Origin of the sequence: Collinsella aerofaciens, assembly GCF_015558785.1 — a bacterium.
Lineage (GTDB): Bacteria > Actinomycetota > Coriobacteriia > Coriobacteriales > Coriobacteriaceae > Collinsella > Collinsella aerofaciens_P.
Map to the genome: position 1 here is coordinate 44161 of NZ_JADMOP010000002.1, position 114237 is coordinate 158397.

General features: G+C 57.8%; 104 protein-coding genes and 1 tRNA gene (1 of these 105 only partly in view). 65 read left to right on the top strand and 40 right to left on the bottom strand.

Annotation, left to right across the window (positions count from 1 at the left end; genetic code table 11):
- From I2G40_RS01290 to nagA, 10 genes are all read left to right on the top strand, one after another.
- Window positions 1-442, top strand: a 442-nt coding sequence (locus tag I2G40_RS01290) for a YhcH/YjgK/YiaL family protein (protein ID WP_195543931.1), incomplete at its 5' end; no start/stop codon positions are given.
- Between the two features lie 485 nt (window positions 443-927).
- Window positions 928-2724, top strand: a complete 1797-nt coding sequence (locus I2G40_RS01295; RefSeq protein WP_195543932.1) for a glycoside hydrolase family 35 protein — start codon at window positions 928-930, stop codon at window positions 2722-2724.
- 2 nt (window positions 2725-2726) lie between these two features.
- Entirely contained in the window at window positions 2727-3191 is a 465-nt protein-coding gene (locus I2G40_RS01300) for a PTS sugar transporter subunit IIB (protein WP_006236263.1), read from the top strand.
- 93 nt (window positions 3192-3284) lie between these two features.
- On the top strand, window positions 3285-4172 hold the full coding sequence (locus I2G40_RS01305; RefSeq protein WP_195543933.1) for a PTS mannose/fructose/sorbose/N-acetylgalactosamine transporter subunit IIC: 888 nt from the start codon (window positions 3285-3287) through the stop codon (window positions 4170-4172).
- Window positions 4162-5001 carry a PTS system mannose/fructose/sorbose family transporter subunit IID gene (locus I2G40_RS01310; RefSeq protein ID WP_006236265.1) on the top strand — a complete coding sequence of 280 codons (840 nt, stop codon included), beginning with the start codon at window positions 4162-4164 and terminating at the stop codon, window positions 4999-5001. The genes I2G40_RS01305 and I2G40_RS01310 overlap by 11 nt, the downstream gene beginning before the upstream one ends.
- Before the next feature lie 188 nt (window positions 5002-5189).
- Window positions 5190-5813: a hypothetical protein gene (locus I2G40_RS01315; RefSeq protein ID WP_006236267.1), complete on the top strand. Its 624-nt coding sequence runs from the start codon at window positions 5190-5192 to the stop codon at window positions 5811-5813.
- 81 nt (window positions 5814-5894) lie between these two features.
- Window positions 5895-6323 carry a PTS sugar transporter subunit IIA gene (locus I2G40_RS01320; RefSeq protein WP_040360084.1) on the top strand — a complete coding sequence of 143 codons (429 nt, stop codon included), beginning with the start codon at window positions 5895-5897 and terminating at the stop codon, window positions 6321-6323.
- 87 nt (window positions 6324-6410) lie between these two features.
- Window positions 6411-7145: a GntR family transcriptional regulator gene (locus tag I2G40_RS01325; protein ID WP_006236269.1), complete on the top strand. Its 735-nt coding sequence runs from the start codon at window positions 6411-6413 to the stop codon at window positions 7143-7145.
- Window positions 7146-7256: 111 nt separating this feature from the next.
- Window positions 7257-8423, top strand: a complete 1167-nt coding sequence (gene agaS / locus I2G40_RS01330) for an SIS domain-containing protein (RefSeq protein ID WP_195543934.1) — start codon at window positions 7257-7259, stop codon at window positions 8421-8423.
- Window positions 8424-8539: 116 nt separating this feature from the next.
- Window positions 8540-9709, top strand: coding sequence for an N-acetylglucosamine-6-phosphate deacetylase (gene nagA / locus I2G40_RS01335; protein ID WP_195543935.1), 1170 nt, complete (start codon window positions 8540-8542; stop codon window positions 9707-9709).
- 74 nt (window positions 9710-9783) lie between these two features.
- On the opposite strand, the gene I2G40_RS01340 is transcribed toward nagA, so the two are convergent.
- Window positions 9784-10422, bottom strand: coding sequence for a flavodoxin domain-containing protein (locus I2G40_RS01340; protein WP_195543936.1), 639 nt, complete (start codon window positions 10420-10422; stop codon window positions 9784-9786).
- Between the two features lie 101 nt (window positions 10423-10523).
- Between I2G40_RS01340 and I2G40_RS01345 the strand changes: the two genes are divergently transcribed.
- From I2G40_RS01345 to I2G40_RS01355, 3 genes are all read left to right on the top strand, one after another.
- Window positions 10524-11405, top strand: coding sequence for an aldose 1-epimerase family protein (locus I2G40_RS01345; RefSeq protein WP_195543937.1), 882 nt, complete (start codon window positions 10524-10526; stop codon window positions 11403-11405).
- 59 nt (window positions 11406-11464) lie between these two features.
- Entirely contained in the window at window positions 11465-12400 is a 936-nt protein-coding gene (locus I2G40_RS01350; protein ID WP_195543938.1) for a hexose kinase, read from the top strand.
- Between the two features lie 197 nt (window positions 12401-12597).
- A complete protein-coding gene (locus I2G40_RS01355; protein WP_117743267.1) occupies window positions 12598-13071 on the top strand; it encodes a YhcH/YjgK/YiaL family protein in 474 nt (157 codons plus the stop codon).
- A gap of 133 nt (window positions 13072-13204) precedes the next feature.
- On the opposite strand, the gene I2G40_RS01360 is transcribed toward I2G40_RS01355, so the two are convergent.
- Together I2G40_RS01360 and I2G40_RS01365 are read right to left on the bottom strand one after the other, a co-directional pair.
- The gene (locus tag I2G40_RS01360) at window positions 13205-13570 is read right to left on the bottom strand and encodes a hypothetical protein (RefSeq protein WP_195543939.1); all 366 of its coding nucleotides are present in this window, start codon (window positions 13568-13570) and stop codon (window positions 13205-13207) included.
- 429 nt (window positions 13571-13999) lie between these two features.
- Window positions 14000-14075 (bottom strand) — tRNA-Thr (locus I2G40_RS01365).
- 157 nt (window positions 14076-14232) lie between these two features.
- Between I2G40_RS01365 and I2G40_RS01370 the strand changes: the two genes are divergently transcribed.
- Window positions 14233-14745, top strand: a complete 513-nt coding sequence (locus tag I2G40_RS01370) for a PTS system mannose/fructose/N-acetylgalactosamine-transporter subunit IIB (protein WP_195543940.1) — start codon at window positions 14233-14235, stop codon at window positions 14743-14745.
- Between the two features lie 317 nt (window positions 14746-15062).
- Here the strand turns inward: I2G40_RS01370 and I2G40_RS01375 are convergent, their stop codons facing one another.
- On the bottom strand, window positions 15063-15506 hold the full coding sequence (locus tag I2G40_RS01375) for a transposase (protein ID WP_411266840.1): 444 nt from the start codon (window positions 15504-15506) through the stop codon (window positions 15063-15065).
- A complete protein-coding gene (locus I2G40_RS01380) occupies window positions 15485-16537 on the bottom strand; it encodes an aldose epimerase family protein (RefSeq protein WP_195543941.1) in 1053 nt (350 codons plus the stop codon). The genes I2G40_RS01375 and I2G40_RS01380 overlap by 22 nt, the downstream gene beginning before the upstream one ends.
- 205 nt (window positions 16538-16742) lie before the next feature.
- On the opposite strand from I2G40_RS01380, the gene I2G40_RS01385 reads away from it, so the two are divergent.
- Window positions 16743-17507: a DeoR/GlpR family DNA-binding transcription regulator gene (locus tag I2G40_RS01385; protein WP_238057382.1), complete on the top strand. Its 765-nt coding sequence runs from the start codon at window positions 16743-16745 to the stop codon at window positions 17505-17507.
- Window positions 17508-17548: 41 nt separating this feature from the next.
- Here I2G40_RS01385 and I2G40_RS01390 read toward each other — a convergent pair whose 3' ends face one another.
- Window positions 17549-17854, bottom strand: a complete 306-nt coding sequence (locus tag I2G40_RS01390) for a type II toxin-antitoxin system RelE/ParE family toxin (protein ID WP_138374621.1) — start codon at window positions 17852-17854, stop codon at window positions 17549-17551.
- A complete protein-coding gene (locus I2G40_RS01395; RefSeq protein ID WP_138374620.1) occupies window positions 17844-18110 on the bottom strand; it encodes a type II toxin-antitoxin system Phd/YefM family antitoxin in 267 nt (88 codons plus the stop codon). Before I2G40_RS01395 ends, I2G40_RS01390 begins: the two co-directional genes overlap by 11 nt.
- A gap of 731 nt (window positions 18111-18841) precedes the next feature.
- Between I2G40_RS01395 and dcm the strand changes: the two genes are divergently transcribed.
- The 3 genes from dcm to I2G40_RS01410 are packed head-to-tail and all read left to right on the top strand — an operon-like array spanning window position 18842 to window position 21556.
- Window positions 18842-20014, top strand: coding sequence for a DNA (cytosine-5-)-methyltransferase (gene dcm / locus I2G40_RS01400; protein WP_117769896.1), 1173 nt, complete (start codon window positions 18842-18844; stop codon window positions 20012-20014).
- Window positions 19995-21212, top strand: a complete 1218-nt coding sequence (locus I2G40_RS01405; protein ID WP_195543942.1) for a type II restriction endonuclease — start codon at window positions 19995-19997, stop codon at window positions 21210-21212. The genes dcm and I2G40_RS01405 overlap by 20 nt, the downstream gene beginning before the upstream one ends.
- A gap of 38 nt (window positions 21213-21250) precedes the next feature.
- Window positions 21251-21556 (top strand): hypothetical protein, encoded by a 306-nt coding sequence (locus I2G40_RS01410; RefSeq protein WP_138374619.1) that lies wholly within the window; start codon window positions 21251-21253, stop codon window positions 21554-21556.
- Between the two features lie 17 nt (window positions 21557-21573).
- On the opposite strand, the gene I2G40_RS01415 is transcribed toward I2G40_RS01410, so the two are convergent.
- The 4 genes from I2G40_RS01415 to I2G40_RS01430 all read right to left on the bottom strand — a co-directional run bounded on the left by I2G40_RS01415 (window position 21574) and on the right by I2G40_RS01430 (window position 24300).
- Window positions 21574-23298 carry a DUF2326 domain-containing protein gene (locus I2G40_RS01415; protein WP_117769893.1) on the bottom strand — a complete coding sequence of 575 codons (1725 nt, stop codon included), beginning with the start codon at window positions 23296-23298 and terminating at the stop codon, window positions 21574-21576.
- Window positions 23279-23524: an ABC-three component system middle component 6 gene (locus I2G40_RS01420; RefSeq protein WP_117769892.1), complete on the bottom strand. Its 246-nt coding sequence runs from the start codon at window positions 23522-23524 to the stop codon at window positions 23279-23281. The genes I2G40_RS01415 and I2G40_RS01420 overlap by 20 nt, the downstream gene beginning before the upstream one ends.
- Window positions 23511-23963 (bottom strand): hypothetical protein, encoded by a 453-nt coding sequence (locus I2G40_RS01425; protein ID WP_195543943.1) that lies wholly within the window; start codon window positions 23961-23963, stop codon window positions 23511-23513. The genes I2G40_RS01420 and I2G40_RS01425 overlap by 14 nt, the downstream gene beginning before the upstream one ends.
- Window positions 23964-24102: 139 nt before the next feature.
- On the bottom strand, window positions 24103-24300 hold the full coding sequence (locus I2G40_RS01430) for a hypothetical protein (protein WP_117769890.1): 198 nt from the start codon (window positions 24298-24300) through the stop codon (window positions 24103-24105).
- A gap of 199 nt (window positions 24301-24499) precedes the next feature.
- Here I2G40_RS01430 and I2G40_RS01435 point away from each other — a divergent pair, with 199 nt between their 5' ends.
- Complete coding sequence (locus tag I2G40_RS01435) at window positions 24500-24793, top strand: hypothetical protein (RefSeq protein WP_161144529.1); 294 nt, start codon at window positions 24500-24502, stop codon at window positions 24791-24793.
- A 76-nt stretch (window positions 24794-24869) separates the two neighbouring features.
- Window positions 24870-25166 carry a hypothetical protein gene (locus I2G40_RS01440; RefSeq protein WP_117769888.1) on the top strand — a complete coding sequence of 99 codons (297 nt, stop codon included), beginning with the start codon at window positions 24870-24872 and terminating at the stop codon, window positions 25164-25166.
- Here I2G40_RS01440 and I2G40_RS01445 read toward each other — a convergent pair.
- The gene (locus tag I2G40_RS01445) at window positions 25135-26046 is read right to left on the bottom strand and encodes a hypothetical protein (protein WP_195625377.1); all 912 of its coding nucleotides are present in this window, start codon (window positions 26044-26046) and stop codon (window positions 25135-25137) included. The genes I2G40_RS01440 and I2G40_RS01445 overlap by 32 nt on opposite strands.
- A 130-nt stretch (window positions 26047-26176) precedes the next feature.
- Here I2G40_RS01445 and I2G40_RS01450 point away from each other — a divergent pair, with 130 nt between their 5' ends.
- On the top strand, window positions 26177-26521 hold the full coding sequence (locus tag I2G40_RS01450; protein WP_161144528.1) for a hypothetical protein: 345 nt from the start codon (window positions 26177-26179) through the stop codon (window positions 26519-26521).
- An 87-nt stretch (window positions 26522-26608) separates the two neighbouring features.
- Here the strand turns inward: I2G40_RS01450 and I2G40_RS01455 are convergent, their stop codons facing one another.
- The 3 genes from I2G40_RS01455 to I2G40_RS01465 form a co-directional block, all read right to left on the bottom strand.
- Window positions 26609-26767 (bottom strand): hypothetical protein, encoded by a 159-nt coding sequence (locus I2G40_RS01455; protein ID WP_171021499.1) that lies wholly within the window; start codon window positions 26765-26767, stop codon window positions 26609-26611.
- A gap of 312 nt (window positions 26768-27079) precedes the next feature.
- On the bottom strand, window positions 27080-28501 hold the full coding sequence (gene lacG / locus I2G40_RS01460; protein WP_216595099.1) for a 6-phospho-beta-galactosidase: 1422 nt from the start codon (window positions 28499-28501) through the stop codon (window positions 27080-27082).
- 75 nt (window positions 28502-28576) lie between these two features.
- Entirely contained in the window at window positions 28577-30334 is a 1758-nt protein-coding gene (locus tag I2G40_RS01465) for a PTS lactose transporter subunit IIBC (protein ID WP_195543944.1), read from the bottom strand.
- Between the two features lie 284 nt (window positions 30335-30618).
- Between I2G40_RS01465 and I2G40_RS01470 the strand changes: the two genes are divergently transcribed.
- On the top strand, window positions 30619-31620 hold the full coding sequence (locus tag I2G40_RS01470; RefSeq protein WP_195543945.1) for a LacI family DNA-binding transcriptional regulator: 1002 nt from the start codon (window positions 30619-30621) through the stop codon (window positions 31618-31620).
- Between the two features lie 337 nt (window positions 31621-31957).
- Here the strand turns inward: I2G40_RS01470 and I2G40_RS01475 are convergent, their stop codons facing one another.
- Together I2G40_RS01475 and lacG (I2G40_RS01480) are read right to left on the bottom strand one after the other, a co-directional pair.
- Window positions 31958-33718 carry a PTS lactose transporter subunit IIBC gene (locus I2G40_RS01475; protein ID WP_022094682.1) on the bottom strand — a complete coding sequence of 587 codons (1761 nt, stop codon included), beginning with the start codon at window positions 33716-33718 and terminating at the stop codon, window positions 31958-31960.
- 176 nt (window positions 33719-33894) lie between these two features.
- On the bottom strand, window positions 33895-35337 hold the full coding sequence (gene lacG, locus I2G40_RS01480; RefSeq protein WP_022094683.1) for a 6-phospho-beta-galactosidase: 1443 nt from the start codon (window positions 35335-35337) through the stop codon (window positions 33895-33897).
- 350 nt (window positions 35338-35687) lie between these two features.
- Between lacG (I2G40_RS01480) and I2G40_RS01485 the strand changes: the two genes are divergently transcribed.
- Complete coding sequence (locus I2G40_RS01485) at window positions 35688-36716, top strand: LacI family DNA-binding transcriptional regulator (protein WP_055285449.1); 1029 nt, start codon at window positions 35688-35690, stop codon at window positions 36714-36716.
- Between the two features lie 276 nt (window positions 36717-36992).
- Here I2G40_RS01485 and lacG (I2G40_RS01490) read toward each other — a convergent pair whose 3' ends face one another.
- Both lacG (I2G40_RS01490) and I2G40_RS01495 read right to left on the bottom strand, forming a co-directional pair.
- Window positions 36993-38432, bottom strand: a complete 1440-nt coding sequence (lacG, locus tag I2G40_RS01490; RefSeq protein WP_022094685.1) for a 6-phospho-beta-galactosidase — start codon at window positions 38430-38432, stop codon at window positions 36993-36995.
- A gap of 66 nt (window positions 38433-38498) precedes the next feature.
- Window positions 38499-40265, bottom strand: a complete 1767-nt coding sequence (locus I2G40_RS01495; RefSeq protein WP_195543946.1) for a PTS transporter subunit EIIC — start codon at window positions 40263-40265, stop codon at window positions 38499-38501.
- Between the two features lie 357 nt (window positions 40266-40622).
- On the opposite strand from I2G40_RS01495, the gene I2G40_RS01500 reads away from it, so the two are divergent.
- The 7 genes from I2G40_RS01500 (at window position 40623) to I2G40_RS01530 (ending at window position 46767) form a co-directional block, all read left to right on the top strand.
- Window positions 40623-41627 (top strand): LacI family DNA-binding transcriptional regulator, encoded by a 1005-nt coding sequence (locus I2G40_RS01500; protein WP_195543947.1) that lies wholly within the window; start codon window positions 40623-40625, stop codon window positions 41625-41627.
- 214 nt (window positions 41628-41841) lie between these two features.
- Window positions 41842-42180 (top strand): PTS lactose/cellobiose transporter subunit IIA, encoded by a 339-nt coding sequence (locus I2G40_RS01505; RefSeq protein WP_055252615.1) that lies wholly within the window; start codon window positions 41842-41844, stop codon window positions 42178-42180.
- A gap of 300 nt (window positions 42181-42480) precedes the next feature.
- Complete coding sequence (locus I2G40_RS01510; RefSeq protein WP_138113293.1) at window positions 42481-43452, top strand: hypothetical protein; 972 nt, start codon at window positions 42481-42483, stop codon at window positions 43450-43452.
- Window positions 43453-43760: 308 nt separating this feature from the next.
- On the top strand, window positions 43761-44189 hold the full coding sequence (gene lacA, locus I2G40_RS01515) for a galactose-6-phosphate isomerase subunit LacA (protein ID WP_006234830.1): 429 nt from the start codon (window positions 43761-43763) through the stop codon (window positions 44187-44189).
- 63 nt (window positions 44190-44252) lie between these two features.
- Window positions 44253-44777 (top strand): galactose-6-phosphate isomerase subunit LacB, encoded by a 525-nt coding sequence (lacB, locus tag I2G40_RS01520; RefSeq protein WP_006234831.1) that lies wholly within the window; start codon window positions 44253-44255, stop codon window positions 44775-44777.
- 119 nt (window positions 44778-44896) lie between these two features.
- On the top strand, window positions 44897-45778 hold the full coding sequence (locus I2G40_RS01525; protein ID WP_195543948.1) for an aldose 1-epimerase family protein: 882 nt from the start codon (window positions 44897-44899) through the stop codon (window positions 45776-45778).
- Window positions 45779-45831: 53 nt separating this feature from the next.
- Window positions 45832-46767 carry a hexose kinase gene (locus I2G40_RS01530; protein ID WP_195543949.1) on the top strand — a complete coding sequence of 312 codons (936 nt, stop codon included), beginning with the start codon at window positions 45832-45834 and terminating at the stop codon, window positions 46765-46767.
- Window positions 46768-47023: 256 nt separating this feature from the next.
- On the opposite strand, the gene I2G40_RS01535 is transcribed toward I2G40_RS01530, so the two are convergent.
- The 3 genes from I2G40_RS01535 to I2G40_RS01545 all read right to left on the bottom strand — a co-directional run bounded on the left by I2G40_RS01535 (window position 47024) and on the right by I2G40_RS01545 (window position 51454).
- Entirely contained in the window at window positions 47024-48310 is a 1287-nt protein-coding gene (locus I2G40_RS01535; RefSeq protein WP_229090595.1) for an ATP-binding protein, read from the bottom strand.
- Window positions 48311-48629: 319 nt separating this feature from the next.
- Entirely contained in the window at window positions 48630-50258 is a 1629-nt protein-coding gene (locus I2G40_RS01540) for a UDP-glucose--hexose-1-phosphate uridylyltransferase (RefSeq protein WP_195543951.1), read from the bottom strand.
- Window positions 50249-51454: a galactokinase gene (locus I2G40_RS01545; protein WP_195543952.1), complete on the bottom strand. Its 1206-nt coding sequence runs from the start codon at window positions 51452-51454 to the stop codon at window positions 50249-50251. The genes I2G40_RS01540 and I2G40_RS01545 overlap by 10 nt, the downstream gene beginning before the upstream one ends.
- A gap of 69 nt (window positions 51455-51523) precedes the next feature.
- Between I2G40_RS01545 and I2G40_RS09555 the strand changes: the two genes are divergently transcribed.
- The 3 genes from I2G40_RS09555 to I2G40_RS01555 all read left to right on the top strand — a co-directional run bounded on the left by I2G40_RS09555 (window position 51524) and on the right by I2G40_RS01555 (window position 54113).
- Window positions 51524-51781 carry a hypothetical protein gene (locus I2G40_RS09555; RefSeq protein ID WP_229090596.1) on the top strand — a complete coding sequence of 86 codons (258 nt, stop codon included), beginning with the start codon at window positions 51524-51526 and terminating at the stop codon, window positions 51779-51781.
- Between the two features lie 55 nt (window positions 51782-51836).
- Window positions 51837-52823: a LacI family DNA-binding transcriptional regulator gene (locus I2G40_RS01550; RefSeq protein ID WP_195544019.1), complete on the top strand. Its 987-nt coding sequence runs from the start codon at window positions 51837-51839 to the stop codon at window positions 52821-52823.
- A gap of 129 nt (window positions 52824-52952) precedes the next feature.
- The gene (locus I2G40_RS01555) at window positions 52953-54113 is read left to right on the top strand and encodes an FprA family A-type flavoprotein (protein ID WP_195543953.1); all 1161 of its coding nucleotides are present in this window, start codon (window positions 52953-52955) and stop codon (window positions 54111-54113) included.
- A 74-nt stretch (window positions 54114-54187) separates the two neighbouring features.
- Here I2G40_RS01555 and I2G40_RS01560 read toward each other — a convergent pair whose 3' ends face one another.
- Complete coding sequence (locus tag I2G40_RS01560) at window positions 54188-54991, bottom strand: DeoR/GlpR family DNA-binding transcription regulator (protein ID WP_195543954.1); 804 nt, start codon at window positions 54989-54991, stop codon at window positions 54188-54190.
- 335 nt (window positions 54992-55326) lie between these two features.
- Here I2G40_RS01560 and I2G40_RS01565 point away from each other — a divergent pair, with 335 nt between their 5' ends.
- Window positions 55327-56184: a class II fructose-bisphosphate aldolase gene (locus I2G40_RS01565; RefSeq protein WP_022095149.1), complete on the top strand. Its 858-nt coding sequence runs from the start codon at window positions 55327-55329 to the stop codon at window positions 56182-56184.
- A gap of 430 nt (window positions 56185-56614) precedes the next feature.
- Here I2G40_RS01565 and I2G40_RS01570 read toward each other — a convergent pair whose 3' ends face one another.
- The 3 genes from I2G40_RS01570 to vsr all read right to left on the bottom strand — a co-directional run bounded on the left by I2G40_RS01570 (window position 56615) and on the right by vsr (window position 59711).
- On the bottom strand, window positions 56615-57238 hold the full coding sequence (locus tag I2G40_RS01570) for an HAD family hydrolase (protein ID WP_195543955.1): 624 nt from the start codon (window positions 57236-57238) through the stop codon (window positions 56615-56617).
- A gap of 56 nt (window positions 57239-57294) precedes the next feature.
- Window positions 57295-58224, bottom strand: coding sequence for an AraC family transcriptional regulator (locus tag I2G40_RS01575; RefSeq protein WP_195543956.1), 930 nt, complete (start codon window positions 58222-58224; stop codon window positions 57295-57297).
- 497 nt (window positions 58225-58721) lie between these two features.
- Window positions 58722-59711, bottom strand: coding sequence for a DNA mismatch endonuclease Vsr (vsr, locus tag I2G40_RS09560; protein WP_229090597.1), 990 nt, complete (start codon window positions 59709-59711; stop codon window positions 58722-58724).
- Window positions 59712-59859: 148 nt separating this feature from the next.
- Here vsr and I2G40_RS01590 point away from each other — a divergent pair, with 148 nt between their 5' ends.
- The 4 genes from I2G40_RS01590 to I2G40_RS01605 all read left to right on the top strand — a co-directional run bounded on the left by I2G40_RS01590 (window position 59860) and on the right by I2G40_RS01605 (window position 66180).
- The gene (locus tag I2G40_RS01590; RefSeq protein WP_006234847.1) at window positions 59860-60645 is read left to right on the top strand and encodes an ABC transporter ATP-binding protein; all 786 of its coding nucleotides are present in this window, start codon (window positions 59860-59862) and stop codon (window positions 60643-60645) included.
- Complete coding sequence (locus tag I2G40_RS01595; RefSeq protein ID WP_195543957.1) at window positions 60635-62857, top strand: ABC transporter permease; 2223 nt, start codon at window positions 60635-60637, stop codon at window positions 62855-62857. The genes I2G40_RS01590 and I2G40_RS01595 overlap by 11 nt, the downstream gene beginning before the upstream one ends.
- A gap of 309 nt (window positions 62858-63166) precedes the next feature.
- Window positions 63167-64606 carry an APC family permease gene (locus I2G40_RS01600; RefSeq protein ID WP_195543958.1) on the top strand — a complete coding sequence of 480 codons (1440 nt, stop codon included), beginning with the start codon at window positions 63167-63169 and terminating at the stop codon, window positions 64604-64606.
- A gap of 368 nt (window positions 64607-64974) precedes the next feature.
- The gene (locus I2G40_RS01605) at window positions 64975-66180 is read left to right on the top strand and encodes an agmatine deiminase family protein (RefSeq protein WP_195543959.1); all 1206 of its coding nucleotides are present in this window, start codon (window positions 64975-64977) and stop codon (window positions 66178-66180) included.
- A gap of 317 nt (window positions 66181-66497) precedes the next feature.
- Here I2G40_RS01605 and I2G40_RS01610 read toward each other — a convergent pair whose 3' ends face one another.
- The 4 genes from I2G40_RS01610 to I2G40_RS01625 all read right to left on the bottom strand — a co-directional run bounded on the left by I2G40_RS01610 (window position 66498) and on the right by I2G40_RS01625 (window position 72777).
- The gene (locus I2G40_RS01610) at window positions 66498-67529 is read right to left on the bottom strand and encodes a 3-deoxy-7-phosphoheptulonate synthase (protein ID WP_006234851.1); all 1032 of its coding nucleotides are present in this window, start codon (window positions 67527-67529) and stop codon (window positions 66498-66500) included.
- Between the two features lie 579 nt (window positions 67530-68108).
- Complete coding sequence (locus I2G40_RS01615; RefSeq protein WP_195543960.1) at window positions 68109-69965, bottom strand: ABC transporter ATP-binding protein; 1857 nt, start codon at window positions 69963-69965, stop codon at window positions 68109-68111.
- Window positions 69965-72331 (bottom strand): ABC transporter ATP-binding protein, encoded by a 2367-nt coding sequence (locus I2G40_RS01620; RefSeq protein ID WP_195543961.1) that lies wholly within the window; start codon window positions 72329-72331, stop codon window positions 69965-69967. The genes I2G40_RS01615 and I2G40_RS01620 overlap by 1 nt, the downstream gene beginning before the upstream one ends.
- Complete coding sequence (locus tag I2G40_RS01625; protein WP_195543962.1) at window positions 72328-72777, bottom strand: MarR family winged helix-turn-helix transcriptional regulator; 450 nt, start codon at window positions 72775-72777, stop codon at window positions 72328-72330. The genes I2G40_RS01620 and I2G40_RS01625 overlap by 4 nt, the downstream gene beginning before the upstream one ends.
- Before the next feature lie 549 nt (window positions 72778-73326).
- On the opposite strand from I2G40_RS01625, the gene pflB reads away from it, so the two are divergent.
- The 12 genes from pflB (at window position 73327) to I2G40_RS01685 (ending at window position 86694) form a co-directional block, all read left to right on the top strand.
- Window positions 73327-75378 carry a formate C-acetyltransferase gene (gene pflB, locus I2G40_RS01630; RefSeq protein WP_195543963.1) on the top strand — a complete coding sequence of 684 codons (2052 nt, stop codon included), beginning with the start codon at window positions 73327-73329 and terminating at the stop codon, window positions 75376-75378.
- Between the two features lie 85 nt (window positions 75379-75463).
- The gene (gene grcA3, locus I2G40_RS01635; protein ID WP_117746636.1) at window positions 75464-75715 is read left to right on the top strand and encodes an autonomous glycyl radical cofactor GrcA3; all 252 of its coding nucleotides are present in this window, start codon (window positions 75464-75466) and stop codon (window positions 75713-75715) included.
- Between the two features lie 300 nt (window positions 75716-76015).
- Complete coding sequence (locus I2G40_RS01640; RefSeq protein ID WP_229090598.1) at window positions 76016-77026, top strand: LacI family DNA-binding transcriptional regulator; 1011 nt, start codon at window positions 76016-76018, stop codon at window positions 77024-77026.
- 183 nt (window positions 77027-77209) lie between these two features.
- Complete coding sequence (locus I2G40_RS01645; RefSeq protein ID WP_035137642.1) at window positions 77210-78592, top strand: family 43 glycosylhydrolase; 1383 nt, start codon at window positions 77210-77212, stop codon at window positions 78590-78592.
- 45 nt (window positions 78593-78637) lie between these two features.
- A complete protein-coding gene (locus I2G40_RS01650; RefSeq protein WP_195543965.1) occupies window positions 78638-80089 on the top strand; it encodes a PTS transporter subunit EIIC in 1452 nt (483 codons plus the stop codon).
- Between the two features lie 101 nt (window positions 80090-80190).
- Window positions 80191-81633 carry a glycoside hydrolase family 32 protein gene (locus I2G40_RS01655; RefSeq protein WP_195543966.1) on the top strand — a complete coding sequence of 481 codons (1443 nt, stop codon included), beginning with the start codon at window positions 80191-80193 and terminating at the stop codon, window positions 81631-81633.
- A 275-nt stretch (window positions 81634-81908) separates the two neighbouring features.
- The gene (locus I2G40_RS01660) at window positions 81909-82763 is read left to right on the top strand and encodes a DegV family protein (protein WP_229090599.1); all 855 of its coding nucleotides are present in this window, start codon (window positions 81909-81911) and stop codon (window positions 82761-82763) included.
- A gap of 174 nt (window positions 82764-82937) precedes the next feature.
- Complete coding sequence (pflA, locus tag I2G40_RS01665; protein WP_195543968.1) at window positions 82938-83756, top strand: pyruvate formate-lyase-activating protein; 819 nt, start codon at window positions 82938-82940, stop codon at window positions 83754-83756.
- Window positions 83757-83882: 126 nt separating this feature from the next.
- Entirely contained in the window at window positions 83883-84623 is a 741-nt protein-coding gene (gene mtnN, locus I2G40_RS01670) for a 5'-methylthioadenosine/S-adenosylhomocysteine nucleosidase (protein ID WP_195543969.1), read from the top strand.
- 38 nt (window positions 84624-84661) lie between these two features.
- Window positions 84662-85252, top strand: a complete 591-nt coding sequence (yihA, locus tag I2G40_RS01675; protein WP_006234871.1) for a ribosome biogenesis GTP-binding protein YihA/YsxC — start codon at window positions 84662-84664, stop codon at window positions 85250-85252.
- Between the two features lie 94 nt (window positions 85253-85346).
- On the top strand, window positions 85347-86030 hold the full coding sequence (locus I2G40_RS01680) for a DUF3990 domain-containing protein (protein ID WP_195543970.1): 684 nt from the start codon (window positions 85347-85349) through the stop codon (window positions 86028-86030).
- Window positions 86031-86061: 31 nt separating this feature from the next.
- Window positions 86062-86694 carry a helix-turn-helix transcriptional regulator gene (locus I2G40_RS01685; RefSeq protein WP_195543971.1) on the top strand — a complete coding sequence of 211 codons (633 nt, stop codon included), beginning with the start codon at window positions 86062-86064 and terminating at the stop codon, window positions 86692-86694.
- Between the two features lie 286 nt (window positions 86695-86980).
- Here I2G40_RS01685 and thrB read toward each other — a convergent pair whose 3' ends face one another.
- Both thrB and thrC read right to left on the bottom strand, forming a co-directional pair.
- Window positions 86981-87862, bottom strand: a complete 882-nt coding sequence (gene thrB, locus I2G40_RS01690; RefSeq protein WP_138374602.1) for a homoserine kinase — start codon at window positions 87860-87862, stop codon at window positions 86981-86983.
- A gap of 203 nt (window positions 87863-88065) precedes the next feature.
- On the bottom strand, window positions 88066-89583 hold the full coding sequence (thrC, locus tag I2G40_RS01695) for a threonine synthase (protein WP_195543972.1): 1518 nt from the start codon (window positions 89581-89583) through the stop codon (window positions 88066-88068).
- A 103-nt stretch (window positions 89584-89686) separates the two neighbouring features.
- Between thrC and I2G40_RS01700 the strand changes: the two genes are divergently transcribed.
- From I2G40_RS01700 to I2G40_RS01710, 3 genes are all read left to right on the top strand, one after another.
- A complete protein-coding gene (locus I2G40_RS01700; protein ID WP_195543973.1) occupies window positions 89687-91075 on the top strand; it encodes an aspartate kinase in 1389 nt (462 codons plus the stop codon).
- Between the two features lie 173 nt (window positions 91076-91248).
- Window positions 91249-92274, top strand: a complete 1026-nt coding sequence (locus tag I2G40_RS01705; protein ID WP_195543974.1) for an aspartate-semialdehyde dehydrogenase — start codon at window positions 91249-91251, stop codon at window positions 92272-92274.
- A gap of 748 nt (window positions 92275-93022) precedes the next feature.
- Window positions 93023-93601, top strand: a complete 579-nt coding sequence (locus tag I2G40_RS01710) for a methylated-DNA--[protein]-cysteine S-methyltransferase (RefSeq protein ID WP_324252552.1) — start codon at window positions 93023-93025, stop codon at window positions 93599-93601.
- A 311-nt stretch (window positions 93602-93912) separates the two neighbouring features.
- Here I2G40_RS01710 and I2G40_RS01715 read toward each other — a convergent pair whose 3' ends face one another.
- Window positions 93913-94551 carry a GyrI-like domain-containing protein gene (locus tag I2G40_RS01715; RefSeq protein WP_195543975.1) on the bottom strand — a complete coding sequence of 213 codons (639 nt, stop codon included), beginning with the start codon at window positions 94549-94551 and terminating at the stop codon, window positions 93913-93915.
- A gap of 271 nt (window positions 94552-94822) precedes the next feature.
- Here I2G40_RS01715 and I2G40_RS01720 point away from each other — a divergent pair, with 271 nt between their 5' ends.
- Entirely contained in the window at window positions 94823-95524 is a 702-nt protein-coding gene (locus I2G40_RS01720; protein ID WP_195543976.1) for an ABC transporter ATP-binding protein, read from the top strand.
- 5 nt (window positions 95525-95529) lie between these two features.
- A complete protein-coding gene (locus tag I2G40_RS01725) occupies window positions 95530-98295 on the top strand; it encodes an FtsX-like permease family protein (protein WP_229090600.1) in 2766 nt (921 codons plus the stop codon).
- Between the two features lie 116 nt (window positions 98296-98411).
- Here the strand turns inward: I2G40_RS01725 and I2G40_RS01730 are convergent, their stop codons facing one another.
- The 4 genes from I2G40_RS01730 to I2G40_RS01745 form a co-directional block, all read right to left on the bottom strand.
- Window positions 98412-98732, bottom strand: a complete 321-nt coding sequence (locus I2G40_RS01730; protein WP_195543977.1) for a multidrug transporter — start codon at window positions 98730-98732, stop codon at window positions 98412-98414.
- 564 nt (window positions 98733-99296) lie between these two features.
- Entirely contained in the window at window positions 99297-100106 is an 810-nt protein-coding gene (locus I2G40_RS01735; protein WP_195543978.1) for a helix-turn-helix domain-containing protein, read from the bottom strand.
- Window positions 100107-100499: 393 nt separating this feature from the next.
- Window positions 100500-101579: a 6-phosphofructokinase gene (locus I2G40_RS01740; protein WP_195520690.1), complete on the bottom strand. Its 1080-nt coding sequence runs from the start codon at window positions 101577-101579 to the stop codon at window positions 100500-100502.
- Window positions 101580-101719: 140 nt separating this feature from the next.
- A complete protein-coding gene (locus tag I2G40_RS01745) occupies window positions 101720-102805 on the bottom strand; it encodes a carcinine hydrolase/isopenicillin-N N-acyltransferase family protein (protein WP_195543979.1) in 1086 nt (361 codons plus the stop codon).
- Window positions 102806-102966: 161 nt separating this feature from the next.
- Between I2G40_RS01745 and I2G40_RS01750 the strand changes: the two genes are divergently transcribed.
- The 3 genes from I2G40_RS01750 to I2G40_RS01760 all read left to right on the top strand — a co-directional run bounded on the left by I2G40_RS01750 (window position 102967) and on the right by I2G40_RS01760 (window position 105433).
- Window positions 102967-104352: a M18 family aminopeptidase gene (locus tag I2G40_RS01750; RefSeq protein WP_195543980.1), complete on the top strand. Its 1386-nt coding sequence runs from the start codon at window positions 102967-102969 to the stop codon at window positions 104350-104352.
- 216 nt (window positions 104353-104568) lie between these two features.
- Window positions 104569-104949: a hypothetical protein gene (locus tag I2G40_RS01755; RefSeq protein ID WP_195543981.1), complete on the top strand. Its 381-nt coding sequence runs from the start codon at window positions 104569-104571 to the stop codon at window positions 104947-104949.
- On the top strand, window positions 104942-105433 hold the full coding sequence (locus tag I2G40_RS01760) for a type II toxin-antitoxin system VapC family toxin (protein WP_195543982.1): 492 nt from the start codon (window positions 104942-104944) through the stop codon (window positions 105431-105433). The genes I2G40_RS01755 and I2G40_RS01760 overlap by 8 nt, the downstream gene beginning before the upstream one ends.
- On the opposite strand, the gene I2G40_RS01765 is transcribed toward I2G40_RS01760, so the two are convergent.
- From I2G40_RS01765 to I2G40_RS01775, 3 genes are all read right to left on the bottom strand, one after another.
- Entirely contained in the window at window positions 105430-106365 is a 936-nt protein-coding gene (locus I2G40_RS01765; protein WP_324252553.1) for a D-2-hydroxyacid dehydrogenase, read from the bottom strand. The genes I2G40_RS01760 and I2G40_RS01765 overlap by 4 nt on opposite strands.
- Before the next feature lie 135 nt (window positions 106366-106500).
- The gene (map, locus tag I2G40_RS01770) at window positions 106501-107388 is read right to left on the bottom strand and encodes a type I methionyl aminopeptidase (RefSeq protein WP_055286839.1); all 888 of its coding nucleotides are present in this window, start codon (window positions 107386-107388) and stop codon (window positions 106501-106503) included.
- 160 nt (window positions 107389-107548) lie between these two features.
- Window positions 107549-108325, bottom strand: a complete 777-nt coding sequence (locus I2G40_RS01775) for a radical SAM protein (protein ID WP_195543984.1) — start codon at window positions 108323-108325, stop codon at window positions 107549-107551.
- A gap of 225 nt (window positions 108326-108550) precedes the next feature.
- On the opposite strand from I2G40_RS01775, the gene I2G40_RS01780 reads away from it, so the two are divergent.
- The 7 genes from I2G40_RS01780 to I2G40_RS01810 all read left to right on the top strand — a co-directional run.
- Window positions 108551-109348, top strand: coding sequence for an alpha/beta fold hydrolase (locus I2G40_RS01780; RefSeq protein WP_195543985.1), 798 nt, complete (start codon window positions 108551-108553; stop codon window positions 109346-109348).
- Between the two features lie 211 nt (window positions 109349-109559).
- Window positions 109560-111440 carry a diguanylate cyclase gene (locus I2G40_RS01785; RefSeq protein WP_195543986.1) on the top strand — a complete coding sequence of 627 codons (1881 nt, stop codon included), beginning with the start codon at window positions 109560-109562 and terminating at the stop codon, window positions 111438-111440.
- Between the two features lie 23 nt (window positions 111441-111463).
- Window positions 111464-111820, top strand: coding sequence for an Hpt domain-containing protein (locus tag I2G40_RS01790; RefSeq protein ID WP_195543987.1), 357 nt, complete (start codon window positions 111464-111466; stop codon window positions 111818-111820).
- 251 nt (window positions 111821-112071) lie between these two features.
- Window positions 112072-112611, top strand: a complete 540-nt coding sequence (locus tag I2G40_RS01795) for a hypothetical protein (RefSeq protein ID WP_195543988.1) — start codon at window positions 112072-112074, stop codon at window positions 112609-112611.
- Window positions 112612-112619: 8 nt separating this feature from the next.
- Window positions 112620-112949, top strand: a complete 330-nt coding sequence (locus tag I2G40_RS01800; RefSeq protein WP_195543989.1) for a helix-turn-helix domain-containing protein — start codon at window positions 112620-112622, stop codon at window positions 112947-112949.
- 342 nt (window positions 112950-113291) lie between these two features.
- Window positions 113292-114017, top strand: coding sequence for an ABC transporter ATP-binding protein (locus I2G40_RS01805; protein ID WP_195543990.1), 726 nt, complete (start codon window positions 113292-113294; stop codon window positions 114015-114017).
- A protein-coding gene (locus tag I2G40_RS01810; RefSeq protein ID WP_195543991.1) for a hypothetical protein crosses the window boundary here: on the top strand, window positions 114014-114237 show its 5' portion. Its footprint extends 601 nt past the window's final position; 224 of the gene's 825 nt are visible here — the first part of the coding sequence; its start codon is at window positions 114014-114016; its stop codon lies beyond the right edge, outside the window. The genes I2G40_RS01805 and I2G40_RS01810 overlap by 4 nt, the downstream gene beginning before the upstream one ends.

A 114237-nucleotide genomic window follows, 5' to 3' on the forward strand; every position in this document is an offset into this window, starting at 1 on the left:
GTACCGCGGAATGCTCAAGGGCCTCGATGTGCTGATTGACTGGCTCGAGGAGAACGACCCGGCGCAGCTCGAGGTCGGCAGCCATCCGATTCTGGGCGACAAGGTCTTTGCGAACGTCATGGCTCCCACGACGCGTCCCGAGGCAGAGGCTCACTACGAGACGCATCAGCGCTATCACGACCTGCAGATCGATGTCGAGGGTCGCGAGGCCTTTAAGGTTGCCACGGGCAGCCTGACGCTGGTCCAGGAGTTTGACGAGAAGGACGACTACGATCTGGTCGATTCCGACGCCTCGATCGCCGGCGATCTTGCCGACGACAAGTTCGCGCTGTTCGTTGCCGGCGAGCCTCACATGCCCACACTCGAGTTCCCGGGCGATGGCGCACAGCCGGTCAAGAAGATCTGCTTTAAGCTGCTTGCAGACGCTTACTGGGAGGAGTAACGCGCTGCTCGGCTGAGTTGTTCGCCTGATGGCGTGATTCCCCTAGGGAAATCACGCAAGGACCCCGCCAAATGTGTTTCCCCTAGGGGAATCACGTTTGGCGGGGTTTTATGTTTATGAATAGGGGAACTGAAGCCGTGACGATGCTTGGGTTGGCGCACGCGCACTCAAATCGGCAACAACAAAGTAGATAAGCATTTGAAGAAATGCGATTGAAACATAATGTAACTAGTATGAAATAGTGGATAGCTGGTACATACCACCTTTCAAATATAGAATCGTTAGAAATCTATAGTTAAAAAGTAATTTACCAGCGGGCTTATATTTTGTTCATTAAAGCCGTTCATCGCCATTTCGCTACCGTTTACGGACCACTTCAGATTCTGTCTACATAATTGCGTTAATGCGTCCATAATAGGCAAGGCGTTTAGCCGAGGGCCGAGGAACCGGCATCCGCGTCGTAGAGCACGAAGATCGGGAGTAGCATGCATTCGTTTAAGATCACCAATCAATTCCTACTTGATGATGAGCCGTTCACCATCTTGTCGGGGGCGATTCACTATATGCGTGTTCATCCGAGCGACTGGCACCACTCGCTCTATAACCTTAAGGCTCTTGGGTTTAATACGGTCGAAACGTATGTACCGTGGAATCTTCATGAGCCAAAGCCTGGCGTCTTCGATTTTTCTGGCTCAATCGATTTGGCGGCATTTCTTGATGAGGCAGCATCGCTCGGTCTGTATGCAATTGTTCGGCCCTCTCCGTTTATTTGTGCAGAATGGGAATTTGGCGGCATGCCAGCATGGCTGCTGCGCGAACATGATATGAGGCCGCGTAGCAGCGACCCCAAATTTCTTGCTCACGTTGCGCAGTACTACGACCATCTCATGCCGATACTCGTCTCGCGTCAGATTGACAAGGGCGGAAATATCATCATGATGCAGGTTGAAAACGAGTATGGATCATATTGCGAGGATAAGGACTATCTTCGCGCGATTCGTCGCCTTATGGTCGAGCGTGGGGTTTCCGTGCCCCTTTGTACTTCCGATGGCCCGTGGCGTGGGTGCCTTCGTGCCGGTACGCTCATTGACGATGATGTGTTGTGCACCGGCAACTTTGGTTCTCATGCAAAGGAGAACTTTGAGGCTCTTTCTGCTTTTCACAAGGAGCATGGAAAACAATGGCCTCTTATGTGCATGGAGTTGTGGGACGGCTGGTTCAATCGCTATGGGGAGAACGTCATCAGACGCGATCCCGAAGATCTTGCCTCTTGCGTTCGCGAGGTGCTCGAGCTTGGAGGATCTTTAAACCTCTACATGTTTCATGGAGGCACCAACTTTGGATTTATGAACGGATGTTCTGCACGCCATACGCATGACCTGCACCAGGTGACATCATATGACTACGATGCTCCATTGGACGAACAGGGCAACCCGACCGAGAAATACTTCGCAATTCAAAGGACAGTTCACGAGCTGTATCCCGATATCGCGCAAAGCAAGCCGTTAACAAAAAAGGCGTTTTCCATGCCCGATATTTCGGTGAGTGAGCGCGTAAGTCTCTTTAATGTGCTCGATATTCTTTCGGAGCCGATTGAAGCCCAATATCCTATGCCCATGGAAGAGATGGGTCAGTCGTATGGATATACGTTATATACCACGACTGTCGAGCGTGACCGTGCAGATGAAGAGCGTATTCGGGTTATTGACGCCCGCGACCGCGCTCAGGTGTTTGTGAACGGTGACAAGGTGGCGACGCAGTATCAGGAGCACATCGGGGAAGATATTCACTGCGTTCTTCCCTGTGAACACAACCGCCTGGATGTTCTGACCGAGGATATGGGTCGCGTCAATTATGGTCACAAATTGCTCGCTGATACGCAGCATAAGGGCATTAGGACAGGAGTTTGCGTTGATCTTCACTTTGTTACCGGTTGGGAGATGCGTTGTCTGCCACTCGATAACATCGATAATCTTGATTATTCCGCCGGCTGGGTAGAGGGGCAACCTTCCTTTTATCGCGCAAAGTTTGATATATCTGAGCCGGCTGATACCTTTATCGACACTACGGGTTTTGGAAAGGGTGTGGCATTCGTAAACGGAACGAATGTCGGACGTTTTTGGGATAAGGGTCCCATCATGACGCTCTATGTTCCGCACGGTTTATTACACCCTGGTACCAATGAACTCGTTATGTTCGAAACAGAGGGCGTGTATGATGCGAAAATCTCCCTTCGCTCTGAGCCCGTTATCCGTACACTTGAACAAGAAGGAGTTGAGTAGAAATGATTGTAGGCGCACGAATCGACTTTCGCTTGATTCACGGACAGGTGGCAAACCTCTGGTCTAACGCCCGTCAGGTAAGCCGCTTCATGGTAGTTGACGACGAGGTATCGCAAGATGCTACCCAAAAGCAGGTTCTTCGCATGGCTTGCCCGGCAACTGTGAAGTTGTCCGTGCTTCCTGTCGACAAGGCCGCTGCCAACATCACTGCTGGCAAATATGATGCGCAACGTCTCTTCATTGTTGCGAAAAAGCCTGAGGTCTACGTTCGACTTTTGGAACAAGGTGTTAAGCTTGAGCAGCTCATCGTCGGTAATATGACGACAATGGAGCCGGTCAAGAAGCTGAATCGCAACATTAGTTGCGACCAGGGGGACCTTGACGCATTTGCCAAACTCAAGGCCGATAATCTTCCTATTGTCATTCAGCTGACGCCGCAGGATAACCCAGAGGCTCTCACGCTCTAGTCGAATTAACGCTAGGCCGTGAAGGGGGATGCACGGTTTATATAAGCGTATTGGTATTGTAGAAACTGTTACACCTTAAATAAGGAGTTAACCATGATTGCTTGGTGGCAGATTCTTCTGTTAACCCTGTATGCGGGTTATCAGATTCTGGATGAGCTGAACTGGTACACCTGTGCCGGCTCAGCCGTCTTCTCTGGTATGATTACCGGTTTGATTATGGGTGACCTACAGACTGGCCTGTTTATCGGCGGCAGCATGCAGCTCACCGTCCTGGGCGTTGGTACCTTTGGCGGCGCCTCTCGTATCGATGCCAACTCCGGCACTCTGGTCGCCACGGCCTTTGCCGTGGGCGCGGGCATGAATCCCGAGACGGCTCTTGCCGCTATCGGCGTACCTGTCGCTGCCATTCTCGTTTACACCGATATCGCCGGTCGTTTCGCCAACACGTTCTTCGGTCACATGTGCGATGCCGATATCGAGAAGATGAACTGGGGCGCCTACAACGTACACTACTTGCTCGGTGCCGTTTCCTGGATGTTGTCCCGCATGATTCCGGTCTTCCTGGCTCTCGCATTTGGCCAGGGCTTGGTCGAGGGCATCACCACCGCCCTTAACGGCGACTTGAAGTGGCTGGGTGACGGTCTGTCTGTTGCTGGCGGTGCCTTGCCCGCCGTTGGCTTCGCCATCCTGCTCCGTTACCTGCCGGTCAAAAAGCACGTCGCCTACCTGCTGCTCGGCTTTGTAGTCGCCGCCCTGTTTGGTACGGCCTTCACGAGCATCATGAACCTCAACGCCAACATCGTCGCTGTGAACGGTGCGCTTGGTAAGGGCGCCGTGGATATGGTCGGTATGTTCAATAACATGTCGATGCTGGCGATCGCTATTATTGGCTTTGCTCTGTCTTTGCTGTACTACAAGAACAACCAGCGTCCCGTCGCTGCTGCTGGCGCTGCGGAGGGAGACGACGACGATGAGCTCTAATGAGAAACTCGCCAATGGCACCACTGGCTACAAGATTACCAAGGACGACCTTGCGCAGATCAACCGTCGTAACCTGCTTGGTTTCCAGGATGGTTGGAACTACGAGCGCATGCAACACTCTGGTTATCTCTGGATTATCCTGCCCACGCTGCGCAAGCTGTACGGTGACGGCACGCCGGAGCTAAAAGAAGCCTGCCGCGCCCAGTGCGCACCGTTCTTCAACACCTCAAACTTCCTCAACACGATCATCACCGGTATCGATTTGGCGATTGAGGAAGAGGAGGGCATTGAGGGCCTCGAGGCTGTTGCCGGTCTCAAGACTGGTCTCATGGGACCGCTGGCTTCCATCGGCGATTCCATCTTCGGTTCGCTGCTCCCGACCATTTTTGGCGCCCTGGCTGCCAATATGGCCATGAACGGCAACCCCTTGGGTATCTTCATCTGGGTCGCCGTTAACATCCTTGTTGACTGGTTCCGCTGCAAGCAGACCCACATGGCCTATGAGCAGGGTATGAAGCTCGTCACCACCATGAGCGACCGCCTGAACGCGTTGACCGACGCGGCCTCCGTAATGGGTGTCTTTATGGTCGGTGCCCTGGTCGCAACCAATGTCGGTATCGTCATTGCAGCGAAGCCTGTTATCGGTGGCGTTACCGTTGACTTGCAGAATATCTGCAATATGATTTGCCCCAAGCTGGTTCCTGCCGCGCTCGTCGGCTTCGTATACTGGCTCCTTGGTAAGAAGGGCATGACCTCGACGAAGGCTATCTTTATCGTCTTGGTTCTGTCCATTGCCTTGGGTGCATTCGGTATCATTTGCAAGGGCTAAGTACCCCATATTGTCGCGACATTTGATCCTCAATTAAGATGTGGCGCACACCTCCAAGGCGACTTTATCGCCATATCCCCTGGAGTGTGCGCCTCTTTTGTTTTGTCGGACACCGCTGTTCATAGGCGGTTATGCAGTCATCGTGTTCGATTAATTCATTAAGGCTGCCTTGAAGGGAATATAGTGCAATGCCATTTTGGATTGTCCTGTTCATTTGTGTTGTCGTGGCTTATTTCGCTGTGACCGAAGGAGCGAAAAAATACTTCGATATGAAATTGCAGGTATTGTTTAACTTGGGCTTATACCAAGATTGCATAGACCTGCTCGATCGCAAACTAGCGCGTATAGTAATGTCTACGTATAAGCAGTATTACCTTCGTTTCACTATCTACGAAGCTGCTGATATGGACGCATATGCAGATCGAATGCTTGACCACTTGCTGGAGATGTCGTGCAGCGATAAGCAACGTCGACAGCTTGCGGTTCGCGCCTTTAATTTCTATATCAAGACGGGTGACCGCAAGCGGGCGGCGTCCATGTTGGAAGAGATGCGTCCCGTCGTGTCGAAGGGTATTTTGGCGGACAGTCAATTGACCTACGACATAGTCTTTCGCCGTCGGCATGATAAGATCGATGAGATGGAAGCCATGCTAGATACGAACGACCTTGGGTTACGCGGAAAGCTCTATCTGCTGCTCTCATATCAATATGAGAGTAGCGGGAACAAGAGCGAAGCACGTAGATATCGCAACCTTGAAAAGCAGCTTAGAGACGCTCACAGACCTCCCACGATAAAACAAAATACTCACTAAACTTTAATGATGCAGTGGTCGTAAGAGCCCTTTTGAGGGGTTCTATGGCTAGAGAAAGCGAACGGTAGAAAGGTAGATAGAATGATTGGATTTGTACTAACTGGTCACGGTCAGTTTGCACCTGGTTTGAAAAGCGCTGTGGATATGGTCGCCGGCGAACAGCCTAATTTTGAGGTAGTTCCTTTTGCGGGCTCGGAGGCGGTTACTTTTGGTGATGATTTGCGAACCTGCATCGCCAAGATGCGTCAAGCTTGTGATGGCGTATTGGTGTTTGTTGATTTGCTTGGCGGTACTCCGTTCAATCAAGCTATCCCAATGACGACTGAGCTCGATAACGTGACCGTTGTCACCGGAACAAATCTACCTATGTTGGTGGAGCTCGTTATGACGCGTGCGTTTGGAGACCCAACGCTTGATGAACTTGCCGAACGCGCACGGGTCGTTGGTCGTGAGGGAGTCGATCTCAAGAAACTCGAGAGTGCTGACATTGACGAAGACGATGAGATGTAGTGTCGCTATTAGCCCATTTATTGGACATGTTGGTGCGTTACCTGAAGGCTGAAGTATTGGTCAATTGCTCATTACGTGGAGAATATCATGACGTGCACGAGGCACAGACAACCGCTATATGACCAGCTCGTAGATATTCTGATCGAAAAAATTGATCATGAATATCAGCCAGGTGATTTGATTCCGTCCGAACGTGAGCTTGCCGAACGTTTCGGGCTTTCGCGGTCGACTGTCCGGCTTGCAATTCAGGAACTTGAGTATCTTGGTCGGATTGTGCGAAAACAAGGTCGCGGTACGTTTGTTGCCGATCGACTAGCTCAAGCAACAAATCTTACCCAATCGTACAGTTTTACTGAACAGATGAAAGCGATGGGCCGGCTGCCAGAAACAACCATCTTAGAGTTCTGTGAAATGGAAGCAGATAAAACGCTCTCGATGCAAATGGGGATTCATTTGGGTGAAAAGGTATTAAAACTCAAACGTTTACGAATGGCAGATGGTATACCTATGATGGTTGAGCGTAGCTATCTTCCAGCAAGGCTCTTTATTTCACTCAAGCGTCCTCTACTCGAACAAAAGCCCCTTTACGATGTTATTGAGCAGGATTATCAGCAGAAAATTCGAGTAGCGGATGAGGAGTTCTCTGCGGGTATAGCACGTCCATGTGACGCTCGGCTTCTAGGTATTGGTGAGGGTGCGCCAGTTCTGGACATAGTCCGAACTACTCACAACACCCAAAATGATGTTGTCGAGTTCACGCTTTCGGTGGCTCGTGCGGACAAGTTCAAGTACAGAATCTCTCACTATCGAGATACTTTGTGATCGGATACGAGTGCCAACGAAAGAAAAACAGCCTATGACTACTACCCGATTTAACTTTTCAGATTAAGTCTTTGTATATCAGACAATTTAGTAAAGAAAGAGGTATTAGAAATGTTCGAGAAGAGTGTCGAGGAGCTTACCGAGCTCGGCGCCCAGATCACCACGGCCGAGATTGCTCAGCAGCCCGAGCTTTGGCGTGATACGCTCAACATCTATCGCGAGAACAAGGAGGCCATCGAGGCCTTCCTGGCCGAGGCTCGCGCTATGGGTGAGGGTCGTCTGTCCGTTGTCTTCACCGGTGCCGGTACGTCCGACTACGTTGGCGATACCTGCGCCCCGTACCTGCGTCACGCTGGCAACACTGATCTCTACGACTTTAAGCCCATCGCCACGACCGACATCGTGAGCGCCCCGCGCGACTTCCTGCGCGCCGAGGATCCCACGCTCGTGGTTTCCTTTGCCCGTTCTGGCAACAGCCCCGAGAGCCTTGCCGCCGTTGCCGTTGCCAAGGAGCTCGTCCACAACGTCAAGTTCCTCAACATCACCTGCGCTCCTGAGGGCAAGCTCGCCGTCGAGTCTGCCGATGATCCCAATGCGCTGACGCTGCTCATTCCGCGCGCCAACGACAAGGGCTTCGCCATGACTGGCTCTTATTCCTGCATGACCCTGCTCTCCACCCTTATTTTCGACACTGCCTCTGACGAGCAGAAGGCCGAGTGGGTCGAGACGATTGCCAAGATGGGCGAGGAGGTCATCTCTCGTGAGTCTGAGATCGCCGATTACCTGGCTGGCGACTTCAACCGCGTGACCTACTTGGGTTCTGGCTCCTTTGGTGGCCTTGCCCAGGAGAGCCAGCTCAAGATCCTCGAGCTCGCTCACGGTCTGGTCGCTACTTCCTACGATACCTCCATGGGCTATCGTCACGGACCCAAGTCCTTCGTCGACGATAAGACGCTCGTCTTCGTGTTCGTCAACAACGACGCCTACACCCGTCAGTACGACATCGACATCCTCAACGAGATCGGTGGCGACGAAATCGCTCAGCACACCATCGCCGTTCAGCAGGAAGGTGCTACCGTCTATGAGGGTGAGTCCTTCACCTTTAAGGGCTACGAAGCGCTTCCCGAGGGCTACCTCGCTCTGCCGTTCGTGATGTTTGCCCAGGCCATCAGCCTGCTCAACTCCGTGCGCGTGGGCAACACGCCCGATACGCCGAGCCCCACCGGCACGGTCAACCGCGTGGTCAAGGGCGTGACGATTCACCCCTTCACCGCTTAATCGCGTCCCTCTGTAAGGGCGCCCGTCCGCTCATAACGGCGGGCGGGCGCTTTTTGTTTTACCTGAGCTGGGTATAGCATCACCACAGTCAACTGCTTTAGAAGCAAGGAGTGCATATGAGCACGTACGCAATTAAGGCTGACAAGTTCTTCTTGCCGGCAGGCCCGCAACTGGGCGGCTATCTTATGGTCGAGGATGGCGTCTTTGGCGCCTGGCAGGCCGACGAGCCCTCTTGCGAGATTAAGGACTACACGGGGTCGTGGATCGCACCGGGCATGGTCGACACCCACATCCACGGCTTCTACAACCACTCAACTACCGATAATGATCCCGTGGGCATCGATATCAGCTCGACCGAGCTCGCCCGTCGCGGTACCACCAGCTGGCTGCCCACGACGTTCACCGATGGCGTCGAGCAGATCAAGGACGCCTGCGCCGCCATCGCTCAGGCGGACGAGGGTCGCGGCCCCGACTTCTGCGGTGCTCGCATTCAGGGCATCTACCTGGAGGGCCCCTTCTTTACCATGAAGCACGTGGGCGCGCAGAACCCCGCTTATCTTATCGATCCTTCCGAGGAGGTTTTCGATCAGTGGCAGGAGGCTGCGGGTGGTCGCATCGTCAAGAGCGCCATGGCGGCCGAGCGCGACGGTGCCGCTGCTTATGCGGCTGCTCTGAACGCCAAGGGTGTGGTGACCAGCATCGGTCACTCCGACGCCACCTACGATGAGTGCATCGCCGCCATCAACGCCGGTGCCAGCTGCTTTACGCATACCTATAACGGCCAGCGCGGGCTGCATCACCGTGAGCCCGGTGTCGTGGGTGCTGCCATGTCCACGCCCGAGACCTACGCCGAGATCATCTGTGACGGCAAGCACGTAAACCCTGCCGCCATCAAGGCGCTGCTGCAGGCAAAGGGCTGGCAACACACGGTACTCATCACCGACTGCCTTGGCTGCGGCGGTATGCCCGAGGGCAGCTACACCAGTGGCGGCATGGACGTCATCATGAAGGACAACCTATGCTGGCTCGCCGACGGCAAGAGCATTGCCGGCTCGGTGCTCACGCTTGCCCAGGGCGTCAAGAACATCGTCGACTGGGGCATCGCCAGCGCCGATATCGCCATTCGCATGGCAACCGAGGTGCCGGCACGCTCCGCGCACATCGAGGATAAGTGCGGCAGCATCATGCCTGGTCGCGACGCCGACTTTGTCGTGTTCGACCATGAGCTCACCCTCGTCGAGACGTATGTTGGCGGTCAGAGCGTCGGCAACGCCTTTACCGAGTAACGAGAGAAAAAACGGCGGGTCCGAATCTGCTCGGACCCGCCGTATGGGTTAAACGCTCAAAAGCACCTTAACAGTTACAGCTTGTTAGCGATCTTCTTTGCCGTGCGCTTGACGCCGGCCACAAGACCTCCCGCAGGATGCTCCTTTTTGTAGGCTAGACGCTTCTCGCGCTTGGCGCACTCTTCGACGATGATGTCGCCATACTTGTCTTCGACCTTGTCGAAGAAGTCGACGGCGCCCTTAATTTCCTCAGCGGTCGGGTGCCCCTTTTGGACACCGCCGGCGAGTTTGAATGGTCCCCACGTATCAAAGCCGGGGCAGCCGTAGACGCCCATAAAGATGGCCTGCCTCATGCGGCAGATACCATCGATATCCTTGCTGTACCACTTGTTTTTGCCACCGTAGGTCATAAGGCCAAACACCTTGTCCTGCGGCTGCAGCACGTTAGTGAGCACACGTGCCATATCCTTGTCGATCTCGGAGTAATAAATGCCCGTGGCGACGCCGATCAGATGGTATTCGTGCAGGTCGGGGTACTCGTTTTTACCGAGTGACTTCACGTCGAGGGTATCGATTTCGGGGTGTGCCTCAACGATGGCGTCCACGAGCTTTTTCGTATTGCCGTGGTGGCGTGAGGCATAGAGGATGATGGTTCGAATAAGAAGGCCTTTCAGCTGTAATTGCTTCAATGTCTGTATGGTACCCCGTTGCATGGCTGGGATACCGGACGCATCGATGAACGTGCGGGTTTGTCCTTTGGTCAGGGCCGAGACAGGTACTTGCGAGCAAAAGCAGTTGTTCGAAAGGATGGGCAATGGAATACGCTCTCTCCAACGATTCGATTTCTATTAAGGTGTCCACGGCCGGCGGCTCGTTTACCTCGATTGAGGCCGACGGTCGCGAGTATTTGTGGCAGGGCGATCCCGCCGTGTGGTCCGGCCAGGCGCCGATTTGCTTCCCGATTTGCGGAGGCTTGCGTGACAACAACGCCATGACGTTTGCCGGGCATCATGTAAAGCTCGCTCGCCACGGGTTTGCGCGCAAACAGGAGTGGAAGCTGCTGAGCCAGAGCGAGAACGAGCTGGCGATGTGCCTGGATTCGGAGGATAACGCGGCGCTGCTGAGCGATTATCCCTACCCGTTTAAGCTTGTCGCCCGCTATGCGCTTGAGGACGCTGCCGTGCGCGTTTCCTATGAGGTGACCAACGAGGGCACCGAGGACATGCCGTTCTTTATCGGCGGTCATCCCGGCTTTAGGTGTCCGCTCGATGAGGGCGAGGCCTATACGGACTACGAACTGCGCTTTGAGAAAGACGAGGCTGCGGAGCTTTGCACCGCTGTCCCTTCGACTGGCTTGATTGACGTTACCAACCGCTCCAAGAACCCCATGGTGGGAAAGACGCTGCCTCTGTCGCATGAGCTCTTCGATTTTGCGGAGACCGTCTTTGACGTGCTCGAGAGCCGTCAGGTCACGCTTTCCAAAAAGGGCGAGGACAAGGGCGTCCGCCTGAGCTTTGAGGGCTTCCCATATCTCATTGTGTGGAGCAAGCCCGAGGGCGATTTTGTGGCGGTTGAGCCCTGGGGCGGCCTTTCGACCTGCTCCGATGAGGACGACGTGCTTGAGCATAAGCGCGGCTGCCTTGTCGCCAAGCCCAAGGAGACCGTCGTTCGCTCGTTCACGATTGAGATTCTGTAATTCCGTTTTGTCGACTCGTATCGCGAGGCACAAGGAGCCTGCGAGATAAGGAGCTAAAAATGATCCTCACCGTTACGATGAACCCGTCTGTTGATACGCGCTATCAGCTCGATGAGCTCGTTATCGACGACGTCAACCGTGTGACGCCCGAAAAGACCGCCGGCGGCAAGGGCCTCAACGTGGCCCGTGTGCTGGGTCAGCTGGGCGACGACGTTGTGGCAACCGGTTTGCTCGGCGGCCACATGGGCGCCTACATGGCTGAGCTCATGGACGCCAACGGTATTAACAACGACTTTGTGCCCATCAAGGGCGAGACTCGCATTTGCCTCAACATCCTCCACGCCGGCAACCAGACCGAGCTGCTCGAGAGCGGCCCGACAATTGCCCCCGAGGAGCTCGATGCCTTTACCGCCAAGTTTACTGAGCTTGCGGGCAAGGCCGACGTTGTCACCATTTCGGGTTCTCTGCCCCGCGGTGTCGAGGCAGGCTACTATGCCAAGATCACGGGCATTGCCGAGAACGCCGGAGCCAAGGTGCTGCTCGATACCTCGGGTGCTTCGCTCGAGGCCGCCCTTAAGTCCGAAATTAAACCCGAGCTGGTCAAGCCTAACCTGACCGAGATCAACGGCCTTCTGGGCACGAGCTTTACCACCGACGATGTGGACGAGCTCCGCGCCGCGCTCGCCTCTGATGCCCGCTTCTCCGATATCCCCTGGGTCGTCGTGTCCATGGGCGCTGCCGGCTCCGTTGGCTTCCACAATGGCCGTGCGTTCCGCGCAAAGACGCCCGATATCCCTGCCGTTAACGCTACGGGCTCTGGCGATTCGACCATTGCCGGCTTCGCACATGCGATTGCTGCCGGCGCCGACGACGAGACGGTGCTGCGTACCGCCAACACCTGCGGCAAGCTCAATGCCATGGATCCCATGACCGGCCATCTAGTCATGGACCGTTGGGACGAGGTCTACAACGGCGTTGTCGTGACCGAGCTGTAAGGGCTTGGGCGTCGGTCCCGGCATCGCTTGCTAGCTCATGTCGACGACAAGTGCGATAGCATTATGTCGGGGCGCGACGCCGACGTTGTCGTGTTCAATCCCGACCTTACCCTGGTCGAGACGTATGTGGGCGGCAACAGCTTTGGTAATGCGTTTATCGAGTAGCCGCCAAAGAAACGATCCGAGAGGGGATTTAGATGATTTACGGTGCATTGGGCGATATCGAGGAATACCGCGGAATGCTCAAGGGCCTCGATGTGCTGATTGACTGGCTCGAGGAGAACGACCCGGCGCAGCTCGAGGTCGGCAGCCATCCGATTCTGGGCGACAAGGTCTATGCGAACGTCATGGCTCCCACGACGCGTCCCGAGGCAGAGGCTCACTACGAGACGCATCAGCGCTATCACGACCTGCAGATCGATGTCGAGGGTCGCGAGGCCTTTAAGGTTGCCACGGGCAGCCTGACGCTGGTCCAGGAGTTTGACGAGAAGGACGACTACGATCTGGTCGATTCCGACGCCTCGATCGCCGGCGATCTTGCCGACGACAAGTTCGCGCTGTTCGTTGCCGGCGAGCCTCACATGCCCACACTCGAGTTCCCGGGCGATGGCGCACAGCCGGTCAAGAAGATCTGCTTTAAGCTGCTTGCAGACGCTTACTGGGAGGAGTAGCGAACTGCTCGGCTGAGTTGTTCGCCTGATGGCGTGATTCCCCTAGAGAAATCACGCTACGACCCCGCCAAGCGTGTTTTCCCTAGGGGAATCACGTTTGGCGGGGTTTTCTGTTTTTGAATAGGGAAGCTGTTTATTTGCGAAGAACATCGGCTAGCCGCAGGATTGAAATCATCGACCGATAAGTGAGTTCCACTTTTTCGCCCGCAAGCAGTCGTTTCGATTGAATCTCATCCAGCCCCACAAGCCGAGAGAACAACGAACTGCTCATCGTGCCCTCGTCAATTGATTCCCTTATGGTCTTCAAAACGTCCGTATCATGAAGCGATGCCGAGCTGTAGGGGGCAACACGAGCGGAACTCTCAATTAACGACGAGACAAAAGGATGGAGATGCTTTGGACATAGTCCATCAAACACCACATCCCCATTGTCGTTCGAGCCGACCAGGCGCCAAGTATAATGATCGACCCAGTCATCTCCGTCATATATGGCGTCCATGAGCAACTTCCCGTCTAGAGAGAGAAATCTATTTGGACATCGGGGCGCAAGACCGCAATCCATATCGGGCCTGCAGCAGCTCCAACCCAACGCACCACATAGGTTCCCTTTCGTACATGTGTATCAATCTGCCCCGAAATGCCGGTGAATGCAATTCCAGACCCGTTTGTCGGATAGCAATCGACGTATTTTTGTTTTCCGCTCACAACCTTGTATAGATATATCGTTCCAGCAAAAGAGAAGGTATCGTGGCTATTTTAAATCTATATGGCCAATTCGAGCCCTCACCATGGCAATTGTTGCAGCTGGGTTTCTTTTCATTAAAATTTCACTTTGGTAAATCCCCGCCCCCTAAGCATTAAATCCGAAGTCCACCGAGTGGGCGAATCGGCAACAAAAAAGCCGCCCGAAGGCGGCTATCTTGTGCAATGGAGCCAGCGACCGGGCTCGAACCGGTGACCCCCGCTTTACGAGAGCGGTGCTCTACCAACTGAGCTACGCTGGCGGCCATGTGGTGACGCAACTGAGGCGTCAACGGCTGTCTATGATACGGGACATCGCACATCCGTGCAAGTGTTCTGACGGCTTTTCTCACTTTAAATGCACTAATATTGGAGACGTGATGTCTCGCTCTTACGAGTCTCAAACAGAATGGGACTGCCATGGCTCAACCCAAGATCCTTCTCACGCGTATCGATGACCGGTTTATTTACGGGCAAGACGTTGAGCTGTGGAACGAGGCTATGGGTTCCAACCTCGTCCTAATCGTCAACGACGAGATTGCGGCGGATTCGCGCAAGTGGGCGCCTATGAGGGTCGCGGCGCCCGAGGGCGTGTGGACGCGGTTTTTCTCGGTGCAAAGGACCATCGACATCATTCATACCGCAACGTCGCGCCAATGGATTCTCATCATGGTGGCGTCGCCCGCGGATGCGCTCGCGCTGGTCAAGGGCGGTGTGCCCATTACCAAGATCAGTATCGGTCACATGCAAGCAGGGGAGGGCAAGCGTCCCGCGACGCCCACAGTTGCCGTAGACGACACAGACGTCGCCGCCTTCAAAGAGCTGCAAGAACTCGGCATAGAGCTAGAAATCCGCTCCCTCCCCAGCTCCAATTCCGACCCCATTCAACTAGTCGTTGGGGACACCCTTGGCACTTGGGGACGTTCCTTTTAATATGAGCAGGACATTGTCAAGAGGCAAAATCGGGCCTGGCCCCAACGATGTGGGGTCAGGCCCCCTCCCTATATCAGCCCGTCCGCGGCGACCTCGGCGTGTCTTACCGACGCTCGTCTTTGCAGTTTAATATCCGCCCGCGGCGATCTCTCGCCGGGCAATCCGTTGCTACGGCTGAGGCTTCTACGTCGAACCGACAGTCTGTGCACGCGTGTGGCGCCCTGGGCGCTCGCAGAAAAGGGACCTGAGGTTCGCCTCAACGGCTTCGGATACAACCGCTTCCGGGGTGACTGGCTTATGTGCGGGGGAACGCCCCCCTACGCCTCCTCGGCCATGAGGCCGACCGCCCACACCCAGCAGGCGAGCTCGCGCGCCGTGGCCACGTTCGCCTTGTTGTTGTGGACCCCGCGCGCGAGCAGGGCCTCGCGCCTCTCGACCAGCCTCCGCACGCCCTTGGCGGCATGCCTGCGGGCGCCCGGGTCCGGGGCCTGGCCCCTGGCGGGCTCCTTCGGCCGCCCCGAGCACGTCAGGTAGTGCCACGCGGCCTCGACCAGAGCCTTCCTCAGGTGCTTGTTGCCGGCCTTGGTGATCGCGCCCCTGCGGTCGCTCTCCCCGCTGGAGTGCTCGGAGGGCGTCAGGCCGACCCACGCCGCGAACGAGCGGGCGTTCGACTGGATAGAAAAACGCCCGTCGGCGGTGTGCCGGCGGGCGCTGTTGTGCGATATGTCGCGTTGTGGGCTTAGTGCCTCATAAAATGGTATTCGATCACATTGCTGTAGGGGTGACCCGGGCCCACAATGCCCTGTGGGAACAGCGGCTGGTGCGGCGTGTCGGGGTACATCTCGGCCTCGAGGGCAAAGCCGGCGCCCCAGCCATAGTTGGCATCGTCCTTGGCGTGCTCGTCGCCCAGCCAGTTGCCGGTGTAGAGCTGCACGCCCGGTGCGGTGGTGTAGTAGTCCAGCTCGCGACCGGCCCACATCTCCTCGACGTGCATCGCGCGGCGCAGGTTGCGACCGTACTGATAGCCATCGATGCACAGGCAGTGGTCGTAGCCACGGGCCTGCTTAATCTGCGGGTCGTCGGCCTCCATGCCAGGCGCGACGGGACGCAGCTCGCGAAAGTCAAACGGCGTGCCTTCGACCGGAGCGATCTCGCCGGTTGGAATGTTCTGGTCATCAATGGGCAGGTAGTGGGCAGCGTTGGCAACAAAGAAGTGTTCGCAGTCCATGCCGGCGTTATGGCCGGCAAGGTTAAAGTACGTGTGGTTGGTCATGGACACGTAGGTGGCGCGGTCGCTCTCGCAGCCATACTCGACACGAAAGACGCCGGTGCGCGTCACGGTAAACACGGCCGTAAAGGTGCGGTTGCCGGGGAGACCAATCTCGCCATCCTTAAGCGAGGTGGTCATGCGCACGGCGTTGTGGACCTCGTCGAGTTCAACATCCCATACGCGCTTGTGCAGACCATGCTCAAGATCGCTGTGCAGGTTGTTGGCGCCTTCGTTGGCCGGCATATGCCAGTCCGTGCCGTCAATGGTGATCGTGGCACCCGCAGTGCGGTTGGCCACAGGGCCGATGGTCGCGCCAAAGCAGGCGGGGTTGTCAAAGTAATCCTCGAGCTTATCGAAGCCCAGCACCACATCGCGCACGTTGCCAGGGATGTCGGGCACATCGATGCCAAGCACGGTGGCGCCATAGTCCATAATGCGAACGCAGATCTCGGGCCCGTTGAGGGTGTAACGATGAACGGGAGTGCCGCACGGCGCGGTGCCGAAAAGCTCGGAAGTGATCATTTGGTTCCTAACATCGAGGTATTTCGGACAAACTGTAGCGCGAACAGGCGAGATTATCACTACACCCCACTAAAGCAGGGGTATTTTTCTCAAAAAAGTGATGATTGGAACTGTGCGGGCGTTCATTTTTGACGGGTACGAGTCTGATACAATTTGTTCGTTACTGTTTGAATGATATGCGCGCAAAGAACGGCGAGGATTCATCGTGATTAAGGCAGAGCGACAGGATAAGGTTCGTCAGCTGCTCGAAGAGCAGGGCACGGTCTCGGTCAAGGAGATTTCGGATGCACTGGGCGTCTCGGATATGACGATCCGCCGCGATCTTGAGGAGCTTGCGAGCCTAGGCGAGATCGAGCGCGTGCACGGCGGAGCACGCAGTGCACAGGGCCGTCCCCACGCGATGTTGCGCCATGAGTATTCGCACAGCGAAAAGCGCACCAAGCATGCCGAGGAAAAGCTGCAGATTGCGCGCCGTGCCGTGGAGCTTATCGAGGAAGGCTCGACCATCTTTTTGGGTACGGGCACTACGGTGGAGCAGATGGCCTCGATGCTGCCGGCGTTTCGCCTGCGCATCGTGACTAATTCGCTTTCGGTGTTTAGCCTGCTCGAGGCGCGCGAAGACTGTGATTTGTGCCTCGTGGGCGGTATGTACCGTCGCCGCACCGCCGCTTTTGTGGGGCCAACGGCCGAGGATACCCTGCGGGCATTGGGCATCGATGCGGCGTTTATCGGTGCCAACGGTATCTTGGACGGTGACGTATCTACGTCCAACATGGACGAGGGCCGTATCCAGCAGCTCGCCTTTAGCAAGGCAGACTCGCGCTACCTGATTGCCGATTCCAGTAAAATCGGCAAGCGCGACTTCTACACCTTCTGCCGCCTGGACAGCTTGGACGCCGTGGTGTGCGAACCGGGTATCGCCGCCGAGGACCGCGCCGCCATCGAGGAGCACACGCAGATCATTTGCTAGCTATCGCTGCGGGAGATCGGACCAAGTATTCAGTTTGTGGGCTAGACCAGGCGGCCGTAGTCCTGTGACTGATGAAAGACATGGGCGATATAGATCGTATCGCGCTCAAACTTGTAAAGACACACGTATTTGTTGACGGTAAACGATCGATAATTGCGTGCCGCCAGCTCTCGTATGTGGGAGAGGGGCCGTAGGAGCGGCTGCTCGCGAAGCAGATCAAGCTGATATTCAAACTCAGCAACAAAATTGCCTGCTGCACGTGGGTTCATAAGGATTTGAGCAAGGTATCTGACAATAGCCTCGTATTCATATTGTGCGCTTTCGAGTATTACGACGTTATAGGCCATATTTGTCTCGTATCGCGGTCGCGAAGGAGTCGTAGTCGCTGTAGTCGCCTTGCGATATCTCGTCTTCTGCCAACATCATACGAGACAGCAGCTTGGCTTTGGCGATTTCGTCTTGCATGAGACGATACTGGTCGCTGCTGATGCAGTGCATGGCCTCATAGCCGTTCTTAGTTACGGTGACGTCGCGCTCGGACTCAACAAGCGCGGTAAATGCAGCGGTGTCCTTCATGTCTCGGACGGGCACACAGGTGGGCATAGGTACCTCCTTTGCGTTGGGACACAATTGTACCACGCCTTGACAAGAATTCGGTACCGTCAAATTGTCTCAATCTGTAACGGGTGGGTGTGATCGGAGAGTCTGAGGGTCTTTATGGGTGGAGCAAACGGCGTGACATGCGCTGTTGAATCCGTACGCCCGCTTGCGTTTTCGAGTGAAGAGGCAGCAAAGTTGATTGGCGTAAGCGCGAAGACCCTTGCAAATTGGCGCTGTCCTAGTAAGGGGCCGGAGTACATTCGCCTCGGCAAATCCTCGCGATCCCATGTTCTTTATTGTTACGATGATCATGAGGCTTGGCTGCACTCTCTGCGCCAGCAGGCCAAGGTAAATTGATTGATAGCTGTTGGGCGCGGACAATATCGTTTGGACGGGTATAGCATGGTTCCATGCTCCGCGTTGCTAATTGCGCCGCTGCGTCATTTGTGAAATGGAATGATTGATGATGGAGAGGCGTGAGGTTCTCGGCTTGCCGCTTTTCACTTGGACTAATGACTGCGGCGGCAGAAAAATGTCCTGGCGAACGACTATCGTATAGAACGCAGCGGTGGTTAGATGGGTCTTCGCGGTTTGAGTGGTACATGGATTGTCGGATGTGGGAGACGTGAGAAACCCATGGTTTGGGGCAAGGTTGCTATTCTGACGAGTTTATCTCTTCATCCCTGTGGCAAAATGAGGACATATTGTCCTGTTATCTATCCAGAAGGTGCGTCATGCAATTATCAGCAGATGAGGTAAAGGCCAAGAGACAGGAGCTCGGCTTGACTCAGAAGGAATTCGCCGCTGCCCTAGGCATGGGCCCCAACGGCGAGCGAACGGTGCGCCGCTGGGAGGCAGGCGAAACAAGGCCCACCGCAGCCGAGTCGAAGTACATCTCCACCCTCGGCCATCGCGCCCCCTTTGCACCCGCAGGGGAGGGGAAGCCTGCCTTCACCTTCATCGACCTGTTCGCGGGCATCGGCGGGATCCGCATGCCGTTCCAGGAGCTGGGCGGCAGGTGCGTCTTCTCCTGCGAGTGGGATAAGTTTGCGCAGAAGACCTACCGCATGAACTACGGCGAAACCCCGGCGGGGGACATCCGTGAGGTCGCCGCTTCAGACATCCCCGACTTCGACGTGCTGCTCGCTGGCTTTCCATGCCAGCCGTTCTCGCTTGCGGGTGTGTCCAAGAAGCGCTCCCTTGGTCGCGCTACGGGCTTCGAAGACAAGACGCAGGGCACGCTCTTCTTCGAGGTTGCACGCATCCTGAACGAGAAGCGCCCGAAGGCGTTCCTGCTCGAGAACGTGAAGAATCTGATCAGTCACGACAGGGGCAGAACGTTCGACGTCATCATGCAGGTCCTCCAGGACGAGCTCGGTTACCACGTTCACTACAAGGTTCTGGACTCCAAGGGTTGGACATGCCAGCACCGCGAGCGCATCTACATTGTTGGCTTTCGCGACGATGTGGAGTTCTCTTGGGACGACCTCGACTGCCCGAACAGTGGTCAGAAAGCCGCGGAGATTCTGGAGGAGGATGCGGACGCGAGGTACGTGCTCTCCGACAAGCTGTGGTCATATTTGAAAGCATACAAGGCCAAGCACGAGGCCGCCGGCAACGGGTTCGGCTACGGTCTTATCACTCCATCGGACACCACGAGGACGCTCTCCGCACGCTATCATAAGGACGGTAGTGAGATCTTGGTCTCGCGCGGCGAGGGCGAGAACCCCCGTAAGCTGACCCCTAGAGAGTGCGCGCGCTTGCAGGGATTTCCCGACCGGTTCATAATCCCGGTCTCCGACACACAGGCCTACCGCCAGTTCGGCAATTCGGTGACGGTCCCTGTAATACGGTCGGTGGCCAAGCTCATGATGGGAGCGTGTCAGGATGGATTACGGGGCGCTTAGCAGCTACTTCGACGGCGCGGTCTCGAAGACCCTCGCGGACGTCGATATCGACGCAGGTAGGAGTAATCAGCACGAGTTCAACGGCACGCTGCCGCTGAGGTCGCTGTTCGGTGACGACGACATCCGCGACATCCGCACCACGTTCGCCTACATGTGCGACGAGGCGGAGCCGGAGATGTGCGACGGGACCGTGACTTGGTACGATGCGCGCCGCAAACATCCCACGAGAACCGAGTACCGTCTCTACTACAAGGACAACCCCGCCATCAGGCAGGCATCCGCTGGCGACCTCATGGTGGTCGCCAACTCCGATGACCTCGGGCTGCTCATCATCTTCGCTAAAAAAGGCTCGACCATCGAGTCGCAGCTGAGGTGGCTGTTCGGCTTCGAGGAGCCCGACCGCTCGGGCTATGCCGTATCAAAGGGCGAGCGCAACCGTATCGGTGCGGTGGCCTCGCGCATCCTCGGCATGATTGGTATCGAGACGCGCGCTCCCTTGAGCGCGGATATCTACTTGGACGATATGGTCAAGAGGTTTGGACATACGTTTCCGAAGGGCATCGACTTTACGGAGTACTCCATCTCAACCCTTGAAGGTCTCGACTGGGCGGATGACCCCGATCGAAGCCTGCTCGCGTGCTACGAGCGCGAGGAATTGCTGTTCAAGGTGTTTGAGCGCCATCTGCTTGAGAGAGACCTTGCGCCCTATTTGAACGGCCAGCTCGACGTCGACGGCATTCTGAAGACCACCATGTCGACCTTCCAGCGCAGGAAGTCCCGCGCGGGCACAGCGTTCGAGCACCAGCTTGAGTTCCTGTTCAAGGGTAGGGGAATCCGATACTCCGCACAGCCCTACACCGAGGGAAAGTCGAAGCCGGACTTCATTTTTCCGTCAATCGAGTGCTACCGGGATGAGGGGTTCCCCTCCTCGAGCCTTACGATGCTCGGTGCGAAGACGACCATCAAGGAGCGCTGGAGGCAGGTGCTCGAGGAGGCGAACCGCATCGAGCGTAAGCACCTTATCACGCTGGAGCCCGCCGTGAGCGTGGACTACACGAACGCCATGCGTGACAGCAAGCTCCAGCTCGTCATCCCCTCCCAGCTTTTCCCCACCTACACGCCTTCACAGCAAGGATGGCTCATGGATGTGGGAGGCTTCTGCGAGATGGTCGAGGAGAGGCAACGGGTACTTGACTAGGCCGCGACAATAAGAGCGTTGAGGCGGCGCGCAAGCGCATGACCATCCTGAAGGGCTCCGAAAAGATTGTGGCATCGCTCAATCAGTTCGGCGTTGTCCGGCGCGTGAGGCGGGGGCACTACGTGATTGCAGAGCCCATCGAACTGAATGACGAGCTTACGCGGTTTTTGGTCTTTGCCGACATGCTGGTAAACCGGTCGAGTTACCGGACGTTCCTGGAACTGCAGGACGTGGCCGAGTTGTTTCCGTTCGCGTGCCGTGTGAGCAAGGAGGGACTTGTGGCTGACGAGCGGTTCGAGGTGAACAACTTCGGCGGGGAGTTCTCGGTGGGGATACGGGAGTAGGAGAGTACAGGTCACTCCTACGACGCAACACCTTTGCCACGCGTGAAAAGCATATCGTCAATCGAAAGCTGCAGGATTTGCAGTTTACCCTGCTCCTCGGCTGGTATCAGCGACGAATCGAGCTTCTCCTTAAGGACTGCGACTATGTACTGGCAGTTGATTGTGCTGGCGCGTGCGATTATGTCACGCAACACCTTACCCTCGATGTTTTCAAGGACGTCATGCACTATGAAGCGCGGAGTCTTGATGCCCTTTGATTCTGCAAACTGCTGATACGCTAAATCAAATGCGGCGATGAGTGACTTGCGTGTGCCCGTGCTGGAGCCAGCGGTATCACGTATTGCAACGGGGAACTTGTTCGACTCTTCATAGTAAACGAGCAGCGGCGATTCGTTGTTGAACTCCCTGGCAAGCGGAGTGAAGAATGCGTTAAACGCAAGCATCATTGCAGCAAAATCGTTGGATTGCGGCTCGTCGCCATCATCAGACGAGCCAAGCGATGCGATTTTTCCCTCAATGCTGGTCTGTTCTACCTCAAAGCTGTTGAGCGTATCTATTACTTCTCGGCATTTGCCGATACTGCTCGAAAGCTCAACTAGGCGTGCCTGAAGCGACTCGTACTCATCGATGAGGTCTTGCTCCACCAATGACATGAATTGGCTGTTCTGCGATGACAGTTGGCTGATTTCACGTTGCACAGATGCACGCTCGGCCTTCAGTTTTTCTGCCACACTCGCGAAATAGGCAATCTTGTTGTCGCAGAGCTGGTTGTTGAATGCGACCATCTCTTCGAAAGTTGCATTCACCATCGGGATCATCGAACAGACTTCCTCGAAAAACCGTCTGCTCAAATTAACGTCGGCTTGTCTACCGCGCTCTTGCATAGCAGTCTGCAGGGCCTCTTCATTTCGTTGCAGCCTGTAGTCTATGTCTGAGAGTTGCAGTGTCAGAGATGCGTATCGGGTGCGTGTAGCCGCGATTTCATCGCGGTTGGCCCTGTAGACATCGGCGTCGATGATGCTGTTGAGCTTGCACTGGACTTCTTCATGCTCGGCTTCGAGCCCTGCAAGTATCTGCTGCTGCTCGCTGACCGTATCGACGTTCTGGACTTTCTTATAGCGTTTGATGGACTCACGCGTCTTGTTCAAGTCCTTGTTGAGGTCGTCACGCTTTTTGTCGAGCGCCGGATCTGAGATGCCGAACAGAGCGTTGTAGACACTCCGGTAGATGGATGTGCTGCCGCTGGGAACGGTTTTGAGGAAGGAATTATCATCCCCGCCTACGGACACGCGGACAAATGAATTGATCAATTGGCGAAACGTGGGCACATTCGCTTCGTTCCCGAAAAGCAAGACATTGAGTCGTTGCTGGTAAGCTTTCTGCCCCATCTTTTCGCCGTCTATGTAGTACCTTCCATTCGGGAAGAGGTCGATTGTGAGAATCACGTCATCGCCATCGGGAAAATCCGATGTCAGTGTCATGTCGACGGCGATCTTGTTTGTGACGATGAAATCGCGTAGCTCCTCGGTCACCGTGCCCGTGTCGGCGTCTGTGTAAATGAGCTTCCTGTCCTTGGCGCCCATTGCGATATCAATGAGCTTGAGGAAGGTTGTTTTTCCAACGCGATTGTGCGATTCGGAGTCCTCGGTATCGACGATGAGGTTGGCACCCTTGTGGAATAAGACCTCGCGAACTATTTCGTCAGTTGTTGTCTTGCGAATTCTAAGCGACTTGATGAACATGTAGCCCTCCCTTCTCGTCTATTGACACGCGTCCGAGGAGGAAGAGAAAGTCCAAAGCCATGACAAAGAAGTCGTAGCTCACTTCTTTCTTGACCAGAGTGTTCGCCGTTACCTCATAGAGTTGACCGGCGTCCAAGCCTGGGTTCTGGTCGATGTAGCCATCCAAGGCGGCAGCGATGTAATAGACCGTGCTCGTCGGCTCATTATTGCGATCAAGCAGCAGCATCGTCATCACCTGGCCTCAGAAGGCCTCTGCATTTTGCCACGGCAACGGCAATCAACGCAACGCAGAACTGGTTGATGATTTCTTCGGGGACCTCGTCAGCCTGAAAGCTTGCGTCATTCACAATCATGTTATAGATCTCGTTCTCGATGAGCTTGAGCTGTGCATCGCCGTTTCCTACGCACAGCTTGCCGTCATCGCGAACGTCTGCCACATTGACAAACATCTTGTTCAGCCTTTGGATGATGGCTTCGCTGTCGGGGAATTCCTTGATCACGCTGTCGAGACGAGCGTAGTTCTCAGAATACTCGTTGATGATGTTTAGGTAACGCGGTGCGTGGTTGTAAATCAGCTTCTTCTCTATAGGAGGCGGAGGCGTAAGGGGGAAATCTTCGCCCGTTGGCTCAGTCGACGAAATCATGATTTGCAGGAGTTTATACATGAGCGTCTTTGTAAGCGGCCGGTGCGGGCCAGACGAGACGGGCTGGTAGATGTTTATGTCATGTGAGTCATAGCTATTGGAGTCGCCGGTTATGTTCGTGGCGACCTTTCCAATTGCGCTCTGGCTTGTCTGCGTTGGCTTATCGCGAAGCATGGATGTTCGCCGAGTTGTTGCTGCCTACGACGTTTGTGGCAACTTTACCTGTAGCGGTCTGCGAGTTGTCGCTTAGACTCTTTTTGATTGACTTGATCTCTTGCTTGTTTTGGAGCGAGATGACGGCGGCGGCGATGGATGCGATAGACGCGATAATTCCAAGGATAAGGTTCACAGTCTCCATCTTGCCTCCCAAATGTCAAGTCCAATATTCTAGACCATTATCGAGCGTTCGCTCGTTGCGTTGCCTCTAATTCTTGCTAATGGTCACAAACTGCCGAACGGACTGGATGACCTCACTTTGTGACCGACCTTTAGCCTATTTGCATGGTTAAGGGACGGTTCGTTTGTGCTGGCCTATGTCAATCGAAAGGCAGGCCGACATGGACGGAGACGACCATAGCATCGACGACGAGGAAGAGGTCGCAGCGCAGGCGGGCGGCCAAGAAGGGGTCGCGCAGGCGGAAGAGCCGCAGGCAGTGGACTCGGAGAGGGGCTACCAGGCGCTTCTCGCCAAGCAGGAGGCTCGCATCAAGGAGCTTGAGGGGCAAGTGGCCGAGGCTGCCAAGAGCGCCGAGGTGGCGGACGCCCTGCGCGACGAAATCCAGCAGGTGAAGGCCAGGCGGCCGATGAGCGCATCGCCTTCGCGGCAGACATGGCGACGTTCGCAACCATGAACCTGACCCACCTCTTCTACTCATGCACGGCGCTGGAGGTGGTCTCCGGTTTGGGCAACCTCGCAGGTGTCAAGTCGTGCGGTTCGCGTTCGCTTCGCGCTCGTCGCCCGCCGAGCTGGACTTCCGAGGCTTCGACCCGTCTGCGCTCACCGACCTGACCTACTGCTTCTCGGGGTGCTCGTCGCTGGTGACGATCTACGCCGACGCCACCTGGGCGCTGCCTTCGAGCGGGGTTTCGGACTCGCAGTGCTTCTATAACTGCTACAAGCTGACGGGCGGCAACGGAACCACGTATGCAAGCAGCAGGACGGTTTATACCCACTTCCGTATCGATACGACGGCTACGCCTGGTTACCTGACTGTCTCTGCTTGACATGCTCTTTGGCTACGGTATTTGCGTCAGTCTGGGTAATATCCGAGAACATTTCATCAACGATGCGGACATGGCATTCATAAGCTGCATACCTGCTGGATCTCACCGCATTTTCCGCTTCCTGCAGGCGTGTTGCAGCATCCCTGAATCGGGATTTTGCCGCCATTTGCCCCATGATGGAGTCTGGGTGGTTGTCACTGAGTACGTCTGCGTCTCTCAGTTCTATTTCCGCACTTGCAATGCGTTCCATAAGCAGATTGTATTGGGCATCGCCGACCTCAGACAGGCAGAGCACAAGGTCTTTAAACGCTGCTGCGGTCAGCATTCGATTGAGCACTGCCCTGCAAGCTTCTGGCTCGGCATTCGCCTTCGCGACCATATCATTCACGAGGTATTTTTCCCATTCCTCATGGTCTCCGCCGTTGCCGCCAGACTGTTCCGGAAGCCACTCCGCACTAACTTTTCTCGTCATACGCTCGATGGACAGAACAGCCTCGCCGCTGAGACCAAGGAAGTCAGCAATATCTTGGAGCTCGTACGTATCACAATCGGTCTCCCCGATGAGAAAACCTACTGGCTTTCCGAATATGTCAGCCAGATCTACGAGGTCATCCCATTGAGGAAACTGATCTCCTTTTCGAAATCGGCTGATCTTTCTCGCAATCGCCTTGCGGCCGTTCTCCCTTTCCACTGCATAGCGGTCATCGGCTAGCGAGGCATCATCGGCACCGTTACGCTTTTGATAGAGCAGACGCGCAAGGCCGATATTGCTAATGCCTCTGCGCCCCTTTTCTATTTCATAGCTTTCCATCAAACCGCTGAGTCTCTTTGGAAAAATGTCCTTAGGGCGATCTTTGCGGACGTACATTGTCTTAATCATTCCTCATTAACAACAGATAAGACAATTATAGGACATATACCGTCTTATTTACCGATGGCATGATAGCACTGTCGAAAGTGAGCACCCCAGTGGAAGCGGTGCTGAAGTGAAAGAAAGTGAGGAAAAGGCAATGACGACTTGGGACTATGCGCAATTGTCGCATCTGGCGAAAGAGCTCGGTGGGCCTCAGGCGCTGATCAGCAATATCAGAGCGGGCGGGATTTCCGTTGGAAGAATCCAGGGTGGAGTAATCGGTTCTGTAGCCACGCTAGTCGCAGGTGGAATCGGACTGTATGCCTACGACAAGCACCAGAGGAAGATCGCTCTTGCTGAACAGAGTGCAACCATGCTCAAGGCGAACATCGAAGTATACGAAGAGGCACATTCGTCAACAGAAGTTGATGAGGCTACGAGAGAGACGCAACATAGTGAGGAGGAAACGGTAACTGAATCCAGTGGCGGCGAAGAGGCCTAGCCACCAGATTCATTAGACAGCCACTACCACGAGGAGCCCCGGTATGTACCAGGGCTCCAATTCGTTCTTATACCTTGCAGCGGATACTTAGATCTCTCGGGACTTGCAGTAGAGCGGGTCGCCCTCTCCGACCAGCACATCCCACCGCCATTGCGGGGTCTCGGTGCCGGACTGGCAGAGCGCATCGAGGGGCATGACTTTTTGCTCGGGCGAGCAGGGGCAAAGGTCTGCCTTGATGTGGGCCATGTCTTCGGCCTGGCCGGCGAGCTTTTTTATCCGGGGACCATGCTTTCGGCACGCGATCCCCCATCCTCAACCTCCCAAATCAAAAACTCAATCTGTAACACCTAGACTCGATTTGAGCAGATATCTGTTACAGATTGAGACGTTTCGGCAGAGTGATTCCCGTTTGTCTTGATTTGTAACAGGTAGAGGCAAAAAACTCGACTTGATGTTACAGATTTAGACAAACGGCTGCCGACCCGCGCGAAAACAAAAAGGCCGCATGCGAACCCGTGGAGGGATTCGCATGCGGCCGACAGGGGTATGCGGCGGAAACTAGGCCATGAGCAGGCCGGTCTCCGCGACGTTCTTGTACCAGTACGCGCTCGCCTTGGGATAGCGCTTCTGGGTCTCAAAGTCGATGTAGAACAGGCCGTAACGTTTGTTATAGCCGTTGGTCCAGGAGAACTGGTCCTGCAGCGACCACACAAAGTAGCCGTCGACGTTTACGCCGCCGTCGATTGCCTTGAGGATCCATGCGAGATGTTGACGCATGTAGTCGATGCGAGGGGCGTCGTCGATAAAGCCATCCTCGAAGTCGTCCTTATAGCCCATGCCGTTCTCGGTGATGTAGATCTTCTTGTAGTTGGGGTAATCGTTCTTAATGCGCAGCAGCAGGTCGTAGAGGCCCTCGGGATAGATGATCCAGTCCCAATCGGTGGTGGGTACGCCTTCGCGCACGCATGACTCGCCCACGCCCTTGAGGAACCAGCGCGAGGAGCCCTTGTCGCCGGTGCCATTGTGGTTGATGTCGTTTTCGCCCTCGGCGGCACGCAGGAACTGGCACTTGTAGGTGTTGACGCCCAGGCAATCGTTGTAGGGGAGCGCGGCGGTCAGCGCGGCGATGTCCTCGTCGCGGACGTCGAGCTCGCCGCCGGCGATATGGGCCAGCTTGGTCGCAGCCTCCATGGTGTCGGCTGCATAGTGGCCGCGGAAGGTGGCGTCGAGTACCCAGCGGTTGTTGATGACGTCGGCCATGCGAGCTGCCTCGCAGTCGGTGGCGTTGTTGGGGTCGAGGGGATACTTGGGCTCCAGGTTCTGGACAATGCCGATCTCGCCCTCAAAGCCGCCCTCGTGGAAGGCGACGACGGCCTTGGCATGGGCCACCATCATGTTGTGCATGAGCTGGAAGGCCTTATCCAGGCGATACTTCTCGCCGTGCGGCCAGTTGCCGACGATAAAGCTGCCCTCGGCGGTCGCGGGAATCTCGTTAAAGGTAAACCAGTGCTTGACCTCGGTGAACTCGGCAAAGCAGAACTTGGCGTACTCGACAAAGGCGTCGATCGTCGTGCGCGTCAGGAAGCCCTCGCCGCCGTTCTGGTAAAAGGCCTCGGGCGTATCAAAGTGATCGAGCGTGACATAGGGGATAACGCCGGCTTTATTGCAGGTGGCAAAGAGCTCGTGATAGAAGGCAACACCCTCGGGGTTAATCTCACCAGTGCCGCTGGGGAAGATACGGCTCCAAGCGATGGAGACACGAATGCCGTTGATGCCGAAGCGCTGGCACAGGTCGATATCGACCGGGTACTTGTTGTAGAAATCGCTTGCGGGGTCGGGGGAGAAACGGCCCTGAGCAGCCAGGAAATCGTCCCAGGGCACTTTGCCCTTGCCGTGTGTACGGGTCTCGCCCTCAACCTGGTAAGCAGCGGTGGCGCCGCCAAACACAAAGCCGTCGGGGAACTGCATGGGGTTGGTCATGAGTCATCCTTTCTGTGGGATACGAATAGGGAGAGGTGCCCGAACCGGGAATCCGGGCACCAACAGAGGGAGGAACTAGTCGAGGTTCTCGCGGAGCCACTTGATGGCGCCAGCGGGGTCGCGAGTAAGGTCGATATATTCCTTACCGCGGGGAGCGAGCAGCTTAATGCCCAGGCGATCGGTGTCGGCCTTCATGTCGTTGTAGTAGCTACGGACCTGCGGGGCAAGCACGATAACGTCGTACTGATCCATGATGGCAGTGTGCTGACCATAGGCACCTGCGGAGGAAGCAATGTTCTCTCCGGTCTGCGCGGCACCTTCCTTGATGGCGTTGGCAAGCATGGCGGAGGTGCCGGCGCCAGCGCACAGGACGAGGACCTTCAGACCGTCGACATCCTTCTTAGCGGATGCGTCGAAGGCGGGCTCGGGCTGATCGGCGACAGGCTCGCTGTCGACGGAAGCGGCAGTCTGCTCGACAGCGGGCGCGGGGGTGCTGGCAGCGATGGTGGCAGCACCATCGGACTCGAGACCCAGCTCGGCGGCGCGCTCGGCCTCCTGGTCGCAGAGCAGCTTATCGTATGCCTTCAAGAACGGCAGGTAGATGATGGCGTCCAGCAAGATGATGATCGCGACAAATACCAGGGCAATAAGCTGGAAGTTCGTGGTGATGAAAATGCCGATGGGGGCGGGGGTGGCCCAGGGCACCACGAAGGAGAAGCCGTTCATGCCCACGTTATCGATAAAGAACTTGGCAACACTCACGTTGACGCAGCCGGCGGCAACAAAGGGGACGAGCATGTAGGGGTTAAGGATCATCGGCGCGCCAAAGAGCAGCGGTTCGTTGACGGCGAAGGCCACAGGAACAATCGAGGCCTTACCGACGGCTTTGAGCTGCATGGATTTCATGAAGAGAATCAGCAGAAGCGGCACGATGAACGTGGCGCCGGTGCCGCCGAACTCACCCACGAGCGACATGTTGAAGGTGAGGGAATGGGCGGGGTGACCACCGGCCAGCAGAACCTGCAGGTTCTCGGCCTGGTTGGCAAGACGGATGGGGTCGATGCCCGGCTGGACGATCGAGGGGCCGTGGACGCCGATGAACCAGAAGAACGCGGTGGCTGCCTGGATAAGGATAAGGCCAGGATAGGTTTCTGCAGCGGTAAAGAGCGGAGAGAGCAGTTTGATAAGCAGCTCGGAGAACGGAACGCCCATGAGGTTGCGCACGACGACATCGATGATGCCGCAGATGATGACGGCGCCGCCGAAGGGGATGATGTCGCGGAAGTTCTGAGCGATGGCGCCCGGGACCTCCTTGGGCAGCTTAATGGTCAGATCGCGCGAGACGCAGAATTTGTAGACCCACACGGTAATGAATGCGGCGATATAGGCCGAGAACAGGCCGCGCGTGCCCATGCTGGTGCAATCGAAGACCGAAAGTTCGGAGCCGTTGAACTTGGTGGTGAACTGCGTGACTGCGAGCAGCAGCATGCTGCACTGGGCGGCCACCATGGTGGAACCGTCGTTGAGCACTTTGCCGGCGGGCATACGACGGTTCATGGATGCCGTGAAGTTCTTGGCAGTGGTACCGGCAACCATGATGCCCATGACGCCCATGGTGAAGTTGTAGAGCTTGTTGCACCAGTCGATGAGCGGCTGGGGCAGCGTGATGCCGACTACGCCGGGAAGGGTGGCAATGAGCAGAAAGATCGAAGAGGTGAGGACAATGGGCATGCACCCAAGGAATCCGTCCTTGATGGCCTGGAGGTATATGTTCCTCGAGATCTTCTCAAAGAACGGTTGATGCTTTTCGAGCATCTTTACGATGGCGTCCATAGAGCTCCTTTGCTACTTGATGCGCGATGCATGTGGATGGAACTGGTCGTCGATGGATGGTCAGGACTGCCCGGAAACCTTCCTGCTTAAGGAAGGCATTGCGAAATGACAACGTTGTCATTTCGTTAATGACAACGTAAGACATTTTTGGAAGAGCAACAAGGATTTACGGGTGAGTGGTCGATATTGTCCGGTAAACGGTTGATTTGTTAGTCGGGCAGGTAGTGTATGCTAGAACGCAAAAAACAAGTGATTGAGAACCGAGTGGAGAAGCAGTGGCAACGATGGACAAGAAAAATGTCTCGATGAACGATGTGGCGATTGCCGCGGGTGTTTCTCTCAAGACGGTTTCGCGTGTGATCAACGAGCCCGATAGCGTGCGAGAGTCGACACGCGATAAGGTTCATTCGGCCATGGAGGCGCTCGGGTTTCGAACCAACTTTGCCGCGCGTTCGCTCAAGTTAGGCCGTTACGGGTGCATCGGCGTCGTGCTGTTTCACTTGTCGGGCGGTGCCGTGGACATGATTGACGGTATCGCCGATGCCGCCGAAGAGCGAGGCTTTGCGCTCACGATGATCAAAAAGCGGGCGGGGGAGAAGATGACCCTTGCCGAAGCGGCGCGTAGGATGTCGCAGCTTCCCGTCGACGGCATGATCTTCAACCTGCGTCAGATGGTCGATGACTTTGATACCTTTGAGGCGCCGAAAGACCTCAAGACGGTGATTATCACGCCGATGGAACATCCTAACTGCTCTACCGTTAGTGACGATCAAGAGGGTGGTGCGCGCATGGCGTGCGAGCACTTCTTAAATCGCGGGCACAAGAACGTGTATTTCGTCTCTGGTAAGAAAGAGTCGCTGTCGAGCCAGTGCCGTATGAAAGGTTGGCGTGCGGCACTCGAGGCGCGTGGCATTGAGCCGCCCGAGCCTCTGCAAGGCGATTGGAATGCGGATAGTGGCTATGCCGCGGGCCTTGCGCTTGCCGATAAACCCGATTGCACGGCGGTCCTCGCTGCTAACGACTGCATGGCAAACGGCGTGATGATGGCTCTGCGTGACAGAGGACTCAGGGTGCCCGACGACGTGTCCGTGATCGGCTTTGACGACGAACTCTACAAGACGATTCCCAACTCGATTCTGACGTCAGTGAAGTTTCGCCACCGCGAGCTGGGCGTCCGTGCGCTCAACGAGGTCGTCGCGGGTCTGGAAGCTCCGAGCTCCAGAAGCCGTACGCTCGTCTCGGGCGTGTTGGTCGAGCGTTCCAGCGTAAAGGACTTGCGGGCGTAGACGTGCTCGGCCTATTCCGTTTGTCTCAATCTGTAACAGCTAGGACCCAAAAACTCGGCTAGATGTTACGGATCGAGATTTTTGGCCCGGCTTATTCCGTTTGTCTCGATCTGTAACAACTAGACGGTCAAAAGTGGTCTACATGTTACAGATTGAGATTTTCGGCTTGGCCTGTGCGTTCATCTCGATCTGTAACAGCTAGGACCGAAAAACTCGGCTAGATGTTACAGATTGAGATGAACAGGAGGACGGGTGCGGTCTAAACAAAATGGCCCGCGCATCACACATCGATGCACGGGCCATTTATTGTCTGCAAGCGGCAGGTGGTGTCAGCGTCTTATGCCTCGAGGTTTTCCTCGATCCAGGCGACGGCACCCTTGGGATCCTTAGTGAGGTCGATGTACTGTTTGCCCTTGGGCGACAGCAGCGTGATGCCCAGGCGGTCGGTGTCGGCCTTCATCTCGTTGTAATAGGTGCGAACCTGCGGAGCCAGGACGATGACGTTGTACTGGTCCATGATGGCGTAGTGGCTGCCGTAGGCACCGGCGTTGGCGGTAATGTCGATGCCCAGCTCGTCGGCGCCTTCCTTAAGCGCGTTGGCGAGCAGTGCAGAGGTGCCGGCGCCAGCGCACAGAACCAGAACCCTCAGATCCTTGCCCTTAAGGGCGGACGGAGCTGCGGAGGCCTCAGTGGCAGAAGCGGTCTCGACAACAGGAGCCTCAACGGCGGGGGCGGCAGCGGTCTTGACGGCCTTGGTCTCCTCGGCCTCTTCTTCGGCCAGGGTCTCGGCCTCCTGCTTGCACAGGACGTTGTCGTAGGCCTTGCAGAACGGGTAGTAGATCAAGAAGTCAACGACCAGCAGGACGACAACCAGGACCAGAGAGATCGGCTGGAAGTTGGTGTCGATGAAGGTGCCGATCGGTCCGGGGAGTGCCCACGGCATGGCATAGATAAAGCCGTTCATGCCCAAAAAGTCGATGAAGAACTTACCAATGAGGACGTTGGCCACGGGGGCAAACAGGAACGGGATCAGGAAGTACGGGTTGAGGATGATGGGCGCGGCGAACAGCAGCGGCTCGTTGACGGCGAACATCACGGGCACGACAGAGGCTTTGCCGACGGCCTTGAGCTGCTTGGAGCGCATAAAGAGCAGGAAGATGATCGGGACAATGAACGTGGCGCCGGTGCCGCCGAGTTCGCCGATGTAGTTACCGAAGTTTTCGGTCAGGGCGAGGGCGGGGTGACCGCCGGCCTGCAGCGTGGCGAGGTTGGTGGTGATGTTGCCAAACAGCGCGGCGTTGAGGGCAGGCTTAACGACCGAGGGGCCGTGGATGCCCATGAACCAGAACAGCGGGATCATGAACCAGATGAGGGCGAGGCCGGCGTAGGAATCGGCAGCGGCGAACAGCGGGCTCACCAGCGTGGAGATGACGTTGGCAAACGGGACGGCCAAGCAGGTGCGGCAGATAACGTCGATGACGGCGACAAACAGGATGGAGAAGCTGAAGGCGAAGATGTCGCGGAAGTTCTGGGCGATGGCGCCGGGGACTTCTTTGGGCAGCTTGATGGTGATGTCTCGCTTAATGCAGAAGGCATAGATGTTGACCGTGGCAAATGCGGCGACAAAGGAGCTCAGCAGGCCCTTGGTGCCCATGTTGTCGGTAAAGAACACCGAGACATCGGCGCCGTCGATCTTGGCACTCGTCTGGGTAACGGCCAAGATGAGCATAGCGCACATGGCGGCGACCATGGTGCTCGTGGCGTTGATGGCCTTGCCGGCAGGCATGCGGCGGTTCTTGGAGCCGGTCAGCGCGCTTGCGGTGGTGCCGGCGACCATGATGCCCACGACGCCCATCGTGAAGTTGTAAACCTTGTTGCAGAAGTTCACGACGTCGACGTTCCACCAGTCGGGCAGCGTAAAGCCGCCGACCGTGGCGACAACGCCCGGCAGGGTCGAAATAAGCAGGAAGACAGAAGAAGACAGGATGATGGGCATTGCTGCCAAAAAGCCGTCTTTAATGGCCTGAAGGTAGATGTTCTTAGAGACCTTGTCGAAGTACGGCTGACCTTTCTCCAAGAACTTAACGATCGATTCCATAGTTCACGCTCCTCTTTGCATGAAATCTTAATGGCATGGACGTTGAAAACCTATATGGTCTCCCGCTTGCTAAAAGCCCGGGTGCAGGCGGGGTCGGTCCCAGGGGGAGAGAGGGGAGCGGCTGGGTTTGTATCGCATAGGGCCGCTCCCTTCTCGGGGGAAAGCGAGGCGATGCGCTACTGCGCGTCCGCCATAGTGTCGGCGAGCTCCTTGTACCAGAGTGCCGACTGCTTGATGTAGCGTTTTTGCGTGTCGAAGTCGATGTAGAACAGGCCGTAGCGCTTGTTATAGCCATTGGCCCACGAGAACTGGTCCTGCAGGCTCCAGATAAAGTAGCCCTGGACGTCGACGCCCTCGGCGCGCGCCTGGAGCACCTTCTCCATGTGCTGGTCGACAAAGTCGATGCGCTCGGGATCGGCGACGATGCCGTTTGCGTCGGGCTCGGGGTCCTTGTGGCCCAGGCCGTTTTCGGTGATATAGATGACGGGGAGGTTGGGATAGGTGGCGCTGATGTGCTTGAGCGTGTCGTAGAGGCCTTGCGGGTAGATGAGCCAATCCCAGTCGGTGGTGGGGATACCCGGCATATCGACCTGCTGCCCGACGCCCTTAAACTTAAAGCACGAGGTGCCCTTGTCTCCGGTGCCGTTAAAGCTGTTGGTGGACTCGCCATCGTAGGCGGCGATAAACGCCGACTGATAGTAGTTGAGGCCGAACATATCGTTGCGGGGCGCCGCCTTGGCGAGCTCCTCCATGTCGCTGTCCTCAACCGTAAGTGTGGCGTTGTTGGCACGCAGAATCTCGTTGATGAGTGAGAGGGTGCGCGCGGAGTAGTGACCCAGGAAGGCGCCGTCCATGATGAAGTCGGTGTAGAAGGCGTTGTACAGGTCGGCGGCGTGCTGGTCGGCGGGCGAGTCGGTGGCAGGATATGCCGGCGTCAGGACGTTGACCATGCCAATGCGTCCGCCCAGGTGCTCGGTCTCGTCAAGATCCTTATACAGGTTGACGGCGCGGGCGTGGGCAACGAGCTCGTTGTGCTGGCTCTGGATGCCGCTCGTCACATCAAAGTGATGGTTGGGCGGGAAGTTGCCTTGGATGTATTGGGAGTGCGAGAGGCTGATGAGCTCGTTGATGGTGAACCAATTCTTGACCTCGCGGAACTCGCGGAAGCAGAACTCGGCATAGCGCACATAGGCGTCGACGGTCTTGCGGTTGAGCCAGTCGCCCTGGTTGAACAGGGCGGCGGGGGAGTCAAAGTGATGCAGGGACACATAGGGCTCGACGCCATACTTTTTGCAGCAGGCGAACAGCTCGTGGTAGTGCTTAACGCCCTCGGCGAGGGGTTCGGCATCGTCGCCGTTGGGGAAGATGCGGGTCCAGGCGATGGACACACGAATGGCGTTGAGTCCATGCTCGGCAGAAAGGCGGATATCCTCCTCGTAGCGGTTGTAGAAATCACTGGCCGGGTCGGGCAAAAAGCGACCCTGGGCGACAAGGTAATCGTCCCACATGGTCTTACCCTTGCCTGCCACCTTCGTGGAACCTTCCGTTTGGTACGCGGCGGTTGCGGCGCCCCAAACAAAGCCCTTCGGCAGCTGCTGTACGCGGTTTAGCAAAGACATATGCATACATCCTCTCGTCTCGCTGTTCGATATTGTGCGTTTGCGCTCAGGAGGCTCCCTGGTTAGCGTTCAGCGGTGAAAAAGCCCGATAAACACTATCTTAAAATGATTAGAACCAAAATGAGCACGTGAACATTTGACAATGAGCACGTTAACATCCGGCTGGGATGTATAGAAACAAAACAACTTCAAACAGCTGCGAACGGTTGTATTTGTTCGGTAAGCGGTTTTGATTGACAGAAGTTTTCATGTTGTGGTATATGGCTCGGGTATCATGAGCACGTTATCAATGTATGTACGATGCGCCATGGGCGCGGGGAATAGTTGGGAAGCAGGTTAGCGTGGAAGGCATGGATCAGCAGACAAGGAATGGTCGTTCGGCGAGCGCGGCAGAGGTTGCGGCGCTCGCTGGCGTGAGCCGCCAGACTGTGTCTCGCGTGGTCAACGGTATGCCCAACGTGACGGAAAAGACGCGCAAGCGTGTGCTGGCCGCCATGGAAGAGCTGGGCTTTCGTCCCAATTTTGCTGGAGCGGCGTTGCGCGGCGGGTCGTATCGTTCTATTGGCCTGTGCATGTACAACATCACACGTGTCGGTAACCTGGCGACGCTCGAGGGTATCATGCAAGCGGCGCGCGAGCATGATTTTGCCGTCACTATGATCGAGATGGGCGGCGACAAGCCCTATGCACTTGCCGATGCCTCGCGCCGCATGGTCGAGCGACCCGTCGACGGCATGATTCTCAACATGAACCGCATGGCTCCCGATTTTGAGGAGTTTGTTCCCCAGCCGGGAGTGCGAACGGTCATCCTGTCCATGTATGCGCATCCGCGCTGCACGACGATCGACTCCGACCAGTATGGTTCGTGCGAGCTGTTGACCAATTATCTGCTGGAACATGGTCACTCGAATATGCGGTTTGTGGCGGGTCCGGAAAACTCGATTTCCTCGCGTTTTCGTGAGGCCGGTTGGCGCGATACGCTGGGTCGTGCTCATGTCGATGCCGCTCCGATGCTGCGTGGCGATTGGAGTGCGGACAGTGGGTACGCCATGGGCGAGCGGATTGCGGCCGAGGTGCTTGCCGGCGGGTCGCAGACGCCGACTGCCGTGCTTGCGGCAAATGACCAGATGGCGCTGGGCGTTATCGCCGCGCTCGAGAACGCGGGCCTGTCCGTGCCCGACGACGTGAGCGTGGTTGGTATCGACGACGCACTCGAGGGACTTGTTCCTCACAATCGGCTGACGACGCTGCGATTTGATTTGCGCGGTGTCGGTAAGCTTGCGTTTGAGGCGGCGATTGGAGAGAGCTCGTCTATCGAGGCGATTCATGTGCCGAGCACGCTGGTCGAACGCTCGACTGTTAGGGACATACGGGGTTAGGTCCTACTCCGTCTGTCTCGATTTGTAACAGGTAGACGGTCAAAAGCGGGCTACGTGTTACAGATTTAGAATCTTCGGAAAGAGCAATCCTGTTCGTCTCAATCTGTAACAGCTAGGACCCAAAAACTCGGCTAGTTGTTACAGATTGAGACAAACGGACCCCGAACCGCCCAAAAAGGCCGGGGGCGGCGCGCCGTGTGACGTGCCGCCCCCGGCTGAGAAATGGGGACAGGTTATGTGGGCGGTGCAACTCCGCCAACCGCTCGCCGCAAGCCGCTAGTCCAGACGACGGGTCTGCGCCACGTGCTTATACCAGTAGGCGCTTGCCTTGGGCGTGCGCTTCTGGGTTTCAAAGTCAACGTAGAAGAAGCCGTAACGCTTGTTGTAGCCATTGGTCCAGGAGAACTGATCCTGCAGGCTCCACAGGAAGTAGCCGCCTACGTTGACGCCAACCTCCATGGCCTTGAGCAACCAGCGCAGGTGCTGCTCGATGTAGTCGATGCGCGGCTGGTCGTCCACAAAACCGTCCTTGTAGGGGTCCTTGTAGCCCATGCCGTTCTCGGTGATGAAGATCTGCTTGTAGTTGGGGTAGCGCTGCTTAATGTAGACGAGCAGATCGAACAGGCCCTCGGGATAGATGATCCAGTCCCAGTCGGTGGTGGGGATACCAGGCTTGTTCACATGCTCGCCAATACCCTTAACGCGCCAGCGGCCGGTGCCCTTCTCGCCCGTACCGTTGTGGTGCAGGTCGTTCTCGCCATCGTAAGCCTTCAAGAAGCGGCACTGGTAGTTGTTAACGCCCAGGTAGTCGTTGTAGAGCGCGGCCTCGCGCATAATCTCGAGGTCCTCGTCCAGGATCTCGATGGTGCCGCCTGAGACGGCAGCCAGGCGGTTGGCGCACTCGAGGGTGTCGGGGGCATAGTCGCCGCGGAAGGTGGCGTCGAGCAGAAACTGGTTCTGCAGCACGTGCTCGTTGTTGGCGGCTTTGATGTCGGCGGGGTCGTTCTCGTTGAGCGGATACTTAAACTCCAGCGACTGAATGACGCCGATCTTGCCCTTAAAGCCGCCGTTGTGGAAGGCCAGCACGGCCTTGGCGTGGGCGAGCATCATGTTGTGCTCGCACTGGAAGGCCTCGGCCAGATGCGCCTTGACGCCACCGGGGAAGGTGCCCTCAATGTAGGTGTTGGAGGCGTCGGCCCAGATCTCGTTAAAGGTGAACCAGTAGGTTACCTGGTCGGCGTACTCCTTAAAGCAGAAGGTGGCAAAGTCCACAAAGGCGTCGATGGTCTCGCGGTTGAGGAAGTCGCCCTTCTCAAAGAGGGGAAGCGGCGTATCGAAGTGATGCAGCGTGACAAACGGCTCAACGTGGTGCTTGTGGCACTCGGCGAAGAGGTCGTGGTAGAACTGGACACCCTCGGGGTTGATTTCGCCGGTACCGTTGGGGAAGATGCGGCTCCAGGCGATGGAGAGGCGGATGCCGTTGATACCGAACTCCTCGCACAGCTCCAAGTCGACGGGGTACTGGTTGTAGAAGTCCGAAGCGGGATCGGGGGAGAAGCGCCCCTGGGCCTCCAGGAAGTCGTCCCAGGCAACCTTGCCCTTACCGTGGGTGCGGGTCTCGCCCTCTACCTGGTAGGCAGCGGTGGCGCCGCCAAAGACAAAGTCCTCGGGAAACTGCGCGGGCGGGTTGGTGACGCTAGCAGGGTTAACGGACATGATGATCCAATCGTCTAAATCGAAGGGCCAGCCGGCTGTGGATGGTCGGCTGGCCCTGAGCGTTACTTACTTCGAAAGCTGCTCGGAGACGAAGGCGAGAGACTTATCGCCGTTCTGGGAGAGCTCGATATACTGCTTGCCACGGCAGGCGACGCACTTGTTGCCCACGCGCTCGCAGTCCTTCTGCAGGTCGGCCAGGTAGCTTGCGGCCTGCGGGGCCAGGACGACCAGATCGAAGTCGGGGAGCATGTCCACGTGGTTGCCATAGGCCTCGGCAGCGGTCTCAAGATCAATGCCGCGCTCCTTGGCGGCCTTGGCCAGCGCGTTGGCGAGCAGGCCCGAGGTTCCGCCACCCTGGCAGAGCACGAGTACGCGCTTGCCGTTGAGGTCGCTGGCGGTCGTTGCCTCAACGGCGACAGCGGCGGGAGCATCGGTCTTTACAGCCTCGGCAGCGGCGCCGGCGGCAACGCTCTTGGCATCGGCCTTGCCCTGGAAAGCGTCGTTGAGCTTGGCGGCCTTCTCGGCGTTCTTGGCGGCGAGCTCCTCCTGGGAGATCTCGGCCTCCTCGGCGCACTTCTGGGCGTCATAGGCGCGGAAGAACGGATAGTACAGAGCGAAGTCGACGACCAGGATAAGGGCGAGCATCACAAAGGCGAGCGGCTGGAAGCCCAGGCCCATGATAGTGCCGATGGGGCCGGGGACGGTCCAGGGCAGGGTGTACATAAAGCCGTTCATGCCCAAGAAGTCGATAAAGATCTTGAGGATCCAGATGTTGGCGATCGGGGCAAAGACAAACGGGACAAAGAAGACGGGGTTGAGCACGATGGGCGCGGCGAACAGCAGCGGCTCGTTGACGGCAAAGCAGACGGGGACGATGGCGGCCTTACCGACGGCGCGCATCTCCTGAGACTTGGCCAGGAAGCAGAACATAAAGACCAGGACGAGCGTGGCGCCGGTGCCGCCCATGCAGACGACGAAGTACTGGGCACCCTGGGTCAGGACAGCGGAAGCGTGCTGGCCAGCCTGGAACGCAGCCAGGTTGTCGGTCATGTTGGCAACGAGGGCGGCGGCGATGGCGGGCTCGACGATCGAGGGGCCGTGGACGCCCACGAACCAGAACAGGCTCATGGCGCCGTAGATCACAGCGAGGCCGATGTAGCCATCGGCAGCGGTGAACAGGGGCTGGAACACCTGGATGACGCCCTGGGCAAAGCAGAAGCCAAAAGCAGCGCGGAAGGCGATGTCAAAGACCCAAAAGACGGTGATGCAAACGGAGAAGGGGATGATGTCCTTAAAGGTCTGCGAAATGTTGGGCGGAACCTGCTCGGGCATCTTGACGGTGATGTTGCGCTTAATGAAGAACTTGTAGATGATGCCAGTCACAAACGCAGCGATGAAAGCGGTCAGCAGGCCCTTGGAACCAAGGTAGGTGGTGTTGAAACCGCTGGCGGCGTCCGTGGCGATCGTGTCGCTCGAAAGGAGCAAGAAGCCGATGATGGCCGCGCACATGCACGAGATGAAGTTGATCTGGTTGTTCTTGGGCAGATCGCGGTTCTGAGCGTCGGCGAAGTGCTTGGCCGTGGTGGCGGCGCAGGCGATGGCCAGGATGCCCATGGAGTAGTTGTAGCACTTCCACAGGGCGTTGTTGATGTCATCGGGCCAGTAGAAACCCCAGATGTTGGGGACCGAGGCTACCAGGCAAAAGATGGACGAGAAGATGATGATGGGGATGACGGAGATAAAGCCGTCGCGGATCGCCTTGAGGTACTTGTTGCGGGCGATCGCGTTGAAAAAGGGCTGGCCCTTTTCGATGATGGCGATGAGTTGCTCCATGCAATGCTCCTAAGAGTCGGTGGGTTAGCAACGATGGTAGCTTTTGACTTTCGGTTGCCAAAATGTTGACGTTGCCATTTTGTGACACAAAAAAAGAAGCGAACCGGTGGTTCCTGTGCCTGCGAACCGTCGATTCCTTACGCGTAAACGTTTGAGCCGCCCGGTGGCTCTGTGTTTGCACAATGGCAACGTTAACATTTGGTCGACAAAAGCCGTTTGGGGAAGCAAAAATGTCGGTGAACGGTAGGTTTTGGGTGGTGAGCGTATGGTGGGGGAGGCGTTGGATATACTTGAAGGCGGTAAAAATGACTGCGCAAGGTGCCATCAATGGCATCGTTGACATAGAAAGATCGACCTATGGCCGCTGTTAAAAAATCGGTATCCGTTAAGGATGTGGCGCGTCTCGCGGGCGTCTCGGAGCAGACGGTCTCGCGCACCGTGCACGATTCGCCCAGCGTGCGCCCCGAGACCAAGGAACGCGTGCGTGCCGCCATGCGCGAGCTGGGGTATCGCCCAAACTTTGCCGGTCGATCGCTGCGCCGCGGTAAGTTTAAGACCGTCGGCGTCGCCATGTTCAACATTACCGGCACCGGCAACCTCGACCGTATGGAGGGCTTTGCCGCCGCGGCCGACAAACACGGCTATGCCATCACCCTCACTAAAGTAGACGGGCATCCGTATACCCTCGAGAGCGCATCGTCACGCATGAGCGCACTGCCAGTGGACGGTATGGTTGTGATCATGAATCGCATGCCGGCGGACTTTGGCACCTTCGAGCCGCTACCTGGCATGCAGACGGTGCTCGTTACCATGCTGGAGCACCCGCTCTGTTCAACGGTCGATAACGACCAGTTCGATTGCTCGCGCCAGGTGGTCGAGTATTTGCTGGGGAGGGGGCACAAGACTGTGCACTTTATCTCATGCCCCGAGCGCTCGCTTTCGGGCATGCGGCGCGAGGAAGGCTGGCGCGAGACATTGCGCGCGCATGGCATTGAGCCCCCGCAGCTCGTGCGCGGCGACTGGACGGCACAGAGCGGGTATGCCGCAGGCCAGGCTCTGGCGGATGATCCGACCTGCACGGCCATTTATGCCTCCAACGATGCCATGGCATATGGCTGTATCCGTGGGCTCGAGTCGCGCGGGAAGTGCGTGCCCCAGGACGTGAGCGTGGCGGGTGTTGACGATAGTCTGGGCGATATCGTGCCCGACCGTCGCCTGACCACGGTGCGCTTTGACAACAAGCGCGTCGGCATGTGGGCGGTCGACAAGATTGCCGGCGCCGATGGGGGTGCGTCTGGCGTGGAGCACATGCTGATCCCCGGTGTGCTCGTAGAGGGCGATACGGTGCGCGATTTGCGTTAGGGTGCGGTCCTGTTTGGGTTGTCACTAACTGTGTTCGATATTGTTCAGATTGGTTTAAAAACCGTTCACGGGCGAAAAGTGACCGTTCATAGCTTGAAATTGCGTTTTGCGCTGTTCTTTTTTGTTTGAATGTTAATGTTTCTGTCATACAGAACGCAGCGCGTATGCCCGGACGCGATGCTCTCCATTGGTTCATATGTGAAAGGAACGCAATATGGCAACCAAAGAAGAAATCTCGATGGTTGGATTCGAGATTGTCGCATACGCAGGTGACGCCCAGACCGATCTGCTTGCAGCGCTCGATGCTGCTCGCGAGGGCGATTTTGAGAAGGCCGAACAGCTGCACAAGGATGCCAGCGATGCACTTATCGGCGCCCACGACACGCAGACCAAGCTGCTTTCGCAGGAGGCCGGCGGTGGCGAGATGGAGATGACCTTCATCATGGCTCACGCTCAGGACACTCTCATGACCACTATGATCCTGGAGAAGCAGGCCCGCTTTACCATCGATGCCTACAAGCGCATCGCCGAGCTCGAGGCCAAGCTCGCCTAACGAGCCCTCACAACCAAGTCCCCTTCCAAAAGCTCTGCCGCTACCCGCGGCAGGGCTTTTTCTGTCCTCCTCCAAGTTGCGGTGAAATAGGGACTGAATAGGGGCCGACGGGCGCAAAACAATCCCTATTCCACCGCAACTCATCCGGAGATAGTCATTGGGGACAGTCTTGGTGCGCTCTGTTCGTCTTCCCGTTCGTTTTTTGCTCGGTGGGTATACTTCCTTTCGCATTAAGCCCCGGACTGAGGAGGTATCCAAATGCCGGATAACGGGGCAATACAAAAAAGAGACGCGCACGAGATGGCTCATGGGCGTCCTGTCCAGATAACCGAGCACACGACGGTAACCGAGCTGCAGCCCAGTCTGTCCGATGTCGTGTGCGCAAACAAAAAGCTGCAGATTGGCTTTATCGTTGCGCTCGTGGTACTGGCGCTGCTGTCGGGCTTTGTAGCTCGTCCGCATTTCGCCGATACCAAGACTTGGGACTCCACCATCGAGGTCATCGATCAAAAGAAGGGCAATGTTTTGGCGCTCACGACCTCGTGCGTCGCCCTATCTGCGGGTATCACTGCGCTGCCGGGCGATACGGGAACGCCGGTTGCCGAGCAGCTCGCGCAGCTTTCGGGTAACTTGGGCATCGTGCTTGCCGTGCTCTACCTCGAGAAATACCTGCTGACCATTTTGTGGTCGGTTGGCCTGGGCATCCTGATCCCGTTTGCGCTGGTGCTCCTTGCGGTGTCGCTCGGCATTCACGGGCGCTGGAGCACGAGCGCCGTCCTGCGCCGCGTGGCGACTCGCGTGCTGGTGGTCGCCACGATCGGCATGGCGTTGGTGCCTGCAAGCGTATGGGTGTCGCAAAAGGTCGACGAAACGTATCGAGTGAGCATCGAAGCGGCCGAGCAAAAGGCGGCCGACGCTGCGGGTACGGCAAATAGTGATAGCTCCAAAGCAAGCAAGAAAAAGACCGAGTCCACAGAGTCCAAGAACGTGCTTGAGCAGCTTGCCGACGGTGCCTCAAGCCTGGTCACGTCGGTAACCAGTGGTGCCAAGCAGATGACCGACGAGATCGTGCAGCAGGTGACCGACCTTATCGAAGGCGTCATCGTGATGATCGTGACCTCGTGCGTGATTCCATTGCTGGTGCTCGCGGCGTTTTTGTGGCTGGGGCACACCCTGCTGGGGATTGATATTTCCGGCCCGGCGAACTATTTGACGGGTCGCTTTCTGAGCGCTCCGTCCAAGCACGCCAAAAAGGGCGGGCAGTCCGAGTAGCTAAAACAGCTGTATATACCGGGGAATACCGCCGAAGGGCGGCCGAGACACGTTCTCGGCCGCCCTTTTGTTTGTTGAATACGTGGCAGGGCGGGCTTTCCCCGATTCCAAACGGTCAGCAATCATCCGCGAACGGTATTTGTTCAAAAAAGAACAAAGACAAACAAATAATTCTTGCAGTCGGTGTTCGAATGTGTTCAAATAAACACGAACAGTGAAGAACCGCACATTCAGATGCCCGGACCTGAACGCGATTCAACACTTCCAAACAGAAACTACGCACCTGCGTATCTCTCAAGGAGGATGTCATGAGGGTTGTAATCGCTTCCGATGCCGACGGTATGTCGATGAAGGAGTCCATCAAGGAGATGCTCATCGCCGACGGTCACGAGGTCGTCGACTATTCCGAGACCCCTGCCGCGGACTTTGTCGATTCCGCGACCGCCGTTGCCAAGGACCTGCTGGAGCACAAGGATTCCCAGGGCTTTGCATTCGATAAGTACGGCGTCGGCTCCTATATGGCCGCCGTCAAGATCAAGGGCATGGTCGTCGCCAACATTTCCGACGAGCGTTCCGCTTACATGACCCGCGAGCACAACGGCTCGCGCATGGTCACCATGGGCCCGGGCGTTGTGGGCACCGAGGTCGCCAAGAAGATCGCCCGCGAGTTCCTGCGTGCCCAGTACGCCGGCGGCCGTCACCAGATCCGTGTCGACATGCTCAACAAGATGGCCTAACGAGAGCCACCGAGAACTCGAACTTCTACCTCAACTTGTGAATTCAGACGAAAGGACGTTCTGATGAAGAAGACCATCGCAATCGGTTGCGACCATATCGTTACGGACGAGAAGATCTATCTGGCCGACCGCCTGGAGCAGGCTGGCTACAAGGTGCTCGACTGCGGCACCTACAGCCACACCCGTACGCACTATCCCATCTATGGCAAGGCCGTGGGCGAGGCTGTTGCCAGCGGCAAGGCCGACTTTGGCGTGGCCCTGTGCGGCACCGGCATCGGCATCACCAACGCCGTCAACAAGGTTCCCGGCGCCCGCTGCGCCCTGGTCCGCGACATGACCTCTGCCCTGTATGCCCGTCGCGAGCTCAACGCCAACATCGTGGGCTTTGGTGGCAAGATCACCGGCGAGTTCCTGATGGCTGATATCATGCTTGCCTTCCTGGAGGAGCCCTACGAGAAGACTCCCGAACACGACGCCCTGATCGCCAAGATCGACGCCTGCAATAAGGCCGACGCCGAGGCTCAGGCTGACCCGCACTTCTTTGACGAGTTCCTCGAGAAGTGGGACCGCGGCGAATACCATGATTAGCGGGTATCCGGCGTAATTAACTAGTCCGTTGACGGCTCGCGTTTCTGTGAGGGGGCGCGGGCCGGTTTTCTATCAGCCCTATTGACTTGGCGGGCTGTCGTAAGAAAGGGAAGGCTCCTATGGAGTTTGTTCTTGATAACGGTTCTATCCGCGTAGCACTGAGCACGGCGGGCGGGTCGTTCACTTCTATTGCGGCCAACGGCCGTGAGTACCTGTGGCAGGGTGATCCGGCGGTCTGGTCGGGCCAGGCACCTATTTGCTTCCCGATCTGCGGTGGCCTTCGTGACGGTCACGCAATGACCATGGGCGGCCGCGAGGTAAAGCTCGCCCGCCACGGCTTTGCGCGCAAGCAGGAGTGGAAGCTCGAGGAGCAGAGCGACAACATGGTTGTGCTGAGCTTAAGCTCTGCCGACCATGCCGAGTTGCTCGAGCAGTACCCGTATCCGTTTAAGATCGTTGCTCGTTACACGATCGATGCGGAGAAGGTGGCCGTGTCGTACGAGGTGACCAATGAGGGCACCGAGGACATGCCGTTCTTTGTGGGCGGTCACCCTGGCTTTAAGTGCCCGCTTGACGAGGGCGAGTCCTACGACGACTACGAGCTCCGTTTTGAGCAGCGCGAGGCCGCCGAGCTCTGTACTGCCGTTCCCTCGACGGGCCTGATTGATGTTGAGCATCGCAGCAAGAACCCGATGGTTGGCCATGACCTGCCGCTGACCCACGAACTCTTTGACTTCGCAGAGACCATCTTTGACGTGCTCGAGAGCCACGTGGTTACGCTTACCAAGAAAACCGAGGACAAGGGCGTGCGCCTGACGTTCCCCGATATGCCATACCTGATTGTGTGGAGCAAGCCCGAGGGCGACTTTGTGGCCGTGGAACCGTGGGGCGGCCTGTCCACCTGCTCCGACGAGGACGATATTCTGGAGCACAAGCGCGGCTGCCTGGTGGCCAAGCCGGGAGAGACCGTCACCCGCGGCTTTGAGATCGAAATCCTTTAACGAGCTATCGTATGTTTGGGGCGGGTTATGCCGCCCCGGAACAGGAGTTCAACATGATTCTGACCGTTACCATGAACCCGTCGATTGATACGCGCTATCAGCTCGACAAGCTGATCATCGACGACGTGAACCGTGTGACGCCCGAAAAGACCGCTGGCGGCAAGGGCCTCAACGTGAGCCGTGTGCTGCTGCAGTTGGGCGACGATGTGCTCGCGACCGGTCTGCTCGGCGGACACATGGGTGCCTATATGGCCGAGCTTATGGATGCCGACGGCGTCAAGAACGACTTTGTGCCCATCGCCGGTGAGACGCGCATTTGCCTGAATATTCTGCACGAGGGTAATCAGACCGAGCTGCTGGAGAGCGGCCCGCAGATCGCTCCGGCCGAGCTCGAGGCCTTTACGGCCAAGTTTGCCGAGCTTGCAGCGAAGGCGGACGTTGTGACGCTTTCGGGCTCGCTGCCGCGTGGCGTCGATGCCGGCTACTATGCCGAGCTCGTCAAGATCGCCGAGGAGGCGGGCGCCAAGGTGCTGCTCGACACTTCGGGTGCATCGCTGGAGGCCGCGCTGGAGTCCGACGCTAAGCCTGAGCTCGTAAAGCCCAACCTGACCGAGATTAACGGCCTACTGGGTACGTCCTTTACGACCGATGATGTCGATGCCCTGCGCGAGGCGCTTGCCGCCGATGACCGTTTTGCCGGTATCCCCTGGGTTGTCGTTTCGATGGGCACTGCCGGTTCGGTGGGCTTCCATGAGGGTCGCGCGTTCCGCGCCAAGACGCCCGCGATTGCGGCTGTGAACGCAACGGGTTCCGGCGACTCGACCATCGCCGGCTTTGCGCATGCTATTGCTGCCAGCGCCGACGATATCACCGTACTTAAGACTGCCAATACCTGCGGCAAGCTCAACGCCATGGATCCCAAGACCGGTCACCTGGTCATGGATCGCTGGGACGAGGTCTACGACAGCGTTGAGGTCACGGAGCTTTAGGGTTACGGCGTTTTACAAACGCCGTAACCGGCCGACGCTGCGCGGGCCGCATTTGGACAATCTGACGTTCAACTTCAAGGGCGCGACCGGAAGGTCAGCGCCCTTTCGTTTCACGTCACCTTGTCTCAAATGCGGCCCGCTCGCTGCCGTTGCCAAGACATCGGTGTTGCCTTGCTTCGGGAATGCGGCAGATGGGGACGTTCCTTTTTTGCCGGCAGTTTGGGACACTCCTTACGGGGCACCCCCTCCACAGCGCCTATGCCAGCTTGTCGATTTGCCCAATCTCCCAGAGCGGAATATTGACGAGCGTGCCTTCGTCTCTATATGCCGCTAACGATGTTCTCACGCAGCGCCCGAGTTTGAACTTCTCGCAGGCAGTCCTCAGGCTCTTTGCTTTGAGATTCTCTGCCGCCTTGACCTCGAGCGGAAGCACGGTCCCCGCATGGTCGATGGCAAAGTCAGTCTCTGCATTGCCGGAGGAGGATGACCAATACGCGGGAGTTTTGCCTTGGAGCAAAAGCTCCTGTGCGACGTATTGCTCGGTCAGCGAGCCTTTGAACTCCGTAAAAACAGCGGGCCCGTTCAGAACAATGGCTGGCGTGAGGCTGGAGAGTGCTCCGAGGATGCCGGTGTCGATGCAGAACAGCTTGAAGCCCGAGAGATCCTCGTAGCTTGTGAGCGGTGCTCTTAGGGCGGAAACACGTGGTACCTTATGAACGATTCCATAGTCCATGAGCCACTGGAGGCTTTCCTCAAAATCGCGTGCGCGCGCCCCGGGACGAAGCGCGCCGTAGACGAACTTCTTGTTTTCCTTTGCGAGCTGGCCGGGAAGGGATTTCCAAACCAGCCTCATGCGCTCGACGATGCGGGCTGGCGCATGCTTGCCAAAATCGGATTCATAAGCTTCGATGATTTGCTGCTGAAGCCTGCGGGCCTCGATGAAATCGTGGGAGGCGGCGAAAGCGGAGACAACTTCTGGCATGCCACCGACAACGAGGTATTCCTTGAGCAGGCGCTCGAGCTTTTCGGAAACGTTTGCGAGCAGGTCCATGTCTGCGGCAAGGATGGCATCTGCGAGCGGATCGCCATCGACGGCACGAACGAACTCGACAAACCCCATGGGGCGCATGGTGAGCTGGTCGATCTTGCCGACGGGGAACGACTCGTTTTCGCGTCGGAGCGCGAGCCCCATATAGGAGCCGGCTGCCACGATATGGTATTCCGGCGCCAGCTCGTTGAAGTATTTGAGCGAGGTGATGCCACGCGGTGCCTCTTGGATTTCGTCGAAGATGATGAGCGTGTCTGTCGGCGTTATGGTCTGGCCGCGCAGGAGCTCTATCTGGGAGATGATGCGTTTGGGGTCAAGGCTTCCGTCGAACAGCGAGCGTGCGCCCGGTTCGAGCATAAAGTCAAAACGGATGACGTTTTGATACTGCCGCCCTGCGAATTCGTTGAGAAGCCAGGTTTTTCCCGTCTGGCGGGCCCCCTTAAGCAGGAGGGGCTTGCGGTTTGCCCTAGATTTCCAAGCGATGAGTTCGTCCATTAGCTGTCGCTGCATACTGCCCCCTAACGATTATGGTTAGTATAAGACTGTCTTGGTCTTTCCATCGAAAAATGTGTGAGTAAACCACGTTTTTCCATCGAATAATGTGGGAGGCAACCACGTTTTTCCATCGAATAATGTGGGGGTTTAGGTCGGAACCTGGGGGCGTTCCTTCTCTGCCGGCAGTTTGGAAAACTCCTTGTTTTGGTGCAAATTAGCTACCCTTGCATCAGAAAACGGCGCCCGTCGGCGATGTTGCCGGCGGGCGCCGCTGTCGTGTAGGCGCTATTTGTTAAGTGCGTGCGTTCGAGCTCGCGTGCTACAGCGAGTCGATAAAGCGCTGCTGGGCGGCACGTCCTGCCTCGTCCCACTTAAAGACGCCGGCGTTGTCGAGCACGTGGCCAAACACCACGCCGACCTCCTCGTGCAGGATATCGATGGCGTTGTCTGCCGTAAGCTCGTCGGCGCGGCGGGCAAAAACGTCTTCGGCCCATGCGGCGTGGTTGCGGCATAGATCATCGCCCTCGAGCGCGCTAGCAAGGTCGTAGCTGGCATCGACCTTGGCCGCCAGCAGGTGCTCGCGGACAGCGCCGAGCTCGGGAACCAGGCGCGGCGGAAGAATGGCCAGGCCCATGACCTCGATCAGGCCGATGTTCTCCTTCTTAATGTGGTGGTACTCGGCATGCGGGTGGAACACGCCCAGCGGATGCTCGTCGGTCGTGATGTTGCAGCGAAGCGCCAGGTAGGCCTCGTAGATTTCGCCGCCGGCATTTCCGCGAGAGTCGACGCGGCGGATGACGGGCGTCACGGTGTTGTGCGCCACGCCATCGGCTGTGTACGCGATGACGCCCACAGACTCATCGGTCCACTCGCGCCAGGCGAGGATAATCTTCTCGGCAGCGTCGAGCAGCTGAGCGCGGTCATGCGAGCGCAGGCGCAGCACCGAGAGCGGCCACTGCAGCACGGTACCGCTGACCTGGTCAAAACCGGGCACGCTAAACTGCGAGACCTCGGCGGCATGCATCATGGGGAACTCGTGCGCGCCGCCCTGGAAGTGGTCGTGCGACAGAATCGAGCCGCCCACGATGGGCAGGTCGGCGTTGGAGCCAATAAAGTAGTGCGGGAACAGGTCGACAAAGTCGAGCAGGCAGGTCAGCCCCTTGCGGTCGACGTGCATCGGACGATGCTCGGAGCTCATGGCAATGCAGTGCTCGTTAAAGTACGCGTACGGGCTGTATTGGAAGCCCCAGCGCTCGCCGTCGAGCTTAATGGGGATAACGCGCAGATTCTGGCGGGCGGGATGGGCGCCGCCGTCGGCTGCAGCGGAGCGTCCGGGATAGCCCTCGTTTTCGATGCAGAGCTGGCAGGCGGGATACTTCTCGCCCGTGTTTTTGGCGGCACCGGCCGCGGCAATATCGCGCGGGTCCTTTTCGGGCTTTGACAGGTTGATGGTAATCTCGAGGTCGCCCCAGTTGGTGGGGGTGCTCCATTTGATGTTGCGCGCGATGGCGGCACGGCGCACGTAGCCGGCGTCGCAGCACAGGCCGTAGAACCAATCAGTCGCGGCGCGGGGCTCGTTGACGCCCATGCGGCCGTTGAATTCCTCGTTTACAACCGAAGGCCTCGGCATCAGCACGCCCATGATGCGCATGGCGATGCGGTCGCGGCCCGATACCGTGTCCTCGGCAGCACCGTTGGCAACAGCCGCCTCGGCAAGCGCGGCAAGTGTGCCTTCAAGGTCAAAGTTGGGCAGGGTATCGGGGTGCAAGAGCGAGAGTTTCTCGACCTGGAGCGCCCAGGCCATGTCGAGCGCCGGGCCCGTGGCGCCGATGCACTCCAAAATGGTGTTGTAGGCCCAGATGCGATCGTCCTGTCGGATCATCGATCGATGGATGGCATACTCAATCAAGCCCTGCGCGGCCTCGCGCACGTCAGTCATTACAGCCATGCCGCGTAAGCCCCCTTGTCAGAAATTGCGTAGTGGCGGGCAGAGCCCTCGCCCAGCCAGCCGTTCATCTTGGCAATGAAGGTGTCGACCAGGTCGAGCGGCACGAAGGCCTGGATGGTGCCACCAAAGCCGCCACCGTGGATACGGACGGCGCCACGGCCGTCGAGCACGTGCTCGGCCAGCGCCAGGGCATACATGGAGGGCTGCTCGGAGCCCAGCTTGGCAACGACATTCTGTAGGTACATGGCAGAGCTGGCGCCGGACTCGCGCGTCAGGACCAGGAACTGATCGATGTCTCCGGCGTTCAGGGCAGCCCAGCGCTTGTCGACCAGGCCGTTTTCGTACCAGTAGTGAACGGCGCGCAGGCAGGCGCGGTCGCCCAGCTTGGCGCGCAGCTCGGGGAGCTTGGCGTCAAAGTCCGCCACGTTTACCTCGCACAGGCGTGCCTTGCCAAACTCGGCAGCGACGTCCTGCATCTCGCGCGGAACGGCGGCGTAGTCGTCGGTGGCGGCCACGTGGTCGGCACCGACCTTAACGAGCACGAGCGCATAACCGTGATCCTCAAAGTTGAGCTCGAGCTTCTGGGTTTTAGGCTGAGCCTGGTCCTCAAAGTCCATGTAGGCGAGGCCGCCCAGGCACACAGCGGCCTGGTCCATCAGACCGCAGGGCTTGCCGTAATAGTTGTTCTCTGTGCGCTGGCTCATCTGGGCGAGCGCGACGGGCTCGATGGCGGGTGCTCCCCAGAGCGTCTCCATGGCGCGACCGTACGCGGCCTCGACGGCGGCAGAGCTGGAAAGGCCGCCGCCCGAGGGGACGGAGCAGGTGAAGGCGAAGTCAAAGCCCTGGGGCTCAACGCCCAGTGCTGCGACCTCGTGTGCCATACCACGAACGAGACTTGCGGACGTGCCCTTCTCGGACTCCTGAACATCCAGCGTGTCGAGCGTGATCTCAAAGGTGGGGTAACCCTCGTCGGCAACGCGAACCTTGTTGGTATCGGTCGTCACGGCGATGCCGTCGACGGCGACATCGAGCGAGCCGGCGATAACGTGGCCGCCCTCGTGGTCGGTGTGGTTGCCGCTGATCTCGGAGCGACCGGGCGCGTGCACATAGAGCACCTGGCGGTCGCCAATGGGGCCAAACTCCTCCTCAAATAGCTTGGTGAGCGTGGCGAGTGTCTTTTCGTCGGGGGTGGTCATGGGAGTCCTTTCCTTGGCGCGCACGGGGAGTTTTGCGTCGTTATGAGTACGTTAACAACTTGAAGCGGAATGAACCAAGTGTTCACGATGCCGCACGTTGTGGGCTATGTTAACGTACTCATAACACAACGTTTGTCACTTTTTGAGAATCTGGTAATCGGTAGAAAAACAGCCGTGAACGGTACTGCTGTATGGACTTATAAAGCAGAAGAGATGCAGATAGAAAAAGTAGAGTACGTTAACATGCGTCCGACGATAGCAGGCCTCGGCGCGGGATGTATTTCTGCCCGGGCCGGCATGCACGCTATTCAGATCTCGCAAGGGTGAAGGTGATCCTGTGGCAAGGCGCCCGTCCAACGATGCAGGTACGCGTCCGGTCTCCATGGCCGACGTCGCCCGCGCTGCCGGCGTTTCGCAGCAGACGGTTTCGCGCGTCGCCAACGGCTTGCCCAACGTTAACGAGCAGACGCGCCAGCGCGTGCAGGCCGCTATGCAAGAGCTCGGCTTTCGTCCGAGTTATGCCGGTCGCTCGCTGCGCGACGGCCGTTACCATTCGGTCGGCCTATGCATCAACGATGTCACCAAGTTTGGCAACCTCTCAATGATCGACGGCATCGCCAGCGCTGCTCGCGAGCATAATTGCGCCATCACGCTGGTCGAGATGTCCAAGACCGAGGAGTTTTCGCTTGCCGAGGCCACGCGTCGTATGGCCGCGCTGCCCGTGGACGGCATCATCATCGGCATGAGTCGCATGGCGCCCGATTTTGAGACGTTTGATCCACTGCCGGGCATTGGCACGGTCATCGTTACCATGTATGCGCATCCGCGGGTGACCACGGTCGATTCCGACCATTACGGCTGCTCGCTATTGCTTGTGGATCACCTGTTTGAGCTGGGGCACGAGCAAATTCGCTATATTGGCGGCCCGTCGTTCTCGGTCGACGAGCAATTTCGTCGCGCCGGTTGGCAGGATGCGCTCGAGCGTAAACACATCGAGCCGGTAGAGCCGCTCGAGGGCGACTGGTCTGCCAACAGCGGTTACGAGGCCGGCAGGTACCTGGCCGAGCATGATCGCACCATGACGGCGATTTACGCGGCAAACGACCAGATGGCAAATGGCGCGATTGCCGCGCTGCGCGATAGCGGTCTGCGCGTGCCCGAGGACGTGAGCGTGGTGGGTGTCGACGATTCGCTCGATGATTTTGTGGCACACAACGAGCTCACGACCGTGCGATTCGATTTGCATCAGCGTGGACGCGAGGTGTTCGAGCACGCGGTTCCCAAGGCGGGGGCAACGGGCAAAAACGTTGCCATTCGTATTCCCGGTCAGCTCATCGTTCGACATAGTACGGCGGCACCGCGCGCATAGTTTTCGCAGGTCAACGGTGATATGTTGAACATCAATAACAATCAGTAAGGATGTCGGTAGATAGCTGTTGGGATGTAGCCGAGTGCTATGATAGACGGGCTCTTTTGTCTATCTAGGAGGCTTTGCCTGATGGAGATCACCAAGGATATCCGCTACATTGGCGTCGACGATCACGACATTGACCTGTTCGAGGGCCAGTACGACGTGTCCGAGAACGGTATGGCATATAACAGCTATGTTATCTTGGGCGACAAGATCGCTGTCGCCGATTCGGTCGACGCCGGCTTTGTCGACGAGTGGCTCGGCAACCTCGAGGCCGTGCTTGATGGCCGTACGCCCGACTACCTGGTTGTTCATCACATGGAGCCCGATCACTCCGCCGGTATCGCCGCCTTTATGGAGCGCTATCCCCAGGCACAGATTGTGGCCAGCATGGGCGCTTTCCGCATGATGGTCAACTACTTTGGCACCGACTACCCCGAGCGCAAGATGGTCGTCAAAGAGGGCGACGTGCTCGATCTGGGCGGTCACAGCCTAACGTTTGTCGGCGCCCCCAACGTGCACTGGCCCGAGGTGATCTTCTCCTACGAGTCCACCGACAAGGTGCTCTTTAGTGCCGACGGCTTTGGCAAGTTTGGTGCTAACGACATCGAGGACCCGGAAGGCTGGGCTTGCGAAGCTCGCCGCTACTACTTTGGCATCGTGGGAAAGTTCGGCAAGTTTGTGCAGGCCGTGCTTAAGAAGGCTGCCGATCTGGATATCCAGATCATCTGCCCGCTCCATGGTCCTGTTCTTACCGAGAATCTGGGCTACTACCTCGACACCTATAACACCTGGTCGAGCTATCAGCCCGAGGACGAGGGCATCACGATTGCCTATGCGAGCGTGTATGGCCATCTGAAGGCTGCCGTCGAGGAGCTCGCATCTGCGCTCGAGGCCCGCGGCCAGAAGGTTTCCGTCTTTGACCTGGCTCGCGACGACATGGCCGAGGCCGTTGAGGATGCGTTCCGCTATGACCGCCTGGTGCTCGCTTCCATCACCTATCAGGGCGAGATCTTCCCGTTCATGAGCACCTTTATCCATACGCTTGCCGGGCACGCCTACCAGAACCGTACCGTGGCGCTTGTCGAGGCCGGTTCCTGGGCGCCTGCAGCTGCCAAGGTTATGACCAAGGAGCTCGAGGGCATGAAGGACATCACCCTGGCGCAGAACAAGGTGACCGTCCTGGGTTCGCTCAACGACGCCTCGCGCGCTCAGATCGAGGCCCTCGCCGACGAGCTTTCCAAGTAGCGACACGTTCACTTTTGACGCTCAACCATCACAACCACCACAAAGGGGACAAGTACCTTTGTGGTGGTTTTTGTTTAAGCGCCGGCGATGACGAGATTTGGGCGGGCGTCGTCGGCGGTCTCGGCGATTGAGGTGGCGACGGCGCCATCGGGATCACGGTCCATCACGATGGTGTCGACATCGGTCAGCTCGGCAAAGCGGTACATGCCGCGTCCGTTAACCTTGCTGGCGTCCATGAGGGCGACGCTTTGACGGGCGGTGCCGACCATAGCCGCTTTGGTCTCGGCCATCTGCGGAAAGTCGGTCGTAAAGCCGCAGCTGGGAACAAAAGCTCCGGGGCACATGACGGCAAGGTCGGCGTGGACCATTTGGAGCGCCTGCATGGTAAGTGGGCCGTACAGATAGCGATGACCTTTGCGCAGTGCCCCGCCCAGCATGACGACATCGACCGAGGGCATGCTCTCGTCAATATAATCGGCGATGGTAATGTCGGCCGTGATAACGGTGATGCCGTTGCGCTGATCGAGGAGCCGGACGAACTCGAGCGCCGTGGTGCCCGAGTCGACGAGCAGCGTGTCGCCGTCATTGACGAGCTCGATGGCGTTTTGCGCGATGGCCTGCTTGGCGGCGACATTGACATTGATGCGGCGATCCTGCGTGGAGACGGTCAGGCGTTTATGGAGCGATACGGCACCACCATGTGTGCGGCGCAGCTTGCCTGCTTCGGCGAGCGCGTCCAGGTCGGCGCGGGCGGTGACGGAGGACACGCCAAAGGTCTGGGCGATTTCTGCTACCTGTACCGAGGCGTTATGCTCAAGCATCTCCATGATGGCGGCACGACGCTCATCGGCGAAGGCTCGGGTTGTTACATGGGCCATAGCTGCTCCGTTCTCAACATAAATTTGCAGGAATTGTGTTGAATCCATTTTCGTTCATTTTCTTTTTTAGTAAGAAAACGCCTTTCGATTACTTATCTTTTCTATAAAAGAAAGATGATTCGCTTGAAAACTTCAATGTCGTATAGAGGAATCCGGTGCGAATCTCTTCCGTTTGCTTTTCAAAAACGAGTGTCTTGACCTGTGTGCCGGTGATATCTCATGCGTGCGACACCATCGATTTTCATACAATGAGCGCAGTAAAACGCAAGGTAAAACGCCTTGTGAACAACTACGCCCGATGTCCAGATGCGGGCGAGGGAGAGGAGCAAACGCTCATGGCACTTGTTACCACCGAAAAGATGCTCAAGGACGCTCAGGCCGGCCACTACGCCGTCGGCGCGTTCAACGTCGAGAACCTCGAGTTTGTTATGGCCGTTCTGGCCGCTGCCGAGGAGACCAAGTCCCCCGTCATCATGCAGACCACCCCGGGCACCATCAAGACCGCTGGTCTGGACTACTTCTACGGCATGGTCAAGGCTGCCGCCGAGCGCGCTTCCGTGCCCGTCGCTCTGCACCTCGATCACGGCGATGGCTATGACCGCTGCATGCAGGCTTTCCGCACTGGCTACACCTCCGTCATGATCGATGGCTCGCACGAGTCCTTCGAGGACAACATCGCCCTGACCAAGTCCGTCGCCGACGCTGGCCGCGCCATGGGCGTGCCTGTCGAGGCCGAGCTCGGCAAGGTCGGCGGCAAGGAGGACGACGGCCCCGCGGTTGAGGGCGAGAGCCCCTACACCGATCCTGCCGAGGCTAAGGAGTTCGTCGAGCGCACTGGCTGCACCTCCCTCGCTATTGGCGTTGGCACCAGCCACGGTGTGTACACGAGCGATCCGCACATCGAGCAGTCCGTGGTCAAGGCCATCCGCGACGCCGTCGACGTGCCGCTGGTCCTGCACGGCACCTCCGGTGTGCCCGATGAGCAGGTCGCCGAGGCTGTGAAGAACGGCATCTGCAAGGTTAACTACGCTACCGAGTTGCGTCAGGCCTACACCAAGGGCTTCATGGCCTACATGGCCGAGAACCCCGCCTGCTTCGATCCCAAGAAGCCGGCCAAGGAGGGCATGCGCGAGATCACCGAACTGGTTAAGATCCGCATGACCAACCTCAACTCCGTGGGCAAAGCAGAGTAACAGCAAGGGTACTCCGACTCGCTACATATCCCGGGGAGGGACGAGGGCTTAGTTCCCCAATCGTCCTCGGGCATGCAAAAAGCCTCGCTGCGCACTTCGTGCGGCGAGGCTTTTTGCCCCCTGCGGAAAGATTGGGGAACTAAGCCCTCGTCTCTCCCAAGTTGACCTGCTCGAGGTCGTCGCCCTTGTGGCGTTAGGTCTGAAAATAATAAGAAGCCTTCGCGCTGCGGAATGATTTTGGAAACTAAGTACGGGACCCGCCCAAGCCGTCCTGCTCGATCGCCCTTGTGGCGTTAGTGTCGGAAAAATAAGACGTTGCTTTTTGCCCCCTGCGGAAAGATTGGGGAACTAAGCCCTCGTCCCTCCCAGGTTGACCTACTCGAGGTCGTCGCCCTTGTGGTGTTGGGGCTGAAAGGGTTAGGCTCGGGGGTTATTTGGTTGTTAGGGTTAGTAGGTCGTTGGGGGTTTTGAGGTTGTAGGTGGCGTTTGGGATGTCTTGGTGTGATCCCCATGCCGCTCTGGCAAAACTGACCCCTGCCGAAGTTGCGCATTGTTCGTCGTAGACGGTGTCGCCAACGTAGACGACGTTGCCAGGATTCGCGCCCGTACGCCGGAGATATTCGAGCATGGGAGCGGGTGCGGGTTTATGTTCGGTTGTGTCTTCGACAAGGATGATGTGTTCAAAAAACTTATCGAAGCCAAGGGGTGCAATTTCGTCTGTGTATTCGTCGCGCGCACGTGAGGAGACGATGCCAAGTTTGCAGCCGTTGTTGGCGAGTGTTGCGATGACTTCAAGCAAGCCTGGAAACACGCTGATGGTGCTTTTAAAGCTGGCAGCAACTTGGCACCAGCGATTCAACGTTGCCTGCGAGTAGATTCCAAGTTTCTCAAGGGCATCCTTGCCGGGTATGCCGAGGGCAAATTCAAGCTCGTGTCGGGGGAGCGTTTTGCCGGTTTCTTCTTGGATAATCTGGCCAAGCGATGACAGCACGCTTTCTTCTGTATCTGCCAATGTCCCATCAACGTCAAATACGATATGGTCAAAGTGCTTCATATGGTTGCTCCTCTCTGTTGTTTGCCTGCAAGTTTGATGCGGTGACAGAAGAAAGGCTAGCGGGATTTCTGCCTGGTGCTATCGAGATTCTGCCTCGCTGCTCGATAGCTCGAAGGAGTGCACCCCATTTGTTCTTTAAATACCTGGCCAAGATGGCTTGCTGTCGCAAAGCCGCATTGGCGCGCGACTGTCTGGACCGTTCGCGTGGTGTGTGCCAAAAGTTCGCAAGCACGGTTTACGCGGTATGCGCGCAGATATGCCGCCGGGGTCGTTCCTGCGCAAGCTTCGATAATGCGGTAACACTCTCTTTCGCTTACGCCGGCTGCAGATGCCATCTGGGGCACATCTATAGCGGCTGCATAGTTTGCGCGGATATAGTCCAGGATTGCCTTGAACTGTACGTCGCGGTTGGTCATCCAAGAGGCGTTGTCGGAGGAAAAGAGCGGTTCGGCCTTGGCGTAAATCTGAATCCAGAGCTCTGACAAGCTATTCCGAAGCGCCATCTCGTTCTGCGGCCGTTGAAGGTCGTGGTTAAAGGAACTCTTTAGCAAATCGATAAAGGGCATATCGTCGGGGTTGGTGGGCGACCATTTGAGCACATCGACGCCTCGACATTGCAGCAAAGGATTGATATAGCGCTTTTGAAGGCGTCCCGCGGGATCGCCGAGCATCGACGGCTGAAAGATATGCAACATTTGAATGGCCGGTGCCGAATTGGGTGATTGCAGCGTGCTGTGCAAAACGCCGCCGTTGATAAAGCCGGCGGACCCTTCCTCAAAGCGCACGTGTTCATGAGCCGCGCGCGTTCGATAGCCAATCGCTCCCTGCTCCATGTAGAAAAGCTCGACTTCGGAATGCCAGTGCCAGGGGACGGAATTGCCCGGATAGCGAGCGAATTCTGCGCGTTCGGCAATATAGGGCCAGTCTTCGGCGGTCTCGGGAAACGCTTCCTCGCGTCCTCCGCGGTGCAATTCTATGTGATCCATGTTTCGCATGGCATCAGTATAAAGCGCGATGGGCTTAGATTGCTCTTGCCTGTTCGGGGAACGCCTTGTCTAGGGATGCTTGGAGCTTTTCGAAGGATGTCTGCAGGTTGAGGTGTTGGTCTGCAGAGCGTTTGGGTTTGGGAGTTGGGGAGTCGAGGAGGCCGTTTCTCTGTGTCGGGGGAAGGAGAAAAGGTTTGCATGTTTTAGGGATGGCTGCTGTGCTGCGTCATTGGAAGAATGCATGCTTATGCGGCCTCCTCGATGTCCACCAAAAGATTGCGCTCGGGGTATGCTGCTAGGTCCCGTGCGTTGGCAGTATTATGCCGCGGCTGCTGCAAAGAAGCGCTAAAGAAAGGCTTAACCTGGTTTGGTTTTACGATGAAACTGCAGGTCAGAGGTATTGAGTAACACTCTTGAAAGGTTTTGAGCTTAAGGGCTTTCTAAGGTTTGTGGTGCGGATGTGGCTCGCCTGTGTGGGGCGTGTGGACGGCTCGTTCCTAGCGCTGCGGTGCGGCAGCGCGTACTTGTTCGATGACCTTTTCCATCGTGGCGTCGATGCGGTCCTTTTTGAGTTCGCATTCCCAGATGGTTATGGGCGTCCAGCCCATTTCGGTGAGCGCTGCCACGGCGGCACGGTCGCGCTCGACGTTGCGACGGAACTTTGCCTCCCAAAACTCGACATTGCGCTTGGGCTGACTTGGGTTGCATTTGGGGCAGCGGTGCCAAAAGCAGCCGTTGACGAAGATGGCGATCTTGCGGCCGGGGAAGGCGATGTCGGGCTTGCCGGGAACCTTCCATTCCAAGCGGTAACCCGTAAGGCCCGCTGCGCGCAGGTGCTGTCGTACGAGCAGCTCGGGCTTGGTGTTGGCGCGCTTGTTACCCTTCATGGACTTTTTGATGGCGGCGCGACGGCGCACCAGTTCACGCTCGTCGGCGGAAAGGTCTGAGGTATCGATGCCGTCGAGCAGACCTGGTTTGGGGCGTTTTTTGCTACGGCGCTTAGGTGCGCGTTTGGGCTTGGAAGCGGGCTCGTCGGTCGTGGCGGCCATGGCATCTTTGGCAGTGCTGTTGGCCTCAAGCCGATCTTCCTTTAACTCAATCAGAGCATCAATGAGCCCCTTGTCGGCGGGCATCCATTCCACCGTGGCAAGCGAGGTGCGCGGAATCCAGCGGATATCAAGCTGGCGGTCGTGTTTCTGGGGCTCGCCAGACTCTTTAGCCAGTGAGCAGTAGTAGCACTCCATGGAGAGATGGAAATCGGGGTAGTCGTACTCAACGGTATAGAAATCGCGCAGGTTGGTGACTTTTACCTGCAGCTCTTCCATGAGCTCGCGGCGCACGGCGTCTTCGGGTGTCTCGCCGTGCATGAGCTTGCCGCCGGGAAACTCCCAAAGTCCCTGCATGTCGCCGTAGCCGCGCTGCACGGCAAGCAGCTCGTCAGATCCTTCCTTGCGAATGATCCCAGCGGCAACATGAACAGTCTTCAACAGGAGTCCTCTCTCAACATCAACACGCGGCAGGGTAGCTACCCGTACCTTACACAACGGTAAGGCAAGCGTAAGCCATATCGATGGTAGCCGACTCGTCTTCTTGCGACTATAGATGCCGTAGACTAATCGCAAAAAAGGACTCGGTATGCAAACCACGCACATGGCGACCCCGGTACTGGAGGTCGCGCATCTCGAAAAGGTATATGGAGCGCTGGGCAACGTGACCCGTGCGCTCAACGACGTCAGCTTTACCGTCAACCGCGGTGAATTTGTTGGCATCATGGGCGCTTCGGGCTCGGGCAAGTCGACGTTGCTCAACTGCGTGTCGACCATCGATAGCGCCACGAGCGGCACGATCCGCATCAACGGGCAGGACGTGACGCGCATGAAGCAGGCTAAGCTTTCGCAGTTCCGCCGCGAGGAGCTCGGCTTTATCTTCCAGGACTCCAACCTGCTCGATACGCTCACGGCACGCGAGAACATCGCCCTGCCGCTCACCATTGCCCGCACAAACTCGGCAGAGATCTCGACCCGCGTGCAGGATGTGGCAGCGCGCCTGTCCATCAGTCAGGTGCTCGACAAGTATCCCTACCAGATGTCCGGCGGCCAGCAGCAGCGCGTTGCCGCGGCTCGCGCGCTCGTCACCGACCCCACCATGATCATGGCCGACGAGCCTACCGGCGCCCTCGACTCCAAAAGCGCCCGCCTGTTGCTCGAGAGCCTAGAGGCCCTCAACCGCCGCCTGCGCGCCACCGTGCTCATGGTCACGCACGACAGCTTTGCCGCCAGCTACACGAGCCGTGTGCTGTTTATCCGCGACGGCAAGATCTTCACCGAGCTGCGCCGCGGCGACACCGACCGCCGAGAGTTCTTCGACCGCATTATGGAGGTCGTTGCCATGATGGGCGGTGAGGGCTCCGATGCTCTGTAAACTCGCTTGGGGCAACGTCCGCCGCGCCGGCTGCGACTACCTCGTCTACCTTTTGACGCTCACCCTGGGCGTCACGGTCTTCTATGCCTTTAACACCATCTCGATGCAGGTCGACATCGCCGGAATCGATGAAGAGGGCTTGGCGCAGGTTATGGGCAGCATGCTCGGCGACCTGACGTACTTTTTGGCCGGTGTCATGGCCTTTTTGATGGTGTATGCCAATAACTTCATCATGAAACGCCGCAAGAAGGAGTTTGGCCTGTACCAGGTGCTCGGCATGGGGCGCGGGCGCGTCGCCACGATCATGGCGCTCGAGACCGTGATAGTGTCGGTCGTGGCCTTTGTCGCCGGCATTGTGCTGGGTGTGGGACTCTCCCAGCTCATAACGTTCTTTACGGCCTCGCTCTTTAAGACACAGATCGCCAATTTTCACTTCTTTTTCTCGGTGCATGCGTTCAATCTGACCCTTGCCTGCATGCTCGTAATGTTTGTGCTCACGCTACTGCTGAACCTTCGCGCCGTGCGTCGTACCAAACTCATCGAGCTTATGGGTGCCGAGCGTCGCAACGAGAGCATCAAGACACGCAACCCCTGGATCGCGATTGCCATCTTTGCCGTGGGCGTGGTGCTTGTGGGCGTGGCCTATTACCGTCTGCTACGTGATGGGTTCCCGCTAACCGCGACGGACAGCAAGCTGCAAGAGGCCATGAACCAGTTTGGTATTACGACCGCTATGGTTACCGTGGGCACCTTTGCCCTGTTCTGGGGACTCTCGGGCATGCTCATCAAGCTGCTGCAGAGCCTGCGCAGCGTGTATTGGCGCGGCCTCAACATGTTTACCGTGCGCCAGCTTGCGGCCAAGGTCAACACGGTGTGCTTTTCGATGGGCGTCATCGCGATGCTCCTGTTTTTGGCCATCACCTCGGTGACGTGCGGTATGTCGATTGCCAACGTGATGAACGAAAACCTGGAGCGCTATAATCCGGCCGACATGTCGCAGACGTATATCTATTACACGCCCGATACGCTCGACTTCTACAAAGAGTCTTTCAATCCGTCTGAGGCCGATCGAATGGTGCTGGCCGATAGTACGGTCGATTTGTACTCCGCATGGCACGGCGATTCATGGCACGGCGATCGTAAGGGCAAGTCGACGGACAACAACGACGAGACCGGCAAGAAGGTCAATATCGCCGATGTTGCAGGCGAGCATGTGCAGATCGATTCGTATCTGAGTTACCCGCTTGGCGGCTCGAATCCTTCGGTGACCCCAAGTGAAATGTGCAAGACCATGGGCGAAAAGCTTCCCAAGGCGTTCGGGGGTAGCAATGCCGATACGATGGGTCTGTTTGTGACGCCGGCGAGCCAGTACAACAAACTGCGTCAGATGATGGGCGAGGAGCCGGTGCACATCGGTCACGACCAGTATCTGCTCACATGCGATATGGGCGGCGAGCTGGTCGACCTGTACACCAAGTATATGGCTGGCGGCCATGCCCTTACCTTGGGCGGGCATACGCTCAAGCCCGCAACCGATAAGTCGGACGAAGATACGGCGGCCATCGCCAACTCGGCGATGGGCAGTAATCCGGGTACCGTCGTCGTTGCCGACGAGCTGTTGTCCCAGCTTAATCTGCAGCCGTATTCCAGTAGCCTGCTCGTTAACTACAAACAGGGGATGGATACGACCGAGGCAGATGAGAGCATTAAATACACTCTGCTCGACAATCTGCTCGTTGACGGCAAAGAGCCGGGGTCGTGGGGAATCTTTATCACACGCTCCGAGATGTACACGCAGGCAGCGCAAATGAACGGTCTTATTAGCTACCTAGCCATTTACATCGGCTTTGTATTGGTCGTTGCATGCGCGGCGATTCTGTCGATCCAGCAACTCTCCAACGTGGCCGACGGCAGCCGCAGCTATCGTGTACTGGCACAGATCGGCTGTGAGGACCGCCAGATTCGCCATTCGGTGATGGCGCAGCAAGCGGTATTCTTCCTGTTCCCGCTGGCAGTGGGCTTGGCGCACTCCTTTGTGGCACTTAAGGTGATCATCGAGCTGGTGAGCATATTCGGAAATATGAGCATCGGCGGCACCGTGGGCCTCACCTGTGCAATCTTCCTGGCAGCATACGGTGGCTACTTCCTGGTGACCTACCTCATGAGTACCGGCATGGTACAAGCCGCCATTGCTACCCGCTACAGCGAGTAACTCGTTCAGCTTGGAATTATCGTAGGTTGAGCATAGGTCGGCGAAAACGCCCCTAAGCGAGCAAGGTGACGTGAAAGAGGAGGGAAGCGTACTTCGGTACGCGACCGACGATTGAACGTCAGATTGCCGCTTAGGGGCGTTTGCAGCGTCGAGCCGTTACGCGGTTTGGTAAAACCGCGTAACTTCATCGTAGAAGCACGTCTGCGGGCGGCGGATGCTCGTCTCCTGTCGCCCGCTCACCGAGGCCCGGCAATTGCCTTAATATCTTAAGGACCTCGATTTGTCCAAGACTGAGCGAAGGAGCTCATCATGAGCGACGGAAAGAAAAAGCTTTCCTTCTTGACGGTCATCTCGACCATCATCTGCGTCGTCTTCGTTTGTGAGGCCGCCGCACCTGCTGCTGCCATTGGCAACCAGCAGTTCTTCTGGTGGATTTTCCTGATTCTGACCTTCCTGCTCCCTTATGGCATGGTCGCTGCCGAGCTCGGCACTACCTATGACGGCGAGGGTGGCATTTACGACTGGGTACGCGATGGTCTGGGCGACAAGTGGGGTGCCCGCATTTCGTACTACTACTGGGTTAACTACCCGCTGTGGATTGCCTCGCTGGCCACCATGTTCCCTGACATTTTGGGTATGGTCTTTGGCGTCGAGTTCAATCTGATTGCCAAGATTGGTATCGACCTTGCCTTTGTGTGGATCGTCTATCTTATGGGTCGCTCCAAGGCTGCCGACTCCGAGTGGGTCCTGAACGGCGGTGCCATCATCAAGGTCGCCGTTGCCGTTATCGTCGGCGCTTTGGGCATTTGGTACGCCATGGAGAACGGTTTTGCGAACGATATGTCCGCTGTCACCTTCTTGCCCGAGCTCACCAACACCAACGCGCTCGGCTACCTGTCGATCATCATCTTTAACTACATGGGCTTCGAGGTCATCTGCACCATGACCGACGATATGGCCGATCCCGCTCGCGATATCCCCAAGGCTATCATCGTCGGCGGCCTGTCCATCGCCGTGATCTACCTGTTCGCTGGCTTTGGCATCGGCGCTGCTGTGTCGGCCGATTCCATCGATCCCGACTACGGTATGATCTACGCTGTCCAGACTATTGTGGGCGATTCCATGATCTTTAAGGTCATCTGCATCGCCTTCCTGATCACGCTGTTCGCCAACATGGCTGCCTGGTCCTTCGGCGTCAACTCCGTTGCTCGCTATGCTGCCGAGCATGGCAACATGCCCAAGGTCTTCGCCTCGATGATCTCGGATGACGACATGCCCAACGGCGCCAACCTGGTCAACGCCATCGTTGCCTCCCTGGTGCTGTGCCTGCAGCTGGTTCCCATCGACGCCATCTCCAACGGTGTCTTCTGGATGCTCTTCGGTACCTCCGTTGTCTTCCTGCTGCTGACCTACATCCCGATGTTCCCGGCATTCCTCAACCTTCGTAAGAACGACCCCAACCGTGAGCGTATCTTTACGTTCCCGTTTAAGGGCGCCATGATGAAGGTCATGCTGGCTATTCCCTGCATCGAGCTGATTCTGGCTATCGTTGCAACGCTGATTCCGTTCTCTGTCGATGAGATTGGCGATAAGGTCCCGATGATCGTCATCTTCATCGTGCTCTTGCTTATTGGCGAGGTTGTCCGCGTCGTCAGTGCTAAGGGCCGCAAGGAAGAGTACAAGGGTCTGACCCCCGAGCTCGCAGCCCAGCGTCTCGCTGAGGAGGCCGGCGAGGCCGAGGAGAACTAGAGCACCCGGATTCGGGGCTCCAACCTTCCTCGCGTACCAACGTACGCTTCGTCGGGTTTGTCGCTCCCGACTCGGGACACTCTAGCCTCTTCGGAGGCGTGCCCAAGCAACAGGTTTGCTAACCTTTCTCTGAGGTGGGTGTGAGCTATTGCTCCGGTAACCACCGCCCGCCCCAATCTCTCTTCCGTATCCTTCGTGCGTTTTGTCTCCGTGCACCGGGTTACGTCGTCGCTTGCCGGTGCGACATCCGTGAAAACCGGTGCCAGGCGCCCCGACCTTTGCCGGGGAACGGGCGCCTACCATCTCTTGGTTTTAGGCTGAGGGTAACCCGCCCGCAGCAAGCGATCGTTCGATTTGGAGGAAATCTTATGCGTACGATCACCGAGTCCGAGTCCACCCCTAAGGCCGACGGCTTCTTTATGCCCGCTGAGTTCGCTCCGCAGGATCGCGTGTGGATGGGTTGGCCCCACCGCACCGACACCTGGACCCACGGCGCCAAGCCGGCTCAGAAGCAGTATGCCGCCATCGCTCGCGCCATCGCCGAGTTCACCCCGGTCACCATGTGCGCAAACCAGGCCGACTACGCCAACTGCAAGGCCGCCTTTGAGGAAGACGAGAACGTCACCGTTATCGAGATGACCACCGACGACGCTTGGTTCCGCGACACCGCTGCCACTTTTGTTATCAATGGCAAGGGCGATAAGCGCGCCAACCACTGGCACTTCAACGCCTACGGCGGCCTCGTCGACGGCCTCTATTTCCCGTGGGACAAGGACGAGCAGATTGCCCTTAAGATGGCTGAGCTTTCCGGCTGCCGTCGCTATCGTCCCGATGACATGATCCTCGAGGGCGGCTCCATTACCGTCGACGGCGAAGGCACCGTGGTCGTGACCGACCAGTGCCTGCTTTCCCCGGGCCGCACCTGCTCTGCGGTTCTGGAGGAGGAAGAGGATCCCGAGTCCATCTGGCCCAAGTTCCACAAGAAGTTTGAGCCCTGGAGTGAGGAACTTCGCGCCTATATGGACGAGCACCTCAAGGATTACCTGGGTGTCGAGAAGGTCATCTGGGTTAAGGAGGGCATCGACCCCGAGGAGACCAACGGCCACATCGATGATGTCGCTACGTTCATCGCTCCGGGCGTCATGGCTTGCATCTGGACCGACGATCCCGAGTATCCGTTCTACGAGCAGTGCCACGCTGTCTACGAGACCCTCTCCAACGCCGTTGACGCCAAGGGCCGCAAGATGAAGGTCTACAAGCTCTGTATGCCTGTGAACCCGCTGTTCATGGACCAGGCTTCTTGCGACACCATCGACGCCGACGAGAACGCCGAGCCGCGCGTTGCCGACGAGCCGCTGATCGCCTCCTACATGAACTACCTGGTCACCAACCACGGCGTTATCGTCCCGCAGTACGGCGACGAGAACGATCACCTGGCCGTTGACACGCTCCAGAAGATTTATAACGAGGTCTGGGGCGAGGGCGTCTACAAGTGCGTCGGCGTTCAGTCCGAGCAGGTCGTCTTCGGCGGCGGCAACATCCACTGCATCACGCAGCAGGAACCCTCGGCGTAACTGTTTGTCTTCCCGAGGCACGGCACCTTGCCGTTCATCAAAGTACGCTTCGCTCCTCTTTCGCGGCGACCTGGGGCACCTCGAAAACCCAGCCGATCAATCGGACCGACGTAGCTTGCTACCGCATTAGTCATTGGTGCCAACTCTGGCAACGATGCAGGTCGAAAAACGTCAGCGAAAACCCGCCAGAGCGAGCAAGGTGCCTTGAAGCGAGGCGGCATTGACCTTTTGGTCATGCCGTCGAAGCTGAAAGGCAGATTGCCGTTCTGGCGGGTTTGCAGCGTCGAGCCGTTACGCGGTTTGGTAAAACCGCGTAACTAAATACGTTCCGCGATCTCGTGGATGAGGTAATCGGTCTTTTCCCAGCCTAGGCACGGGTCGGTGATCGACTTGCCAAAGACGCCGCCGTCGACCGGCTGGTTGCCGTCCTCCAGGTAGGACTCGATCATAAAGCCCTTGACCAGCTTAGAGATGGACTCGTTGCGGCGGCAGCTGTCGAGCACCTCCTTGCAAATGCGGTACTGCTCCAGCGGGCGCTTGCCCGAGTTGTCGTGGTTGCAGTCGATGACCGCCGCCGGGTTGGCGTAGCCGGCGTGCTCGGTATAGCGCTCGGCCAGGCGCTCCAGGTGCTCGTAGTGGTAATTGGGGTAGGTACGACCATCGAGACCGATGTAGCCACGCATAACGGCGTGTGCGAGCGGATTGCCGTCGCACTCGACCTCCCAGTTGCGGAAGATGAAGCTCTGGTGCGCCTGCGCGGCGTAAATGGAGTTGAGCATAACGGTGGTAGAGCCGGCAGTGGGATTCTTCATGCCGACGGGTACCGAAATGCCGCTCGACACCAGGCGATGCTCCTGGTTCTCGACCGAGCGTGCGCCCACGGCAACATAGCTCAGCAGGTCAACGAGGTACTGGTAGTTGGACGGGTAGAGCATCTCATCGGCGGTGAAGAAGCCGGTCTCCTCGATGACGCGCAGGTGCATGTGGCGGATGGCCTTGACGCCCTCGAGCAGGTCGTCGGGAGCCTCGGGGTTGGGGTTGTGCAGAAGACCCTTGTAGCCGGTGCCCTTGGTGCGCGGCTTATTGGTGTAGACGCGCGGAATGATGATGAGCTTGTCCTTGACCTCTTCGGCGGTCTTGGCCAGTCGGTTCATATACTCGAGCACCGAATCCTCGCGGTCGGCAGAGCACGGGCCGATGATGAGCACCTTACGTGCGTCCTCGCCGGTAAAGACTTTGGCGACCTCGGCGTCAAATGCCTGCTTTTTGGCGGTAAGCTCGGCAGAAAGTGGCATTTCCTCGCGGATCTCCATGGGGATCGGCAGCCTGCGTTTGAATTCCATGGCCATAGGGGTCTCCTCAATCTATAGAAAGAGCAATAAGCGTATTGTCGAATGCTCGGCATTATCCGCTGTCGCACGCTAAAGTGCAAGCCCTTGTCACCCCGAAACCTACCAAAAAGGGACAGGTTTATTTTGGCAGGTTTTATCTGGGTAAACGTCGGCGGATGCCGGGAGGGAGCGGCGCCGCGCGGGACCCTAAGGCTATTGTCGGTTCCCCAGGAAACACCCCGTGGGCAAAAAATGCCAAATATGAGTACGGTTGCTATCTTAGTATCATATCGGTCTAGCAAGATAATAGACAAAGTGAAAAATATGTTCATTAACGTTGGCACGCAGAAGCCCGCTAACGGGCGTTTTGATTAATTGGAAGGCGTATAGAGGCCGCAAGGAGGTCGTTTGAGGCGGTTTTGGCTGTTACCAAAAAGGTAACAGTACTCATATTTGCCATTTTTTGCCCACAGGGCCTCGAAGGGGCTGTCAATCAGGTCCCAGGGGAGGCGGTTCAAGGGCCGTAGAACAAAAACGGGGGCGCAGGTTGTCCTGCGTCCCCGTTTTCTTGGCATTGCGGTTGTTTGCCGTCGGTTTTTACGCCGCTTCGTCGAACTGCGAGTTGTACAGGTCGGCGTAGAAGCCGCCCTGGGCGAGCAGCTCGTCGTGCGTGCCCTTCTCGACGATGTCGCCGTTGCGAATCACCAAGATCACGTCGGCGTTGCGGATCGTGGACAGGCGGTGCGCGATGACAAAGCTGGTGCGGCCCTGCATCAGCGCATCCATGGCGCGCTGAATGAGCTCCTCGGTACGGGTATCGACGTTGGAAGTCGCCTCGTCCAGAATCAGTGCCGGGCGGTCGGCCAAAATGGCACGGGCGATGGTCACGAGCTGGCGCTGACCCTGCGACAGGTTGGTGCCCTCCTCGTTGATCATAAAGTCGTAGCCACCGGCGAGCGTATGAATAAAGTGGTCGCAGCGTGCGGCGCGCGCAGCGGCCTCGACCTCGGCATCGCTCGCGTCGGGGCGTCCGTAGCGGATGTTCTCGCGGATGGTGCCGTTAAACAGCCAAGTGTCCTGCAGCACCATGGCAAACTCGCCGCGCAGTGCCGCGCGGTCCCAGTCGCGCACATCGACGCCCTCGACACGCAGCGAGCCGCCGTCCACGTCGTAGAAGCGCTGCAGCAGCTTGATGAGCGTGGTCTTGCCGGCGCCGGTGGGACCGACGATGGCGATGGTCTGGCCGGGCTGCGCCTTGCAGCTAAAGTCGTGGATGATGGTCTTGTCGGGCGTGTAGCCAAACTTTACGTGGTCGAACTCCACGTGGCCGGGGCGCTTCTCGGGAATCTGCGCGCCGGCCTTCTGCTCCTCCTCGGGCGCGGCCAGGAACTCAAAGACGCGCTCGGTGGCAGCGGCCATCGACTGCATCGTGTTGCTCACGTTGCCCAGCTGCTGCACGGGTTGCGTAAAGTTGCGAACGTACTGGATAAAGCTCTGGATGTCGCCGGGCGTGGCATTGCCGGTCAGCGCGAGCTGCGCACCCACCACGACGACGCCCACGTAGCCCATGTTACCCACCAAGCTCATAAGCGGCATCATCAGGCCCGACAGGAACTGCGAGCGCCAGCCGCTAATAAAGAGACGGTCGTTTTGGCGGTCGAACTCCTCGATCGAAGCCTCGGCGCGGTCGAACACCTGAATGACGTTCTGGCCGGCAAAATCCTCCTCGATAATGCCGTTGACGGTGCCCAGGACCTGCTGCTGCTCGCGGAAGTACGGCTGCGAGAAGTGAATCATCACCATCAAGATAATCGCGGCGGCCGGCAGCGTGAGCACGGTGACGCCGGTGAGCGGCAGGCTGATCGACAGCATCATGACGAGCACGCCGATAATCTGCGTGACGGACGTAATAAGCTGCGTCACGCTCTGGTTGAGCGACTGGCCGAGTGTATCGACGTCGTTGGTGATGCGGCTGAGCACATCGCCCTTGCTGTGACCATTGAAGTAGCTCATCGGCACGACGGCAATCTTGGCTGCGATCTCCTTGCGCATGCGGTAGCAGATCTTTTGCGTGACACCGGTCATGAGCCAGCCCTGGACCAGGCTGCAGACAGAGCTCGCCAGATACAGGCAGAGCAAAAAGCCGAGCGTCTTGGCGATCCAGTCAAAGTCAACGTCGCCGGTGCCGTTGACCTTGGCGACCAGGCCTTCGAACAGCTTGGTCGTAACCTGGCCGAGCACCTTGGGTCCCACAATGTTAAAGATGACCGAGCACACGGCAAAGGCGACGGCGGCAAACACGGCAATCTTGTGCTGGCCGATATAGCCGAGCAGCTGCCTCATGGTGCCCTTAAAGTCCTTGGCCTTTTCGCCGCGACGCATGCCGCCCATGCGGCCCATGGGACCACGCTGGCGGGTGGGCTTGGGAATCTGAGTCTTGGTCTCGTCTGCCATTAGCGCTCGCCTCCTTCCATGACGGCTGCAATTTCTTCTTGGGTAAGCCCCAGCTCCTCGGCGGAAAGCTGTGACTGTGCGATCTCCAGGTACGCCGGGCAGCTGCGCAGCAGCTCCTCGTGCGTGCCGGTGCCCACTACGTGGCCGTCGTCGAGCACGATGATCTGGTCGGCGTGCATGATGGTCGCGATGCGCTGGGCCACGACCACGAGCGCGGCGTCGGTGACGTTTTTGGCCAGCTCTTCGCGCAGGCGCGCGTCGGTCTTGTAGTCGAGGGCGCTAAACGAATCATCGAACACCACGACCTCGGGCTTTTTGGCCAACGCGCGGGCGATGGCCAGACGCTGGCGCTGACCGCCCGAAACATTGGAGCCGCCCTGGCTGATGGGGGAGTCGTAGCCGCCCTCGCGCTCGGCGATAAAGTCCTCCGCCTGGGCGACGCGTGCTGCCTGGCGCATATCCTCGTCACTCACCATGTCGCCGGCAAACTTGAGGTTGCTCTCGACGGTACCCGAGAACAGACGACCCTGCTGCGGAATATAACCGATGCGGCGGCGCAGCTCGGAAAGGGTCATGTCGCGCACGTCAATGCCGTCGAGCGAAATGCTGCCGCCCGTGACGTCGTACAGGCGCGGAATCAACTGCACGAGCGTGGACTTGCCCGAGCCCGTGGAGCCAATGATGCCGAGCATCTGACCGGCATGCGTGGTGAAGTTCACGCCGCTGATGACATCGGCGCGGGCATCGGGATACTGGAAGCTCACGTCGCGGAAGGTGAGCTCACCGCGCGGCGCGCTGGCCGCGGGCAGTTTGGGCGAGACAGGGTCGTTGATGCTCGTGGGGCAAGTGATGACCTCTTCCACACGCTCGGCTGCGACCTCGGCGCGGGGCAGGATAACCGAAACCATGGTGAGGATCATAAACGCCATGACGATCTGCATGGTATAGGAGATAAACGCCATCATGTTGCCGACCTGCATCACGCCGTCGGACACGCCCTGCGCGCCAAACCAGACGATAAGCACGGTGATGCAGTTCATGACGAGCATCATGAGCGGCATCATGAAGCTCATGGCGCGGTTGGTGTAGAGCTGCGTGGTCATCAGGTCGAGCGAAGCCTTGTCAAAACGCTCGAGCTCATGCTCCTCACGGTTGAACGAGCGGATGGGCATAAGGCCGTCGAGCAGCTCGCGGGCGGTAAGGTTCACGCGGTCCACAAAGCTCTGCATCTTTTTGAACTTGGGCATGGTGAGGCCCATAAGCACGCCGACGACGGCCGAGACCGCGATGATGGCCACGGCGATGGTCCACTCTAGGCCGGTATGGTTGGCCAGGACGCGCATGACGGCGACGATGCCCATGACGGGGGCCATCAGACACATGCGGATAAACAGGGTTGCGGCCATCTGGATCTGCTGAATGTCGTTGGTGCAGCGGGTGATGAGCGAGGCCTGGCTAAACTTGCCCACCTCGGCCGGCGAGAAGTGCATAACCTTGTTGAAGGTCTCGCGGCGCAGGTCGCGGGCGATGGAGCAGGCGGTGCGCGAAGCCACGGCACCGGTCAGGATGGTGGCGACCAGCGAGATTAGGCACAGACCAAACATCGTGGTCGCCATGCGGCCCAGGTAGGCGTTCTGCACGTCGGCGGGGTCGATGCCCTGCGCCTTGTACTCGTCTTGCACATAGCTCACGGCGCGTTGAGTCACGATGGAGCCCGACATGGAGCCCATTTTGTCCGCCATATCGTTGGCGCCCTCGACGAGCTTGCCCTGGTCGATTAGGCCGCCTTCAACGCCTAGACGCAGGCTCTTCATGGTGATCTTGCCGCCGTCGGCATCAATCTGCTTTTGCATGTTCTGCGCCGCTGCGGCCTTCTGCTGCATCTCGGCGAGTTGCTCGGGCGTCATCGCCGCCATCTGCTCGGGCGTGGGTATGGCCTGGGCGCCGCTGTTGTCTTTCTCACCGGACGTGCCCATCATGTCACCCATGGAGTTGGCGTCAATACCCTGGTTGAGCGAAAGGACGACGGTCTCGGGCAGACTCATGATATCGGCGAGCTTGCTGCCGTCGGCGCGCTCATCCTCGGTTCCCTTGTACGTGCGAATCCCGTTTTTGTCTGCCTTGCCAAACGCAGCTTCTACCGTCTTGGCGTCCTCGGCGCTCATAAAGAGTTCGAGGTCGTCGAGCGATTCGGCGCGGATGGTGTCGGGTACGGGCGACGCGATGCCGCCTTGCTGTACACCCACGTCGACGATGTCGCTCATATAGGTAGGCAGCGCCAGATCGGCGTTGCAGCTGATTACGATAAGTACGATAGCTGCGAACAGTGCCAGGATATGTTTTTTAAAGAGCTTGAGAATCCTCACTCGGCATCTCTCCTTTCTTGATTGCGGTCGATAATTTCGTTGGCACGTCTAAGAAGGCGCACCATCTCTTGGGTATCTGTTTCGCCAAGCTGCTCGAGGAAGGCCGCGGTGCGGTCCTCGAATTCCCGACGTTTGATTTCGATAACCTGGAATCCTTTGTCGGTCACCGTGACGTGTACGCGACGACGGTCGGTCTTTGAGTGCTCGCGCTCGACCCAGCCCTTGGCCTCGAGGGCGCGCAGGATATTGGCGATACGGGCGCTCGAGACCCAGGCACGATCGGCGAGTTCGCTCGGCGTGAGCGAGCCGCCGGCGCGCATGAGGGCGCGCATGACGGCCATCTCGCCACCCAGAGCCTGGTCGGCAAAGCGCGAAACGCGCTGGTGCATGCTGCCAAACTCGGTAAGGAGCTGACGCCCAAGCTCATGGAAATCGGTATCTTCCACCGAAAACCCCTAACACTAGAAACTATTTTCGGTGAAAGATGATACCCCTGCACGCGCGCCCTATACGGAAGATTTTTGGGACATGCCTAGAAAACTACCTTTAGGCGACCTCCGTACACCGTCGGTGCCAGCAAAGTTAGGGGCAGATCGTTAGGCATGTCCTAAAGCCTACTCAGAGGTACTTTACCCTGCTAAAGCTGGCATAACAGCTAGAGTGAACGTCGTACAAAGGCAAGGAAAAAACTAAACAAATCGGTGAACGGTAGTTGTTCGCGCTCGCATTTCCTGCGGATTTGTAAAAAACGCCCTTATGATATAAAAAAAGAAACATATAACAGCCCAGATGGAGAGGGTCGCTATGTTATCCTTCTCAAACGGGTGAAATCTTGGGTTTTGGGTTGTAGTTCCAAGGTGGACAAACGTTTTTCCTGCACCAACGTGTGGTGAAGAACGGAAGAAGCCGGTAGTGCAAGCCGAACATTCAAGAATTCAATAAGCAGCGGTGTGAGAGAGCGCCGCATTACACGTAACTAGGAGCGTGGTTACACAATGCAGGAGGCATGGGAAGGCTTCAAGGAAGGCATTTGGACGGGAGAGGTTGACGTCCGAGACTTCATCCAGAAGAACTACACCCCCTACGAGGGCGACGAGTCGTTCCTCGTAGGTCCGACCGAGCGTACCAAGGAGCTGTGGGGCGAGGTTCTCGACCTGCTGCTTAAGGAGCGCGAGCAGGGTGGTGTCCTCGATATGGACACCAAGACCGTCACGGGTATCGTGAGCCACCCCGCTGGCTACATCGATAATGCCCATCGCGACAAGGAGACCATTGTTGGCCTCCAGACCGACAAGCCGCTCAAGCGCGCTCTGCACGTCAACGGTGGTATCCGCATCGCTTGCCAGGCTGCCAGCCAGCACGGCTACAAGGTCGACGAGAACGTTGTTGAGCGCTACACCTTCGAGCGCAAGACCCACAACGCTGGCGTCTTCGATGTCTACACCCCCGAGATGCGTGCTTGCCGCTCGGCTCACATCATCACCGGTCTGCCCGATGGCTATGGCCGCGGCCGCATCATCGGCGACTACCGTCGTGTCGCCCTGTACGGTGTCGACTACCTGATCAAGGACAAGGAGGCCCAGAAGGCTTCCACCCCGACGGTCATGACCGCCGACAACATCCGCGATCGTGAGGAGCTGCAGGAGCAGATCCGCGCCCTCGGCGAGCTCAAGATGATGGCCGAGACCTATGGTTTCGACATTTCCAACCCTGCTACCAACACGCAGGAGGCCATCCAGTGGATGTACTTCGCCTACCTTGCTGCCGTCAAGGAGCAGAACGGCGCTGCTATGTCCATCGGCCGTACCTCTACGTTCATCGACATCTACGCTGAGCGCGACCTTGCCAACGGTACCTTCACCGAGGAGCAGATCCAGGAGTTCGTGGATCACTTCATCATGAAGCTCCGCATGGTCAAGTTCGCCCGTACCCCCGAGTACCAGGCCCTGTTCACCGGCGACCCGCAGTGGGTCACCGAGTCCATCGGCGGCATGGGTGTTGACGGCCGTACGCTCGTTACCAAGATGAGCTACCGCTACCTGCACACGCTCGAGAACATGGGCACCAGCCCCGAGCCCAACATGACCGTTCTGTGGTCGACCCGTCTGCCCGAGAACTTCAAGAAGTTCTGCGCCAAGACTTCCGTCGCCAGCTCCTCGATCCAGTACGAGAACGACGACCTCATGCGCGTCTATCACGGCGACGATTACGGCATTGCCTGCTGCGTGTCCTCCATGCGCATCGGCAAGGAGATGCAGTTCTTCGGCGCTCGCGCCAACCTGGCCAAGTGCCTGCTGTACGCACTCAACGGCGGTGTTGACGAGGTCTCCAAGAAGCAGGTCGGCCCCAAGTATCGCGCCGTCGAGGGCGATACGCTCGATTACGACGACGTTGTGGCCAAGTACAACGACATGATGAAGTGGCTCGCTGGCGTGTACGTCAACTCGCTGAACATCATTCACTACATGCACGACAAGTATTGCTACGAGCGTATCCAGATGGCTCTGCACGACAAGCACGTGCACCGCTGGTTCGCTACGGGCATCGCTGGCCTTTCCGTCGTGGCTGACTCCCTGTCCGCCATCAAGTACGCCAAGGTCCACCCCGTCCGTGACGAGAACGGCATCATCGTCGACTTCGAGACCGAGGGCGAGTTCCCCAAGTACGGTAACGACGACGACCGCGTCGACCAGATCGCTCACGACGTTGTGCACCAGTTCATGGAGTACATCCGCATGAACGACACCTACCGCAACTCCGTGCCCACGACCTCGGTTCTGACCATTACCTCCAACGTCGTGTACGGTAAGAAGACCGGCTCCACGCCCGACGGCCGCAAGGCTGGCCAGCCGTTCGCCCCGGGTGCTAACCCCATGCACAAGCGCGATAGCCACGGCGCCATCGCTTCGCTGTCTTCGGTTTCCAAGCTCCCGTTCCGCGATGCTCAGGACGGCATCTCCAACACCTTCTCTATCATCCCGAGTGCGCTCGGCAAGGAGGACCAGGTGTTCTTTGGCGATATCGACCTTGATCAGCTGGGCGAGTAACTATTGTTAGTGCTATACTAACAATAACGATTACTGATTAGTGCGCCGGTTTCGGCCGGCGCCTATCGATCGAAGGAGACACATTATGAAGGTTTCTGAAGTTTCTGAGACTCAGGCCGATAACCTGGTCCACATGCTCGACGCTTACGCCGAGAAGGGTGGCCACCACCTGAACATCAACGTCTTCAACCGTGAGACGTTGCTCGACGCTCAGGCTCACCCCGAGAAGTATCCGCAGCTGACCATTCGCGTTTCCGGCTATGCCGTGAACTTCCACACGCTCACCAAGGAGCAGCAGGACGAGGTCATTGCGCGTACCTTCCACAACAAGTTCTAAAGGGATTTAACTCCCGCAGGATCGCCGGGCCGCTTTGGGTTACTTTCCAAAACGTCCTCGGACATGCAAAGGGCTCCGCTGCGCGCTTCGCGCGGCGGAGCCCTTTGCGTCCTGCGGATTGTTTTGGAAAGTAACCCAAAGCGGCCCGGCGGGGGTCCTGTGTAGTCACCCTTTGGGCGGAACTCTCCTAATTATTTGGATGAGTCGTTTACTTACTTGTACTGTTACCGTCTTCCCGCCGTTGTTGGGGTATGCTTTGTTCGTATGTAAACGTATGACATGTTGATGGGGGAGGGTGCTATGGCTCGCGAGAGTGCTCGTTCTAAGGATACGGCTAAGCCTGGCATCAAGGAAGTTGCAGCGGTGGCGGGGGTTTCGCCTACTACGGTATCTCGCGTGCTTAATAATCGCGGCTATATTAGCCAAGAGACCCGCGATAAGGTCCATGCCGCGATGGAGCGCATCAACTATACGCCCAACGATATCGCCCGTGCCATGCTCAACGGTCGCCTGAATCTTATCGGTATGATCGTTCCCTTTGTGAGCAGCCCGTTCCATGCTCAGGTTGTGCAGGCGGTCGAGCGCACGTTAGCGGAAAACGGCTTTAAGATGTTGCTGTGCAACAGCGCCAATCGACCCGATCTTGAGCGTTCCTATATTGACATGCTCCGCCGCAATATGGTCGACGGCGTCATCGTCAACTCCCTCAATATCGGTGCCGAGGCATATGCCGAGATGGGCTTGAGCCTGGTTGGCATCGACTGCGATCTTGGCGAGGGCTCTGTCCAGATTGCAAGTGACAGCTATGGCATTGGCGAGCTCGCCACGCGCCGTCTGATTGATGACGGCTGCAGGCGTATCCTGTGCCTGCGCAGCAATAGCCGCATGCGCATGCCTGCCAATAAGCGTACCGATGCCTACCTCGATGTTGTTGAGCAGGCCGGTTTGTCCGCGCTTGTCCGTGAGGTTGAGTTCGTTAAGCCCGACGACGAAAAGGGCGCGGTCGTTGCGAAGATCCTCGATGAGAACCCCGATATTGACGGCATCTTTGCGGGAGACGATACGATGGCGGCCATCTGTCTCAACGTGATGAAGCAGCGTGGCTTGAGCGCTCCAGACGATATTAAGGTCGTGGGCGCGGATGGTGCCCGCCGAACTATGACGTTTATGCCTGACTTAACAACCGTACGTCAAGATATCGATCGCATCGGAGAGCTCGCGGCGCAATCCATCATCGCTCTTATTAACGGCGATAATCCCGAATCGAATATCAAGCTCCCCGTTGAACTCATTGAGGGCAAAACCGCGTAGTTCATCCCGTGCCAAAAGAATTCCTCAAACGCCTCTGATGACCGTTCGCCGGCATATGTCAACCGTTTACCGACGACTGGAACTGCGAAAAGACGTATTGGTGTGAAAACGTTTGACACATGAAAACGATTGACATATCTTGCCATTGTACCGAGTTAGTATGTCGTGGAAAGGAAGTCTCGGATGCACAAGGTGTATTACCAGCCTGAGGGAATTTGGGTAGGCGACATCATGCCGTACGGCGAGGACGGCACGTTCTATCTCTATCATCAGCGTGACACGCGTAACCCCGAACCTTTCGGAGAGCCGTTTGGCTGGGCACTCGCTACGACCAAGGATTTCGTCAACTACAAGGACTTTGGCGAGAGCCTTGAGCGCGGCGGCGACGAGGAAGTCGACCAGTACATTTATGCCGGCACGGTGTTTAAGGTGGGCGACAAGTACCATGCGCTCTACACTGGTTGCAATCGCGATAAGGTCCGCGCACGTTTGATGAAGCAGGTTCTTCTTCACGCAACGAGCGACGACGCCGTCAAGTGGGAGAAGAACATCGCCGAGACGCTGCTTCCGCCCCAGGAGGGTTACGATGACCGCAACTGGCGCGATCCCTTTGTGCTTTGGGATGAGGAGAACGAAGAGTACATGCTCATCCTCGGCACGCGTGTGGGCGAGGACAAGCGTCTGATGACCGGCCGCCTGGTCAAGTTCACCTCCAAGGATCTGACCAACTGGGAGTTCCAGGGCGACTGGTGGAACCCGGGCCTGTACACCATGTTTGAGATGCCTGATCTCTTTAAGATGGGCGACTGGTGGTACCTCGTCTTTTCCGAGTACAGCGACGGCAACAAGACCCGTTACCGCATGTCCAAGTCCATCAACGGTCCTTGGATTACCCCCGCTGACGACTCCTTCGACGGCCGCGCGTACTACGCCGCTCGCACCGCATTCGATGGCGAGCGTCGCGTTCTCTTTGGTTGGGTTCCTACGCGTGACGAGGGCGGCGACCCCAGCTCTTACCTATGGGGTGGCACCTTTATGCCCCTCGAGATCGTTCAGCGTGCCGACGGAACGCTCGGCACCAAGCTCCCCGACAGCATGCTTGGCGCCTTTGGCGAGGCTAAGGCAGTCGAGACCTTTGAGCTTTCCTGCGAGTCGGGCAAGGTCGAGCAGGTGCTCGCCGCGGATGCCGGCTCCACCTACTTGCTCGATGCCGACATTGAGCTCGGCGGTAACGCTGCCGGCTTCTCGGTCAAGTTCGCCGAGGACGCCGAGACCGGTCTTGCCTATGAGTTCCGCGCCAACCTGCGCGAGGGCAAGCTCGAGTTCACGCCGGCTCCCCAGTACCCGTGGTTCCAGGTCAACAACATGGGCCTCGAGCGTCCGTTGTTCTTTAAGGGCGAGGGCACTCACCATGTGCGTCTGGTCGTCGACGACGACATCGCGACCATCTTTGTCGATGATGTTGCGCTCAACGCTCGCTTCTGCAACAAGCAGGGCCAGGGTGTGGCGCTTACCGTCACCGACGGTGCGCTCAAGTGCGCAAACGCAACGATCGCGTCTCTGTAGCGGCAACGAACCGTTTTATGATTTAGAAAAGGAATGGAGAGGAACATGGACTACAAGGCAGTGTCCCAGCAAGTCGTCGACAACGTCGGCGGACTGGAGAACATCGAGGGCGCCACGCATTGCGTGACCCGTCTGCGTCTGGTGCTCAAGGATACGAGCAAATACAACAAGGCCGAGCTCGAGAACATCGATGGCGTCAAGGGCGTGCTGTACAACAGCGGCCAGCTCATGATCATCTTCGGTACCGGTACCGTCAACAAGGTTTACGATGAGTTTATGGCTCTGACGGGCGTTAAGGAGATCAGTGCTTCCGAGGTCAAGGGCGCTGAGGCGGACAAGAAGGGCAAGTTCTTCTCGGTCCTCAAGGTATTCTCGGACATCTTTATCCCCATCATTCCCGCCTTCGTCGGCGCTGCAATCATCATCGGCCTTAAGTCACTGATCGTTGCCAACGGCCTCTTTGGCATGGAAGGCAGCCTCGCCGATCACAGCGAGTTCCTCAAGAACCTCGCAAGCTTCTTTGCCATTATCGCCACCACGTTCGACTACCTGCCTGTCCTGGTTATGTACAGCGCGGTCAAGCGTTTTGGCGGTAACCCGATCCTGGGCATCCTCGTCGGTATCGTCATGGTTCACCCGAGCCTTATGAACCGCAACACGTTCGTTATGGACCCGACGGGTGCTGAGTACTGGAACTTCGGTCCGCTATCCATTCCCATGGTTGCTTTCCAGGGCGGCGTATTCCCTGCAATCCTGACTGCCTGGTTTATGGCCAAGGTCGAAAAGATTGCCCAGAAGTACATCCCCGAGGTCGTTTCGTTCGTCTTTGTCCCGACCGTTACCCTGATTCTTGCTAACGTCGCCCTGTTCACCGTGTTCGGCCCGCTCGGCAACCTGATCGGTGACGTCCTCGCCGGCGTAATCGATATCCTGTACAACAGGATGGGCGTCTTTGGTGCCTTTGTCTTCGCCGCGTTCCTGCAGCCGCTCGTCGTTACCGGTACGCATCAGTTCATCCAGGGTATCGAGGCAAACCTTGTTGCCACGACCGGCTTCAACTACATCCAGGCCATCTGGTCGGTTTCCATCATCGCCCAGGGCGGCGGCGCCATCGGCATGTATCTCATCCACAAGAAGCACTCCAAAGAGCGCAACATCTGCATGTCGTCCTTTATCCCGACGCTGGTCGGTATCTCCGAGCCCGCAATCTTTGCTGCAAACATGCGCTACTCGATCATCCCGTTCGTCTGCGCTTGCATCGGTGCAGGCTGCGGCGGTGCCTTCGTGAAGCTCTTTGAGGTGCGCGCTATCGGTCAGGGTCTGACCGGTGTGCTTGGCCTGCTCATCGTTACGCCCGAGACGCTCGTGTGGTATGTGGCCGGCAATCTCATCGCCTTTATCGTGCCGATCGTCTTGATCTTTGCCTACAACAAGGCAAAGGGCGTGCCGACCACCGATGAAGAGGGCGCTGGCGCTGGCTTCGACGTTAGCTTCTAGTTGAGCCGTTCAGCGTAATCTGAGGATAAGTCCATTTGAGGAAGGGCGTTCGACTCGTGTGAGTCGAGCGTCCTTCCCCATAGACGAGAAAGTCAACGGCGATGTTTAATCAAAAAAATAAGGTGACACGCGCGGACTATGAGCAGTGGCGAGCTGGACAGGACGAGACGGCGGCTCGCATCGCGTCCGACCCCGATAGGCTCCTGTTCCATGTGGAGCCTGAGCTTGGCTGGCTCAACGACCCCAACGGTTTGGTTCAGATTGGTGATACGTATCACATCTATCATCAATACGATCCGTTCGATGCTGCGCATGGCGGTCCAGTGCTTTGGAACCATCTGACGACAAAGGATTTTGTGACCTACGAGAATCACGGTCCCGTGCTGTTTCCCGATTCCGATTTGGATTCGAGTGGAGCGTATTCTGGTTCTGCCTTTGTACGTGATGGTAAGATTCACTACTTCTATACCGGCAACGTCAAGCATTTTGACCGCGATGATTACGACTACGTGTTGACGGGCCGTGAGCAAAACCAAATTCATATGGTTGCCGAGAATCCCGACGAATTGGGCGAGAAGCGCATGGCTGTTGGGCCGGTCGATTACCCCGACGATATCGGTACGCACGTGCGCGACCCCAAAATCCTTGAACACGACGGTATCTACTACATGGTTCTCGGCGCTCGTACGAAAGACAATCGTGGCTGCGTGCTTGTCTATGCCTCGCACGATCTAGAGGACTGGAGCTATGCGACGCGCATTGAGCCGGGCGAGAAGTTTGGCTTTATGTGGGAGTGCCCTGATCTATTTGAGCTTGATGGCGAGCTTATTCTCGTTTGCTGTCCGCAGGGTGTGCCCGCCGATGGTTGGTGTTACCGCAATCCGCACCAGTGCGTGTGGTTCTCCATCGAGGCCGATTGGGAGGCGCCGAGCTTTAAGATCACCGGGCAGGGCATGCCCCCGATGGTCGATGCCGGCTTTGATTTCTACGCACCGCAGTCCTTTGAGGATGCTGCGGGTCGGCGTTTGATGATCGGGTGGTCTGGTTGCCCCGATGCGACGGCAGAAAACCCGACGGTGGCACGCGGGTGGCAGTGCGCGTTGACGGTGCCGCGAGAGCTGAGCATACGCGATGGTAAGCTCTGTCAGCAGCCGGCGCACGAGATTGAGAAGGTGCGCGGCGACTGCGTTCGCGCGACAGGCGGTGAAACCGTTGAGGAGCCGGGCCGCCTGTTTGATCTTGTGGTTTCCTGTGAGGGCGCCAAGATGGTCGAGCTCGAAATCCGCAAGGGTGTCTTTGTGCGTTATACGGACGGGATGCTTACCCTCGATATGGGTGACGAAGGCTATGGGCGCGACCAGAGGTCGATTGAGCTCGGCGAGCTTCGCGACCTACGCGTGCTTTCGGACACTACGATGGTCGAGATTTTTGCAAATGGCGGCGAGGCGGCACTTACGAGCCGTACCTATTCGCCGGCGGTTCCGGCGATGGAGCTGCACGCCGAGGGTGCGGTATCGATGAATTTCTACCGCCTCGTGCATTAACCGTGCATGGAGTACGATTGGACTTGCTGGGCGGAATGTGTCGCAGTTACCGCGGCCAGCTACCGTTTATCGCGTATAGCGACCGTTTGCGGAATAAGTAACACTCCTTAATAAACCGTGTAGAATCTCAGGATGCACGGAGTTTTCCAGGGAGACGCTGTCCTTTGTTGTGTGCAAGGGGCGGCGTCTCTTTGGCGCTTGGACGCCGTTGTGCAACAGTGCGGCGGCGCGTGCCATGTATTGAAAAGCCAATGTTGAGATGGGTCGTGATAATAATGGGCAAGTACGTAATCGTGGTTGAGTCTGGGTCGGATGTGACGCCGGAGCTTTGCGAACGCTACGGCATCGTGCGCGTGCCCATGCATGTCATGATTGGTGACGAGACCGTCGAGGACGGCTCGATCGATCCGCTCGAGATTTATTCACGCTGCAACGAGTTTGGCGTAATGCCCAAGACCAGCGGCTGCGCGCCTGCGGATTTTGCTCACGTGTACGACCGTATCCATGCCGAGCAGCCCGATGCGACCATTCTGCATCTTGCGTACTCCGAGGCCACGACCTGCTCGCATCAGTCCTCCAAGATTGCAGCTAAGGGCCGCGACTACGTGTTCTCCATGGACACGCGCTTTGTCTCGGTGGGCCAGTCGCTTGTTGTCGTCGAGACCGCCAAATACATCGAGGCTCACCCCGATGCCACCGTCGACGAGATCTTTGCATTTACGAACTCCGTCATGGACCGTGTGCTGCTGGGCTTTGTTCCTACGGACCTTGCCTTCCTTAAGGCAGGCGGTCGTCTGTCCAACGTGGCATTCCTCGGTGCCCACCTGCTCAAGATTAAGCCCTGCATTGAGGTGACGGGCGGCAAGTTCGTGGCGACCAAGAAGTTCCGCGGTTCTATGCTCAAGTGCGCCCGTGCCTTTATTGACCACATGGTTGCCAAGGGCGAGATCGACTACTCGCATATTGGCCTGGCGTATTCGGTGGGTCTTTCCGAGGAGTTGCGCGACGACATGGAAATCTATGCGCGCGACCTGGGCTTTAAGGACATTACCTGGACTCAGGTTGGTGGCGTCATCTCGAGCCACTGCGGCCCGACCGCCTTCGGTGCGGTGCTCACGCTTAAGGCGTAAAGGCCGCAGGTGAGCGTTCTTCAGCCTGACATCTCGACGTAGACCCCAGCCATGGTGATGGGGGATAGATTAAAACGTGCCATTCTAGCCCGAGACGTTTAAACGCAAGCGCATGGGCTAGAATGGCTCTGGCATTTTAATTGGTTGCATCCAAGGAGAGGCAAGGTAGCGGGAATGGCTGAGATGACGCTTGAGGGTGTGGACGCTCGTCCTGAGGATTCCGCATTTGCCCTAGGCCGCGTGCATTCAATCGAGACGATGGGAACGGTCGACGGACCCGGCATTCGCTTTGTGGTGTTTGTCCAGGGCTGTCCCATGCGCTGCGCGTATTGTCACAATCCCGATACCTGGTCGGTTAACGGCGGCACCATGGTGACCGTCGAACACCTGATGGATGAGTTCCAGAGTAACCACGAGTTCTATCGCAGCGGCGGAATTACGGTTTCGGGCGGCGAGCCGCTCCTACAGCCTGAGTTTTTGGCCGACCTGTTCCGCGCCATGCACAATAACCCCGATGGCCGCGTGCATACCTGCCTTGACAGCTGCGGATATGCGTTTGATCCCAATCACCCCGAGAAGTTCGATGCCGTTCTCAACGAGACCGACATGGTGCTGCTCGATATTAAGCATGCCGACCCGGTCGAGCATAAAAAGCTGACTGGTTGCGATCCCGCACGCATCTTGGCGTTTGGCGATGAGCTTGCACGTCGCAAGATCAAGGTTGTTATCCGTCACGTGGTGGTGCCGGGCATTACCGACACGGTGGAGGAGTGCGAGAAGCTCGGTCGCCTCATCGCTCCATGGCACAACGTGGTGGGCCTGGAAATGCTGCCATATCACACGATGGGTGTCGTCAAGTACGAGCAACTGGGCATTCCCTATAAGCTCGAGGGCGTGCCCCAGATGGATACCGCGCGCATGCCCGAGCTGCGCAATGCCGTTATGACCGGCATGAAAAAGCGCCGTGCGGAGCTCAGGTCGGCCATCGGCTAACAAGCCATTTTTGCCCCTTTATGATATCCGAGCTGTACTGGCCTAACGGCTTGGTGCAGACACGGTTGAGTCAAAATGCTGGTACCATACCGTGGATAAGCAGTTTTCACAGGTTTGGGGGATGGTATGCCTACCATCGCAATCATCGGTGCGCTCGAAAAAGAGGTTGCGCAGATTAAGGAAGAGCTGAGTGGCGCGCATGAGTCGCAGGAGGCGGGCTTGACCGTTGTGAACGGTGGGCTTTCGGGTCTGACAGTAGTCGCCACGACGGCGGGCATGGGGACCGTGAACGCCGCTGCCGCAACGCAGCATCTCATCAGCAAATACGCCCCGCAGGCCGTAGTGTTTTCGGGCATTGCGGGTGGCCTTAACCCTAAACTGCATATTAACGACGTGGTTATAGGCAAGTGCCTGCGCTATCTGGATACCGATACGGCACTCATCGCCGAGTCCGCGCCGGGGCTCGAGGAGTTTGTCTCGACGCCGGTGTTGGCTGATGTCGCCGCCGCCGTGCTTGCCGAGCGTGGATTTGTGGATGTCTCGGCGGATGAGACTTCTGCGGAGAAGGACCCCAAGCAGTTCCTGTGTGGCACTATCGCCACGGGTGACCGCTTTGTTACTGGTGATGCCATGCGTAACGCTGCGATTGAGGCCACGCATGCCGATTGCGTCGAGATGGAGGGCGCGGCAATTGCGCACATCGCGGCCAAGAATGGTGTCGATTGCCTGGTGCTGCGCGCTATCAGCGATAATTGCGACGAGGCATATGACGCGTTTTGCGAGCGCGAGTTCGATCTGGACGAGTACGCTCGCACCGCGAGCGGCATCACGCTCGATATCGTCCGCCGCATTGCCGCTGCGCAATAGCGCGTCTATTTGTAAGAACCTACGACCAAGGAGTGTCCATGGCCGATTCCATTAACTATCAGCTTGCCAAGTTCGTTGCCAGCTACGGCAAGGTTTCGCAGATTCCCGAGTCCACCTGCCCCGAGGTGAGCTTTGTCGGCCGCTCCAACGTGGGCAAGTCGTCGATCATGAACAAGCTCTTTGGCCGCAAGAACCTGGTCAAGGTTTCCAGCACGCCGGGCAAGACGAGCAATATCAATTTCTTCGAGGCCGACGACGTGCACTTTGTGGACCTGCCGGGCTACGGTTTCGCGCGTCGCTCCAAGGCCGAGCGCGATCGTTGGGCCGAGCTCATTGGCGACTTTTTCGACTCCGAGCGCAGCTTTAACTTGGTCGTCTCGCTGGTGGACATTCGCCACGACCCCAGCAAGCTCGACCACGACATGATCGACTATCTACAGGGCAACGAGTTCAACTTTATCGTCTGCCTCACCAAAGCCGATAAGCTCAGCCGCACCCAGCAGGCCCGCCAGGCAGCAGCCATCAAAAAGCAGCTCAACGTCCCGGCCGAAAACGTGATCATCACAAGCTCCCAGACCGGTACCGGCATCGACGAACTCAAAAAGCGCATCGCCGAGGCCTGCCTCTAATCGGGCTGCAGCCCCTCAAAAGCTCCCATCTATATCACCCCAGTGATAGTTATTGGTAAACTATCACTGGGGTGATATTTTTTAGGAGGTCGATATGGAGCTTTGGCACGGGTCGGAGGTTGTTGTCGAGCATCCATCGTTGGATAAATGCAGGCAATTCAATGACTATGGGCGCGGGTTTTATTGCACACCGCATGAGGAAATGGCAATGGAGTGGGCATGTCGGACCGAGTCTGATGGCATTGCCAATCGATATGAGCTTGATTTAGATGGCCTTGCGATTTTGGATTTGGAATCAGGTGAGTTCTCGATTCTCAACTGGCTTGCAATTCTGGCGAATAACAGAGAGTTCAATGTTTCAACGCCAGTAGCACGCGAGGGGCTTCGTTATCTGCTGGATAACTGCCTGATTGATATTTCTCCCTATGACGTTATTCGAGGCTATCGTGCAGACGATTCCTATTTCTCGTTTGCAAGACAGTTTGTCAACGGCATGATCTCGCTCAGGCAATTGCAGCGCATTATGTTTTTGGGGGATTTGGGCACTCAATATGCGCTTATGAGTGAGCGCGCGTTCTCGGCGATCAGGTTCTGCGATTGGAAGCAGGTCTCGGGAGCTGAGTTTTATCCCAAACGATTTGAGCGAGAACAGAACGCTCGACGTAAGTATCTGGATACGGTAAACGGATTTGACTCTGATGGTGTTGACATTAGGGATTTGATGGCAGGGAGGGTTGATTTGAATGATCCAAGAGTTAACGGATTGTGGGCCGAGTAGGACATACCCCGTCTACTACCTCGAGGATGCAATGAACAACCTCGGCGACTGCTTTGACTATGCCGTCAATGACTATGGAGCAGAAGGATCGGAAGTTGCTGAACTCTTTTGCCTGAGCGGGGTTGCTCGAGAGTTTGAGCGCGGCAATGCATGGGTAGTGTCGGGAAAATCGGGCGTTGAGCTGTTCGCGCTCATTGCCGAAAGGTCCGGCTATCAATCAAGGCCGATGCCAAATCGAACCTACCGATTCGAAAAGACACCGGAATACTGGACAGGCTGGATGCTGGCATACCTGCAGTGGCGCTTAGGAGAGTCTTTCGAAGATTTGCTGCATGTCGTTCCATTTGATGTGCTGCGCAGTCTGTATTGCCCCTGGCACGAAGCCTCGGAGGAACGCGTGGCTCGTCTCGTCTGCGATATGGCGAAAAAAGCGTCCAGGCAAACCAAACTTGCGTTAGCAAGAAAGAGACTCAAGAAAACCCAACAAGATCTGGCATACGAATCGGGTGTGTCACTCCGCTCAATCCAAATGTACGAGCAGCGTCAGAGAAACATCAATGAAGCCTCGGTAACAAGCGTACGAGCCATAGCAAAAGCCCTCCACTGCAACATCGAGGACCTCCTAGAACCAGTCTTCGAATACAAAGAAACCGGCGCCGTCTAAGCCAAGCACACAGCCGATGCCCGCCTCTAGGAAGTGCTCCAGCCTAGCAAGAGCCCCTATCAATAAAAATCCAAACTATCAGCCCGGCGACTTTCCAGAGCGTAGGTCCCTGTAGCCGCCGCCGGTGAAGTTAACATAGGGGAGGCTAGGGGGCTTTGCCCCCAAATCTTTCCGCAGGACGGCAGGACCCCCGCCGCACGAAGTGCGCAGCGGGGGTCCTGCCATGTCCGAGGACGATTTGGGGGCAAAGCCCCCTGGCCTCCCCGGCGAGTATACGGGACGGCGACTACAGGTATTCGATCTGGGCGCCTTCCGTGTCGCACGTCAGAATATGCGTATCACACTTAGGGAACTGCTCGCGCAGCTTGACCTGCAGGAACTTTGCCACGATGGTATCGTCGGTCACAGCCATGAGGGTCGAGCCCGAGCCGCTAATCCAGATGGTCTTAGCGCCGCCGTTAAGGCAGGTGTCGCGCACGGCGTTGTAGTCGGGAATCAGGCGGCGACGATAGGGCTCCTGAATGCGGTCGTCATTGGCGGCGGCAATCAGGTTGAGGTCACCGGTCTCCAAGCCGCGCGTCATACCGGCGATGCGGCCCATCTGCCACACGGCGGTGGAGAGCGGAATCTCCTGCGGCACGACCTTGCGCGCCTCGCTCGTGTGTACCTCGTAGGGCGGAATCACGGTAATAAAACGCAGGCGATCGCTCACCTCGTAGCGCAGGCACTGGGGGAGCGAATCGGTCGGCGTAAAGGAGCAGACGGCGCCGCCCAGGATAGCGGGGGCGACGTTATCGGGATGGCCCTCGACCTCGGTGGCGATGCGAACCAGCTCGGCGCGGTCGACGGTGTGGCCTGTCAGTGCGGCGGCGGCCATAATGCCGGCGACGACGCAGGTGGAGCTGGAGCCCAGGCCGCGGGCGACGGGCACGTCGGTCTGGATGTCGATGGCAACGGGAAAAGCCGGCTCGCCCCAGGCGGCCAGAGCATCGACAAAGCTTACATAGACCAGGTTATTCTCGTTTTGGAACTCTTCGGGGCAGCCCGTGATGGTGAGCTTGTCGGCGCGCTCAAAGGTAAAGTGCGAGTAGAGGCTGACGGCCATGCCGAGGGTATCGTAGCCAATGCCCAAGTTGGCGCTTGTTGCTGGGACGGTGATCTTGATCATGTGAGTCCTCCTGGCGTGCCTGGCTGTTTAGTTCGCTGCTCGGGCAGTCCTGCGCAAGACGGAAAGCACATTAAGTGCTTTCCTTTGCGTGCGGAACTCGCGACGAACTAAACAGCCAGGCACGCTATGCACGTTCGTCATCATCCCGGTAGGTATCTGATAAAAGAAGGTGCGCCGGCTTTCGCCGGCGCCTTATATGGGGTTTAGTTGGTAGCCATCTTTTTTGCTGCAGACTCTACGTAGTTGGCCATGTCGGCTACGTCGCAGACGTCTTCGAAGCGGACGGGTTTGGACTCGAGCTCGGCGAGCTGGGTCGGGGCGACCGTGTTGGTGGCCTGCTCGAGTACACGCATGGCCTCAAAATCATCCTCGGGAACGTCGAGGCCCAGGGCGTCGCAGCAGGCGCGTGGGAACTTGTAGGGGCTGGCGGTCGAAAGCAGCACGCGAGCCTTAGCGCCCTCGGCGGGGGCGACCTGCTCAAAGACGTGATAGCTGCAGGCGGTGTGCGGGTCGATCACGTAGCCGTTGGCGTCCCAGCAGCTCTTGATGGCGGCGCGGACCTCGTCCTCGCTGGCCCAGCCGCAGCCAAACACGCTCTGAATCTTTGCCAGCAGGTCGGCGGGAACCTCATAGCGACCAGTCTGTGCCAGCTGCTCCATAAGGCCGGCAACGAGCTCGCAGTCGCCATCGGACAGGAAGTACAGCATGCGCTCCAGGTTGGAGCTGATGAGGATGTCCATCGACGGCGAGATGGTCGTGAAGAACGGACGGTTGCGGTCGTAGACGCCGGTGGTCAGGAAGTCAGCCAGAACGTTGTTCTTGTCGCTCGCGACGATGAGCTTGGCAACGGGCAGACCCATGCGCTTGGCGTAGTAGCCGGCCAGGATATCGCCAAAGTTGCCGGTCGGCACGCAGAACTCCACGGCATTGCCGGCCTCGATGGCACCGGCGCGCAGCAGCTGCGCATAGGCGGCAAAGTAGTAGACGACCTGCGGCACCAGGCGCCCGACGTTGATGGAGTTGGCGCTCGAAAGCACCGTGCCGGCGGCTTCAAGGCGCTCGGCCAGCTCCTTATCGGCAAAGATGCGCTTGACGGCGCTCTGGGCGTCGTCGAAGTTGCCGCGGATGCCGCAGACGGCGACGTTGCCGCCCTCCTGCGTGGACATCTGCAGATTCTGCACGCGGCTGACTTTGCCTTCGGGATAAAAGACGGTGATGCCCGTGCCCGGAGCGTCGGCAAAGCCGGCGAGCGCTGCCTTGCCCGTGTCGCCCGACGTGGCGGTGACGATCATGATGCGCTCGGCGCCACCGTCCTTGGCAGAGGTGCGGGCCATCAGGCGGGGGAGCATCTGCAAGGCGACGTCCTTAAAGGCGCTCGTGGGACCGCCAAAGAGCTCCATCACATAGGTTTGAGGAGCGTCGGTGCCCGGCGCTGCGTCGAGTTTGACGAGCGGCGTGACCTCATCACTCGCAAACGTACCGCGGTAAGCCTCATTCACACAGGCCGAAATTTCTTCGTCCGTGTAATCGTTCAGTAACATTCCCAACACATTTTGAGCGATTTCAAAGTACGATTTATCGGCAAGCGAGCTGATATCGACCTGCTGGGTGCCAAGCTCGTCCGAGACAAACAAACCCCCGTCGGGAGCGATGCCGGTGCGGATTGCCACCTTACTTGAGCATGATAAAGTGCGTCCTCGTGTACTATGATAAGTTCCCATATAACAGTGCTCCTCGGATACCTTGGTCCCAATCGGTGAACCCATGGTATCAGAGCGCGCAAAACAGGTTTGCAGAGGCTTTTAGAAAGGTAACCTCCACGCCATGATAAAAATTGCCAAGTTTGGCGGCTCGTCGGTCGCCGACGCTGAACACTTCAAGAAGATCAAGGCCATCGTCGATGCCGACCCTGCCCGCCGTTTTGTGGTGGTTTCTGCCTGCGGTCGTCGCTTTAAGGGCGACACCAAGGTGACCGACCTGCTCTACCTGGTTAACGCGCACGTTAAGTATCACGTGTCGTGTGAGGAGCTGCTCGAGGACATTGGTCAGCGCTATTTTGATATCGCTGACGAGTTGGAGCTCACCTATCCCATCCGTAAGGAGTTCGCGGCCTTTGCCGAGCGCGCCCGCTCGGGCGGCTACTCCACCGAGGAGCTCGTGAGCCGCGGCGAGTACTTCACCGCTCGCCTGATGGCCGAATACCTGGGTCTGCCGTTCCTGGACGCTGCGACGGTTGTGGCATTCCATCACGACGGTACGCTCAGCATGAACCGTACCTCCGAGCTGGTGCAGGAGTACGGCCAGCAGGGCGGCTTTGTTATGCCCGGTTTCTACGGCGCGACGCGTGAGGGTCAGATCAAGCTGCTCGATCGTGGCGGCGGCGATATCTCGGGCTCGATCCTGGCCAAGTGCCTGGGTGCCGACCTGTACGAGAACTGGACCGACGTCTCGGGTTTCTATTCTGCCGATCCGCGTATTGTTCCCGAGGCTCAGCCCATTGCGCGCGTTACCTACGAGGAGCTGCGCGAGCTTTCGTACATGGGCGCAAGTGTCCTGCACGAGGAGGCCGTGTTCCCCGTGCGCGAGGCGGGTATTCCGCTGGTCATCAAGAACACCAATGCGCCGCAGGATCCTGGCACCATCATTAGCGAGACGGCTGACGAGGGTGAGGCCGAGCCCATCATTACCGGCGTGACCGGCAAGCGCGGCTTTGTCGCCATCAACGTTGCCCGCGACCGCACCAAGCCCCGCGTTGGCTTTATGCGCCGTGCACTTTCGGTGTTCGAACGCTATGACGTTTCCGTCGAGCACATGCCCACCGGTGTCGACCGCTTTGGCGCTGTGGTGCAGGAGCAGGATGTGCACGACTCGCTGTACTCGCTTGTGGGCGACATTCAGCAGGAGGTCGAGCCGCTCGAGATCGAGGTTGTCGAGGGCTTGGCGCTCATCGCGACCGTCGGTCGTAACCTGCGCGGCCGTGCGGGTATCTCGGGGCATCTGTTTGGCATGCTCGGCCAGGCCGGCGTGAGCGTGCGCATGATTTCGCAGAGCTGCGACGAGATCAACATCATTATCGGTGTCGAGGAGAAAGACTTCGACCTGGCGATTCGGACCATTTACCGTGCCTTCTCCGATGAGAACGGCATTGTGAAGGTCTCCGATTTGGAGGCTCCCACGCCGGTCGATCCCACCCTGGCCGCGCTCAAAAAGTAGCGACTGCTCGGTATATTTTTGGGACAAGTGCCAAAAATCTAGCACGGGGCGTTTCGTTTCGGTTTCGTTTCGACGGGGCGGGTTTCGTGTCCGCCCCGTTCTTGTATACACTGGCAACAACAATCGGCCTGCTCGGCGTGCAGGCAAAAGCCATAACCTTTAAAGGGGGAAGCATGAAACAGTACACGGTTGCTATTTTGGGCGCGACGGGAGCCGTGGGCACCCAGATGCTCGAGTGCTTAAACGAGCAGGAGTTTCCGGTTGGCAAGCTCAAGCTGCTGGCGAGCGCTCGTTCTGCGGGCAAAACCGTCGAGTTCCGCGGCGAGCAGATCGTGATCGAAGAGGCTTGCCCCGAGGCCTTTGAGGGCTGTGACATTGTGCTTGGAGCCGCCGGCGACGACATTGCGAAGGAGCTACTGCCCGAGGCCGTCAAGCGCGGCGCCGTCGTGGTCGACAACAGCCATGCCTTCCGTATGGATCCCGAGGTACCGCTGGTCGTGCCCGAGATCAATGCCGACGACATCAAGTGGCACCACGGCCTGATCGCCAACCCCAACTGCGCGACCATTATCGGCCTGGTTCCCACCTGGCCGCTGCATCAGCTCGCCGGCGTGAAGCGCATGATCGTCTCGACGTACCAGGCGGCTTCGGGTGCTGGCGCTCCCGGTATGGCCGAGCTCGAGGCTCAGCTGGCCGCTCTGGGCCGTGGCGAGGAGATTCCCGAGCCGCGCGCATTTGCCGCCCAGCTCGCGAGTAACCTGATTCCGCAGATTGGCGGCGTCAAGGAGGAGGGCTTTACCTCCGAGGAGATGAAGCTGCAAAACGAGGGCCGCAAGATCATGCACCTGCCCGAGCTGCGCGTGAACTGCACCTGCGTGCGCGTGCCCGTGCTGCGCTCGCACTCTGAGAGCATTACGCTCGAGTTTGAGCGCGACATTACGGTTGACGAGGCCCGTGCTGCGCTGGCCGCCGCTCCGGGCGTGAAGCTGGTTGACGACATGAGCGCCGAGGATGCGCACGATCGCTTCCCCATGCCGATGGATACGTCCGACCAGGACCTGATTTGGGTCGGTCGTGTGCGCCGCGATATCTCGAACCCCGAGGCCGCGCGTGGCATCACCTTCTGGTGCTGCGGCGATCAAATCCGTAAGGGCGCGGCAACCAACGCCGTCCAGATTGCTAAGCTGCTCTGCGAGTAGTGTGACCTGTCCGGCGGGGGCCGGGCTTAGTTTTCAGAACGTCCTCGACCATGTGTGGCGCCTTGTCCTGCTCCTTCGGAGCCGCGGACAAGGCGCCACACTGGTCTGCGGAGTGTTCTGAAAACTAAGCCCGGCCCCCGCCTTCGGTGACGCTGCTGCAAGCGACCTGCGATGGGGCCGTTGTTGGTTGGGGCCGCTGGGCTGATATGGGGGCACGTGGCCGTTGCAGGCCCTGGTCCCGGCGGCGGCCTCGGCGCTTTGCGCCTGCCGCCTTTGGGGACTGCGGAGCGCGGTCGGCAGCTGCGGCGCTGTCGCGCCTGCTGCCTGGGGTGACTGCGGGGCCGTGACGGCAGCTGCGGCGCGCTGCGCCTGCCGCCTGAGGTGACTTTGGGGTTGGGGTGAATCGGGGTCTAATACTTTTCCCGAGAAGTGAACGACCTTATTTTGACCCCTGAAGCATTGGCATATTTTGACCGCTATTTCCTGCGGTTTTGCTGTGCGAATCCTGCGGTTTTGCGGTCTAAAGGTGTGGATGCTCCGGGGCTTCGTTTTTACTCGTTCACTTCTCGGGAAAAGTATTAGAGCTCAGCTGGTAGAGGTACCGCTTTGGCGTCGAGCCCCCGCGTCATCTTCGCTTGATTGGGGAAAGCGGTCTCGCTTAAACAATTACGAGCCTGCCCGGGCGTATCAGGCAGGTTGTCTGCACAATTCGCGGTATCATGGTGCGGAGTTTTGAAAGGAGCCGCTGGTGGTCACGACGACGTTTGCTTCGCCTTTGGGCGAGATTCTGCTTGCCGCTGATGGCCGCGGTTTGACAGGGCTTTGGTTTGAGGGGCAGGAGCATTTTGGCTCTACGCTGCTCAAAGAAGATGCGGAGCACGTTGAAGGCGCCGACGCGGTTTCCGGTATTGGTGGCATGTTGTCGGCGAATCCGGCAAATGGTGCGGCCTCTTCGGTGCTTGAGCGTTCCTGGGCTTGGCTGAATGCTTATTTTGCAGGGCAGGAGCCTCGGTTTACGCCGCCGTTGCATATGATCGGTACGGCGTTTCAGCGCGAGGTTTGGTTTGAGCTGCTTTCTATTCCGCGTGGTGAGGTCGCTACGTATGGTGAGATCGCCCAGCGTGTCGCCGCCCGACATCGTGTACCGGGAAACGAGGCGCCCGTTGTGTCTCCCCGTGCTGTGGGGGCTGCGGTCGCGCGTAATCCCATTTCGATTATCGTGCCGTGCCATCGCGTGGTGGCAGCCGACGGATCGCTCAACGGATATGCCGGCGGGCTTGACCGCAAGGAGTGGCTGCTGCGGCTTGAGGGCGCGTACGAGGAGTAACGCTTGAACACTTTGCCTGTAGTAGCCGACTTCGACCAAAGCTCGCTCGAGTTCGCTTTGATCAGAGCACTTAAGACCCTTGTTAGCTGTCAATAGTACTATCTGTTCGTTGATGGATATCCACGACTTCTGGTATTTCATTTAAGCCTCTTGATATAAAAAGAGCTGGAGTTGCGCATCGTTGAGAGGCTTTCCAGCTTTAGAGACATAAAATTATAAGATACGATGACCTGCGTCAAGGAAGCTGCCAGATGACCTTGGAGCGGCTGATTGCCTGGCCTAAAACCTGATGCGCGGGACGGCGCCCCACGCTATTCAGCGCGCTTGATAGGATGACGAACCACAGTCTTAAGTTTCTCCGGTGCACATTTGCGTGGATCGGAGAGATAGAATTCGTGATGTAAACGGGAGTCTGAGAAGTCGGGGACATAGCCCTGCTCGGTCATGTATTCATGCATAGCGTTTACAGTCGCCGGTTCGTTGTCGTAGGGCCCGGTGTGCATGCATTGAACGCAGAGACCCTCGTCAACTTTAAGCAGCTCAACGGCGGAAAAGTCCAGTTTCTTCTTGGTCGTGGCTTCCGCGACTGCCCAGTCAAAGTCATCTTGGGTGACGAAATCGGGCAGGCGGATGCACGAGGTAAAGTTGAAATCGTCCTTGCGTACATAGTCGATGTCGCCGCTCGGGGAGTCTTGCCACCAGAAACCCTCGAGCGGCGGTACCACAAAGTCGAAATAGCCCTCGATACTCCTTGAGCCTTTCTTCGACATCTTGACGGTATAGGCGATGCCGTAAAGCAACGGCAGGGCGTTTTGATACTCGCCACCTTCGGTATTTGGGTCACCCTTTCCGCGAACGGCTACGTAGTTCATAGGCGGGACAGTTACGATACTCGGCTTGCTTGCAGGTCTGTAGAGCTCCTTGCATTCCTTCTTAAAGTCGAACGCCATGTTGGCCGCCTTTCTGCGTATTGGCCTGCTTAGATAGCTGAATCATATCATAGAAACGAACAGCTGTTCGAATGAGTTGGCTGACAGATTGAGATGCGTGCGTTGTGTTTGGCGGTCGGCCTGACCCCGTCGATGATTTCTCTGCCTCCCCGGCGCCTCATCTATAGCTGCCGTTTCCCCATATAAAACCTGCCAAAATAAACCTGTCCCTTTTTGGTCGGTGCGAAATGGGTAATACTAAAGAGTTATCCGACCAGATGGGAATTAATCGATGGCCTATATCGAATTCAAAGACGTCATCAAAGCATACGGCGAGGGCGACGCCCGTATTCACGCGCTCGACGGTGCGAGTTTTACGGTCGAGCGCGGTGAGCTCGCCATCATTCTGGGCGCTTCGGGTGCCGGCAAGACCACGGCGCTCAACATTCTGGGCGGCATGGATACGGCGACCTCCGGCACCGTGACGGTGGACGGGCGCGACGTGAGCTCTGCTAACGAGGCACAGCTCGTGGAATACCGCCGCGCCGATGTCGGCTTTGTCTTCCAGTTCTACAATCTGGTCCCCAACCTGACGGCGCTCGAAAACGTCGAGCTCGCGGCGCAAATTTGCCCCGATTCGCTCGATGCCGAACAGACGCTTCGCCAGGTTGGCCTGGGCGAGCGCCTGGGCAACTTTCCGGCACAGCTTTCGGGCGGCGAGCAGCAGCGCGTGTCCATCGCCCGCGCACTGGCAAAGAACCCCAAGCTGCTTCTGTGCGACGAGCCCACGGGCGCGCTCGACTACAAAACCGGCAAGCAGATATTGAAGCTGCTGCAGGATACCTGCCGCAAGCAGGGCATTACGGTCATCATCATCACGCACAACTCCGCGCTCGCGCCCATGGCCGATCGCCTGATCCGCTTTAAGAGTGGTCGTGTGGAGAGCGAGACGGTCCAGCAAAATCCCGTGCCTATCGAGACGATCGAGTGGTAGCGCCCATGGACCAGGACCGCCAAAACAGCCAAAACCACGATACGGAGCACGTGAGTCGGGACCGGGAGTTCGCGACCTACCGTACCGCCCAAAGCTCAAACGATATGGTGCCGACGGTATTTCGCCGTGGCATCTACCGCACAATCCGCGGCAGTCTTAAGCGCTTCTTGTCCATCGTGGTCATCACCGCGCTCGGCGTGAGTGTGATGTGCGGCCTTAAGGCGGGCTGCGAGGATTTGTGCGATTCGGTCGACGCCTATTTTGACCAGCAGAATGTCTATGACATTAACGTGCAGTCGACCTGTGGCCTTACGCGCGACGATCTCGCGGCTATCCAAGAGATCGACGGGGTCGAGACGGCCGAGGGTATCTACACCGAGACCGCCTACACCGCCGTGGGCACAACGCGCGAGCGCGTGGTCGTGCAAAGTCTCTCCAAGGAGAACATCGATCAGCCAGTGCTCGTGAACGGCGATTTGCCCGAGAGCGCCGATGAGGTGGCGGTAACTTCGAAGTTCCTGAAGGCTTCGGGCAAAAAGCTCGGCGATACCGTGAGTTTTGCCGCCAATGACGCGAGCTCGTCCAACCAAAGTGCCAAGGATCAGTTTGCCGCGGGCGATTACACCATTACGGCCGAGGTCCTCGACCCCACTGATGTGAGCTCCGACTCGACAGTCAACGCCTTCCGTGCCGCTTCGGCTGCGGACTATAAGTTCTATGTGAGCGAGGATGCCGCGACATCATCGTCCTACTCCGCGGTCCACGTGATCGTCGAGGGAGCCAAGAGCCTCAACTCCTACTCGGATGCCTACACGGCAAAGATCAATGAGGTCAAGGGCAATATCGAGAAGATCCGCGAGGAGCGTGAAAAGGCGCGCGTCCAGGAGCTGACGGTTGACACGCCGGCAAGCTTGGATGCGGCTGAGCGCCAGGCCGCCATGCTCTTTGGGATTGAGCAGGATAGCATCAACCGCATGGCCGAGGGCAGCGAGGAGCGCGTCCAAGCTCAGGCCGAGTTGGACCAGCGCCGCGCCGCCGCCGATCAGCAATTCGCCGATGCCCGCGCCGAGCTTTCCAATCTGGGTGAATGCACTTGGTACATTCAGGACCGCGGTAACATCGCAAGCTACTCGAGCGTCGAGAGCGACAGTTCTTCGATCGAGGCCATCGCCACGGTGTTCCCGTTTATCTTCTTTATCGTCGCCGTGCTCATCAGCCTCACCACCGCCACGCGCATGGTCGAGGAGGAGCGCACGCTTATTGGCCTGTACAAGGCGCTTGGCTATTCACGCGAGCGCATCCTGTCCAAATACGTGGACTATGCGCTGTGGGCATGTCTGATCGGCGGCGTGCTCGGCAACATCATCGGCTTTGTGGGCCTGCCACTGTTCTTGTTTACGGTGTTCGACGACATGTACTCGCTGCCCCAGATGCTGCTTTCGTACGATATCGTGTCTTCGCTCGTGTCGGTGGCGCTGTTTGCCGTGGGCGTGGTGGGCGCTACGATTATCGCCTGCCGCCACGAGATGGCCGAGACCCCAGCCTCGCTCATGCGTCCCAAGGCCCCGCGCGCCGGCTCGCGCATTCTGCTCGAGCATATCGGCTTTATCTGGCGCCGCATGGGCTTCTTAAACAAGGTCGCTGCACGCAACCTATTCCGCTACAAAAAGCGCGCCTTTATGACCATCTTCGGTATCGCGGGCTGTACGGCGCTTGTGATCTGCGGTATGGGCATCCGCGATACGTCGGTGGCGCTTTCGCCCAAGCAGTACGGGCATATCACGCGCTACGACCTGCTGGCGGTCGCCAATCCCGACGATTTTTCACAGACGTGCGCGGCATTGGATGGGCGCAGCGCGTCCAATGATTCCAACGTGACCGTGACTTCGACGCTGCCGATTATGACCGACAACGTCACCTTTACATTTGGCGGCAAGAGCGAGACTGTGCAGCTGATCGTGGTGCCCGATGACCGCACGAGTGACTTGGGCGATTACGTGCGTCTGGAGGATGAGTCCAAAGAACCGCTGCCTTTGCGTGACGGAGACGTGTATCTGAGCAAAAGTTCACAGCTGGTGCTGGGGATTCAGCCGGGCGATACGGCTCACGTCCAGGATTCGTCGCTCAATGTTGCCAAGGTCAAAGTCAGCGACATTTCGCTTAACTATCTGGGCAACACGCTTTACATGACGCAGGGCACCTATGAGCGCACGTTCGGCCGAAGCGCGCGTCTTAACGGCATCTTTGCACTGCTCAAGGGTTCGTCGGCCGACCAGATTGCGTTTAGCAAGAATCTTAAGAGTGACGGTTGGCTTACGATTTCGAGTACGGCCGAGCATTGGGAAAACTATGAGGCGAACTTTACGATTATCAATTCGGTCGTGGTGCTCGTGACCTTTATGGCGGCGTGCCTGTCGTTTGTGGTGGTGTTTACGCTGTCCAACACGAATATCTCCGAGCGCGAGCGCGAGCTGGCGACCATTAAGGTGTTGGGCTTCCGTCGCGGTGAGGTGCACCATTACGTCAACAAGGAGACGTTGATCCTCACGGCGATCGGCGCTGCGCTGGGCGTTCCACTGGGTGGTGCGTTGGCCGAGAGCTTTACGTACATCCTGCAGATGCCGTCGCTGTACTTTGACGTCGAGGTCGAGCCGCTAAGCTACGTGCTCGCCGTGGTGCTTTCCTTTGGCTTTACGTTTATCGTCAACCTCGCTACCAATCGTACCCTCAACAAGATTGACATGGTCGGTGCCCTCAAGAGCGCCGAGTAATCCGCCAAAAAGGGACAGGTTTATTTTGGCTGGTTTTATCTGGGCAAACGCCGGACAACCATTAGGTGGTCCGGCGTTTGCCCCGTTTTGCTGGGGATATTTGTCGCTCAGTGCCCTTACTGGCCAATCCAGTGCTGCGCATAGCTCTTAATGTCCTCGGTAAAACCGTCAAGGTCGTCAAGGGTAATCACGCTGTCGATAAGCAAATTGGCTATCTCGCGGTGCATTGTGCTGCGGCGAATGTCGTTTGCAATTACGCCTGAGGACAGCTTGTTTCTATTGAGGCTCTCTTCTAGTGCCCAAAATCTACTGGACGCTTCGCTGTCGCCATTCAGTATCTCAACGTACTGGCCGATGAGCTTTTCCATATAACGTTCTTGCCATTGAGGAAGCATTTTCTTAAACAGCTTCCAGTCGCTTTCGGCTACGTCGCGCATATGTCCTCCGCTCGTCAAACGGGCTTTTCATTTGCCTTTCATTCTATTTGGTTTTCGCTCGCAAGCGTGGATGAGAGGCTCTCTTTAGCCTTCGAGATAGGGCTTGAATGGGTCGTATGCCACAAAATGGGCCTATCTACTATGTTTAATTGGATACCCTCAACCATGCCGGGAAAACAAAAAACAAAACCGCAGGTAGAAGGCCTGTCGATTTTCGAAAAAGGCGGTCATGGTTGGCCCCTTCGAGTTAAACGTAGTAGATGGGCCCTTTTTGTGGCGGACCATCAAACGAACGCCGACGCTTGTGCTGTAGCCGCTCCGATCATTCGTAAGTTGCGGTGGAATAGTTCCTAAACTCGACTACTCAAGGCTAAAACCGGAACTATATCACCGCAACTTAGGAGGGATGGGCGGGGGAGTACTAGTTGGGTGTTGCTGGCGGGTTAGGGCGGTTTAGGCCTGTTTGCGATGCTTCCATTGTTTACGGCACCAACGCATGAGTGCTTTTACGACCGGGATGGTGATGAGGATTACCCAGGCGGGATGGGGTTGCCCCAGGCAGAGTCACATGTAGAGGAACCATGCCTCGGCACTGACTGAATAGACGACATCGATCAGCTTAGATAAGTGGCGTTGGTCGATAAAGTCGCCAAGCGCGTAATAGACGGGAATCAAAAAGACGAGGAAGAGTCCCGTAGCCCATGTGCCGGAGACAATGCCGAGCACCAGATAGGCGAGGGCGACAAGCGCGGGGAAGGGGAATTTGTTCCATGTACGTCCGACCTTGGTGTGGAAATGCTTGCCATGATGGTCGAGCTTGTCGTGTGCTTCCTTCCAGCTGGAAAACGTCTCGCCGTCGATGGTGACGGTGCCGTCGTCATTGGTATGCACGCTATGCCCATCGTCCTCAAGCGTATCGATATGCAATCCGCCCGGCCCCACATGGACCTCTTCACCCTTGCGCTTGTTAGCCACATGGATACCACTCCAGCCAACATGAACCTCTTTGCCCTTGTTGGGATCAATAACGTGGATGCCGCGCGCGAGGGAAATATCGACAAGTGGTTTGTCGCCGCAATCGGCGTTCTCGGCAGAATCCTCGGCCTCGCCAGCCACATCCGCTGTCTCGGTGCCGGCGCTACCGTCCTCCAGGTCGTCGGCATTGTTGGCCGCCTCCCCATACAACAGCTCATCCAGCGACACGCCATACAGCGCGGCGAGCGCAATAAGGTTATCGGTATCGGGCGAGCATTCGCTGCGCTCCCATTTACTGACAGCCTGACGACTCACGCCCAGCTGGGCGGCAAGCGCCTCCTGAGAAAGCCCGGCAGCCTTGCGGCGATCAACGAGCCGCTGCGCCATCGCAAGATCCATGACAGTTCCTTTCATGTGGTGACCGTAATCGAATGAGCCGAGTATGCCGAGAACAACCGGTAGCGACCACCATTTCCAGTTAGAATCTGCCCCAACCCTACCGCAACTACCGGTAGCAACCCCTAACGACCAGCCATTTCAGGACAAATGTCAGTGCAGGTAGCAGCCAAGAGCCTGCAACATCCCAAAATCTCAGCCCACGCACTTGCAGCAAGAAGACGAATAGCCACGGCCTCCTTAGTTACCGCAGGAGGCCCCAGGGCTTACCTCCCAAATCTTTCCGCAGGACGGAAGGACCCCGCGGCGCGAAGCGCACGGCGGGGTCCTGACATGTCCGAGGACGATTTGGGAGGTAAGCCCTGGGGCCTCCGATGAGAGCAGTTCCAGCCGAGGCTATTCGTCGCCGAAGCTGATGCCCAACGCCTTGGCCTCGCGCACCAGGTCGCTCTGGGGATCGACATACTTGAGCTTGCCGGCGACCTCCTCGAGCGGCATGTGGCACATCTTGCCGTCGCGCAGGGCGATCATGTAGCCAAACTCGCCGCGTAGGCAGCCAAGTGCCGCCTCGACGCCGCACTGGGTCGCAAAGATGCGGTCCTGAGCGTCGGGTTGGCCGCCGCGTTGCGTGTGGCCGGGGATGGCGACGCGGGTCTCGCGACCAGTCTTGGCTTCGATCTCCTTGGCGATGTCGTAGACAATCGAGGGGCTCGTACGCTCGGCGAGCTTCTTCTTGTACTCCTTCTTGGACAGCGCCGCGTCCTCCTTGGAGATAGCGCCCTCGGCGACGGCTACAATCGTAAAGCGGCTGCCGGTCTCCATGCGATGCTCGATGGTCTTGATGACGTTATCCATGTCGTAGGGGATCTCGGGGATCAGGATGACGTCCGCACCGCCTGCGACGCCGGCGTACAGCGGGATCCAGCCAACCTTGTGGCCCATGATCTCGATGACAAACACGCGGCCGTGGCTCGACGCAGTGGTGTGGATGTCGTCGATGCACTTGGTGGCGACGTCGATGGCGCTTGTAAAGCCAAACGTCAGCTCGGTGCCCCAGGTGTCGTTATCGATGGTCTTGGGCAGGGCGATAACGTTGAGGCCCTCTTCGCGCAGGCGGTTGGCGGTCTTGGTGGAGCCGTTACCGCCCAGCATAAACAGGCAGTCGAGCTGCAGCTTATGATAGGTGTGGACCATTGCGGGTACCTTCTCGATGCCATCGGCCTCGGGAATATCCAGACGCTTGAACGGCGTGCGGCTCGTGCCCAGGATGGTGCCGCCGCGGGTGAGGATGCCGCTAAAATCGGCGGGCGACATGACGCGGAACCTGCTGTAGATAAGGCCCTGGTAGCCGTCCTCAAAACCATAGATCTCGATAGGTTCTTCGCTATTGGTCATAAGCGTTTTGACGATGCCGCGCATGGTGGCGTTGAGCGCCTGACAGTCGCCGCCACTGGTAAGAAGACCGATCCTGAGCATGATGAATCCTTCCGGGCAAGTTATAACATGCGCATAAGTTTACCCCCGCACACTGTTGATACGGGGGTAAAACGTGTTAGCTCAAGCGTATAGAAATGTAAGCAACGTCAGGCGAGCGTAAGGTCGACGGGCCTGGGTCCTTACAGTGCGAAGGCGTCGACGTCGCCCCAGTGGCGGCGCAGCGTAATGGCGGCGGCGGGTTCGGTATTGTCAAAGACGACCGACCATTGCGTATTGCTGGTGATGTCTTCCGGATTGGGCTCTTGCGCTGCGGCACGCAGGGCTTCCCAGACAATCGTTTCGTCCTGGGCACCGACATGGGTATCAAGGACATCGGCGATCGCGACGGCGCGCTCTTTACCATGGCCCAGCTCGCCATTCTTTTGGTTGGGCAGCACTTCGTCGCCATAGCAGGCGTAGAAGTTCGTAACCTGGCGTACAGGAGTCGCTTTGAAAGCGCGGTCCGGATCGCGCGGATCCCACTCTACTACGCGCGCGTCACCGGCGGCGTCGTTGATAAAGAAGTGGTAATCGCGTCCTGCCATGGCGTGCATGTCGTAGGCGGAAAGCAGGTCGACAGCTTCTTGCGTGGTGGCGGCACGGTCGAGCACCAGACGGATGGCGAGCGAGGTATTGATGACGGGGCGCTGCGTGTCCTGGTCACAGGGCTTGGAGTCCAGGGTGAGTACGGCAATGGACACGCCGCATTCGTTAACACCGTCGAGCTGGGCAAACGGGCCCATGAGTGCGGCGGCGCGTCTGCCGACGGAGTCAAGCGGAGTGTTATCGCCCAAGTTGTTAAGGGCGGCAAATCCGATGGAGGCATAGCCGCCGCGTGGATGATTGCGCACCAGCAGCGCGGAGGTGTTGTCCTTAAAGTCGTAATTGCGACCGGTGCGCACGCGGCCTTCGGCATCTACGGCGACAAAGGCGCTGCAGGCAAACTGGGGCGCCTGGACATGTGCCGGCACACCGGGCAGCACCTGCGCCACCACGGCATCGATGTAGGCCTGGTCGTCGCGCACGCCAGCGGCGATGATGCGATCAAGATCGTAGTCGTAGGCGATGTCGATTGCGTACAGATCATAGCCATCCGCGTAGCCGGACAGGCGTTTGAGCGACGCGGCGGACTTGATTTGCTTGTGGTAAACGATACCGGTGGCAGCGGCAAGGCCGACGGCGACTCCCGCGACACCGCAGGCGATGGCAATGTTACGTGGCTTCATAACGGCTCCTCTCGTCCTGTTAGCGTAATTGTCGCAAAAGGAGCGCGGGCACGATGGCTCAACTTGGTGAGCGGCGCGGGATTAAACATGGAATGAAGAGTGCGGCGCTGGCGTGGCGGGGTATGCTGGAGGGAACCATCAACCCAGCGAAAGGGGAGAGCATGACGGATCAGGAAACGCCCGAGCGCGCGCATGTGACGGCCGACGATATCGAGGCCGCCAACGACCTTATCGACTTTATCGAGGCATGCCCCAGCATGTTCCATACGGCGGCGACCATTATGGCCGAGCTCGACGAGGCGGGCTTTACCTACCTGCCCGAGAATGCGGCGTGGGACATCGAGCCGGGCGGGCGTTATTACACGCAGCGCAACACCTCGAGCGTTATCGCCTTTAAGGTGGGCGAGGACCTGGCCGCGACGTGGGGCGAGGACGGCGTTGCCGGTGACTATCATTTTCAGCTCACGGCGTCGCATAGCGATTCGCCGACGTTTAAGGTCAAGGCCGTGCCCGAGCTCGACGGCGCAGGCGAGACGCTGCGCCTGAACACCGAGGCCTACGGCGGCATGATCGACTACACCTGGTTCGATCGCCCGCTGGCGCTCGCGGGTCGCGTGCTGGTGCGCGAGGGCGACCGTATTGAGAGCCGCTTGCTTGCCACCGAGCGCGAGGTCGCTATCATTCCGAGCCTTGCCATCCATATGAACCGCGGCGTCAACGAGGGCTTTGCGCCCAACCGCGCCGTCGACCTGTGCCCGCTCATCAGCGCCGGCGAGCTTAAGCAGGGTGACTTCGATGCTCTGATCGCCGAAGAGCTGGATGTTGAGCCCGAGCAGATTCTGGGCCGCGACCTGTTCTTGGTCAACCACCAGGATGCGCGTATTTGGGGCTGGGCTGACGAGTTTATCTCGACGCCCAAGCTTGACGACCTGGCCTGCGCCTACACCTCGCTGCAGGCATTTTTGGGTGCCGAGAACGCGCACGACGTTTCGGTCTTCTGCTGCTTTGATAACGAGGAGGTTGGCTCCGAGACCAAGCAGGGCGCCATGTCGACGTTCTTGGCTGATGCGCTGCGCCGCATCAACGGATCGCTGGGCTTTGACGACGAGTCGTACCATCGCGCACTTGCCGCCTCGATGCTTGTAAGCTGCGACAACGCGCATGCCGTGCACCCCAACCACGCCGAGAAGTGCGACGCCCGCAATCAGGTTGTGCTCAACGGCGGCATCGTTATCAAGGAAGCCGCCAACCAGCACTACTGCACCGATGCCTTTAGCCGCGCGGTGTTCCAGGCTATTTGCGATGACGCCGACGTGCCCACGCAGGCCTTCGCCAACAAGAGCGATATGGCGGGTGGCTCCACGCTCGGCAACCTGTCGAACATGCAGGCGAGCATGCATGCCGTGGACGTGGGCCTGCCGCAGCTGGCCATGCACTCAAGCTACGAGACCGGCGGCGTACGCGACGTGATGTACGCCATTCGCGCCCTTACGGCCTTCTACGAGCGAAACCTAACCATCAACGGAGCCGAAAGCGTGGAGCTCTAAAACCTACCAAAAAGGGACAGGTTTATTTTGGCAGGTTTTATCTGGGCAAATGCAAAGGATGAAACCGAACTAGATTGGTGATGCGTAGCCGCCGAGGTGCAATGTGCCTCGGCGGCTTTTTGTGCACAGAGCACGGCTAATACTATTAAATGCTATACATGCTTTACGTATCTACCATAGAGTTTTATGATAATTATAAAGTATTAAGGAGGGGTCATGACCACAACAGCCGCTCAGATCAACGTACGTCTCGATGCCGATCTTAAAAGGAGAGGGGACGCCGCTCTCTCCATGGCTGGCATTACGCCGAGCCAAGCGGTGCGTGCGCTCTGGCAACTTGCGGCATCTCTGGCTGATCGGCCCGGCGCGCTCCAGGACATCCTTTCGCCTGGTCGTGCCCGGGCGGAACAGCGCGAGCGAGAGAAAGCCGCCAAGCACAAGCTCGAACTCATCGACCAAGGTTCGCAGTTGTTCGCTGCCGCTTGCCGTGAATCGGAAATTGACTTGGCTAAGGTGCAGCCCTCGGGCGATGAAGAACTCAAACGGAACGCCTACGCGGATCGCTACGGCGAGGAGATGAGCTGGCTCTGTGAGTGAGAATCCAAAGCGTATCTTGGTTGACACCAACGTGTGGCTCGATTACTTCATTCCCCAGCGACGCGGTCGTTCGGCGGCGATTGAGTTTCTACGTGATGCATGCGCGGCTCAGGTTGATTTGCTGTATGCGGCGACATCGTCTAAAGACCTGTTCTATTTGATTTCGAGCGAACATAAGGCGTGGTATCGGCGCGAGCACGGTTCGCTGTCTCAAGATGCCGCTTCGGCGGCGACATCACTCGCATGGGATTGTCTTGATGTGTTGTCGCAACTTGCTACGCCCGTGCCCTGCGACCTGAGCGACATATGGATGGCGAGTAAGCAGCGTAAGCTCCATAGCGATTACGAAGACGATTTAATCATCGCGGCAGCGATGCGCGCAAAGGCAGACCTTCTGGTCACCAACGATGCCAAACTCTGTTCACACGCACCCGTCGCAGCAATGAGTGTAGTAGACGCAAGAAACTACCTGACGTCCTTCTAGTGTTCGATCCAACAACGTAAAGTTTCGCCTGCCTGCAGGTGACGCAGATTCTCCGCGGCAATGTCGACCACATTGTTGAGCGTAGCCTCCAAGTGGAACCAACCGGAGACGTGCGGCGTAATGAGCATGTTAGGCGCATCCCACAGTGGGCTTGTCTCAGGCAGCGGCTCGGGGTCGGTGACGTCGACCGCGGCGCCGGCGAGATGACCCGACTCCAGGGCGGCAACCAAGTCGTCGGCGACCACAAGGTCGCCGCGGCCGCCGTTGGCAAAGAAGGCGCCCGGTTTCATCGCAGCGAAGAACTCGGCGTTCGCCAAGCCGCGGGTCTCGGGCGTGCTGGGCATAAAGGATGCGACGATGTCAGCCTCGGCCAGACGCTCGGGCAGGGCGTCCATGCTGTCCATGTCCTCAAACACAATGGGGTAGACGAGCGGATGGCGCTTGATGCCGCGGACGTGCGCACCCATGTTGCGGCAGAGCGTGGCGAAGTGGCCACCGATATCGCCCGCGCCCAGCACCAGCACGTTGGCATTTTTGAGCGAGGTGACCGGCCCTAAGTCCTCCCAGCGATGCTCGCGCTGCAGGTCCTGGTAGCCGCGCAGGCGCTTCATCATAGACAGCACCATGGCAAACATGTGCTCGCTCACAGCCTGGCCGTAGGCACCCACCGAGCAGGAAAGCTTAGCGTCGGCCGGCACGGTGCCGGCGGCCAAGTAATCGTCATAGCCGGCGGTCTGCAATTGCAACAGCTGGAGATGCTCGCATGCCGTGAGCATGCCAGGGTCGATGTTGCCCAGGATCACGTCGGCATCGGCGACCTGCTCGTGCGTGGCGGCGTCGGCGCTCGTGTAGATAAAGTCCTCGCCCGGAGCGCTCGACTCAAGAATTGCGCGATGACGGTCGTTGACGGGCAACAAAACCAGAATGTTCACAAGCAGTCCTCTCCGCTCGACCTGCCAAAAAGGGACAGGTTTATTTTGGCAGGTTTTATCAGGCAAAACGTTCAAATAAAACGCCGGGCTTCGCGATGGTTAACATATCCATCGCGAAGCCCGGCGCATCTACAGCTACCAGCTCAGCAGCTCGTAACCGTCCTCGGTCACCACGAGCTGTACCTCGCACTGGGCCGAATCGCTACCGTCCTTGGTGCGCACACACCAGCCGTCGCCCTTGCTGATCTTAATGTCGGGCGCTCCGGCATTGACCATGGGCTCGATGGTAAAGACCATGCCCGGAGCCATAATGGTGTCCACATCGGGCGCCTCGGTGGTAAAGCCCACAAACGGGTCCTCGTGGAACTCCTTACCGATGCCGTGTCCGCCGTACTCGCGCACCACGCTAAAACCGGCGTCCTCGACCGTCTTTTGCACGGCCTCGGCCATCACGGACAGCGGTAGCCACGGCTTGACGGCGGCCAGACCCGCCTCCACGCTGGCGCGAGTGACGTCGACTAGGCGCTGGCGCTCGGCCGAGACCTCGCCGATGCAGAACATGCGGCTCGAGTCGCTAAAGTAGCCGTCAAGAATCGTGGAACAGTCCACGTTGATGATGTCGCCCTCGTGCAGCACGTCCGTATCACAGGGGATACCGTGGCAGACCACATCATTGATCGAGGTGCACACGCTTTTGGGGTAGCCCTCGTAGTTGAGATCGGCCGGCGTGCCACCGTGCTCGACGGTGTAGTCGTAGATCATCTGGTCGATCTGGTTGGTGGTCATGCCCGCGGCGATGTGCTCGCCTACGTAGTCGAGCACGCCCACGTTGATGGCGGCGGAGCGCTTGATGCCCTCGATATCGGCGGGCGTCTTGTAGAGCGTACGGGGCAGAACCTCCCAGCCCTCCTCCCACAGGCGCTCGAGGCGCTCGTCGAAGGCGCTGTGACATTTCTTATATTTTTTGCCGCTGCCGCACCAGCAGGCGTCGTTGCGGCCGGGTACGGGTCCTTTGTCATACATGGCTAACTTCCTTTCATCCGCAGCTAGTATAGCCCACTCACGCGTCCATAAAAGTTGCGGTGATATAGTTCCGATTTAAGCGGTTTAACAGCATAAACAGGAACTATATCACCGCAACTGATGGAGCGGGGTGGCGGGCACTAGCTGCTGCGTGGTTTTGCTAGTAGCTCACCTGGCAGGGAATGCCGAGGGCTTGGACGCGCGCGGCGATGGCGTCGAGCACCTCGGGCGCTGCTTTGGCAAGGCCGGCGATCGGTGTCTCGCGCGCTACCGTGTAGATGGTCGCTTCTTGTGGGCGAATGCGCTCAAGCGCCGCGAGCCAGGGGGCAACGTACTCCTCGCCGGTGTTGTCGATGAGCTTGCCCTGATACTCGCCGGTCAAAAAGATCGTCTGGATAATAACGTGACCGTCAAAGCTTGCGAACGTCTCGATCTGGTGCTCTACGTCGTAGGGGCCAACGGGCTGGTCGAGCAGCTGGATAAACGCCGGGTCGACGGTATCGAGCTTAAGAATGTTGTCGTCGACCATCATGAGCGCGTCGTGCACCTCGGGACGGTCGGCGCGCGTGCCGTTGGAAAGCACGGCGATCTTGGAGTTTGGGGCAAGCTCGTCGCGCAGCGCGACGGCGCCGGCGATGGCCTGCGGAAACTCCGGTGCGGCGGTGGGCTCGCCGTTGCCTGCGAAGGTGATCACATCGGGGAGCTCGCCCTCGGCTGCCATTTCGCGCAGCTTTGCCTCGAGCGCGCCGAGTACCACGGCGGCTGTGTTGTACGGCTCATGGCAGGGGCGCTCGGCGTTGAGGCCGTTTTCGCAGTAGATGCAGTCGAACGTGCAGATTTTGCCGCTGGCCGGCATCATGTTGACGCCGAGCGAGAGACCAAGGCGACGGCTGCGAACGGGCCCAAAGATGGGGCTGGCATTCAAAAACGTAGACATAGGCATATGCTCCTCAAGACAATTGTGCCTAAGCATAGCATCGGCTCCAAAGCAAGGTGTGGGCTCTTGCTTTACAAGTTTCGTTTTTTCACGTCGCTCATTATGCCGTGCCATGAAAAGCCTCAGGTCGGGTACAGTTAATCTGTTAACAAGGCGTAAGGCAATGCGGGTCCATCCAACCGCACTGACGTGCAGCTGGATGAGCATTGATGATGGGGGCACAACATGGATTTTACGGTCGAGAATGCGGGCACCACGATTGCCTGTCGCGAATATGCCGGCCCGGATGTGTCGCCTGATGCTCCTGCCTTGGTGTGCGTGCACGGCGCTTGTGTCGACGGCACATTTTTCGACGGTATCGCTTGTGAGCTCAGCCACAACTACCGCGTAATTGCCTACGACCGCCGCGGCTGCGGTGGCAGCAGCGATGCGGCAGACGGCAGCTATGATCTTGCCGCTCAGGCCGCCGACCTGCAAGCCGTGATCGAACACGTTGGCGCTCCGGCAAATGTGCTTGCGCATAGCGCCGGTACGTTGGTGGCGCTGGAGCTTCTTCGCACCGAACCCCATCTCGTCGCCCGTGCGATTCTGCATGAGCCGGCCGTGTCGGCCGAAGGCGTCGGCATGGGCGCAGCTCCGATTTTGCTCGATATGATTGCGGCTGGAAAGGTTTCAAGGGCGCTTCGGCTTTTCTTGGGAGCTCTCGGCGACTTGGACCCCGAGGCTCCTGGGACGACCGAAGCGGAAGCCAAGCATGCCCTGCGCAATGGTCGTTGCTTTATGGCCAATGAATACGGAACAAATATGACATATGCTCCCGACTGGGAGCGCGCCCGAGAATCAAAGGCGGTGTCGGCTGTGTTTTTGGGCGAGCTTTCGGTCGGTACACCCCGCGAGGCTGGCACGCGAGCGGCTGCCGAATATCTCGATTGCCCCCTTGTGACGATCCCGGGCGCGCATAACGGTCTGCGCGATCGCCCCGTTACGGCGGCAAACGCCGTTCGCGATGTCTTGGAGCGTTAGCACGCTCGATGACCTGCGGGGAGAGGGGCTGTTAGCGTTTCGTCATTGTTAACGAATGCGCCCATAACCGCGCGCCCGCGGCTCCATTACCGCCGTTTGCCAGGTCATAAAAATGTAACGATAATCGCGCGTTTGCCTTCAGCTGTTAGATGCTACCCTTGTACCAATTGATATGCACCGTTGCCGTGCGTAACGACAGGAAGGGCCCCATATGCTCAATAATCACGAGGTCAATCTAACCGACGAGGAGGCTGCCGCCGAGGTCGCCCGCGTCGCGAAGACCTACCCCGTGGTGCGTTTGTTGTCGGCCGATCAGATTAAGAGCGAGCCTAACTGCTTGCTCGCCGGCGATCGCTGCCCTTGTCTGCGTCAGTCGAGTCTTGAGGCCTTGGCAGGTTCCGATGATGTATCGGAGCAGCTGCTCAATGATGGTACCGAGTACCGCGCCCATCTGCGCCCTCTGAAGGTCGAGGGCAAGCCTCACGTCCTGCTGATGGTGCGTCCGATCGATGAGCAAGAGGCCGCAGAAGAGGACCTTGTCTACACCGACGTGCTGACGAGCGTGCACAATCGCCGATATTACGAGGAAAAGCTCCGAAGCGCCCGCATGAATGCCGGCGTTGCGATGATCGACCTTGATGATTTTAGGGTCTTCAACGACACGTGTGGCCGTCATGCCGGCGACCTTGCGCTCGGTGCTGTGGCGACAGCCATACGCAGCGGAATTCGTTCGACTGACGAGCTTGTGCGCTATGGCTGCGACAAGTTTGTGGTCGTCATGCCCAATATTCCCTCCGATGACTTCACCCGTCGCCTGCATCAGGTATCCGATGCCGTTCATTCCACGATTATTCCGGGCCATGAGTACGTGAGCTTGACGGCATGTGTTGGTGGCGTTCGTATTCATGGCGAGACGGTCGATGGGGGCGTTGGCCGCGCTGTCCAGTTACTGAGCCGCGCTAAGGCAAAAGCCGGTACGGTCGTGACCGATGCCGATTCCATCGAGGCCTTCCAAAGCGAAAAGCCATTGGTGCTTATCGCCGATGACTCCGAGATGAACCGAGCCATTCTCAACGAGATGCTCAAGGACGAGTATTGCATCCTCGAGGCCGACAACGGTCGTACGGCGCTCGACATGGTCGACCGCTATGGCGATGAGTTGTCGCTCGTGCTGCTGGACATTGTCATGCCGGGCATAAGTGGCTTTGAGGTGCTGGCCGATCTGTCGCGCCGATCGGGTATCGATAATCTGCCTGTCATCATGATTTCGAGCGAAGATTCCGATGATGCGGTTTTGCGCGCGTACGAGCTGGGCGCCTCGGACTATATCAACCGCCCGTTTGACTCCCGTGTCGTGCGCCGCCGTGTAAGCAACACCATCCGCCTATACGCCAAACAGCGCCGCCTGACGAACCTGCTGTCCCAGCAGTACAACGAGCGCGTCAAGAACAGTCGCATGCTCATCGACATCATGGCCGGCGTCATGGAGCTTCGCAACGGCGAGAGCGGCAGGCACGTTACGAACATCGAAAAGCTGACCGAGCTGCTGCTTGGCTGTCTGGTCCAGCGTAGCGGCGCGATCTCCCTCGACAATGAGGAGCGCTCCACGATCGCCCTGGCTTCGGCGCTGCACGATATCGGCAAGATGTCGATTGACGATGCGATTCTCAACAAACCCGGACGCCTTACGCCCGAGGAATTCGAGATTATGAAGACGCATACCACGATCGGCGCCGACATGTTGCTTGAGCTGGGTAGCCATCACGCCGGCAATGCGCTTATGGAATATGCGTACCAGATTGCGCGTTGGCATCACGAGCGCTGGGACGGCAAGGGGTATCCCGATGGCCTTAAGGGCGACGAAATTCCCATTGCCGCACAGGTGGTTTCGGTGGCCGACGTGTACGATGCGCTGACGAGCGTGCGCGTGTACAAGGATGCCATCCCGCACGAGGAGGCTATCCAGATGATCCTGGACGGTAAGTGCGGTACCTTTAACCCGCTGCTTCTCGATTGCCTGCTCGAGGTGCAGGACCAAATTGCCGAGACGTTGGCACGCCCCGCTGACGTCGTCGCGTTTCCCACGATTTAGTTTGACCAAAGGAGTTTTAACCCATGATTTCCATGCGTGAGGCGTATGAGAAGATCGGCGCTAATTATGATGACGCGTGTGCTCGGCTGATGGGCGGGGAAATGCTTGCCCGCTTTGCCCTCAAGTTTTTAGATGACGAGAGCATGGACAGGTTGGAGGCTGCCATGGCGGCAGGAGACGCCGAGGAAGCGTTTATGGCAGCGCACACGCTCAAGGGCGTGAGCCAGAACCTGGGATTCGATAATCTGTACGAGCCGGCGGTCGTGGTGACCGAAGCGCTGCGCGGCGCCGATGCCGTTGACGGCGCTCGCGAGGGAATGCATGCGTTGCAGCAGCAATATGCGGCTACGATGTCGGCCCTGCGCGAGGCGGCCGAATAAGAGCTTGCGAGCCTTGATGACTATGAGAGTGGATAATCTCCCGTTTTAGGCCCGGTGGTGGCCTCGAAGTGGGAGATTATCCACTCTCGTTCGATACGTGTCCAAAAATCCACTCTCACCCCTTCTGATTAGTGAATGGGCTATGCGCACTGGCGGGGCTTTCCGCATGCAATCAATATCGTTGTTCGATAAACTGTTCGAATAACGATAGAGTCGATGAGGGTGAGTGTATGTCTAACAGCGTTCAGCGTATGGCCAAAGCGGGCGAAAATATCAGGAAGCTTGGCTTTTGCATGGCAGCCGTTTTTGCAGGGATGCTCGTCGCTTTTGCCGCGTTGGTTGTTTACGTGATCTGGTATGCGGTTGCAAACGTTGCTTCTGTCGATTCTTTCGGCGTCGTGACGCTTCTCGATGGCGGGTGCATCGTTATCCCAAGCGGACTGTGCCTGGCACTCGTCGTGGGTATTTCGCTTGTCGTTCTGTGTGGGATCAGCCGTAACATCTCGCGAGGCGTCTCGCCCTTTACCAAGACGCATGTGCGGCTTATCCGTGTTCTTGCGCTTGCCTTTGCTGTTAACGCCGCGGTTTCGCTTATTGGTGCCTACGGATCGGTCAATCTTACCATTGGTGGGCTGGAGCTTTACGTCGTGCCTCATTCCTTCGTTATTGAGATTTGCCAAGGCGTTGCCTTTGATGCGGGGTCGCTTATCGGCGCGGCTGTCTGTCTGTGTATCTCGGTGATCTGGAGTTATGCCTCGCTGCTCCAAGAGCAGTCTGACGAGCTTGTGTAGGAGGAAGCATGAGCTATCTCATCATCGAGCTTGAGACGCAGCTGCTTAAGACCGGAAAGACCAGTGCTGATCTGATTCGTGCCACGGGGCATACTCCGGCTAATATTTCTAAGCTAAGAAACGGAAAAATTAAAGCTATTCGCCTTAAGACGCTTCTCGATATTTGCGATGAACTTGACTGTCAACCGGGAGATATTATTCGGCGGGTGAGTGAGAAAGAGCTTGAGGAGCTTATTGTTGAGCGTGCAAAAAATGTCGTGAGACAGATGCGGAATGGTGGAGGCAATGAGTCGTCGCTTCCGACATCAGTCTTTGCTGTAGATTTGAGCGACGAGTAGCATATAGCGAGCAGCTAAAACGAGATATTGGTGTGATGGGGCCCGTGTCTAGCGCGGGCCCCATCTCTTTAAATTATCTTGACAAATATAAGTTATCGATAAACAATAACACAAAGTAAAAGCGATAATAGAAAGGAGGAACGATATGAGCTGGATTGTCAAACCGAGTTATGTGGACCCCGGTGGTGGGTGCAACGGTTACTGCAAGACATTCTGTGGAGCACGCACTTGCGTCAATAACTGCAGCAAAAACTTCTGTTTAGTTAATCTCTAGCAGTTGCGGCTGCTGCCAGGCGACAGTCTGGCAGCAGCGGTTTTGCTATCAAGCAGAACGGGAGGCCAATGAGTGCATCAGCGATAAAGCTATCAAAGGTGTCAAAGCGCTACGGGAAACGGTGCGTTTTGCATGACGTTTCCTTCGAGGTGCATCAGTCTGAGCTCTGTGCCCTTGTCGGTGCAAACGGTGCGGGCAAAAGCACGCTTATTAAAATCGTCTTGGGCCTCTGCGAGCCATCGTCGGGGAGCGTGGAGCTCTTTGGAGGCAAATCAAAAAGAGAGCTTGGCTTGATGCGGACGCGTGTCGGCTATGTGCCAGATTCCAGCGGAGCATACCAATCCCTCAGTGCGGTTGAGAATCTCCAAATCCGATGTTTGGAATGGGGGCTTGATGCGAATCGTGAGATTCCTCGCGTTTTGAGCCTAGTCGGGCTGGACGTCGAAGAGAAAAAGAGCGTGAGCAGTTTTTCTCTGGGAATGAAACGGCGGCTGGATATAGCTACGGCTTTGTTGGGTGACACTGATCTGCTTATTTTTGATGAGCCAGCAAACGGGTTGGACCCGCTGGGCATCGAGAGTATATGGGCCCTTATCGGTCGATTGAATCGAGAACAGGGTAAGACCATGCTCATCTCTAGCCATGATTTGGATGAGTTGGCATCGGTTGCAACAAGCTGCCTGTTTCTTCATGACGGCGAACTGCTGAAAAAGGAATCGATGGACGTCATAAGGGATGAGGCGTCGTCCCTAAAAGAGTATTACAGGCGCTTGATGAAGGCGGTCTCGCTATGAAGCGGGCGATCCATCCCATAAAGGCAGATATGATGCGTTTGCACAGGATGTTTCCGGCGAAGTTTGGTCTTGCGCTTATGCTGGCGTTCGGCCTTCTCTTCGGCATCTTTCTAAAAAACGGAACAACGTTGCTCGCCTTTGGCAATAGCGTTTTTGGGGAGGATATTGGCTTCTGCTGGAATGTAATCGATCCTTCTGCACCCGATGAGTCCCTTGTGCG

What these genes read in the sequence shown, in the direction of transcription:
- I2G40_RS01495 (WP_195543946.1), bottom strand. Translation starts at nt 40,265, where the DNA reads ATGGAGCAACTCATCGCCATCATCGAAAAGGGCCAGCCCTTTTTCAAC.
- I2G40_RS01555 (WP_195543953.1), top strand. Translation starts at nt 52,953, where the DNA reads ATGGAGATCACCAAGGATATCCGCTACATTGGCGTCGACGATCACGAC.
- I2G40_RS01380 (WP_195543941.1), bottom strand. Translation starts at nt 16,537, where the DNA reads ATGATCACTTCCGAGCTTTTCGGCACCGCGCCGTGCGGCACTCCCGTT.
- I2G40_RS01640 (WP_229090598.1), top strand. Translation starts at nt 76,016, where the DNA reads ATGGCTCGCGAGAGTGCTCGTTCTAAGGATACGGCTAAGCCTGGCATC.
- I2G40_RS01450 (WP_161144528.1), top strand. Translation starts at nt 26,177, where the DNA reads ATGACGACTTGGGACTATGCGCAATTGTCGCATCTGGCGAAAGAGCTC.
- I2G40_RS01500 (WP_195543947.1), top strand. Translation starts at nt 40,623, where the DNA reads ATGGCCGCTGTTAAAAAATCGGTATCCGTTAAGGATGTGGCGCGTCTC.
- I2G40_RS01550 (WP_195544019.1), top strand. Translation starts at nt 51,837, where the DNA reads ATGGCCGACGTCGCCCGCGCTGCCGGCGTTTCGCAGCAGACGGTTTCG.
- I2G40_RS01565 (WP_022095149.1), top strand. Translation starts at nt 55,327, where the DNA reads ATGGCACTTGTTACCACCGAAAAGATGCTCAAGGACGCTCAGGCCGGC.
- yihA (WP_006234871.1), top strand. Translation starts at nt 84,662, where the DNA reads ATGGCCGATTCCATTAACTATCAGCTTGCCAAGTTCGTTGCCAGCTAC.
- lacG (WP_022094685.1), bottom strand. Translation starts at nt 38,432, where the DNA reads ATGTCCGTTAACCCTGCTAGCGTCACCAACCCGCCCGCGCAGTTTCCC.
- I2G40_RS01510 (WP_138113293.1), top strand. Translation starts at nt 42,481, where the DNA reads ATGGCTCATGGGCGTCCTGTCCAGATAACCGAGCACACGACGGTAACC.
- lacB (WP_006234831.1), top strand. Translation starts at nt 44,253, where the DNA reads ATGAAGAAGACCATCGCAATCGGTTGCGACCATATCGTTACGGACGAG.
- I2G40_RS01475 (WP_022094682.1), bottom strand. Translation starts at nt 33,718, where the DNA reads ATGGAATCGATCGTTAAGTTCTTGGAGAAAGGTCAGCCGTACTTCGAC.
- I2G40_RS01610 (WP_006234851.1), bottom strand. Translation starts at nt 67,529, where the DNA reads ATGGCCATGGAATTCAAACGCAGGCTGCCGATCCCCATGGAGATCCGC.
- I2G40_RS01660 (WP_229090599.1), top strand. Translation starts at nt 81,909, where the DNA reads ATGGGCAAGTACGTAATCGTGGTTGAGTCTGGGTCGGATGTGACGCCG.
- lacA (WP_006234830.1), top strand. Translation starts at nt 43,761, where the DNA reads ATGAGGGTTGTAATCGCTTCCGATGCCGACGGTATGTCGATGAAGGAG.
- I2G40_RS01355 (WP_117743267.1), top strand. Translation starts at nt 12,598, where the DNA reads ATGATTTACGGTGCATTGGGCGATATCGAGGAATACCGCGGAATGCTC.
- I2G40_RS01530 (WP_195543949.1), top strand. Translation starts at nt 45,832, where the DNA reads ATGATTCTGACCGTTACCATGAACCCGTCGATTGATACGCGCTATCAG.
- I2G40_RS01685 (WP_195543971.1), top strand. Translation starts at nt 86,062, where the DNA reads ATGAACAACCTCGGCGACTGCTTTGACTATGCCGTCAATGACTATGGA.
- I2G40_RS01345 (WP_195543937.1), top strand. Translation starts at nt 10,524, where the DNA reads ATGGAATACGCTCTCTCCAACGATTCGATTTCTATTAAGGTGTCCACG.
- I2G40_RS01545 (WP_195543952.1), bottom strand. Translation starts at nt 51,454, where the DNA reads ATGACCACCCCCGACGAAAAGACACTCGCCACGCTCACCAAGCTATTT.
- I2G40_RS01325 (WP_006236269.1), top strand. Translation starts at nt 6,411, where the DNA reads ATGACGTGCACGAGGCACAGACAACCGCTATATGACCAGCTCGTAGAT.
- I2G40_RS01560 (WP_195543954.1), bottom strand. Translation starts at nt 54,991, where the DNA reads ATGGCCCATGTAACAACCCGAGCCTTCGCCGATGAGCGTCGTGCCGCC.
- I2G40_RS01745 (WP_195543979.1), bottom strand. Translation starts at nt 102,805, where the DNA reads ATGAAGCCACGTAACATTGCCATCGCCTGCGGTGTCGCGGGAGTCGCC.
- I2G40_RS01465 (WP_195543944.1), bottom strand. Translation starts at nt 30,334, where the DNA reads ATGGACGCCATCGTAAAGATGCTCGAAAAGCATCAACCGTTCTTTGAG.
- I2G40_RS01650 (WP_195543965.1), top strand. Translation starts at nt 78,638, where the DNA reads ATGGACTACAAGGCAGTGTCCCAGCAAGTCGTCGACAACGTCGGCGGA.
- I2G40_RS01525 (WP_195543948.1), top strand. Translation starts at nt 44,897, where the DNA reads ATGGAGTTTGTTCTTGATAACGGTTCTATCCGCGTAGCACTGAGCACG.
- I2G40_RS01750 (WP_195543980.1), top strand. Translation starts at nt 102,967, where the DNA reads ATGACGGATCAGGAAACGCCCGAGCGCGCGCATGTGACGGCCGACGAT.
- dcm (WP_117769896.1), top strand. Translation starts at nt 18,842, where the DNA reads ATGCAATTATCAGCAGATGAGGTAAAGGCCAAGAGACAGGAGCTCGGC.
- I2G40_RS01715 (WP_195543975.1), bottom strand. Translation starts at nt 94,551, where the DNA reads ATGGCGTTCGACTTTAAGAAGGAATGCAAGGAGCTCTACAGACCTGCA.
- I2G40_RS01425 (WP_195543943.1), bottom strand. Translation starts at nt 23,963, where the DNA reads ATGTATAAACTCCTGCAAATCATGATTTCGTCGACTGAGCCAACGGGC.
- I2G40_RS01405 (WP_195543942.1), top strand. Translation starts at nt 19,995, where the DNA reads ATGGATTACGGGGCGCTTAGCAGCTACTTCGACGGCGCGGTCTCGAAG.
- I2G40_RS09555 (WP_229090596.1), top strand. Translation starts at nt 51,524, where the DNA reads ATGAACCAAGTGTTCACGATGCCGCACGTTGTGGGCTATGTTAACGTA.
- I2G40_RS01445 (WP_195625377.1), bottom strand. Translation starts at nt 26,046, where the DNA reads ATGATTAAGACAATGTACGTCCGCAAAGATCGCCCTAAGGACATTTTT.
- I2G40_RS01485 (WP_055285449.1), top strand. Translation starts at nt 35,688, where the DNA reads ATGGATCAGCAGACAAGGAATGGTCGTTCGGCGAGCGCGGCAGAGGTT.
- I2G40_RS01680 (WP_195543970.1), top strand. Translation starts at nt 85,347, where the DNA reads ATGGAGCTTTGGCACGGGTCGGAGGTTGTTGTCGAGCATCCATCGTTG.
- I2G40_RS01615 (WP_195543960.1), bottom strand. Translation starts at nt 69,965, where the DNA reads ATGGCAGACGAGACCAAGACTCAGATTCCCAAGCCCACCCGCCAGCGT.
- I2G40_RS01340 (WP_195543936.1), bottom strand. Translation starts at nt 10,422, where the DNA reads ATGCAACGGGGTACCATACAGACATTGAAGCAATTACAGCTGAAAGGC.
- I2G40_RS01595 (WP_195543957.1), top strand. Translation starts at nt 60,635, where the DNA reads ATGCTCTGTAAACTCGCTTGGGGCAACGTCCGCCGCGCCGGCTGCGAC.
- I2G40_RS01720 (WP_195543976.1), top strand. Translation starts at nt 94,823, where the DNA reads ATGGCCTATATCGAATTCAAAGACGTCATCAAAGCATACGGCGAGGGC.
- I2G40_RS01775 (WP_195543984.1), bottom strand. Translation starts at nt 108,325, where the DNA reads ATGTCTACGTTTTTGAATGCCAGCCCCATCTTTGGGCCCGTTCGCAGC.
- nagA (WP_195543935.1), top strand. Translation starts at nt 8,540, where the DNA reads ATGAGCACGTACGCAATTAAGGCTGACAAGTTCTTCTTGCCGGCAGGC.
- I2G40_RS01730 (WP_195543977.1), bottom strand. Translation starts at nt 98,732, where the DNA reads ATGCGCGACGTAGCCGAAAGCGACTGGAAGCTGTTTAAGAAAATGCTT.
- mtnN (WP_195543969.1), top strand. Translation starts at nt 83,883, where the DNA reads ATGCCTACCATCGCAATCATCGGTGCGCTCGAAAAAGAGGTTGCGCAG.
- I2G40_RS01805 (WP_195543990.1), top strand. Translation starts at nt 113,292, where the DNA reads ATGAGTGCATCAGCGATAAAGCTATCAAAGGTGTCAAAGCGCTACGGG.
- grcA3 (WP_117746636.1), top strand. Translation starts at nt 75,464, where the DNA reads ATGAAGGTTTCTGAAGTTTCTGAGACTCAGGCCGATAACCTGGTCCAC.
- I2G40_RS01370 (WP_195543940.1), top strand. Translation starts at nt 14,233, where the DNA reads ATGGCTCAACCCAAGATCCTTCTCACGCGTATCGATGACCGGTTTATT.
- I2G40_RS01645 (WP_035137642.1), top strand. Translation starts at nt 77,210, where the DNA reads ATGCACAAGGTGTATTACCAGCCTGAGGGAATTTGGGTAGGCGACATC.
- map (WP_055286839.1), bottom strand. Translation starts at nt 107,388, where the DNA reads ATGTATGACAAAGGACCCGTACCCGGCCGCAACGACGCCTGCTGGTGC.
- I2G40_RS01410 (WP_138374619.1), top strand. Translation starts at nt 21,251, where the DNA reads ATGACCATCCTGAAGGGCTCCGAAAAGATTGTGGCATCGCTCAATCAG.
- I2G40_RS01705 (WP_195543974.1), top strand. Translation starts at nt 91,249, where the DNA reads ATGAAACAGTACACGGTTGCTATTTTGGGCGCGACGGGAGCCGTGGGC.
- thrB (WP_138374602.1), bottom strand. Translation starts at nt 87,862, where the DNA reads ATGATCAAGATCACCGTCCCAGCAACAAGCGCCAACTTGGGCATTGGC.
- I2G40_RS01600 (WP_195543958.1), top strand. Translation starts at nt 63,167, where the DNA reads ATGAGCGACGGAAAGAAAAAGCTTTCCTTCTTGACGGTCATCTCGACC.
- I2G40_RS01390 (WP_138374621.1), bottom strand. Translation starts at nt 17,854, where the DNA reads ATGGCCTATAACGTCGTAATACTCGAAAGCGCACAATATGAATACGAG.
- I2G40_RS01535 (WP_229090595.1), bottom strand. Translation starts at nt 48,310, where the DNA reads ATGGACGAACTCATCGCTTGGAAATCTAGGGCAAACCGCAAGCCCCTC.
- I2G40_RS01310 (WP_006236265.1), top strand. Translation starts at nt 4,162, where the DNA reads ATGAGCTCTAATGAGAAACTCGCCAATGGCACCACTGGCTACAAGATT.
- I2G40_RS01360 (WP_195543939.1), bottom strand. Translation starts at nt 13,570, where the DNA reads ATGGACGCCATATATGACGGAGATGACTGGGTCGATCATTATACTTGG.
- I2G40_RS01430 (WP_117769890.1), bottom strand. Translation starts at nt 24,300, where the DNA reads ATGGAGACTGTGAACCTTATCCTTGGAATTATCGCGTCTATCGCATCC.
- I2G40_RS01575 (WP_195543956.1), bottom strand. Translation starts at nt 58,224, where the DNA reads ATGGATCACATAGAATTGCACCGCGGAGGACGCGAGGAAGCGTTTCCC.
- I2G40_RS01420 (WP_117769892.1), bottom strand. Translation starts at nt 23,524, where the DNA reads ATGCTGCTGCTTGATCGCAATAATGAGCCGACGAGCACGGTCTATTAC.
- I2G40_RS01305 (WP_195543933.1), top strand. Translation starts at nt 3,285, where the DNA reads ATGATTGCTTGGTGGCAGATTCTTCTGTTAACCCTGTATGCGGGTTAT.
- I2G40_RS01795 (WP_195543988.1), top strand. Translation starts at nt 112,072, where the DNA reads ATGGCCAAAGCGGGCGAAAATATCAGGAAGCTTGGCTTTTGCATGGCA.
- I2G40_RS01455 (WP_171021499.1), bottom strand. Translation starts at nt 26,767, where the DNA reads ATGGCCCACATCAAGGCAGACCTTTGCCCCTGCTCGCCCGAGCAAAAA.
- I2G40_RS01470 (WP_195543945.1), top strand. Translation starts at nt 30,619, where the DNA reads ATGGACAAGAAAAATGTCTCGATGAACGATGTGGCGATTGCCGCGGGT.
- I2G40_RS01735 (WP_195543978.1), bottom strand. Translation starts at nt 100,106, where the DNA reads ATGGATCTTGCGATGGCGCAGCGGCTCGTTGATCGCCGCAAGGCTGCC.
- thrC (WP_195543972.1), bottom strand. Translation starts at nt 89,583, where the DNA reads ATGGGAACTTATCATAGTACACGAGGACGCACTTTATCATGCTCAAGT.
- I2G40_RS01300 (WP_006236263.1), top strand. Translation starts at nt 2,727, where the DNA reads ATGATTGTAGGCGCACGAATCGACTTTCGCTTGATTCACGGACAGGTG.
- I2G40_RS01540 (WP_195543951.1), bottom strand. Translation starts at nt 50,258, where the DNA reads ATGGCTGTAATGACTGACGTGCGCGAGGCCGCGCAGGGCTTGATTGAG.
- I2G40_RS01395 (WP_138374620.1), bottom strand. Translation starts at nt 18,110, where the DNA reads ATGCCCACCTGTGTGCCCGTCCGAGACATGAAGGACACCGCTGCATTT.
- I2G40_RS01315 (WP_006236267.1), top strand. Translation starts at nt 5,190, where the DNA reads ATGCCATTTTGGATTGTCCTGTTCATTTGTGTTGTCGTGGCTTATTTC.
- I2G40_RS01350 (WP_195543938.1), top strand. Translation starts at nt 11,465, where the DNA reads ATGATCCTCACCGTTACGATGAACCCGTCTGTTGATACGCGCTATCAG.
- I2G40_RS01755 (WP_195543981.1), top strand. Translation starts at nt 104,569, where the DNA reads ATGACCACAACAGCCGCTCAGATCAACGTACGTCTCGATGCCGATCTT.
- I2G40_RS01700 (WP_195543973.1), top strand. Translation starts at nt 89,687, where the DNA reads ATGATAAAAATTGCCAAGTTTGGCGGCTCGTCGGTCGCCGACGCTGAA.
- I2G40_RS01800 (WP_195543989.1), top strand. Translation starts at nt 112,620, where the DNA reads ATGAGCTATCTCATCATCGAGCTTGAGACGCAGCTGCTTAAGACCGGA.
- pflB (WP_195543963.1), top strand. Translation starts at nt 73,327, where the DNA reads ATGCAGGAGGCATGGGAAGGCTTCAAGGAAGGCATTTGGACGGGAGAG.
- I2G40_RS01415 (WP_117769893.1), bottom strand. Translation starts at nt 23,298, where the DNA reads ATGTTCATCAAGTCGCTTAGAATTCGCAAGACAACAACTGACGAAATA.
- I2G40_RS01320 (WP_040360084.1), top strand. Translation starts at nt 5,895, where the DNA reads ATGATTGGATTTGTACTAACTGGTCACGGTCAGTTTGCACCTGGTTTG.
- I2G40_RS01605 (WP_195543959.1), top strand. Translation starts at nt 64,975, where the DNA reads ATGCGTACGATCACCGAGTCCGAGTCCACCCCTAAGGCCGACGGCTTC.
- I2G40_RS01785 (WP_195543986.1), top strand. Translation starts at nt 109,560, where the DNA reads ATGCTCAATAATCACGAGGTCAATCTAACCGACGAGGAGGCTGCCGCC.
- I2G40_RS01790 (WP_195543987.1), top strand. Translation starts at nt 111,464, where the DNA reads ATGATTTCCATGCGTGAGGCGTATGAGAAGATCGGCGCTAATTATGAT.
- I2G40_RS01435 (WP_161144529.1), top strand. Translation starts at nt 24,500, where the DNA reads ATGGACGGAGACGACCATAGCATCGACGACGAGGAAGAGGTCGCAGCG.
- I2G40_RS01780 (WP_195543985.1), top strand. Translation starts at nt 108,551, where the DNA reads ATGGATTTTACGGTCGAGAATGCGGGCACCACGATTGCCTGTCGCGAA.
- I2G40_RS01505 (WP_055252615.1), top strand. Translation starts at nt 41,842, where the DNA reads ATGGCAACCAAAGAAGAAATCTCGATGGTTGGATTCGAGATTGTCGCA.
- I2G40_RS01570 (WP_195543955.1), bottom strand. Translation starts at nt 57,238, where the DNA reads ATGAAGCACTTTGACCATATCGTATTTGACGTTGATGGGACATTGGCA.
- I2G40_RS01590 (WP_006234847.1), top strand. Translation starts at nt 59,860, where the DNA reads ATGCAAACCACGCACATGGCGACCCCGGTACTGGAGGTCGCGCATCTC.
- lacG (WP_216595099.1), bottom strand. Translation starts at nt 28,501, where the DNA reads ATGACCAACCCCATGCAGTTCCCCGACGGCTTTGTGTTTGGCGGCGCC.
- I2G40_RS01740 (WP_195520690.1), bottom strand. Translation starts at nt 101,579, where the DNA reads ATGCTCAGGATCGGTCTTCTTACCAGTGGCGGCGACTGTCAGGCGCTC.
- I2G40_RS01725 (WP_229090600.1), top strand. Translation starts at nt 95,530, where the DNA reads ATGGACCAGGACCGCCAAAACAGCCAAAACCACGATACGGAGCACGTG.
- agaS (WP_195543934.1), top strand. Translation starts at nt 7,257, where the DNA reads ATGTTCGAGAAGAGTGTCGAGGAGCTTACCGAGCTCGGCGCCCAGATC.
- lacG (WP_022094683.1), bottom strand. Translation starts at nt 35,337, where the DNA reads ATGTCTTTGCTAAACCGCGTACAGCAGCTGCCGAAGGGCTTTGTTTGG.
- I2G40_RS01295 (WP_195543932.1), top strand. Translation starts at nt 928, where the DNA reads ATGCATTCGTTTAAGATCACCAATCAATTCCTACTTGATGATGAGCCG.
- pflA (WP_195543968.1), top strand. Translation starts at nt 82,938, where the DNA reads ATGGCTGAGATGACGCTTGAGGGTGTGGACGCTCGTCCTGAGGATTCC.
- I2G40_RS01655 (WP_195543966.1), top strand. Translation starts at nt 80,191, where the DNA reads ATGTTTAATCAAAAAAATAAGGTGACACGCGCGGACTATGAGCAGTGG.